The sequence below is a fragment of the Curvibacter microcysteis genome (genome assembly GCF_028649455.1).
Classification (GTDB): domain Bacteria; phylum Pseudomonadota; class Gammaproteobacteria; order Burkholderiales; family Burkholderiaceae_C; genus Curvibacter; species Curvibacter microcysteis.
Window position 1 is genome coordinate 400,263 of the sequence record NZ_JAQSIO010000004.1, and the last position, 112,652, is coordinate 512,914.

At 66.3% G+C, this 112,652-nt stretch carries 98 protein-coding genes and 1 tRNA gene (2 of these 99 cut by a window edge); 48 read left to right on the top strand and 51 right to left on the bottom strand.

The window, feature by feature from the left end:
* On the top strand, nucleotides 1-281 hold the 3' end of the coding sequence (locus tag PSQ39_RS13350; RefSeq protein WP_273927302.1) for a LytR/AlgR family response regulator transcription factor. Its footprint begins 466 nt before the window's first position; 281 of the gene's 747 nt are visible here — the last part of the coding sequence; its start codon lies off the left edge, out of view; its stop codon occupies nucleotides 279-281.
* Between the two features lie 47 nt (nucleotides 282-328).
* On the opposite strand, the gene PSQ39_RS13355 is transcribed toward PSQ39_RS13350, so the two are convergent.
* Complete coding sequence (locus PSQ39_RS13355; protein ID WP_273927303.1) at nucleotides 329-1,330, bottom strand: LysR family transcriptional regulator; 1,002 nt, start codon at nucleotides 1,328-1,330, stop codon at nucleotides 329-331.
* Nucleotides 1,331-1,436: 106 nt separating this feature from the next.
* Here PSQ39_RS13355 and PSQ39_RS13360 point away from each other — a divergent pair, with 106 nt between their 5' ends.
* From PSQ39_RS13360 to PSQ39_RS13400, 9 genes are all read left to right on the top strand, one after another.
* Entirely contained in the window at nucleotides 1,437-2,552 is a 1,116-nt protein-coding gene (locus PSQ39_RS13360; RefSeq protein WP_273927304.1) for a 4-oxalomesaconate tautomerase, read from the top strand.
* 76 nt (nucleotides 2,553-2,628) lie between these two features.
* Nucleotides 2,629-3,657 (top strand): amidohydrolase family protein, encoded by a 1,029-nt coding sequence (locus tag PSQ39_RS13365; RefSeq protein WP_273927305.1) that lies wholly within the window; start codon nucleotides 2,629-2,631, stop codon nucleotides 3,655-3,657.
* A gap of 188 nt (nucleotides 3,658-3,845) precedes the next feature.
* Nucleotides 3,846-4,529, top strand: coding sequence for a 4-carboxy-4-hydroxy-2-oxoadipate aldolase/oxaloacetate decarboxylase (ligK, locus tag PSQ39_RS13370; RefSeq protein ID WP_273927306.1), 684 nt, complete (start codon nucleotides 3,846-3,848; stop codon nucleotides 4,527-4,529).
* A 113-nt stretch (nucleotides 4,530-4,642) separates the two neighbouring features.
* On the top strand, nucleotides 4,643-5,575 hold the full coding sequence (locus PSQ39_RS13375) for an amidohydrolase family protein (RefSeq protein WP_273927307.1): 933 nt from the start codon (nucleotides 4,643-4,645) through the stop codon (nucleotides 5,573-5,575).
* Nucleotide 5,576: 1 nt separating this feature from the next.
* Entirely contained in the window at nucleotides 5,577-6,014 is a 438-nt protein-coding gene (gene ligA, locus PSQ39_RS13380; protein ID WP_273927308.1) for a protocatechuate 4,5-dioxygenase subunit alpha, read from the top strand.
* Nucleotide 6,015: 1 nt separating this feature from the next.
* Complete coding sequence (locus tag PSQ39_RS13385; protein ID WP_273927309.1) at nucleotides 6,016-6,876, top strand: class III extradiol dioxygenase subunit beta; 861 nt, start codon at nucleotides 6,016-6,018, stop codon at nucleotides 6,874-6,876.
* Nucleotides 6,873-7,838: a Gfo/Idh/MocA family oxidoreductase gene (locus PSQ39_RS13390; RefSeq protein ID WP_273927310.1), complete on the top strand. Its 966-nt coding sequence runs from the start codon at nucleotides 6,873-6,875 to the stop codon at nucleotides 7,836-7,838. The genes PSQ39_RS13385 and PSQ39_RS13390 overlap by 4 nt, the downstream gene beginning before the upstream one ends.
* Before the next feature lie 65 nt (nucleotides 7,839-7,903).
* Nucleotides 7,904-8,908, top strand: a complete 1,005-nt coding sequence (locus PSQ39_RS13395) for an aldo/keto reductase (RefSeq protein WP_273927311.1) — start codon at nucleotides 7,904-7,906, stop codon at nucleotides 8,906-8,908.
* Complete coding sequence (locus PSQ39_RS13400) at nucleotides 8,905-9,894, top strand: Bug family tripartite tricarboxylate transporter substrate binding protein (RefSeq protein ID WP_273927312.1); 990 nt, start codon at nucleotides 8,905-8,907, stop codon at nucleotides 9,892-9,894. Before PSQ39_RS13395 ends, PSQ39_RS13400 begins: the two co-directional genes overlap by 4 nt.
* 4 nt (nucleotides 9,895-9,898) lie before the next feature.
* On the opposite strand, the gene PSQ39_RS13405 is transcribed toward PSQ39_RS13400, so the two are convergent.
* Complete coding sequence (locus tag PSQ39_RS13405; RefSeq protein WP_273927313.1) at nucleotides 9,899-10,810, bottom strand: LysR family transcriptional regulator; 912 nt, start codon at nucleotides 10,808-10,810, stop codon at nucleotides 9,899-9,901.
* An 86-nt stretch (nucleotides 10,811-10,896) separates the two neighbouring features.
* Between PSQ39_RS13405 and PSQ39_RS13410 the strand changes: the two genes are divergently transcribed.
* The 3 genes from PSQ39_RS13410 (at nucleotide 10,897) to PSQ39_RS13420 (ending at nucleotide 13,217) form a co-directional block, all read left to right on the top strand.
* Entirely contained in the window at nucleotides 10,897-11,265 is a 369-nt protein-coding gene (locus PSQ39_RS13410) for a protocatechuate 4,5-dioxygenase subunit alpha (protein WP_273927314.1), read from the top strand.
* 32 nt (nucleotides 11,266-11,297) lie between these two features.
* The gene (locus PSQ39_RS13415; RefSeq protein ID WP_273927315.1) at nucleotides 11,298-12,134 is read left to right on the top strand and encodes a class III extradiol dioxygenase family protein; all 837 of its coding nucleotides are present in this window, start codon (nucleotides 11,298-11,300) and stop codon (nucleotides 12,132-12,134) included.
* 96 nt (nucleotides 12,135-12,230) lie between these two features.
* Entirely contained in the window at nucleotides 12,231-13,217 is a 987-nt protein-coding gene (locus PSQ39_RS13420) for a tripartite tricarboxylate transporter substrate binding protein (protein ID WP_273927316.1), read from the top strand.
* A 33-nt stretch (nucleotides 13,218-13,250) separates the two neighbouring features.
* Here the strand turns inward: PSQ39_RS13420 and PSQ39_RS13425 are convergent, their stop codons facing one another.
* The gene (locus PSQ39_RS13425) at nucleotides 13,251-14,111 is read right to left on the bottom strand and encodes a ZIP family metal transporter (RefSeq protein ID WP_273927317.1); all 861 of its coding nucleotides are present in this window, start codon (nucleotides 14,109-14,111) and stop codon (nucleotides 13,251-13,253) included.
* A 302-nt stretch (nucleotides 14,112-14,413) separates the two neighbouring features.
* On the opposite strand from PSQ39_RS13425, the gene PSQ39_RS13430 reads away from it, so the two are divergent.
* Nucleotides 14,414-16,456: a diguanylate cyclase domain-containing protein gene (locus PSQ39_RS13430; RefSeq protein WP_273927318.1), complete on the top strand. Its 2,043-nt coding sequence runs from the start codon at nucleotides 14,414-14,416 to the stop codon at nucleotides 16,454-16,456.
* Between the two features lie 126 nt (nucleotides 16,457-16,582).
* Complete coding sequence (locus PSQ39_RS13435; protein ID WP_273927319.1) at nucleotides 16,583-17,476, top strand: NAD-dependent epimerase/dehydratase family protein; 894 nt, start codon at nucleotides 16,583-16,585, stop codon at nucleotides 17,474-17,476.
* On the opposite strand, the gene PSQ39_RS13440 is transcribed toward PSQ39_RS13435, so the two are convergent.
* Together PSQ39_RS13440 and polA are read right to left on the bottom strand one after the other, a co-directional pair.
* Nucleotides 17,443-19,995: a bifunctional diguanylate cyclase/phosphodiesterase gene (locus tag PSQ39_RS13440; protein WP_273927320.1), complete on the bottom strand. Its 2,553-nt coding sequence runs from the start codon at nucleotides 19,993-19,995 to the stop codon at nucleotides 17,443-17,445. The genes PSQ39_RS13435 and PSQ39_RS13440 overlap by 34 nt on opposite strands.
* Nucleotides 19,996-20,123: 128 nt before the next feature.
* Complete coding sequence (polA, locus tag PSQ39_RS13445; RefSeq protein WP_273927321.1) at nucleotides 20,124-23,006, bottom strand: DNA polymerase I; 2,883 nt, start codon at nucleotides 23,004-23,006, stop codon at nucleotides 20,124-20,126.
* A 33-nt stretch (nucleotides 23,007-23,039) separates the two neighbouring features.
* Here polA and PSQ39_RS13450 point away from each other — a divergent pair, with 33 nt between their 5' ends.
* The 3 genes from PSQ39_RS13450 (at nucleotide 23,040) to PSQ39_RS13460 (ending at nucleotide 25,263) form a co-directional block, all read left to right on the top strand.
* A complete protein-coding gene (locus PSQ39_RS13450; protein WP_273927322.1) occupies nucleotides 23,040-23,408 on the top strand; it encodes a hypothetical protein in 369 nt (122 codons plus the stop codon).
* A 15-nt stretch (nucleotides 23,409-23,423) separates the two neighbouring features.
* A complete protein-coding gene (locus tag PSQ39_RS13455; RefSeq protein ID WP_273927323.1) occupies nucleotides 23,424-24,386 on the top strand; it encodes a homoserine kinase in 963 nt (320 codons plus the stop codon).
* Nucleotides 24,387-24,474: 88 nt separating this feature from the next.
* Nucleotides 24,475-25,263, top strand: coding sequence for a BPSS1780 family membrane protein (locus tag PSQ39_RS13460; RefSeq protein WP_273927324.1), 789 nt, complete (start codon nucleotides 24,475-24,477; stop codon nucleotides 25,261-25,263).
* A 55-nt stretch (nucleotides 25,264-25,318) separates the two neighbouring features.
* On the opposite strand, the gene PSQ39_RS13465 is transcribed toward PSQ39_RS13460, so the two are convergent.
* Together PSQ39_RS13465 and PSQ39_RS13470 are read right to left on the bottom strand one after the other, a co-directional pair.
* Entirely contained in the window at nucleotides 25,319-27,763 is a 2,445-nt protein-coding gene (locus PSQ39_RS13465; RefSeq protein ID WP_273927325.1) for a UvrD-helicase domain-containing protein, read from the bottom strand.
* 44 nt (nucleotides 27,764-27,807) lie between these two features.
* The gene (locus PSQ39_RS13470) at nucleotides 27,808-28,695 is read right to left on the bottom strand and encodes a MurR/RpiR family transcriptional regulator (protein WP_273927326.1); all 888 of its coding nucleotides are present in this window, start codon (nucleotides 28,693-28,695) and stop codon (nucleotides 27,808-27,810) included.
* 135 nt (nucleotides 28,696-28,830) lie between these two features.
* Here PSQ39_RS13470 and PSQ39_RS13475 point away from each other — a divergent pair, with 135 nt between their 5' ends.
* The 4 genes from PSQ39_RS13475 (at nucleotide 28,831) to PSQ39_RS13490 (ending at nucleotide 33,126) form a co-directional block, all read left to right on the top strand.
* Nucleotides 28,831-30,009, top strand: coding sequence for a M20 family metallopeptidase (locus tag PSQ39_RS13475; RefSeq protein WP_273927327.1), 1,179 nt, complete (start codon nucleotides 28,831-28,833; stop codon nucleotides 30,007-30,009).
* A gap of 76 nt (nucleotides 30,010-30,085) precedes the next feature.
* A complete protein-coding gene (locus tag PSQ39_RS13480) occupies nucleotides 30,086-31,096 on the top strand; it encodes a Bug family tripartite tricarboxylate transporter substrate binding protein (protein ID WP_273927328.1) in 1,011 nt (336 codons plus the stop codon).
* A 170-nt stretch (nucleotides 31,097-31,266) separates the two neighbouring features.
* A complete protein-coding gene (locus PSQ39_RS13485; protein WP_273927329.1) occupies nucleotides 31,267-32,004 on the top strand; it encodes a hypothetical protein in 738 nt (245 codons plus the stop codon).
* Nucleotides 32,005-32,148: 144 nt separating this feature from the next.
* The gene (locus tag PSQ39_RS13490) at nucleotides 32,149-33,126 is read left to right on the top strand and encodes a GMP reductase (RefSeq protein WP_273927330.1); all 978 of its coding nucleotides are present in this window, start codon (nucleotides 32,149-32,151) and stop codon (nucleotides 33,124-33,126) included.
* A 54-nt stretch (nucleotides 33,127-33,180) separates the two neighbouring features.
* Here the strand turns inward: PSQ39_RS13490 and PSQ39_RS13495 are convergent, their stop codons facing one another.
* Nucleotides 33,181-34,086: an alpha/beta hydrolase gene (locus PSQ39_RS13495; RefSeq protein ID WP_273927331.1), complete on the bottom strand. Its 906-nt coding sequence runs from the start codon at nucleotides 34,084-34,086 to the stop codon at nucleotides 33,181-33,183.
* Between the two features lie 141 nt (nucleotides 34,087-34,227).
* Between PSQ39_RS13495 and PSQ39_RS13500 the strand changes: the two genes are divergently transcribed.
* The 4 genes from PSQ39_RS13500 to PSQ39_RS13515 all read left to right on the top strand — a co-directional run bounded on the left by PSQ39_RS13500 (nucleotide 34,228) and on the right by PSQ39_RS13515 (nucleotide 37,567).
* A complete protein-coding gene (locus PSQ39_RS13500) occupies nucleotides 34,228-34,932 on the top strand; it encodes a GntR family transcriptional regulator (protein WP_409242034.1) in 705 nt (234 codons plus the stop codon).
* Nucleotides 34,932-36,275 (top strand): NAD(P)H-dependent oxidoreductase, encoded by a 1,344-nt coding sequence (locus tag PSQ39_RS13505; protein WP_273927333.1) that lies wholly within the window; start codon nucleotides 34,932-34,934, stop codon nucleotides 36,273-36,275. Before PSQ39_RS13500 ends, PSQ39_RS13505 begins: the two co-directional genes overlap by 1 nt.
* A 132-nt stretch (nucleotides 36,276-36,407) precedes the next feature.
* Entirely contained in the window at nucleotides 36,408-37,316 is a 909-nt protein-coding gene (locus PSQ39_RS13510; protein WP_273927334.1) for an NAD(P)-dependent oxidoreductase, read from the top strand.
* Nucleotides 37,317-37,491: 175 nt separating this feature from the next.
* Nucleotides 37,492-37,567, top strand: a tRNA-Lys gene (locus PSQ39_RS13515).
* Between the two features lie 183 nt (nucleotides 37,568-37,750).
* Here PSQ39_RS13515 and PSQ39_RS13520 read toward each other — a convergent pair.
* The 4 genes from PSQ39_RS13520 to PSQ39_RS13535 form a co-directional block, all read right to left on the bottom strand.
* Complete coding sequence (locus tag PSQ39_RS13520) at nucleotides 37,751-38,041, bottom strand: lipid-binding SYLF domain-containing protein (protein WP_273927335.1); 291 nt, start codon at nucleotides 38,039-38,041, stop codon at nucleotides 37,751-37,753.
* Nucleotides 38,042-38,482: 441 nt separating this feature from the next.
* A complete protein-coding gene (locus tag PSQ39_RS13525) occupies nucleotides 38,483-39,730 on the bottom strand; it encodes a GGDEF domain-containing protein (protein WP_273927336.1) in 1,248 nt (415 codons plus the stop codon).
* 196 nt (nucleotides 39,731-39,926) lie between these two features.
* Nucleotides 39,927-41,075, bottom strand: a complete 1,149-nt coding sequence (locus PSQ39_RS13530; protein ID WP_273927337.1) for a patatin-like phospholipase family protein — start codon at nucleotides 41,073-41,075, stop codon at nucleotides 39,927-39,929.
* A gap of 175 nt (nucleotides 41,076-41,250) precedes the next feature.
* Nucleotides 41,251-41,550, bottom strand: a complete 300-nt coding sequence (locus PSQ39_RS13535; RefSeq protein ID WP_273927488.1) for an HU family DNA-binding protein — start codon at nucleotides 41,548-41,550, stop codon at nucleotides 41,251-41,253.
* A 292-nt stretch (nucleotides 41,551-41,842) separates the two neighbouring features.
* Here PSQ39_RS13535 and PSQ39_RS13540 point away from each other — a divergent pair, with 292 nt between their 5' ends.
* A complete protein-coding gene (locus PSQ39_RS13540; protein ID WP_273927338.1) occupies nucleotides 41,843-43,075 on the top strand; it encodes a multidrug effflux MFS transporter in 1,233 nt (410 codons plus the stop codon).
* Nucleotides 43,076-43,226: 151 nt separating this feature from the next.
* Here PSQ39_RS13540 and PSQ39_RS13545 read toward each other — a convergent pair whose 3' ends face one another.
* Nucleotides 43,227-45,203: a DEAD/DEAH box helicase gene (locus PSQ39_RS13545; protein WP_273927339.1), complete on the bottom strand. Its 1,977-nt coding sequence runs from the start codon at nucleotides 45,201-45,203 to the stop codon at nucleotides 43,227-43,229.
* Between the two features lie 362 nt (nucleotides 45,204-45,565).
* Entirely contained in the window at nucleotides 45,566-46,132 is a 567-nt protein-coding gene (gene orn, locus PSQ39_RS13550; RefSeq protein ID WP_273927340.1) for an oligoribonuclease, read from the bottom strand.
* Between the two features lie 37 nt (nucleotides 46,133-46,169).
* Between orn and PSQ39_RS13555 the strand changes: the two genes are divergently transcribed.
* The 3 genes from PSQ39_RS13555 to rsgA are packed head-to-tail and all read left to right on the top strand — an operon-like array spanning nucleotide 46,170 to nucleotide 48,783.
* The gene (locus tag PSQ39_RS13555) at nucleotides 46,170-47,447 is read left to right on the top strand and encodes a M48 family metallopeptidase (RefSeq protein WP_273927341.1); all 1,278 of its coding nucleotides are present in this window, start codon (nucleotides 46,170-46,172) and stop codon (nucleotides 47,445-47,447) included.
* A gap of 49 nt (nucleotides 47,448-47,496) precedes the next feature.
* Nucleotides 47,497-47,832 (top strand): 4a-hydroxytetrahydrobiopterin dehydratase, encoded by a 336-nt coding sequence (locus tag PSQ39_RS13560; protein WP_273927342.1) that lies wholly within the window; start codon nucleotides 47,497-47,499, stop codon nucleotides 47,830-47,832.
* 18 nt (nucleotides 47,833-47,850) lie between these two features.
* Entirely contained in the window at nucleotides 47,851-48,783 is a 933-nt protein-coding gene (gene rsgA / locus PSQ39_RS13565) for a ribosome small subunit-dependent GTPase A (protein WP_273927343.1), read from the top strand.
* A 40-nt stretch (nucleotides 48,784-48,823) separates the two neighbouring features.
* On the opposite strand, the gene hisC is transcribed toward rsgA, so the two are convergent.
* The 7 genes from hisC to rpsP form a co-directional block, all read right to left on the bottom strand.
* Complete coding sequence (hisC, locus tag PSQ39_RS13570) at nucleotides 48,824-49,906, bottom strand: histidinol-phosphate transaminase (protein ID WP_273927344.1); 1,083 nt, start codon at nucleotides 49,904-49,906, stop codon at nucleotides 48,824-48,826.
* Between the two features lie 122 nt (nucleotides 49,907-50,028).
* Nucleotides 50,029-51,024: a CobD/CbiB family protein gene (locus PSQ39_RS13575; protein WP_273927345.1), complete on the bottom strand. Its 996-nt coding sequence runs from the start codon at nucleotides 51,022-51,024 to the stop codon at nucleotides 50,029-50,031.
* A 44-nt stretch (nucleotides 51,025-51,068) separates the two neighbouring features.
* On the bottom strand, nucleotides 51,069-51,773 hold the full coding sequence (locus tag PSQ39_RS13580) for a CoA pyrophosphatase (protein ID WP_273927346.1): 705 nt from the start codon (nucleotides 51,771-51,773) through the stop codon (nucleotides 51,069-51,071).
* Between the two features lie 104 nt (nucleotides 51,774-51,877).
* On the bottom strand, nucleotides 51,878-52,258 hold the full coding sequence (gene rplS, locus PSQ39_RS13585; protein WP_273927347.1) for a 50S ribosomal protein L19: 381 nt from the start codon (nucleotides 52,256-52,258) through the stop codon (nucleotides 51,878-51,880).
* A 223-nt stretch (nucleotides 52,259-52,481) separates the two neighbouring features.
* A complete protein-coding gene (trmD, locus tag PSQ39_RS13590; RefSeq protein WP_273927348.1) occupies nucleotides 52,482-53,261 on the bottom strand; it encodes a tRNA (guanosine(37)-N1)-methyltransferase TrmD in 780 nt (259 codons plus the stop codon).
* Nucleotides 53,262-53,275: 14 nt separating this feature from the next.
* A complete protein-coding gene (gene rimM, locus PSQ39_RS13595; protein ID WP_273927349.1) occupies nucleotides 53,276-53,854 on the bottom strand; it encodes a ribosome maturation factor RimM in 579 nt (192 codons plus the stop codon).
* Nucleotides 53,855-53,948: 94 nt separating this feature from the next.
* Nucleotides 53,949-54,203, bottom strand: a complete 255-nt coding sequence (gene rpsP / locus PSQ39_RS13600; RefSeq protein ID WP_273927350.1) for a 30S ribosomal protein S16 — start codon at nucleotides 54,201-54,203, stop codon at nucleotides 53,949-53,951.
* Nucleotides 54,204-54,322: 119 nt separating this feature from the next.
* Here rpsP and PSQ39_RS13605 point away from each other — a divergent pair, with 119 nt between their 5' ends.
* Both PSQ39_RS13605 and PSQ39_RS13610 read left to right on the top strand, forming a co-directional pair.
* Nucleotides 54,323-54,844: a GNAT family N-acetyltransferase gene (locus PSQ39_RS13605; protein WP_273927351.1), complete on the top strand. Its 522-nt coding sequence runs from the start codon at nucleotides 54,323-54,325 to the stop codon at nucleotides 54,842-54,844.
* A 9-nt stretch (nucleotides 54,845-54,853) separates the two neighbouring features.
* On the top strand, nucleotides 54,854-55,300 hold the full coding sequence (locus PSQ39_RS13610; protein ID WP_273927352.1) for an NINE protein: 447 nt from the start codon (nucleotides 54,854-54,856) through the stop codon (nucleotides 55,298-55,300).
* A gap of 30 nt (nucleotides 55,301-55,330) precedes the next feature.
* On the opposite strand, the gene PSQ39_RS13615 is transcribed toward PSQ39_RS13610, so the two are convergent.
* The 4 genes from PSQ39_RS13615 to PSQ39_RS13630 all read right to left on the bottom strand — a co-directional run bounded on the left by PSQ39_RS13615 (nucleotide 55,331) and on the right by PSQ39_RS13630 (nucleotide 62,651).
* Nucleotides 55,331-56,545 (bottom strand): FAD-dependent monooxygenase, encoded by a 1,215-nt coding sequence (locus PSQ39_RS13615; protein WP_273927353.1) that lies wholly within the window; start codon nucleotides 56,543-56,545, stop codon nucleotides 55,331-55,333.
* Nucleotides 56,542-60,222 (bottom strand): bifunctional diguanylate cyclase/phosphodiesterase, encoded by a 3,681-nt coding sequence (locus PSQ39_RS13620; RefSeq protein ID WP_273927354.1) that lies wholly within the window; start codon nucleotides 60,220-60,222, stop codon nucleotides 56,542-56,544. Before PSQ39_RS13620 ends, PSQ39_RS13615 begins: the two co-directional genes overlap by 4 nt.
* A 587-nt stretch (nucleotides 60,223-60,809) precedes the next feature.
* Entirely contained in the window at nucleotides 60,810-61,112 is a 303-nt protein-coding gene (locus PSQ39_RS13625; protein ID WP_273927355.1) for an H-NS histone family protein, read from the bottom strand.
* A gap of 240 nt (nucleotides 61,113-61,352) precedes the next feature.
* Entirely contained in the window at nucleotides 61,353-62,651 is a 1,299-nt protein-coding gene (locus PSQ39_RS13630) for a hemolysin family protein (RefSeq protein ID WP_273927356.1), read from the bottom strand.
* 24 nt (nucleotides 62,652-62,675) lie between these two features.
* Here PSQ39_RS13630 and PSQ39_RS13635 point away from each other — a divergent pair, with 24 nt between their 5' ends.
* A complete protein-coding gene (locus PSQ39_RS13635) occupies nucleotides 62,676-63,512 on the top strand; it encodes a symmetrical bis(5'-nucleosyl)-tetraphosphatase (protein WP_273927357.1) in 837 nt (278 codons plus the stop codon).
* 66 nt (nucleotides 63,513-63,578) lie between these two features.
* On the opposite strand, the gene PSQ39_RS13640 is transcribed toward PSQ39_RS13635, so the two are convergent.
* Together PSQ39_RS13640 and ypfJ are read right to left on the bottom strand one after the other, a co-directional pair.
* Nucleotides 63,579-65,048: a DEAD/DEAH box helicase gene (locus PSQ39_RS13640; RefSeq protein WP_273927358.1), complete on the bottom strand. Its 1,470-nt coding sequence runs from the start codon at nucleotides 65,046-65,048 to the stop codon at nucleotides 63,579-63,581.
* A 160-nt stretch (nucleotides 65,049-65,208) separates the two neighbouring features.
* Entirely contained in the window at nucleotides 65,209-66,102 is an 894-nt protein-coding gene (gene ypfJ / locus PSQ39_RS13645) for a KPN_02809 family neutral zinc metallopeptidase (RefSeq protein ID WP_273927359.1), read from the bottom strand.
* Nucleotides 66,103-66,713: 611 nt separating this feature from the next.
* On the opposite strand from ypfJ, the gene PSQ39_RS13650 reads away from it, so the two are divergent.
* The gene (locus tag PSQ39_RS13650; RefSeq protein WP_273927360.1) at nucleotides 66,714-67,616 is read left to right on the top strand and encodes a delta(1)-pyrroline-2-carboxylate reductase family protein; all 903 of its coding nucleotides are present in this window, start codon (nucleotides 66,714-66,716) and stop codon (nucleotides 67,614-67,616) included.
* A gap of 50 nt (nucleotides 67,617-67,666) precedes the next feature.
* Here the strand turns inward: PSQ39_RS13650 and PSQ39_RS13655 are convergent, their stop codons facing one another.
* The 4 genes from PSQ39_RS13655 to PSQ39_RS13670 all read right to left on the bottom strand — a co-directional run bounded on the left by PSQ39_RS13655 (nucleotide 67,667) and on the right by PSQ39_RS13670 (nucleotide 71,817).
* Nucleotides 67,667-68,056: a cupin domain-containing protein gene (locus PSQ39_RS13655; protein WP_273927361.1), complete on the bottom strand. Its 390-nt coding sequence runs from the start codon at nucleotides 68,054-68,056 to the stop codon at nucleotides 67,667-67,669.
* Nucleotides 68,057-68,074: 18 nt separating this feature from the next.
* On the bottom strand, nucleotides 68,075-68,641 hold the full coding sequence (dcd, locus tag PSQ39_RS13660) for a dCTP deaminase (protein ID WP_273927362.1): 567 nt from the start codon (nucleotides 68,639-68,641) through the stop codon (nucleotides 68,075-68,077).
* Between the two features lie 167 nt (nucleotides 68,642-68,808).
* Nucleotides 68,809-70,128 (bottom strand): guanine deaminase, encoded by a 1,320-nt coding sequence (gene guaD / locus PSQ39_RS13665; protein ID WP_273927363.1) that lies wholly within the window; start codon nucleotides 70,126-70,128, stop codon nucleotides 68,809-68,811.
* A 135-nt stretch (nucleotides 70,129-70,263) separates the two neighbouring features.
* A complete protein-coding gene (locus tag PSQ39_RS13670; protein ID WP_273927364.1) occupies nucleotides 70,264-71,817 on the bottom strand; it encodes an aminotransferase class V-fold PLP-dependent enzyme in 1,554 nt (517 codons plus the stop codon).
* A gap of 126 nt (nucleotides 71,818-71,943) precedes the next feature.
* Between PSQ39_RS13670 and PSQ39_RS13675 the strand changes: the two genes are divergently transcribed.
* Nucleotides 71,944-72,405, top strand: coding sequence for an Lrp/AsnC family transcriptional regulator (locus tag PSQ39_RS13675; protein ID WP_273927365.1), 462 nt, complete (start codon nucleotides 71,944-71,946; stop codon nucleotides 72,403-72,405).
* Nucleotides 72,406-72,418: 13 nt separating this feature from the next.
* Here PSQ39_RS13675 and PSQ39_RS13680 read toward each other — a convergent pair whose 3' ends face one another.
* From PSQ39_RS13680 to PSQ39_RS13715, 8 genes are all read right to left on the bottom strand, one after another.
* Nucleotides 72,419-73,543, bottom strand: coding sequence for a BMP family ABC transporter substrate-binding protein (locus tag PSQ39_RS13680; RefSeq protein WP_273927366.1), 1,125 nt, complete (start codon nucleotides 73,541-73,543; stop codon nucleotides 72,419-72,421).
* 100 nt (nucleotides 73,544-73,643) lie between these two features.
* A complete protein-coding gene (locus tag PSQ39_RS13685) occupies nucleotides 73,644-74,696 on the bottom strand; it encodes an adenosine deaminase (protein ID WP_273927367.1) in 1,053 nt (350 codons plus the stop codon).
* Nucleotides 74,697-74,784: 88 nt separating this feature from the next.
* Nucleotides 74,785-75,768 (bottom strand): aromatic ring-hydroxylating dioxygenase subunit alpha, encoded by a 984-nt coding sequence (locus tag PSQ39_RS13690; RefSeq protein WP_273927368.1) that lies wholly within the window; start codon nucleotides 75,766-75,768, stop codon nucleotides 74,785-74,787.
* Nucleotides 75,769-75,887: 119 nt separating this feature from the next.
* The gene (locus PSQ39_RS13695; protein WP_273927369.1) at nucleotides 75,888-77,048 is read right to left on the bottom strand and encodes a BMP family ABC transporter substrate-binding protein; all 1,161 of its coding nucleotides are present in this window, start codon (nucleotides 77,046-77,048) and stop codon (nucleotides 75,888-75,890) included.
* 90 nt (nucleotides 77,049-77,138) lie between these two features.
* Nucleotides 77,139-78,059, bottom strand: a complete 921-nt coding sequence (locus tag PSQ39_RS13700) for an ABC transporter permease (RefSeq protein ID WP_273927370.1) — start codon at nucleotides 78,057-78,059, stop codon at nucleotides 77,139-77,141.
* Nucleotides 78,059-79,138, bottom strand: a complete 1,080-nt coding sequence (locus PSQ39_RS13705) for an ABC transporter permease (protein ID WP_273927371.1) — start codon at nucleotides 79,136-79,138, stop codon at nucleotides 78,059-78,061. Before PSQ39_RS13705 ends, PSQ39_RS13700 begins: the two co-directional genes overlap by 1 nt.
* Nucleotides 79,125-80,714, bottom strand: a complete 1,590-nt coding sequence (locus PSQ39_RS13710; protein WP_273927372.1) for an ABC transporter ATP-binding protein — start codon at nucleotides 80,712-80,714, stop codon at nucleotides 79,125-79,127. The genes PSQ39_RS13705 and PSQ39_RS13710 overlap by 14 nt, the downstream gene beginning before the upstream one ends.
* Before the next feature lie 89 nt (nucleotides 80,715-80,803).
* Nucleotides 80,804-81,736, bottom strand: a complete 933-nt coding sequence (locus tag PSQ39_RS13715; RefSeq protein WP_273927373.1) for a LysR family transcriptional regulator — start codon at nucleotides 81,734-81,736, stop codon at nucleotides 80,804-80,806.
* Between the two features lie 105 nt (nucleotides 81,737-81,841).
* Between PSQ39_RS13715 and xdhA the strand changes: the two genes are divergently transcribed.
* Both xdhA and xdhB read left to right on the top strand, forming a co-directional pair.
* Complete coding sequence (gene xdhA, locus PSQ39_RS13720) at nucleotides 81,842-83,413, top strand: xanthine dehydrogenase small subunit (RefSeq protein WP_273927374.1); 1,572 nt, start codon at nucleotides 81,842-81,844, stop codon at nucleotides 83,411-83,413.
* Nucleotides 83,410-85,749: a xanthine dehydrogenase molybdopterin binding subunit gene (gene xdhB / locus PSQ39_RS13725; protein ID WP_273927375.1), complete on the top strand. Its 2,340-nt coding sequence runs from the start codon at nucleotides 83,410-83,412 to the stop codon at nucleotides 85,747-85,749. Before xdhA ends, xdhB begins: the two co-directional genes overlap by 4 nt.
* Nucleotides 85,750-85,820: 71 nt before the next feature.
* On the opposite strand, the gene PSQ39_RS13730 is transcribed toward xdhB, so the two are convergent.
* The 4 genes from PSQ39_RS13730 to PSQ39_RS13745 form a co-directional block, all read right to left on the bottom strand.
* Nucleotides 85,821-87,848, bottom strand: coding sequence for a sensor domain-containing diguanylate cyclase (locus PSQ39_RS13730; RefSeq protein WP_273927376.1), 2,028 nt, complete (start codon nucleotides 87,846-87,848; stop codon nucleotides 85,821-85,823).
* 176 nt (nucleotides 87,849-88,024) lie between these two features.
* Complete coding sequence (locus tag PSQ39_RS13735; RefSeq protein WP_273927377.1) at nucleotides 88,025-88,648, bottom strand: Crp/Fnr family transcriptional regulator; 624 nt, start codon at nucleotides 88,646-88,648, stop codon at nucleotides 88,025-88,027.
* A 104-nt stretch (nucleotides 88,649-88,752) separates the two neighbouring features.
* The gene (locus PSQ39_RS13740; protein ID WP_273927378.1) at nucleotides 88,753-91,242 is read right to left on the bottom strand and encodes an aldo/keto reductase; all 2,490 of its coding nucleotides are present in this window, start codon (nucleotides 91,240-91,242) and stop codon (nucleotides 88,753-88,755) included.
* Between the two features lie 37 nt (nucleotides 91,243-91,279).
* Complete coding sequence (locus PSQ39_RS13745; RefSeq protein ID WP_273927379.1) at nucleotides 91,280-92,236, bottom strand: glycosyltransferase; 957 nt, start codon at nucleotides 92,234-92,236, stop codon at nucleotides 91,280-91,282.
* Nucleotides 92,237-92,450: 214 nt separating this feature from the next.
* Here PSQ39_RS13745 and PSQ39_RS13750 point away from each other — a divergent pair, with 214 nt between their 5' ends.
* From PSQ39_RS13750 to PSQ39_RS13760, 3 genes are all read left to right on the top strand, one after another.
* The gene (locus tag PSQ39_RS13750) at nucleotides 92,451-92,723 is read left to right on the top strand and encodes an oxidoreductase-like domain-containing protein (RefSeq protein WP_273927380.1); all 273 of its coding nucleotides are present in this window, start codon (nucleotides 92,451-92,453) and stop codon (nucleotides 92,721-92,723) included.
* A 48-nt stretch (nucleotides 92,724-92,771) separates the two neighbouring features.
* The gene (locus PSQ39_RS13755; RefSeq protein ID WP_273927381.1) at nucleotides 92,772-93,215 is read left to right on the top strand and encodes an acyl-CoA thioesterase; all 444 of its coding nucleotides are present in this window, start codon (nucleotides 92,772-92,774) and stop codon (nucleotides 93,213-93,215) included.
* 150 nt (nucleotides 93,216-93,365) lie between these two features.
* Nucleotides 93,366-95,162, top strand: coding sequence for a tannase/feruloyl esterase family alpha/beta hydrolase (locus PSQ39_RS13760; protein ID WP_273927382.1), 1,797 nt, complete (start codon nucleotides 93,366-93,368; stop codon nucleotides 95,160-95,162).
* A gap of 79 nt (nucleotides 95,163-95,241) precedes the next feature.
* Here PSQ39_RS13760 and PSQ39_RS13765 read toward each other — a convergent pair whose 3' ends face one another.
* Together PSQ39_RS13765 and PSQ39_RS13770 are read right to left on the bottom strand one after the other, a co-directional pair.
* Entirely contained in the window at nucleotides 95,242-95,718 is a 477-nt protein-coding gene (locus tag PSQ39_RS13765; RefSeq protein WP_273927383.1) for a MarR family winged helix-turn-helix transcriptional regulator, read from the bottom strand.
* Nucleotides 95,719-95,778: 60 nt separating this feature from the next.
* Nucleotides 95,779-97,122 carry a glycerate kinase type-2 family protein gene (locus tag PSQ39_RS13770; protein ID WP_273927384.1) on the bottom strand — a complete coding sequence of 448 codons (1,344 nt, stop codon included), beginning with the start codon at nucleotides 97,120-97,122 and terminating at the stop codon, nucleotides 95,779-95,781.
* Between the two features lie 221 nt (nucleotides 97,123-97,343).
* Between PSQ39_RS13770 and PSQ39_RS13775 the strand changes: the two genes are divergently transcribed.
* Nucleotides 97,344-99,101, top strand: a complete 1,758-nt coding sequence (locus PSQ39_RS13775) for an EAL domain-containing protein (RefSeq protein ID WP_273927489.1) — start codon at nucleotides 97,344-97,346, stop codon at nucleotides 99,099-99,101.
* Nucleotides 99,102-99,168: 67 nt separating this feature from the next.
* Here PSQ39_RS13775 and PSQ39_RS13780 read toward each other — a convergent pair whose 3' ends face one another.
* Nucleotides 99,169-99,813: a class I SAM-dependent methyltransferase gene (locus PSQ39_RS13780; protein WP_273927385.1), complete on the bottom strand. Its 645-nt coding sequence runs from the start codon at nucleotides 99,811-99,813 to the stop codon at nucleotides 99,169-99,171.
* Between the two features lie 120 nt (nucleotides 99,814-99,933).
* The gene (locus tag PSQ39_RS13785; protein WP_273927386.1) at nucleotides 99,934-101,319 is read right to left on the bottom strand and encodes an MFS transporter; all 1,386 of its coding nucleotides are present in this window, start codon (nucleotides 101,317-101,319) and stop codon (nucleotides 99,934-99,936) included.
* Nucleotides 101,320-101,721: 402 nt separating this feature from the next.
* Between PSQ39_RS13785 and PSQ39_RS13790 the strand changes: the two genes are divergently transcribed.
* Nucleotides 101,722-102,312: a lysophospholipid acyltransferase family protein gene (locus PSQ39_RS13790; RefSeq protein WP_273927387.1), complete on the top strand. Its 591-nt coding sequence runs from the start codon at nucleotides 101,722-101,724 to the stop codon at nucleotides 102,310-102,312.
* Nucleotides 102,313-102,411: 99 nt separating this feature from the next.
* The gene (gene modA, locus PSQ39_RS13795) at nucleotides 102,412-103,170 is read left to right on the top strand and encodes a molybdate ABC transporter substrate-binding protein (RefSeq protein WP_273927388.1); all 759 of its coding nucleotides are present in this window, start codon (nucleotides 102,412-102,414) and stop codon (nucleotides 103,168-103,170) included.
* Nucleotides 103,171-103,175: 5 nt separating this feature from the next.
* Here the strand turns inward: modA and PSQ39_RS13800 are convergent, their stop codons facing one another.
* The 3 genes from PSQ39_RS13800 to xdhC form a co-directional block, all read right to left on the bottom strand.
* Nucleotides 103,176-104,573, bottom strand: coding sequence for an 8-oxoguanine deaminase (locus tag PSQ39_RS13800; protein WP_273927389.1), 1,398 nt, complete (start codon nucleotides 104,571-104,573; stop codon nucleotides 103,176-103,178).
* Between the two features lie 7 nt (nucleotides 104,574-104,580).
* The gene (locus PSQ39_RS13805; RefSeq protein WP_273927390.1) at nucleotides 104,581-105,789 is read right to left on the bottom strand and encodes a urate hydroxylase PuuD; all 1,209 of its coding nucleotides are present in this window, start codon (nucleotides 105,787-105,789) and stop codon (nucleotides 104,581-104,583) included.
* Between the two features lie 217 nt (nucleotides 105,790-106,006).
* Nucleotides 106,007-106,828: a xanthine dehydrogenase accessory protein XdhC gene (xdhC, locus tag PSQ39_RS13810; protein WP_273927391.1), complete on the bottom strand. Its 822-nt coding sequence runs from the start codon at nucleotides 106,826-106,828 to the stop codon at nucleotides 106,007-106,009.
* Between the two features lie 159 nt (nucleotides 106,829-106,987).
* Between xdhC and PSQ39_RS13815 the strand changes: the two genes are divergently transcribed.
* Nucleotides 106,988-107,545 carry a hypothetical protein gene (locus PSQ39_RS13815; RefSeq protein WP_273927392.1) on the top strand — a complete coding sequence of 186 codons (558 nt, stop codon included), beginning with the start codon at nucleotides 106,988-106,990 and terminating at the stop codon, nucleotides 107,543-107,545.
* 14 nt (nucleotides 107,546-107,559) lie between these two features.
* Here the strand turns inward: PSQ39_RS13815 and uraH are convergent, their stop codons facing one another.
* Nucleotides 107,560-107,910: a hydroxyisourate hydrolase gene (gene uraH, locus PSQ39_RS13820; protein ID WP_273927393.1), complete on the bottom strand. Its 351-nt coding sequence runs from the start codon at nucleotides 107,908-107,910 to the stop codon at nucleotides 107,560-107,562.
* A 99-nt stretch (nucleotides 107,911-108,009) separates the two neighbouring features.
* Between uraH and PSQ39_RS13825 the strand changes: the two genes are divergently transcribed.
* The 4 genes in view from PSQ39_RS13825 to PSQ39_RS13840 are tightly spaced (at most 18 nt apart) and all read left to right on the top strand, a layout consistent with a single transcriptional unit that may run on beyond the window.
* Nucleotides 108,010-108,675, top strand: a complete 666-nt coding sequence (locus PSQ39_RS13825; RefSeq protein WP_273927394.1) for a GntR family transcriptional regulator — start codon at nucleotides 108,010-108,012, stop codon at nucleotides 108,673-108,675.
* Between the two features lie 18 nt (nucleotides 108,676-108,693).
* Nucleotides 108,694-109,656, top strand: a complete 963-nt coding sequence (puuE, locus tag PSQ39_RS13830; RefSeq protein ID WP_273927395.1) for an allantoinase PuuE — start codon at nucleotides 108,694-108,696, stop codon at nucleotides 109,654-109,656.
* A 1-nt stretch (nucleotide 109,657) separates the two neighbouring features.
* Nucleotides 109,658-111,433: a 2-oxo-4-hydroxy-4-carboxy-5-ureidoimidazoline decarboxylase gene (uraD, locus tag PSQ39_RS13835; protein WP_273927396.1), complete on the top strand. Its 1,776-nt coding sequence runs from the start codon at nucleotides 109,658-109,660 to the stop codon at nucleotides 111,431-111,433.
* Nucleotides 111,430-112,652, top strand: partial view of a M20 family metallopeptidase gene (locus tag PSQ39_RS13840; protein ID WP_273927397.1) — the 5' portion only. The gene runs 25 nt beyond the window's last position; 1,223 of the gene's 1,248 nt are visible here — the first part of the coding sequence; it begins with the start codon at nucleotides 111,430-111,432; the stop codon falls past the right edge of the window. Before uraD ends, PSQ39_RS13840 begins: the two co-directional genes overlap by 4 nt.

Genomic DNA, 112,652 nt, shown 5'->3' on the forward strand with positions numbered 1-112,652 from the left:
TGTACTTCAAGGCCGAACTCAAATACGTGACCGTGCGCACTGCCGTGCGCAGCTACATCCTGGACGGCTCGCTGAGCGAACTGGAAAGCCGCTACAGCAGCCAGTTCATGCGCATCCACCGCAACGCCCTGGTGGCGCGCCACGCCGTGCGCGCCCTGGAAAAGCATTTCGACGCTGAAGAGGGGGACGGCTGGGCCGTGCGCCTGCAAGGGCTGGATGAACGCCTGTCCGTCTCGCGCCGGCAACTGGCGGCGGTGCGCGAAGCGATTTCGGTCACCTGAGCGGGGTGGTTGAAGGCTGGCGCACCCGCAGCGCCGGGCCCATCCCTTCAAGCCGGCGCGGCACCGGCGCCCCATGCGCCGCCCGGCCCCAGAGGCGCCCCCTCGCCTGCGGCTGAGTCAGACACCCATCCCCGCCCAGCGCCTCCCACGGCCTGCTGCACCACCTCCCGGATCAGGTCCAAAGCCCGCTTGTGGGTCTCGGTGGCAGGACGGCGCGACGACCAGACCAGGTTCAACTCACTCATCACCCGTGGCGAATGGATGGCGTGCAGCGCAAACGGCGCTGCATTGTCAAAGTTGCTCAGGGTGTAGGCCGGCAGCACCGCGTGGCCCAGGCCCTCTTTGACCAGGTTCAGGATGGCGTTGAGCCCGTCCACCTGCAGGGTGACGCGCGGCTTGAGGCCAAAGCGGGCCATCTCCCCATCCAACAACAGGCGGAACACATTCGGGCTGCTGGGCAGGATCAGCGGCAGGGCCGCGACCTCGCGCAGGCTCAGCGCGGGCGGCAAGGGCTGCGCCCGGGTCAGCGGGCTGCCGTGGGCGGCGATCAGGACCAGCTCCTCCTGGTGCAGGCTCAAGCTGTCCAGGTCGGGCGAGTGGTTGGGGTTGTAGAGCACGGCCATGTCGAGGTTGCCCACCCGCAAGCCCTCGTACATCTGCACCGAAAACCCCTCGGTCAAGGTCAGGCGCGCCTGCGGCAGGTGCTGCATGAAGGCCCGGGTCAAGGGCACGGTGATCAGGCGCGACAGGCTCGGCGGCAGGCCAATCGACACCCGCCCAGCCAGCGCGCCGCGCACCGCGCCCAGCTCTTCGCGCGCCACCTCCACCTGGTGCAGGATGCCTCGCCCGTGCTCCAGCAGCAGCTTGCCGCTCTCGGTCAGTTTGACGCCACGGCCATTGCGGTCGAGCAGGTTCTGGCGCAGCTCCACCTCCAGCAACCGCACCTGCCGGCTCAGCGCGGGCTGGGCGATGTTGAGCGCGATGGAGGCCCGGGTGAAGCTGCCCAATTCAGCCACGCGCACGAAGTATTCGAGTTGCTTGAGGTCCATACCGCGAGAAAAATGTATAGCTTTCGCTGAACTATATCAATCCGGCATACCAGCTAGACGCCGCAGCCGCTGGCTCAGCGGGCCCGGCATGGCCAGAATCGCGACCATGCAAACCCCCATCCCCTGTCTTTTCATGCGCGGCGGCACCTCCAAGGGGCCGTTCTTCCTGGAAACCGACCTGCCAACCGACCTGCCCACGCGCGACCGCGTGCTGCTCTCGGTCATGGGCTCGCCCGACAAGCGCCAGATCGACGGCCTGGGCGGCGCCCACCCGCTGACCAGCAAGGTCGGCATCGTGCGCGCCAGCACCACCCCGGGTGTCGACCTGGACTTCCTGTTCGCCCAGCTGCAGCCCGACAAAGACACGGTGGACACCACGCCCAACTGCGGCAACATGCTGGCCGCGGTGGTGCCCTTCGCGCTGGAGCGTGGCCTGGTGCAGCCCCAAGGGGACAGCAGCACCTTCCGCGTGCTGACCCTGAACACCGACATGCAGTGCGACATCACGGTGCAGACCCCGCAGGGCCCGAACGGCCAGCGCTATGTCGAGTACGCCGGCGACGCCCGCATCGACGGCGCGCCGGGCAGTTCGGCCCCGATCACCATCAACTTCCTGGACACCGCCGGCTCGGTGGCGCCAGGCCTGCTGCCCACGGGCCGTGTGCTCGATGTGATCGATGGCGTGGCCGTGACCTGCATCGACAACGGCATGCCCTTGGTGATCTTCAAGGCCGCCGACGTGGGCCGCACCGGCTACGAAAGCGTGGCCGAGCTGAACGCCGACACCGAACTCAAGGCCCGCATCGAGCGACTGCGCATTGCCGCCGGTCACGCCATGGGCCTGGGCGACGTGACGCCCAAGAACTACCCCAAGATGACCCTGATCGCCCCGCCGCGCGACGGCGGTGCACTGAGCACGCGCAGCTTCATCCCGCATGTGTGCCACGACGCCATCGGCGTGCTGGCCGCCGTCACCGTGGGCACGGCTTGCGTGCTCCAGGGCTCGGTCTGCGAAGGCGTGGCCGTGGTGCCCGAAGGCGCCAGCAAAAAAGTATCGGTGGAACACCCTACCGGCGAATTCAGCGTCGAGCTGGCCACTGAGCCCGCCGCCCATGCCCCTGGCGGCCAGGCCGTCACCAAGGCCGCCCTGCTGCGCACCGCGCGCCTGCTGATGCGTGGCGAGGTGATGGTGCCCGCCGCCGTCTGGGCCCCCCAGCGCTGAGCCTGCAACCCAGGCTGGGCGACGCCCGGCCGCTTCCCGAATCAACACCCCTGAAGCCCCCTCTGGAGACCGACCGATGATCATCGACGTACACGGCCACTACACCACCGCCCCCGCCGCCCTCGGCGCCTGGCGTGATCTGCAAATCGCCGCCCTGAAAGACCCGAGCAAGGCCCCCAAGGCCTCCGAGCTGAAGATCAGCGACGACGAACTGCGCGAGTCGATCGAGACCAACCAGCTCAAGCTGATGAAGGAGCGCGGCTCCGACCTGACCATCTTCAGCCCGCGCGCCAGCTTCATGGCGCACCACATCGGCGACTTCGAAACCTCCAGCACCTGGGCGGCGATCTGCAACGAACTGTGCTTCCGCGTGGCCGAGCTGTTCCCCGACCACTTCATCCCGGCTGCCATGCTGCCGCAGTCGCCTGGCGTGGACCCGGCGACCTGCATCCCGGAACTGGTCAAGTGCGTCGAGCAGTTCGGCAATGTGGGCCTCAACCTGAACCCCGATCCGTCGGGCGGCCACTGGACCAGCCCGCCGCTGAGCGACCGCCACTGGTACCCCATCTATGAAAAGATGGTCGAGTACGACATCCCGGCCATGATCCACGTCAGCACCAGCTGCAACAGCTGCTTCCACACCACCGGCGCGCACTACCTGAACGCCGACACCACGGCCTTCATGCAGTGCCTGACCAGCGACTTGTTCAAGGACTTCCCGACGCTGAAGTTCCTGATCCCGCACGGCGGCGGTGCCGTGCCCTACCACTGGGGCCGTTTCCGTGGCCTGGCGCAAGAGCTCAAGAAGCCGCTGCTCAAAGACCACCTGCTGAACAACATCTTCTTTGACACCTGCGTCTACCACCAGCCGGGCATCGACCTGCTGACCAAGGTGATCCCGGTTGACAACATCCTGTTCGCCAGCGAAATGATTGGTGCCGTGCGCGGCATCGATCCCGAAACCGGCCATTACTACGACGACACCAAGCGCTACGTCGCCGCCACCCCCAACCTCAGCGACGAAGACCGCTACAAGGTCTATGAAGGCAACGCGCGCCGCGTCTTCCCGCGCCTGGACGCGCAATTGAAAGCCAAGGGAAAGTGATTTTTCGAGCGCGAGCCCCCCGTCACAGCAAGAGGCCGGGGTGAGCGTTTGGCGCAGGTCAAGGAGGAGCCCGCGAAGCGGGCTGGGGACACGGAGCCAAGCGCTCGCCCCGGCCTCCGCCCCTCCGCTCCACCGCCCCCTCTTCAACCACTGAACACACCGCACTCAACCTACTTGGGAGTCAAGACATGTACGAACTCGGAGTCGTCTACCGCAACATCACCCGCGCCGACCGCGCCGCCGCCGACGGACTGGCCGCCCTGGGCAGCGCCACCGTGCACGAGGCCATGGGCCGCGTCGGCCTGCTCAAGCCCTACATGCGCCCCATCTACGCGGGCCAAAAGGTCTCGGGCACGGCCGTCACCGTGCTGCTTCAGCCCGGTGACAACTGGATGATGCACGTCGCGGCGGAGCAAATTCAGCCCGGCGACATCGTGGTCGCCGCCGTCACCGCCGAGTGCACGGACGGCTACTTTGGCGACCTGCTGGCCACCAGCTTCCAGGCCCGTGGCGCGCGCGCGCTGATCATCGACGCCGGCGTGCGTGATGTGTCCACCCTGCAAGAGATGAACTTCCCGGTCTGGAGCAAGGCCATCAGCAGCAAGGGCACGATCAAGGCCACGCTGGGCTCGGTCAACATCCCCGTGGTCTGTGCCGGCATGCTGGTGACCCCGGGCGACGTGATCGTGGCCGACGACGACGGCGTGGTCTGCGTGCCCGCCGCCCGTGCCGCCGAGACCCTGGCCGCCGCCACCAAGCGCGAATCGTTTGAAGGCGAAAAGCGCGCCAAGCTGGCCAGCGGCGTGCTGGGCCTGGACATGTACAAGATGCGCGAGCCGCTGGCCGCCGCCGGCCTCAAGTACATCGACTGAACCCGCGCCGCCGCGCCCCGGGGCTCAGGCCCTGGGCCGGCCGCCCTCCTTTTTGCCCGCCTGACCGGTTCAGCCACACACCCCGGTCGGGCGCTCACCCCCAAGAGACTGACATGAGCAAACCCACCACAGGCGAATTCACCAAGACCTCCGGCTGGCTGGACTGGTACGAAGGCCCGAGCCAGCCGCGTTTTCAACTGCCCGCAGGCAGCGTCGACGCGCACTGCCACGTGTTCGGCCCCGGTGCCGAATTCCCCTACGCCCCCGAGCGCAAGTACACCCCTTGCGACGCCAGCAAGGCCCAGCTCTACGCCCTGCGCGACCACCTGGGCTTTGCCCGCAACGTGGTGGTGCAGGCCACCTGCCACGGCGCCGACAACCGCGCCATGATCGACGCCCTGGTCAACGCCAACGGCAAGGCACGCGGCGTGGCCACGGTCAAGCGCAGCGTGAGCGACGAAGAGATCCAGGCCATGCACGACGCCGGTGTGCGCGGCGTGCGCTTCAACTTCGTCAAGCGCCTGGTCGACTTCACGCCCAAGGACGAGCTGCTGGAGATCGCGGGCCGCATTGCCAAGTGGGGCTGGCATGTGGTGATCTACTTCGAAGCGGTCGACCTGCCCGAGCTGTGGGACTTCTTCACCGCCCTGCCCACCACCGTGGTGGTCGACCACATGGGTCGCCCCGACGTCACCAAGCCCATCGACGGCCCCGAGTTCCAGTTGTTCCTGAAGTTCATGCGCGAGCACAGCAATGTGTGGAGCAAGGTGAGCTGCCCCGAACGCCTGAGCGTCAGCGGCCCCAAGGCCCTGAACGGCGAACAAAATGCCTACACCGACGTGATCCCCTTCGCCAAGCGCGTGGTGGAGGAGTTCCCCGACCGCGTGCTGTGGGGCACCGACTGGCCGCACCCCAACCTCAAGGACCACATGCCCGACGACGGCCTGCTGGTGGACTTCATCCCGCACATTGCGCCGACGGCTGCGTTGCAGCAAAAATTGCTGGTCAGCAACCCCATGCGCCTGTACTGGCCCGAGGAAATTTGAAATGGCACTCGATAAACCCTACCTGGACGTGCCCGGCACGACCATCTTTGACGCCGAGCAATCGCGCAAAGGCTACTGGCTCAACCAGTTCTGCATGTCGCTGATGAAGGCCGACAACCGCGCGCGCTTCAAGGCCGATGAGCGCGCCTACCTCGACGAATGGGCGATGACCGAAGAGCAGAAACAGGGCGTGCTCACGCGCGACCTGAACCGCTGCATCGCGGCAGGCGGCAACATCTACTTCCTGGCCAAGATCGGCGCCACCGACGGCAAGAGCTTCCAGCAAATGGCAGGCTCCATGACCGGCATGACCGAAGCCGAATACCGCGACATGATGATCAACGGGGGCCGCTCCGCCGAAGGCAACCGCTACATCGGTGAAGACGGCGACGCCCAAGCCCACCGACAACCCCAGGGCAGCGCCCACCAGAAAGCCTGACATGGCCAAGATCACCGCATCCGTCTTCACCTCCCACGTCCCCGCCATCGGCGCGGCCATTGACCTCGGCAAGACCGAGGAGGCCTACTGGCAGCCCCTGTTCAAGGGCTACGAGTACTCCAAGCAATGGATGAAGGACAACCAGCCCGACGTCATCTTCCTGGTCTACAACGACCACGCCACGGCCTTCAGCCTGGAGATGATCCCGACCTTCGCCATCGGCACCGCGGCCGAGTTCCAGCCCGCGGACGAAGGCTGGGGCCCGCGCCCCGTGCCCAAGGTCATCGGCCACCCCGACCTGGCCAGCCACATCGCGCAAAGCGTGATCCAGGACGACTTCGACCTGACCATCGTCAACAAGATGGACGTGGACCACGGCCTGACCGTGCCGCTGTCGCTGATGTGTGGCCAGCCCGAAGCCTGGCCCTGCCCCGTGATCCCCTTCGCGGTCAACGTGGTGCAGTACCCCGTGCCCTCGGGCCGCCGTTGCTACAACCTGGGCAAGGCGATCCGCAAGGCCGTGGACAGCTTTGACAAGGACCTCAACGTGCACATCTGGGGCACCGGGGGCATGAGCCACCAGCTGCAAGGCCCGCGCGCCGGCCTGATCAACAAGGAATGGGACAACGCCTTCCTGGACCGCTTGATTGCCGACCCCGATGGCCTGTCCCAAGTGCCACACATCGACTACGTGCGCGAAGCCGGCTCCGAGGGCATTGAACTCGTGATGTGGCTGATCGCCCGTGGCGCCATGGACGACGTCAACGGTGGCAGCCAGCCGCCGCTCGTCAAGCACCGCTTCTTTCACGTCCCGGCCTCCAACACCGCCGTGGGCCACCTGATTCTGGAGAACCAAGCATGAGCAACAGCAAGACCATCAAAGTCGCCCTGGCGGGCGCCGGTGCCTTTGGCATCAAGCACCTGGACGGCATCAAGAACATCGACGGCGTGGAAGTCGTGTCCCTGATCAGCCGCGACCTCGAGAAGACCCGCGAAGTGGCAGCCAAGTACGGCATCGGTCACGTCACCACCGACCTGGCCGACAGCCTGGCCCTGCCTGAAGTCGACGCCGTGATCCTGTGCACGCCGACCCAGATGCACGCCGCGCAAAGCCTGGCCTGCCTGAAGGCCGGCAAGCACGTGCAGGTCGAAATCCCGCTGGCCGACAGCTGGAAGGACGCCGAAGAAGTCGTGGCCCTGGCCAAGCGCAGCGGCCTGGTCGCCATGTGCGGCCACACCCGCCGCTTCAACCCCAGCCACCAGTACGTGCACAAGAAGATCCAGGCCGGTGAATTCAACATCCAGCAAATGGATGTGCAGACCTACTTCTTCCGCCGCACCAACATGAACGCGCTGGGCCAGGCCCGCAGCTGGACCGACCACCTGCTGTGGCACCACGCCGCCCACACCGTGGACCTGTTCGCCTACCAATGCGGCAGCCCCATCGTGAAGGCCAACGCCGTCCAGGGCCCGATCCACCCGACCCTGGGCATCTCCATGGACATGAGCATCCAGCTCAAGGCGGCCAACGGCGCCATCTGCACGCTGAGCCTGTCCTTCAACAACGACGGCCCGCTGGGCACCTTCTTCCGCTACATTGGCGACACCGCGACCTACATCGCCCGCTACGACGATCTGGTCAATGGCAAGGAAGAAAAGATCGATGTCTCGCAAGTGGATGTGTCCATGAACGGCATCGAGCTGCAAGACCGTGAGTTCTTCGCCGCCATCCGCGAAGGCCGCGAGCCCAACTCCAGCGTGGCCCAAGTGCTGCCCTGCTACCAAGTGCTGCACGATCTGGAGCAGCAACTCAACGCTGCCTGAGCGGCAATCTGCCCCACCACGGCTCCAGCCCCCCGCTGGGGCCGTTTGTGTTTGAGGACCTCTGCATGACCACCCGATCCCTTGGCCCCTTCCAAGTCAGCCCCATTGGCCTGGGCTGCATGAACCTGAGCCACGCCTACGGCCAGCCGCCCTCGTTGGAAGACGCTGAGCGCCTGCTGCTGCGCGCGCTCGACCTGGGCGTGACCCTGTTCGACACCGCCGCGCTGTACGGCTTTGGCGCCAACGAAACCCTGGTCGGCCAGGTGCTGGCCAAGCACCGCCAAAAATTCACCCTGGCCAGCAAATGCGGCATGCAGGGCGTGGGCTTTCCCGACGGCGTCAAGCGCGTCATCGACGGCCGCCCCGAGACCCTGCGCGCCACCTGTGAAGACAGCCTGCGCCGCCTGCAAACCGAGGTCATCGACCTGTACTACCTGCACCGCTGGGACAAACAGGTGCCGATCGAAGAATCGGTCGGCGCCCTGGGCGACCTGGTGCGCGCGGGCAAGATCCGCAGCGTGGGCCTGAGCGAGGTCTCGGCCCACACCTTGCGCCGCGCCCACGCCGAGCACCCCATCGCCGCCGTGCAGACCGAGTACTCGCTGTGGACGCGCAACCCCGAGATCGCGGTGCTCGACACCTGCGCCGAACTGGGGGTGGCCTTTGTCGCCTTCAGCCCGGTGGCGCGGGGCTTCCTGACCGGCCAGGTGCGCGACGTGAGCGCCTTGGACGCCAAGGACATCCGCCGTGCCATGCCGCGTTTCGCGCCCGCGACCTATGCCGCCAACCTGGGCCTGCTCGACGGCGTGGCCGAGGTGGCGCGCGAGGCGGGCTGCAGCCTGGCCCAGTTGGCCCTGGCCTGGCTGCTGCAGCGCGCGCCGCACATCATCCCGATCCCGGGCACCACGCGCCTCGACCACCTCGAAGAAAACCTGGGTGCGCTGCAGGTCACGCTGAGCGCTGCGCAAATGGCGCGCTTGGACCAGGTCATCAACCGCCACACCGTCCAAGGCCCGCGCTACAACCCCGGCAACCAGGTGGAGATCGACACCGAGGAGTTCAGCGCGTGAGCCCCGCCCTGCGCCGCCGCCCCGTGCTCGGGGCCTTGGGCGGCCTGCTGAGCAGCGCCTGGGCCGCGGGCCCGGTTCGGGCGCAAAACGCCTTTCCCCAGCGCCCCATCACCTTGATGGTGCCGTTTGCAGCCGGCGGCGTGGCCGACCTGACCGCCCGCACCGTCGGCCAGGCCATGGGGGCCTTGCTCAAGCAGCCGGTGGTGATCGACAACCGCCCTGGCGCGGGCGGCATCGTGGCCACCGGCCTGGTGGTCCAGGCCGTGCCCGACGGCCACACCCTGCTGCTGATGAGCAACGCCAGCGCCGTCAGCGTGCACCTGTTCAAGAAGCTGCCTTTTGACGTCACGCGTCAGCTCACCCCCATCAGCACCCTGGGCTTTTTTGACCTGGCGCTGGCCGTGCCGGCAGGGTCCCGCTTCAAGTCCCTGGCCGATCTGCTGGCCTACGCACGCGCCCAGCCCGGGCGCCTGACCCTGGGCACCATCGCGCCGGGCAGCACCCAGCATCTGGCGGCTGAGTGGTTCAAGTCGCGCGCGGGCATCGAGGCCACGGTCGTGCCCTACAAGGGCTCGCCCGCCTTGCTGCAGGCCTTGCGCGCGGGCGAGGTGGATGTGGGCTTCGAGATCCTGAGCCCGCTGCTGCCCCAGGTGCAGGCCCAGGCCCTGCGCTTGCTGGCGGTCACCGGACCGCAACGCTTTGGCCCCCTGCCCGAAGTCCCCACCGTCAAAGAGCAAGGGCTGCCGGACTACGAGGTGGACAGCTGGAACGCCCTGGCCGCCCCCGCCGGCACCCCGGCGAGCACGTTGGAGCGACTGAACTGGGCGGCGCGCGAAGCCCTGGCCCAGCCGGCCGTGCAAAGCGCCTTGCTCAAGCTCGGCGTCAAGCCTCAAGCCGGCACGCCAGCCGAACTGGGTCAGCTGCTGAACAGCGAAATCAAGCACTGGGGCGAGGTGGTGCGACGCGCGGGCATCGCGCCCGAATGAGCGCTCAGGTCGGGCTCGGCAAGACCTCGGCCACCACCTGCGCCAGCACCTCACGCAGCCACTGGTGCACCGGGTCGCCCTGGTGGCGCAGGTGCCAGACCTGGTACATGGGCATGGGCGGTGTGGCCAGCGGCACCGGGGCCTGAGCCAGGCCGTGCAGGCTGTGGCGCGCCAGCAGCGAAGGCGCGGTGGCCAGCCAGTCGCTGCCACGCAGCATCGCGCCCAAGGCCGCCATGCCCGGCACATGGGCCACAAAGCGGCGCGCCAGGCCCTGCCCCGTGAGCCACTGGTCAATGTCCAGCTGGCGCCGGGGCTCGTAAAGCACCGACACATGGTCGGCCGCCAGGTAGTCGGCCCGGCTGAGCGGGGCGGCGCGCTGCGCGGCGTCGTAGAACACGGCGTAGCGGTCTTCAAACAAGCGCTTTTGCAAGAGATCCGAGCCCTCGGGCGGGCGCGGCGTGATGATCAATTGGCACAACTCGTCGCGCAGCAGCGCCGGGCCCGGGGCGCCCGACTTGATCACGCGCAGGCTCACCCCCGGGGCCTGGGCGCGCAGGCGGCGCAGCAGCGGCGGCAGCAGCAAATCGCGCTGCAAATCATTGGCAGCGAGGGTGAAGCAGGTGTGCAGGCGCGCTGGCTCAAAACCCGCCGCCACGCTGAAGGCCTGCAACTCGTCGAGCAGGCTGCGCGCGCGCCGCGCCAGCAACTCGGCCTGCGCGGTGGCCACGATGCCGCGCCCCGATTTGACGAACAAGGCCTGGCCCACGATGGCGCGCAGCCGGTCCAGGCCGTGACTGACGGCCGACTGGGTCAGGCCCAGGCGCTGCGCCGCGCCGGTCACGCTGCCCGTGTCCACCACCGTCACCAGCAGTTGCAGCAAACGGGCGTCCAAGCTCAACCAATCGATTTTGTTCATAGATTTGATGAGTATCCATCTGTTTATCTTTGGGACTCAGCCCGGAATACTGGCGCCCTGACCCAGATCAAACGCAGGAGACCGCCATGACCCAAGCGCAGCCCCCCATCCCCGGCACCACCGTGTTCGACGGCGAGCAGGCCCAAAAAGGCTATGCCTTGAACAAGATGTGCTACGCCTTCAACAGCGCCGAGCAACGCGCGGCCTTCAAGGCCGACGAGGCCGGCTTCATGCGCGCCTGGGGCCTCAATGAGGAGCAGACCCGTGCCATCAGCGAACGCGACGTGCTGGGCCTGCTGGCCGCCGGCGGCAATGTGTACTACCTGGCCAAGTTCGCCGGCATCCTGGGCCTCGATGTGCAGGACCTGGGCGCGGCCCAGACCGGCCTCAACAAAGAAGCCTTCAAGGCCCGCCTGGTGGCCCAGAACCAGCAGCCCGACACCCTGGCCGCCTGAGCGCCAACCCACCTACCCCACGGAGAAACAACATGGCAAAAATCGTCGGTGGCATGACCACTTCCCATGTGCCCGCCATTGGCGGCGCCCTGCACAAAGGCCTGCAAAACGAGCCCTACTGGAAGCCTTTTTTTGATGGCTTCTTGCCGGTGCGCCAGTGGCTGGACGAGGTCAAGCCGGACATCGCCGTGGTGTTCTACAACGACCATGGTCTGAACTTCTTCCTCGACAAGATGCCGACCTTCGCCATCGGTGCCGCCGCGCAGTACCACAACGCTGACGAGGGCTGGGGCATCCCCACGCTGCCCCCATTCAAGGGCGCCACCGACCTGTCCTGGCACCTGATCAACCACCTGGTGGAGCGCGACTTCGACCTCACCACCTGCCAGGAGATGCTGGTGGATCATGCGTTCACCCTACCGCTCAAGCTGTTCTGGCCTGAAGGCGACTGCCCGGTGTTGACCGTGCCCATATGCATCAACACCGTGCAGTTCCCCCTGCCCAGCGCCAAGCGCTGCCTGGCCCTGGGCCGCGCCGTGGGCGAGGCAATTGCCGCCTGGGACAGCGACAAGAAGGTGGTGGTGATTGGCACCGGGGGCCTGAGCCACCAGCTCGACGGCGAACGCGCCGGTTTCATCAACAAGCCCTTCGACCTCAAGTTCATGGACAGCCTGTTCAACGAACCCGAGTGGGCCACCCAGTTCAGCATCAACGAGCTGGTCGAGAAAACCGGCACCCAAGGCGTGGAGCTGCTGATGTGGCTGGCCACCCGGGGCGCTGTGCCGGGCGCGGTGCGCCGCGTGCACACCAACTACCACATCCCGATCTCCAACACCGCGGCCGGCACCATGGCCTTTGCGGCGGCCTGACTCGGCCCGCGCGGGGGCGCGGCGCTGCCTAGAATCAAGGGCTGCAGCCGGGCGACGACCCGGCTTTTCTGACACCCAGAGACAGGACCACCGCCCATGACCCGATTCACCGCCCCGACCCGCCGCCAGTGGCTGGGCCTCAACGCCGCCTTGCTGGCCCCCGGCGCCGCGCTGGCGCAAAGTGCCAGCTACCCCGACCGCCCGGTCAAGCTGGTGGTGGGCTACCCGGCTGGCGGCGCGGTGGACATCGTGGGGCGCACCATCGGCCAGGCCTTGAGCGGCCCGCTGGGGCAATCGGTGGTGGTGGACAACAAGCCTGGCGCGGGCAGCAACATCGCCATCAAGTCGGTGATCGACAGCCCGGCCGATGGCTACACCTTGCTGGTGGCGGCCAATGCGCTGGCCGCCAACATGTCGCTGTACCAGCCCGCCCCTTTTGACGCCGAGCGTGACCTAGCCCCCATCGGCCTGATTGGGCGCGTGCCGGTGGTGCTGGCCGTCAACCCGGCCTCGGGCTTCAACAGCCTGGCCCAACTGATCGCCGCGGCCAAGAACAAGCCGGGCAGCGTCAACTACGCAACGCCAGGCAACGGCTCCACGCCCCACTTGGCGGTGGAGCTGTTCGAACGTGCCGCCGGCCTGCAACTCTCGCATGTGCCCTACCGGGGCGGCGGCCCGGCCATCACCGATGTGATCGGTGGCCAACTGCCCATGGTGGCGGTGAATGCGCTGGAGGCCTTGCCTCACCAAAAAGCCGGTCGCCTGCGGGTGATCGCGGTGCTCAGCGCGCGGCGCAGCCCCATCTTCCCCGAGGTGCCCACCATCGCGGAAAGCGGCTTTGCCGGCTTTGAAGCCTCCGTCTGGTACGGCTTGCTGGCCCCAGCGGCCACACCCAAAGCCATCGTCAGCCGCCTGCACGGCGAGCTGCAAAAAGCCCTGGCCAGCAAAGACGTGCGAGACAAACTGGCGGCCGTGGGCGGCGAGGTCAACCCGGGCAGCAGCGAGGACTTTGCGCGCCTGATCCGCAGTGAGCAGCAGCGCTACGAGAAAGCCATCCGCAGCGGCAACATCGCGCCCGATTGAGTGCGCCGCCCCAGCGCCTGAGGGAGCGCCCCCTCAGTGGGTGTGGGCCAAGCCGCTGGCGGCGGTGACCAGGCCAATGCCCAGCGCCAGCCAGGCGATCTGCGCGGCCGTCTGGCGCGCCGTCAGGCGCTTTTGCAGCTGTGGAATCAGGTCGGCCAAAGCCACGTAGATGAAGCTGCTGGACGCCACCGTCAGAAAGTACGGCAGCCAGTCCTGCAAGGGCTCCAAGAGGTAAAAGCCCACCACGCCGCCAAGGGTGGTCACGGCCCCGGCCAAAGACACCTTCAGCAAGGCCAGGCGGCGGTTGCCGCTGGCCTGGCGCATCACCACCAGGTCGCCCATGTGGTGGGGCACCTCGTGGGCCAGCACCGCCAGCGCCGCCACCAAGCCCAGTCGGACATCGGCCACAAAGGCCGACGCAATCAAGATGCCGTCACCAAAGCAGTGCACGCTGTCGCCGGTGATCAGGGTCCAGCCCCCGGCCTGCACGCCTGCGTGGGCGTGGGCATGCCCGTGGTCGTGGGCATGGCCAGGGTCTTCGCCGGGGGCGTGAGCATGGGCGTGGCCGTGATCCGCATGCGCATGGTGCTCATGGCCCTGACCATGCTCATGCCCGTGGTGCCACAGCTCTGCTTTGTCGAGTAAGAAGAAGAACACCACGCCCACCAGCAAGGTGGCAAACAAGGCATGGGCGCCGGCGGAGCCCTCAAAAGCTTCGGGCAAGAGGTGCATGAAGGCCGTGGCCAGCAGGGCCCCGGCGGCCAGGCTCAGCAGGTGTTGGGCATTGAGCCCTCCACGCCCGGAGTTCACCCCGACACGCATGAGCAGCGCAGCCACCCAGACGCTGCCAATGCCAGCCCCCAAGGTGGCGAGAATGATTGCGACCAATGTCATAAAACGAGAACCCCAGAGCGCCGCCCCAGCAGGCCACAGCGCCAAAACAGACCCGCAAACCCCCGGGGCCTGCACCCGCCCACCGCCCCACAGCAGAGGGGGTCACGAGGACGAACCCGAGAGTTTACCGGGCTGGCCAGTTCCTTGCGCGCAAGCCGCACAGCCCCCCAAGCGACACCGGAGCCTGTTGCTTGGGCCACCAGGGCTTCCCGGCTGGCGCACGGGTTGCTAGACTGCCGCACCGAGCGCCGCCATAGGGGCCCGCTTCAGGCTCCCGCGACCGCGTTCAACCTGCCCTGCCCATGCCTCAGTCCCCCCTGTCGAACCCGCCCCCATCGAGTTGGCTGTCCCACCCTGCCCTCTGGGTCGGCAGCGTGCTGGGCCAGGTCGGCCTGGCCCTGTCAGGTTGGCAGTTGTTCCTGGCGGGACAACCCGCGCTGGCAGCCCTCAACTGGCTGGCGCTGCTGGCCTTGCTGGTGGGCAGCCTCCAGGCCTGGAGCGCCTTGCAACAAAGCCTGCGCGCGGCCCAGCACATGCAGCAGGAACGCGATCAAGCCCGTGCGGCGCACGAACAGCTGCAGGGGGCCTTGCGCTGCTTTCCCGACGCCCTGGCGCTGTTCGATGCCCAAGACCGCCTCATCATCGCCAGCGACCGCTACCGGGAGATGAACCCCACGGTGGCCCCGCTGCTGCAGCCGGGCGTGCCGTTTGAAGTCATCATCCGCACCGCCGCCGCCGCGGGCGAAATCCTTGAAGCGGTGGGCCAGGAAGAACGCTGGGTGCAGCAACGCCTGGCCGAGCACCGCGCGCCCAAACAAGACTTTTTGCAGGCCCTGAGCGACAACTGCTGGGTGCGCGTCAACGAATGCCGCACGCCCGAGGGCGGTTTGATCGGCCTGCGCACCAACGTGACCGACTTTGTGCGCCAGCAGCAGGCGCTGCAGGAGGCGCGCAGCGACGCCCAGCAAGCAAGGCGCCTGCTGGTGCGGGCGCTGGACGCCCTGCCGGTCGCGCTGGAGATCTTTGACGAGCAGGACCAGCTGGTCATCTACAACCGGGCCTTGCAACGCATGTTCAGCCACATCGACTACCCCGCCTCGGTGGGACGTCGCTTTGCCGACATGGCGGCCGAGAGCCTGCGCCACCAGGTGGTCATCGAAGCCATTGGCCAAGAAGAGCCCTGGCTGGCCAAGCGCCTGGAAGAGCGCCAACGCCTGGTCAACCGCACCTTTTTGCAGGCCCTGTCCGGCGACCGCTGGGTGCAGGCCTTTGAGACCCGCACGCCCGAAAACTACATCGTGGCGGTGCGCCTGGACGTGAGCGACATGGTCAAGCAACGCCAGGCCCTGGAAAGCGCCCAGCGGGAAGGCCAGCGCAACCGTCAGTTGCTGATGGATGCCATCGAAGCCTTGCCCGAAGGCCTGGCCGTCTACGACGCCGACGACAAGCTGCTGCTGTGCAACACCCAATACCGCCTGATGTACAGCGAACTGGCCAGCCTGCTGCAGCCCGGGCGCAGCTTTGAAGACCTGGTGCGCTACGCCCAAACCCAAGGCCATTACGTCGAACGCAGCGATGAGGGGCCGGACTGGGGCGCTCTGCGCCTGGCCTCGCACCGCCGCCCCGGCGCGGCCCTGGTGGTGCCCATGCACAACGGCCGCTGGTACCGCGTGCATGAGCGCCAGACCGCCGAGCGCATGACGGTGGGCGTGCACGTGGACGTGACCGAGCTGATCGTGAAGGAACAACAACTGGCCAGCGCCAACCAGCGCCTGGCCACGCTGTCGGTCACCGATGGCCTGACCGGCATCCACAACCGGCGCAGCTTTGACGAGGCCATGGCCCGTGAGTGGATGCGCTGCCAACGCCACCAACTGCCCCTGGCGCTGCTGCTGGTCGACATCGACCACTTCAAACGCTACAACGACCACTACGGCCACCTGGCCGGCGACGACTGCCTGCGCCGTGTGGCCCAGGTGCTGATCGGCGATGTGCGGCGCAGCGGCGAGCTGGTGGCGCGCTACGGCGGCGAGGAGTTCGTGATCCTGTTGCCCGGCAGCACCGAGGACGGCGCCCGCGAGGTGGCCCAGCGCTGCCTGGAACGCATGCGCACCGAGAACATCCCGCACGTGGCCTCGCTGACCAGCTCGCGCCTGACCATGAGCATCGGCGTGGCCTCCTGCCAACCCGACGCGCGCGGCCAGCCCCACGCCTTGATCAATGCCGCGGATGCGGCCCTCTACCAGGCCAAGCAGAACGGGCGCGCACGCTACGTGCTAGCCTCGGCTTTGAAGCCCCCGACCGACCCGTCCACCACCAGCATCCACCGCCCGCCAGAGGCCTGAACGCCCCCAGACCCGACCTGGGGAGCGGGTTTTTGACGGTCCTCACCCCGCACTGCCGCCAGGCAAGGCACCATGCAGGGCTGTCACCTGGACCGGCACCCCGCGGGTCCTGATCGAAAGCCTCCCATGCGCATACTCCTGACCGGCTCCACCGGCTTCGTCGGCCGCCACCTTCAGCAAGCCCTGCAACGCGCGGGGCATGAGGTGGTCCCCGGTGTTTCCCCCGCCCGGGCTGCCCGCACCAACGCCGGTGTCGCCATGGACTTTGCCCGTGACACCTCGGCCGCCACCTGGCTGCCCCGCTTGAATGGCGTGGATGCGGTGGTCAATGCCGTGGGCGTGTTGCGGGACAGCAAGGCCCGGCCCATTGACGCGGTGCACCGCGACACCCCCATCGCTTTGTTCGACGCCTGCGCCCAAGCCGGGGTGCGTCGGGTGATCCAGGTCTCGGCGCTGGGCATTGCCAGCAGCCCGACCCGCTATGCGAGCACCAAGCGCGCCGCCGACACCCATTTGCTGGCCCTGCACGAACAAGCCGCCCTGAGCGCCCTGGTGCTGCGCCCCAGTGTGGTGTTTGGCAAGGGGGGCGACAGCAGCGCCTTGTTCATGAACCTGGCGCGCCTGCCCGTGGCCCTGCTGCCGGGTCCGATGCTGACCGCCCGGGTGCAACCGGTGTCGGTGCACGACCTGGCCGCCGCCGTGGTGGCCAGCCTGGCCCAAGAAAAGGCCCCCACCGGCGTGCTGGCCTGCGCCGGCCCGGAGGCCCTGAGCCTGGCCGCCCTGGTGGCCAGCCTGCGCCAGCAAAGCGGCCATGGCCCCGCCTGGGTGCTGCGCCTGCCCAACGCCCTGACCCAGCTGAGCGCCCGGCTGGGTGACCAGTTGCCCGCCTCCGTGCCCTGGTGCAGCGAGACCCTGGCCATGCTGGGCAGCGACAACGTGGGCGACGCGCGCGCCTTCCAAGCCCTGCTGGGGCGGCCCGCCGTGCACTACAAGGATTTGGTGGCCAAGGCCTGGCGCTGACGCCGCAGTTCGGCCAAAGGCATCGGGCGACCAAACCAATAGCCCTGCCCGTAAAGGCAGTCCGCCTCCAGCAAACGCTGGGCTTGCTCCGGCGTTTCAATGCCTTCGGCCACCGCCACGGCATCCAGGCTGCGGGTGATGTCGAGCAGCATCTTCAAAATCGCGGCGCTGCGCGGGTTTTGCTCGGCCGCGACGATGAAGCTGCGGTCGATCTTGACCTCAAAAAACTGGAACTTGTTGAGGTAGGACAGCGAGGAGTAGCCCGTGCCAAAGTCGTCCAGCGCCATGCGCACGCCCTGGGCGTGGAGGTCAGCCAGGGTCTTGAGTGTGGCGGGGTCGTCTTCGACCAGCAAGCTCTCCGTGATCTCGATGGCCAGGGCGTGAGGCGGCAGGCCGCTCAGGCGCAGCGCCTCGGCCACCTGCGCACCAAAGTCCGCCTGCACCAGCTGCCGCTGCGACACATTCACATGCAGCAAAAAGCCCTCGGGCAAGGGCTGCTCACGCATCCATTGCGCCACTTCTTGCGTGGCCTGGCGCAGCACCCATTGGCCCAGCTCCACGATCAGGCCCGACTCCTCGGCCAGGGGAATGAACTGGGCAGGCCCCACCATGCCATGCTTGGGGCTGTTCCAGCGCAGCAAGGCCTCCAGCCCATGCAGGGCCTGATTCTGCAGCCGGACAATGGGTTGAAAGTGCACTGTGAACTCGCCCTGGGCCAGGGCCGCGCGCATGTCGTTGACCAGTTCGGCGCTGCGCCGGGTGCTGTCGAGCAAGCAGGCGTCAAAGTCGACCCGCTGACCGCGCTCGCCGGCTTTGGCGACCTGCAAGGCCACGCTGGCGTAGCGCAATAAATCAGGGTCCAGTTGCAGACCGGGGCCATCGGCCTGCACCACGCCCAGGCTGGCGCCCAGCAACACCTCATCGGTCGCGGTCAAAAAGACTGGCTTGAACACGTCCTGCAAGCGCTCGATCAAGGCCTCTGTGCCCTCGGCCAAACGGGGCCACAGCACGAGAAATTCGTCACCGGCCACGCGCGCCACCACGGCCTGCGCCGGGCTGGCCGCGCGCAAGCGGTGACCCACCTGGCGCAGCAGCTCGTCACCGGCGCTCGGGCCCAGGGAGGCATTGACCGCCCGAAACCGGTCCACCCCAAACAGCAAGACGGTAAGCGGGCGCTGCGCCAGCCCCTCGCTGGCGGCGATCAGGCCACGGCGGTTGGGCAAGCCCGTGACGGCATCGCGCAAGGCCATGTCGTGCAGCTTGGCCAGTTGCGCCAGGATGCGGCGCGACATGGCGTTGAAGGCCTCGGTCAACAAGGCGGTTTCGTAGATCCGGCTGTGGTCCACCAGCACGCGGTGGGTGGGCCGATCCTGCGCCAACTCCGACGCGGCTTGGGCAGCCTGGTGAATGGGGTGGGCAATGCGACGCATCCACCACAGGCCCAGCAGCAAGCCGACGCCGGCCAAGCCCAGCGCCAGCATCAGGGCCCACTGCGCACTGGCCTGCGAGCTGCCGATCAGCTCCCCCTCCGAGACCAGGGCCACCAGCTGCCAATTGAGGCCACGCGCATCCGTCAAGGGCGATACCCGCCCCAAATACTTTTGCCCGGCCACGGTCAGGCTGAAGTCGGGCGGGCTGTCGGTGGGGCGCGGATGCCAGGTGGCAAAACTGGCTTTCAACAGCAGGTCACTGCTGTTCTGGGCCAGGGCGATCTGCGGCGACCGCGGAGGCGGGTCGGCCAAGCCCTCCTCCTGGGCATGGGAGTGCGCCAGCAAGTGCCCTTGCTCATCGACCACGTACACCAGCGCCGACGGGTAGCCTTGCAGCAGCGGCAGGGCCCGCAGGCGATGGGACAGGTCGCTGAGCGACAAGTCCGTGGCCAGCACGCCCAAGAGTTGCCCGTCGCCCCCTTTCACCGGGGTGGTGGCCGAGATGGAGGTCACATCGCCAAAGCTGGACAGGTAGACCGGCGTCCAGCGTGGCAGGCCCGAGCCCGCAGCGGGCCGGTACCAGGGCCGAACGCGGGGGTCGTAGCCGACGATGACTTTCTCGTTCGCGGGGCCGGGCTCGTCGCGGGCGACCAGGCGCTGACCGGTGCGCTGGTCCTTGAGGTAACGCCGCACGCCGGCACGCCTGTCCTGCTTGAGGCCAAAGAATTCACCTTGCGCGCTGCCGAACTGAATCATCTCGACCTGCGGGAAATGAGGCCGGTAGACCGTGCTGAACTGGTGGTCAAACAAGTGCTCCACCGCCCGCATGTCGCCCGCGTCGTGGACGCCGGGGCGGGCCACCAGGCCGGCCAGGCTGAGCTGCAGGGTGAAGACCGACTCCAGGTGGCCGGTGATTTCAGAGCGGATGTGCTCGCTGGTGGCCAACAGCAGGTTGTTGCCGCTGCTGTCGATCAGGCGCATGGCGCTGATGCGCTGCGCCGTCAGCAGCAGGCCGATGACCAGCAACAGCATCAGCCCAGAGGGCAATGCCAGCGCTAACCACAAAGGCATCCGCAGTCGTCTGAACATGGCGCTTTCGCAAAGTGGAAGGGGCCGGGGCGGCGCGCGTCCGCACCGAGCAGTGGGTTTCTAGTGTAAGCAGTTGTGCGTTTTGACACACCCCCCTCCAACCCACCGCCCCCGGGCGGCGCACCGGTTCAGTGGGCTTGATCCCAGTTGGCGCCCACGCCAACCTCGGCCAGCAAAGGCACTTGCAAGTCGGCCACGCCGGCCATCAAGGCGGGGATGGCCTGGCGCAGCCAGTCGACCTCGCCCTCGGGCAGCTCGAAGACCAATTCATCGTGCACCTGCATGATCATGCGCGTGCCCCGCGCCTCCTGGTCCAGCACCTGCTGCACCTTGACCATGCTCATCTTGATCAAATCGGCCGCCGTGCCCTGCATGGGCGCGTTGATCGCGGCGCGCTCGGCGCCAGCGCGGCGTGGGCCATTGGGCGAGTTGATCTCGGGCAGGTACAGGCGGCGGCCAAACACCGTCTCCACATAGCCTTGGGCCTTGGCCTGGGCCCGGGTCTCGTCCATGTACTGCTTCACGCCAGGGTAGCGCTGGAAGTAGCGGTCAATGTAGGCCGCTGCAGCCTTGGTCTCGATGCCCAGGCTCTTGGCCAGGCCAAAGCTGCTCATGCCGTAGATCAGGCCGAAGTTGATGGTCTTGGCATAGCGGCGCTGCTCGGTGCTGACCTGCTCCGGGGCGACGCCAAACACCTCGGCGGCGGTGGCGCGGTGCACGTCCATGCCTTCGCGGAAGGCGTGCAGCAAGGCCGGGTCGGCGCTCAGGTGGGCCATGATGCGCAGCTCGATCTGCGAGTAGTCGGCGCTGGCGATGACATGGCCTGGCGCGGCCACAAAGGCCTCGCGCACGCGCCGGCCTTCGGCGGTGCGGATGGGGATGTTTTGCAGGTTGGGGTCGTTGCTGGACAGGCGCCCGGTCACCGCCACGGCCTGCGCGTAATGGGTGTGGACGCGGCCATCGCGCGGCAAGGCCAGCTGCGCGAGCTTGTCGGTGTAGGTGCTCTTGAGCTTGGACAGGCTGCGGTGCTCCAGCAGCTTGGCGGGCAGGGGGTAGTCCTCGGCCAGCTTTTCGAGCACCTCTTCGTCGGTGCTGCGCGCGCCGGTGGCGGTCTTCTTGACGACGGGCATGCCCAGTTTGTCAAAGAAGATCTCGCCCAGCTGCTTGGGGCTGCCCAGGTTGAAGGGCTGGCCGGCGATCTCGTAGGCCTCGGTCTCCAGCTGCAGGATGCGCTGGCCCAATTCATGGCTTTGCTGGTGCAGCGTGGGCGCATCGATCAGCACGCCGTTGCGCTCAATCCGGTAGAGCGCCTCGCTGCTGGCGATCTCAAGCTGGTAGATGCCCTGCAGCTTGGGCTCGGCCTGCAGCTGAGGCCACAGCCACTGGTGCACGGCCAGGGTCAGGTCCGCGTCTTCGCAGGCGTAGCGCGAGGCGCGCTCGACATCCACCTGGCTGAACGGGATCTGGTGCACGCCCTTGCCGCACAGGTCCTCGTAGCTCAGGCCGCTGCGGCCCAGGTGGCGCTCGGCCAGGCTGGCCAAGCCGTGCGGCTTGTGCACTTCCAGCACATAGCTTTGCAGCATGGTGTCGTGCGCGTAGCCCTGCACTTCAATGCCGTGGTTGGCCAACACATGGCGGTCGTACTTGATGTGCTGGCCCAGCTTGGGCCGGCTGGCGTCCTCCAACCAGGGCTTGAGGCGGGCCAGCACCTCGTCGCGCGGCAGTTGCGCGGGAGCGTCGGGGTAGTCGTGGCCCAGGGGCACATAGGCGGCCTCGTCGGGCTGCACGCTGAAGCTCAGGCCCACGATCTCGGCGCGCATCGCGTCCAGCGAGGTGGTTTCCGTGTCGATGGCCGCCAGCGGCGCGGCCTGCAAGCGGGCCAGCCACTGCTCAAACGAGGCCCAGTCCAGCACCGTGTCGTAACGCAACGCGCGCTCGGGCTCGGTCGGGGCATCGGCGGCAGGGGCGGGGTCGGCGAACAGGTCGCCGGTGTCGCCCGGGCCGGGGGCGGGCACGGCCGAGGGGGCCGGCGCCGGCGCGCTGCTGGCCCCACCGCCCAGGGCGCGGGCCAGGCCCTTGAAGCCGTATTGCTCGTAAAAGTCACGCAAGGCGTCGTTGGCGGGCGCGCGCAGGCTCAGGTTGTCGAAACCGGGCAGGTCCGGCACCCAGGCGTCCAAAGCGCAATCGGTCTTGATGGTGACCAGCTGGCGTCCGGTGGGCAACCAGGCCAGGCTGTCACGCAGGTTCTGGCCGGCCACGCCTTTGATCTCACCCGCACGGGCGATCAAGGCGTCGAGCGAGCCGTACTCGCCCAGCCACTTGGCCGCGGTCTTGGGGCCCACCTTGGGCACGCCGGGCACGTTGTCCACCACGTCGCCCACCAGGGTCTGGAAGTCGATCATCAGCGACGGCGGCACACCGAATTCAGCAGTGACGCCAGCCACGTCGCGCTTCTTGCCGTTCATGGTGTCGATGATGGTGATGCGCTCGTTGACCAGCTGCGACAAGTCCTTGTCACCGCTGGAGACCACCACCTCCAGGCCCTGCTGGGCGCCCAGCACGGCCAGGGTGCCGATGACGTCATCGGCCTCCACGCCGGGCACGTCCAGCACGGTCCAGCCCATCAGGCGCACCACCTCGTGGATGGGCTCGATCTGGCTGCGCAGGTCGTCGGGCATGGGCGCACGCTGCGCCTTGTACTCGGGGTAGATGTCGTCGCGGAAGGTCGGGCCCTTGGCGTCGAAGATGCAGGCGGCGAAGTCGGCCGGGACCTCCTTGCGCAGGCTTTGCATCATGTTGATCATGCCGCGGATCGCGCCCGTGGCCGCACTGGCCGGGTCGCCCGGCACGGCGCGCAGATCGGGCATGGCGTGGAACGCGCGGTACAGGTAACTGGAGCCGTCCACCAGCAGCAGGGTGCGGGGGCGCTCGGCCGGCACAGGGGTGGCGAGCGGGGCGGCAGCCTCGGCAGTGGGAGAGGTTTCGGCGGTGTCGCGGGGTTCGTCTTGCATGGACTCGATTGTGCATTGCCTACAATGAAAGCCATGCGCGCCCCCACCCTTTCCCTCATTCATACCCTGGCCGCTGCGGCCGCCCTGTTGGGGGCAGTCCCAGCCCAGGCCCAAAGCCCGGCCGCCGAGGCCAGCCCGACGACCGTCGAAGCCCCGGCCAGCCGCGCCGGCGCCCTCAAAGGTGACCAGCGCATCCAGCACATCGTGGTGGAAGACAGCGGCAGCCGCGTGGACGAGGTGCGCTACGGCGGCCAGACCCAAAGCGTGACGGTGCAGCCCAAGGGCAGCCGCCTGCCCGAGTACGAAGTGCTGTCCAACGACGGCACGCGCAGCCGCCCGACCGCCCGCGACGAGGGCACCGGCCCCCTGGGTGCCCGCGTGTGGAACCTGTTCAAGTTCTGATTTTTCTCCTGACCGATGGCTGTATTTACCGAAGTCTCTTTCGAAGAGGCACAGAAGCTGATGCGCCGCCTGAACCTGGGCGAGCTGCGCGACCTGCGCGGCATTGAAGGCGGCATCGAAAACACCAACTACTTCGCCAGCAGCGAGCAAGACGGTGTCCTGAACCATTACGTGCTGACCCTGTTCGAGCGCCTGAGCGCGCAGCAGCTGCCGTTTTACCTGTACCTGATGAAGCACCTGGCGCATGCCGGCATCCCCGTGCCGGACCCGCAAGGCGACGCCAATGGGGACGTGCTGCATGCGGTGTGCGGCAAGCCAGCCGCCGTGGTCAACCGTTTGGCGGGCAAAAGCCAGTTGGCGCCCGAGGCCGTGCACTGTGCCGCCCTCGGCGAGATGCTGGCCCGCATGCACCTGGCCGGGCGCGACTACGCGCGTGAACAGCCCAATCTGCGTGGCCTGCCCTGGTGGAACGAGACCGTGCCGGTGGTCCTGCCCTACCTGGCGCCCGAGCAAGCCGAGCTGCTGCGCGCCGAACTGGCCTTCCAGAACCACACGGCGGCCAGCAGCGACTACGCGGCCCTGCCGCGCGGCCCGGTGCACGCCGACCTGTTCCGCGACAACGCCATGTTCGAAGGCGAGCGCCTGACCGGCTTCTTCGACTTCTACTTTGCGGGGGTCGACACCTGGCTGTTCGACGTGGCGGTGTGCCTGAACGACTGGTGCATTGACTGGACCAGCGGTCGCCACGACGAAGCCAAGGCCCAGGCCCTGGTGCAGGCCTACGACGCGGTGCGCCCCTTCACCGCCGCCGAGCGGGCCCTGTTCCCGGCCCTGCTGCGTGCCGGCGCGCTGCGCTTCTGGATTTCGCGCCTGTGGGACTTCCATTTGCCGCGCGAAGCCTCGATGCTCAAGCCGCACGACCCGACCCATTTCGAGCGCGTGCTGCGCGACCGCGTGCAGCAAGCCTGGCGGCCCTGAAAGGCCTGACGGCACCTCAGGCCATCCAAACGGTTAAATTAGCGCGATCCAGCCCCACCACTTGGGTGGGGCTCTGACGCACACCCCCATGAAACTCAACATCGTCCCTGCACGCACCGGCCTCCTGTGGGTCAAACTGGGCATCAAAACCTTTTTCCGGCAGCCGATCGCCTTGTCGGGCCTGTTTTTGATGTTCATGGCCGTGATCTCGATGTGCACCGTGCTGCCCCTGGTGGGCAGCGTGATCGCGCTGATGCTGATCCCCGGCGCCACGCTGGGCATGATGGCGGCCAGCCACGAGGCCTCGCGCGGGCGCTTTCCCATGCCCACGATCCTGGTGACGGCGTTTCGCGCCGGGCGCGAGCAGCTCAAAGCCATGCTGGTGCTGGGCGCCTTGTACGCCGGCGGCTTTGTCGGCCTGCTGGGCCTGACCGCCGCGCTGGACGGCGGGCAGTTTGCCAAGCTCTACCTGCTGGGCGGTCGCGTCAGCGCCGACTTGCTCAACGACGACGGCTTTCTGGGCGCCATGTGGCTGTTCACCCTGGGCTACCTGCCACTGTCCCTGCTGTTTTGGCATGCGCCGGCCCTGGTGCACTGGGACCGGCTGTCGCCCGGCAAAAGCCTGTTTTTCAGCCTGGTGGCCTGCTGGCGCAACAAGGGCGCCTTCACCGTCTTTGGCCTGGCCTGGATGGGCGTGCTGACCGCGGGCCTGCTGGTGGCCAGCCTGATCGGTGGGCTGATCGGCCCCGTGATCGGCAGCGGCCTGGTGATGGGCGCCATGTTGGTGCTGTTGGCCATGTTCTTCAGCTCGCTGGTTTTCACCTTCCGCGACTGCTTTGCCGCGCCGGAGAACCCCGAGGCCTCGCCTTCGGTCTGATTCCCCGCGCCCGCCGCCTGCGCCCGGCCCGCTTGGGCTCGGGCCGCACACCCCCTCAAATCGGCGTCAGCTTGGCCACGCTCAAGGCCAGCCACTTGATGCCGTGGCGTGGGAAGTTGACCTGCGCCCGCGCGTCGTTGCTCGTGCCTTCGACGGTCAGCACCTTGCCCTCGCCAAACTTGTTGTGGAACACCTTCATGCCCGCGCGCAGACCTTGCGGCGGCTCGGCTTTTTGCGGCGGCAAAGGGGCTGGCGCGGCGGCGGTGTAGGACGCGAAGTCCGGCGCGCTGCGGCCACTGCTGCCCCAGCTGGCGCTGCTGTTTTCGCGCCGCGCGCCGTAGCCGCCGCCCGAACCCCCACCCAGACCGGGCGAGGCAAAGCCCTGCTGCTTGGGCGTGAGCCACTTGAGCGAGGCCTCGGGCAGTTCGTCCAAGAAACGGCTGCGCAGGTTGTAGCGCGTCTGGCCGTGCAGCATGCGGGTCTGCGAATGGCTCAGGTACAGGCGCTTGCGCGCCCGGGTGATGGCCACGTACATCAGGCGGCGTTCTTCTTCGAGGCCCTCGTGGTCGCTGGCCGAGTTTTCGTGCGGGAACAGGCCTTCTTCGAGGCCGGTGATGAAGACCGCGTCGAACTCCAGCCCCTTGGACGAGTGCACCGTCATCAGCTGCACCGCGTCCTGGCCGGCCTGGGCCTGGTTGTCGCCCGCCTCCAGCGCGGCGTGACTCAGAAAAGCCGCCAGTGGCGACAGGGTTTCGCCGGTTTCAGCGTCGGGCGGCAAGGGGTCATCGGCCTGGATCAGCGGGCGGCTGAGGTCCAGGCCCTGGCTGGCCGGGGACTGGGTCAGCGTGGCCACCTGCTGCTCGGGGGACATGGCCACGGCGTCGCGGCCAAAGCCTTCCTGGGTGACAAAGCTCTCGGCGGCGTTGACCAATTCTTCCAAGTTCTCCAGCCGGTCCGCGCCTTCACGGTCAGCCTTATAGTGCTCGACCAGGCCGCTGTGCGCCAGCACCAGGGCGATGATCTCGCGCAGGGTCATGGCCTCGGTCTGCTCGCGCATCACGTCGATCTTGGCCACAAAGGCCGCGATGTTGGTGCCGGCCTTGCCGCTCAGGGTGCTGACCGCGTCGTGCAGCGAGCAGCCAGCGGCCTTGGCCGCGTCCTGCAGTTGCTCGACGCTGCGCGCGCCAATGCCACGCGGAGGGAAGTTGAGCACGCGCAAGAAGCTGGTGTCGTCGTTCGGGTTCTCCAGCAGGCGCAGGTAGGCCAGCGCGTGCTTGATTTCGGCCCGCTCGAAGAAGCGCAGACCGCCATACACGCGGTAGGGGATGCCGGCGTTGAACAGGCCGGTTTCGATCACCCGGCTTTGCGCGTTGCTGCGGTAGAGCACCGCGATTTCCTTGCGCTCGAAGCCCGGCTCGGTGCCCTGGTCGCGCACCAGTTGCTTGACCTCGTCGACCAGCCAATTGGCCTCGGCAAAGTCGCTGGCCGACTCGATGACGCGCACGGGCTCGCCCGGGCCCTGGCTGGTGCGCAGGGTCTTGCCCAAGCGCTTTTGGTTGTGGCTGATCAGCTCGTTGGCCGAATCCAGAATGTGGCTGTAGCTGCGGTAGTTTTCTTCGAGCTTGATCTGGTGGCGCACCTGGAATTCGCGCACGAAGTCGGCCATGTTGCCCACGCGGGCCCCGCGGAAGGCGTAGATGCTCTGGTCGTCGTCGCCCACGGCCAGCACGGCGTTGTGCTCGCCGCAGAGCATCTTGATCCAGGCGTACTGCAGCTTGTTGGTGTCCTGGAACTCGTCGATCAGGATGTGGCGGAAGCGGCGCTGGTAGTGGTCACGCACCGAGGCGTTGTCGCGCAGCAGCTCGTAGCTGCGCAGCATCAGCTCGCCAAAGTCGACCACGCCTTCGCGCTGGCATTGCTCTTCGTAGAGCTGGTAGAGCTCGACTTTCTTGCGGGTTTCTTCGTCGCGCGCCTCGACCATGCCGGGGCGCAGGCCGTCTTCCTTGCAGCCCGAGATGAACCACTGGGTCTGCTTGGCGGGAAAGCGCTCGTCGTCCACGTTGTACTGCTTCATCAGGCGCTTGATGGCCGAGAGCTGGTCTTGCGTGTCGAGGATCTGAAAGCTTTGCGGCAGGTTGGCCAGCTTCCAGTGCGCGCGCAAAAAGCGGTTGCACAGGCCGTGGAAGGTGCCGATCCACATGCCGCGCACATTCACCGGCAGCAGGGTGCCCAGGCGCAGCAGCATTTCCTTGGCGGCCTTGTTGGTGAAGGTCACGGCCATCAGGCCGCCCGGGCTGACCTGGCCGGTCTGCAGCAGCCACGCAATGCGGGTGGTCAGCACCCGGGTCTTGCCAGAGCCGGCCCCGGCCAGGATCAGCGCGTGCTCGGGCGGCAGGGTGACGGCCGCCAGTTGCTCGGGGTTGAGGTGGGCCAGCAGGGGCGAGGACGGCGGGGCGCTGGCCACAGGGGCCGCATCGAACAGCGAATTTTGCGGGGACATGGCGCCATTGTAGAAAGCCAGCCCCGGGCCGGCAGCCGCCAGGGTCAGCGGCGCGCCGGGCCGGCCTTGCGCGGGCCCACCACGGCGTCGGATGGAAAGTCCTGCCACAGGGCGTCGCGGCGCTCCAACGCCTGGCGCACGGTGTCGCGGTGCTGCTGGGCCACCGCCGACACCAGGGCGTTGCACAGGAAGAAAGCCGAGGTGTAGGAGTCAAACGGCGAGGCGTTGGCCGTCTGCACCAGCAGGGCCTGGGTCGCATGCTCCAGCATGGGTGAGGCTGGGCTGTCGGTCAGCACCAGCACCGGGCAGCCCAGTTGGCGAAAGTGCCGCGCCGCGTGCAAAGCCCCGGTCGAGTAACGCCGCACGGTGAAGACCAGCAGCACGTCCTCGGGCTGCACCCACAGCAGCTTGTCGACCAGGGCCGGCGCGCCCAGGCCCAGGTCCTGCACGCCGGGGCGGCACAGGTTGAGGTGGGCGACCAAAAATGCGCTGACCGGGGCGCTGTTCTTTTCGGCCAGCACAAACACCCGTCCCGGGGCCTTGACCAGCACGTCCACCACTTGCTGGAACACGGCCATGTCCAGGCCGTCGCGGGTGGCGGCCAGGTTGTGCTGGTCGTGCAACAAGGCGTCGTCCACGCACTGCTGCAGGCTGCGCTCGCCACCCAGGGTGGCCGGGGCACGCTGCGCCGCCGTCTGCAAGCGGGCGCTGAGCTCGCCGCGCGCCTCGCGCCGGGCCTCGTCCAGGCTGGCGTAGCCCAGCTTGGCAAACAAGCGCACCACGGTGGAGGCGCTGGTGCCGGCTTGGGCCGCCATGACGCTGGCCGAATCGAGCAGGCTCTCGGGGTAGCGCCGCATGAAGGCATCCGCCAGGGCGCGCTCGCTGGTGGTCAGGGTGGCGGCGTGGCGCAGCAGGCGATCGGTCAGGGGCATGGGGTGTCTCGTGGGGAACGGCAGAGTCCGGTGGCGCAGCATAGCCAGGACCATTGCAATGGCTGTTGCATGAATTATGATTTATGAAACATTTATTTCAAACCCAACAGCCACGCCCGCCAGCGCACCTCACCCATGAGCCTCACTGCCACGTCCTCCCCCGACCTTGCCGACCAGGTCACCGCTTGGCTGGGCACCCAGCAAGCCGCCATGGAAGCCTTGCTGCAAGAGATCGTCAACATCGACAGCGGCAGCCGCCAGGCCGCCGGTGTGGACCAGGTGGCCGCCGTGCTGGGCGCCCACCTGGAGCGCGCCGGTCTGACGGTGCAGACCCAGGTGTTTGAAGGCTACGGCCGCTGCCTGCAGGCCCGCCTGCCCGCCACCCCGGGGGGCCAGACCGACGCCGGCCATGTGCTGCTGCTGGGCCACATGGACACGGTGTTCCCGGCTGGCACAGCCCAGGCCCGCCCCTACCGTGTGGAAGACCGCAAGGCCTTTGGCCCGGGCGTGGCCGACATGAAATCGGGGCTGGTGCTCAACACCTTTGTGCTGGCCGCGCTGGCCCGTTTTGGGGGCGCCTCGCGCCCGGTGCACCTGTTTTTCAGTTGCGACGAGGAAATCGGCTCGCCCGTGACGCGCGACGCCATCCGCGCCGCCGCCCAGGGCGCCCAGGTGGTGCTCAATGCCGAGCCAGGCCGCATCACCGGCAATGTGGTGACGGCGCGCAAAGGCTCCTGCCTGACCATGTTCGAGGTGCAAGGCGTGGCCGCCCACGCGGGCATCAACCCGGCCCAAGGCGCCAGCGCCATCGAGGCCCTGGCGCACAAGATCCTGGCCTTGCACGCGCTCAATGGCTGCGAAGAAGGCGTGACGCTCAACGTTGGTCACATCGAAGGCGGCATGGCTGCCAATGTGGTGGCCCCGCTGGCCAAGGCGCAACTGGACTTGCGTTTCACCGCTGCCACCGACCTGGAGGCCTTGCTGGCCCGCGTGCGTCAGATCATCGAAGCCGAGTCGCTGCCGCGCACCCACGGCCGCATCCTGAGCCAGCACAGCACCTTCCCGATGGCGCCCACGCCAGCCTCTTTGCTGGCCTGCTACCAGCGCCACGCCGCAGGCCTGGGCTTTCAGGTGGAAGGCGAATTCACCGGTGGCGCGGCCGACAGCGGCATCACCTCATCGATGGGCATTCCCACGCTGTGCGCCCTGGGCCCGGTCGGCGGCTACGCGCACAGCGAGCGCGAGTTCTGCCAGCTCGACACGATGGTGCCGCGCGCCCAGGCCCTGGCCCTGACCATCCTGGACCCGGCTTGAGCCTGGGCCCAGCCCCCCCTTGATGGCTGACTGACCTCACCCCTCTTTTTTGATCGACAGACCGGAGAACCCCGCCATGACCATGACCCCTGAAGCCAACGCTCTCAACCGCCGCCAGTGGCTGGCCGCCGGCCTGGGCGCCAGCGCCACCCTGTCGCCCCTCGCCAGCCTGGCCCAAGGCGACAAGTACCCGTCGCGCCCGATCACGCTGGTCGTGCCCTTCCCGCCCGGGGGCTCGGTCGACGTGATGGCCCGCACCTACTCGGAGCCCCTGTCACGCCTGCTGGGCGTGCCCATCGTGGTGGACAACCGCCCCGGTGCGGGCGGTTCGATCGGCAGCCAATACGTGGCGCGTGCCAAGGCCGACGGCTACACCCTGGTCGTGTCCTCGCAAAGCAGCCACCTGGCCAACCCGCTGGTGCAGCCCAACCTCGGCTACGACCCGATCAAGGACTTTGAGTCCATCGCCATCCTGGGTCGCCAGCCCAATGTGCTGGTGGTGCACCCCAGCGTGCCGGTGAACAACTTTGCCGAGTTCGTGGCCTATGTGAAGGCCCGCCCCGGCCAGTTGAACTTCTGCAGCGCCGGCGCCGGCAGCATGGGCCAGCTCAATGTGGAACTGCTGCAACTGAACACCGGCATCAAGGGCACGCACATCCCCTACAAGGGCGGCTCGGGCCTGATCACGGCCATCCTCAGCAACGAGGTGCAGTTCCAACTGGACAACCTGGTGACGGTGATGTCCCACATCCAGGCAGGCAAGCTGCGCGCCCTGGCCGTGGCCTCGCCCACGCGCATCGCCCAACTGCCCGATGTGCCGACTTTTGCCGAGCTGGGCCAACCCAGCCTGAACCTGACGTCCTGGACCGGCATCGCCGCCCCGGCCAACACCCCGGCAGCCGTGGTGCAACTGCTGCACAAGAGCCTCCGCGAAGTGGCCACCAGCGCGGCCATGCAAGAAACCCTCAAGCAGCGCGGCGTGATCGCCCCCGAGGAAATGACCCCGGCCGCCTTCGAGAAGATGATGACGGATCGCCTGGCCCTCTACGGCGACGTGGTCAAGCGCGCCAACGTCAAACCGGAGTAAGCCTTCAGCCCCTTGCCAGCGGCTGACCCAACCCAGACCAGCGGTCCTGGCGAAGCGCGTGGCCGCCCACACGCAAGCCCGACTGTGACCAGGGGCAGTTCAAAGCCAGCGCGCATGGCACAGGGGCTTGTGGGACGATGAAGGCTTCACCACCCCACAGCTTGCGCACCATGCCCGCTTCCATTCGCCTCGCCCCCTGGCGGGCCGCCCTGCTCAGCCTGGGCTGCGGCCTGGCCCTCAGCGCCGGGGCCCAATCGATTTGCAGCAGCGATGGCCAACGCGCCCCCAGCGCCGTGCTCGAGCGCTTCATCGGCGCCGACTGCGAAGCCTGCTGGACCGCCAGCAGCCCCGTGCCAGCGCGTGGCGCCACGGTGCTCGACTGGATCGTGCCCTCCAGCGCGCAGGGCGATGAGGCGCCCTTGTCCGCGGCCAGCACGCGCGACAGCCTGAACCGGCTGCAGGCCCTGCACTGGCCGACCGAACTGGCCGGCCACACCTTCAGCCACACCCTGACCCGAACGGGCACGGCCCCCACCCCTGGCCGCTTGCGCGTGGCCCACGGCGTGGCGGTGGCCGACTACCTGGGCGTGGCCATTGACTGGCAGCCCACGCGCGGCCCAGCCCAGCCGCCAGGCCCCTGGACGGCCTGGTTGCTGCTGGTGGAGCGCCTGCCCGCGGGCACCGAAGGCTCGCCCATCGCGCGCCAGCTGGTGCGCAACAGCCTGAGCCTGAGCTTGCCCAGCGCCCCCACACGCGCCTGGCAGGAGCGCCGCGCCATGCGTTTGCCCGAGGGCGCTCAGCCCGAGCGGCTGGCGCTCGTGGGCTGGTTGCAGGATGGGCGCGGACGTATGGTGGCCATAAATGAAACCGTATGCGAAAACACCCCCGCGCCGGGGTCGAGTCGATAGAATTAGCCACCGGGCCCAAGATTCTTGCGCCCGGTTTTTTTGGGCCTGGCAGCGGGGTAAGACCCCGCGGCAGGCGGCCCGAAGCCGGTCTCAAGCCAAGCGCTCACTCGTTTTTCAACGATCCTTCTGGAGCTTGGTTTTCTCATGGAAATTTTCGACTACGACAACATCCTGTTGCTGCCGCGCAAGTGCCGCGTGCAAAGCCGCGCCGACTGCGACGCTGGCGTGACCCTGGGCGCACGGCGCTTTCGCCTGCCCGTGGTGCCGGCCAACATGAAGACAGTCATCACCCAGGAGCTGTGCCTGTGGATGGCCCAGCACGGCTACTTCTACGTGATGCACCGCTTTGACACGGACAACGTGAAGTTCGTGCGCGAGATGCAGTCGCAGGGCTGTTTTGCCTCGATCTCGCTGGGCGTCAAAGATGCCGACTACGCCACGGTGGACACCTTGGCCGCCCTGGGCCTGGTGCCCGAGTACGTGACCATCGACATCGCCCACGGCCATGCCGACAGCGTGCAGCACATGATTGCCCACCTCAAGGCCAAACTGCCCGCCACCTTTGTGATTGCCGGCAACGTGGGCACGCCCGAGGCCGTGATCGACCTCGAGAACTGGGGCGCCGACGCCACCAAGGTGGGCATTGGTCCGGGCAAGGTGTGCATCACCAAGCTCAAGACGGGCTTTGGCACCGGGGGCTGGCAGCTGTCGGCCCTGAAGTGGTGTGCGCGCGTGGCGACCAAGCCCATCATTGCCGACGGCGGCATCCGCGAGCACGGCGACATCGCCAAGAGCGTGCGCTTTGGCGCCACCATGGTGATGATCGGCTCGATGCTGGCCGGCCACGAAGAGTCGCCCGGTGCGACCGTCGAGGTCGACGGCAAGCTGTACAAGGAGTACTACGGCTCGGCCTCGGACTTCAACAAGGGTGAGTACCGCCACGTCGAAGGCAAGCGCATCCTCGAGCCCGTCAAGGGCAAGCTAGCCGACACCCTGATCGAAATGGAGCAGGACGTGCAAAGCTCGATCAGCTACGCCGGCGGCACGCAGTTGATGGACATCCGCCGCGTCAACTACGTGATCCTGGGCGGCGACAACGCGGGCGAGCACCTGCTGATGTGAGCGGCTGCCGGCGCCTCAGAGCGCCGGCGCTTTCGCCCCCCGCCCCGGGCGGGCTCAATCCCGGCGCTGCAGCCCCGCCAGCGCCAGCTGATGCAAGCGGTGCCCAGGCGTCACCAGCGCGTCCAGCACGCTGAAGTGGTTCAAGCCGGGCAGCGCCTCACACACCGGCACCGCACGGCGACCCCAGGCGCGCCGGATCAGCCGGTTGTGGCGCATGAACTCCGAACTCTCATCCAACCCGGCCACCGCGCACAGCGTGCCCCCCTGAGGCGCAGGCTGCCAGGCGGGACTGACGCGCGCCACCTGCTCCGGCGTCAGGCGCAAGGCCTCGCGCAGCGAGGGCGTGTGCATGAGGGGCTCCAGGTCAAACAGGCCCGATATCGACAGCGCGTGGCGCATCAGGTCAGCCGGTAAATCCGCGCCCACCTGCGACCAGCGTGTGTTGAGCAACTGCGCGGCCAGCTGCCCGCCCGCCGAATGCCCCACCAACAGGATGCGCGTGGGGTCACCGCCCCACTGCGCGATGTGGCGCCAGGTCCAGGCCAGGGCGCGCACCATTTGCAGCACGATGTCGGGCACGGTCACAGCGGGGCACAGGTCGTAATTGGGCACCACCACGCACACACCTTGGCGGTTGAACACCGGTGCGACAAAGGAATGATCGGATTTGTCCAGCGAGCGCCAGTAGCCCCCGTGGATGAAGACCAGCACCGGCGCCAGGTCCCCCGCCGGCACGCGGCCCGCCGAGGCCGGGAACACATCCAGCGTCTCCTGCGGGCCCGGCCCAAAACGCTGATCCAGCACCGCCTGGGGCGTGCGCGCTTGCAGGGAGGCCGCCGCCCAGCGCGCAAAGTACTCGCCGTGCTCGGGCACCCGGCGGCGGTTGTTGTACATGAGGTCCAACCAATCGGGGTCGAAGCGGGCCAGCAGGGCAGCGGCGGTGGTGGGGGCACGGGCCATGACATCTCCAAGGGGAACACGGGCTGGGCGATCTTGGCACGGCCCGGGCGCGCGCGCTGTCGCCTGTGGCCTCCAGACAAACCCCAGTGTTGCTGGCACGTGCATTTTTGTATTCTGTATACAGACATGCCCAACAGCCCCTTGCTCACCGCCCTGCGCCCTGTGCCGAGCACGCCCGACCTGGTCGAGCAGGTGTACCGCCGCCTGCAAGACGCGATGGCCAGCGGCCAATTGGCGCCGGGCCAGCGCGTGACCCAGGAAGAGCTGGCCAAGCAGTTGGTGGTGTCCCGCCAGCCGGTGCTGCAGGCGCTGCGCCTGCTCAAGAAGGACGGCCTGCTGCTGGACGCTCCCGGGCGCGGTCTGCTGGTGGCGCCGCTGGACGTGCAGCGCATCGGCCAGGTCTATGACGTGCGCCAAGCCCTGGACGGCCTGGCCGTGCGCCTGGCCGCCGAGCGCCGCGCGCCGCTGCCCGAAGCCCTGTTCCGCAAGGGGCGCGAGGCTTTTGCCAGCGGTGACATCGCCGCCATGATCGACGCCGACATGGCCTTTCACATGGCTGTGTACGAGGCCTCAGGCAACCCCTTGATCGCCGACAGCGCCGCGCTGCACTGGCAGCACTTGCGCCGCGCCATGGGCGTGGTGCTGCAAAGCCACACCATCCTGGACACCGTGTGGGACGAGCACGAGGCCATTGCCAACGCCATCGCCCAGGGGCAGGCCGAGACCGCACTGGCCCTGGTGCACCAGCACAGCCAGCGCGCCCGCGAGAACCTGACCGCCCGGCTGAACCAGTGGCTGCACCCCACCCCACCCCCTGCCCCCCACAACGACCCGGAGACCCCCTGATGAGCCTGCACGCCCAGCTTTTGCAACGCGCCGCCGAGCAGCGCCCCATCCGCATCGCCCTGATCGGGGCGGGCAAGTTTGGCTCGATGTACCTGGCCCAGGTGCCGCGCACGCCCGGGGTGCACCTGGCCGCCATCGCCGACCTGTCCCCTGACGCGGCACGCGCCAACCTGGCCCGCGTCGGCTGGGCGCCCGAACAAGCCCAGGCCAGCAGCCTGGACCAGGCCTTGCAGACCGGGCAGACCTGGCTGACCGAGGACTGGCAGGCCGTGGTTCGGCACCCTGCCATCGACGTGGTGGTGGAGTGCACCGGTCACCCCATCGCCGCGGTCGAGCACTGCCTGGACGCCTTCGCCCATGGCAAGCATGTGGTCAACGTCACCGTCGAGGCCGACGCGTTCTGTGGCCCGCTGCTGGCACGCCGCGCCGCCGAAGCCGGCGTGGTCTATTCCATGGCCTTTGGCGACCAACCGGCGCTGATCTGCGACCTGGTGGACTGGGCCCGCACCTGCGGCTTCCCCGTGGTGGCGGCCGGACGCGGCCACAAATGGCTGCCGCACTTCAGCGAGTCCACGCCCGAAACAGTCTGGGGCTACTACGGCCTCACGCCTGAGCAGGCCCAGCGCGGCGGCCTCAACCCCAAGATGTTCAACAGCTTCCTGGACGGCTCCAAGCCCGCCATTGAGAGCAGCGCCGTGGCCAACGCCACCGGCTTAGGCGTGCCCAGCAACGGCCTGCTCTACCCGCCCGCCGGCGTGGAGGACATCCCCTTCGTGACCCGCCCACGCAGCGAGGGCGGGGTGCTGGAGCGCAAGGGCATGGTCGAGGTGATTTCCTCGCTGGAGACCGACGGCCGCCGCATCCCCTACGACATCCGCATGGGCGTCTGGGTCACGGTGGAGGCCGAGACCGACTACATCAAGCACTGCTTTGAGGAATACAACGCCCACACCGACCCCAGCGGGCGCTACTTCACGCTTTACAAGCGCTGGCACCTGATCGGGCTGGAAGTGGGCATGAGCGTGGCCAGCGTGGCCCTGCGCCGCGAGGCCACCGGCGTGGCCACTGGCTGGCACGCCGATGTGGTGGCCACCGCCAAGCGCGACCTGCGCCCGGGCGACCTGCTCGACGGTGAAGGCGGCTACACCGTCTGGGGCAACCTGCTGCCGGCCGAGACCTCGCGCCGCATCGGCGGTCTGCCTCTGGGCCTGGCCCACCAGGTCAAGGTCCTCCGCCCGGTGGCCAAGGGCCAATGCCTGAGTTGGGACGATGTGGCCATGGACACCCAGACCCCGGCCTGGCGCACACGCCGCGCCATGGAAGACCTGTTTCGCATACCCTGAAAGCCCCAGGGGACGACAGCCCACTGACAGGCTCGCCCAGCCACACTGCGCCATCATGAACGCCTGTCCGACACCTTGTGATGTTCTCCGGGGCCGTGCTGCGACGGCCCCGCCTTTTTGCTTTTGCCGACCATGACGACCGACGCCTTGCCCACCCCCGCCACCCCCCTGAAAACCATCGCCGTGCTGGGCATCGGCTTCATGGGCTTCCCCATCGCACGCCGCCTGTGCGAAGCCGGCTTCACCGTGCACGCCTGGAACCGCAGCCTGGACAAGGCTGAACGCCTGCGTCCGTTTGGCGCCACCGTCCACAGCCGCCCCGGCGACGCCGTGCGCGAGGCCGATCTGGTGATCAGCCTGCTGGAGAACGGGGTTGTGGTGGGTGACGTGCTGTTCCAGCAAGGGGCCGCGGACGCCATGCGCCCAGGCACCCTGGTGCTGGACATGGCCAGCATCAAACCGGCCGAAGCGCGTGACCACGCCGCGCGCCTGAGCGAACGCGGTGTGGCCCACCTGGATGCGCCCGTCTCGGGCGGCACCGTGGGGGCCGAGCAAGGCACCCTGGCCATCATGGCCGGTGGCCGCGCCGCCGACTTCGAGCGCGCCCTGCCCGCCCTGCAGGTGCTGGGTCGCGCCACCCATGTGGGACCGCACGGGGCCGGCCAACTGGCCAAGTTGGCGAACCAGATGATTGTGGGCATCACGATTGGTGCCGTCGCCGAAGCCCTGCTGTTCGCCGCCAAGGGCGGCGCCGACATGGCCAAGGTGCGCGAAGCCATTGGTGGCGGCTTTGCCGAAAGCCGCATCCTGCAACTGCACGGCCAACGCATGGTGGAGCGCGACTTTGCGCCACGCGCGCGCATGTCGGTGCAACTCAAAGACATGCGCAACGCACTGGACACGGCCGCCGACATTGGCTTTGATGCGCCCGTGACGGCCTTGTTCGAATCCTTGTACGCCAGCGGCATCGAGCACGGCCTGACCGACTTGGACCATTCGGGCCTCTTTGTCGAGCTGGCCAGTCGCAACGGCATGAGCTGAAGCGCCCTGGGGCAAGCCAACGCAGCAGGCGAGGAGACCGGTGACGAGGGGTTCGAATCTGAATTGACCTCAGATTTCTGAAAAAATTTCTCATAACTTGCCACAAGCCCAATTTCTTGTGCATAATAGCGGTCTTGCTGCAGCGCACTTAGCAAAGCAGCAAGAAACAAAGAGTGGGTTCTTAGCTCAGTTGGTAGAGCAGCGGACTCTTAATCCGTAGGTCGAGTGTTCGAGTCACTCAGGACCCACCACTCATTAGCCTCCAAGGCAACCCAAAGCTCGCTTCGGAAACGACAGCGGGCTTTGTTCATTTCGGGGCTCGAATCAGGCCTCACCCCGCATCCCGGCTGGCGCAACAGGCCCGGAGGCTGAACCCGAGTTCAAGACGACAGCCCCGAGGGGACAGGCCAGCCCGCAGGGCCAGCAAGCACCGCTCAACGTTTGACGCGGCTGATCTTGGTGCCTTCAATGCTGAGGCTGGCCATCAAACCCTGCTGGTCGGTGATGAAAGCATAGGCGTCGTCCTTGAGGGTCGAGGTACTGAGATTTTTGGCCACCCCTTCATTGACCGCCACCACGCTGGGCCCCACCCCCAACTCCCATCCCTTGGACTTGGCGAGGTAGGAAACGGCTTTGTCGCTCATCAAGAACACGACATAGGCATAGGACTCGGCCCCCACCTGCCAGCCCCAAGAGGCAGAAACGCTGTTGTAGAAATCGACCACCTTGCCCCCTTCAACAGCACGCCCTCACCGTAGCTGCCGCCAAAGACCAGCCCCGCCTTGACGACCTTGGGAAAGACCAAGATCGCCTTCGATTTTTTCCCCAACAGCTCGGCCGTTGGGTTGGCCTTGTAAAGCGCCTGCAGGGACTGCGCAGCGTCTTGCTCCAGATCGGCAGCCGAGGCTGCCTGCACCCCCGAGGCTGCCCCCACCACAAACAGCGCAGCGGCGCTGCTCAACAACAGGCGGCGAAAATGACGACGCACAGAGATCAGGGAATGCTCCTAGAGTTTGGCCAACTGCCAAAGCCCAGCCTAAGAGGCCCCCAGGATTCGCACTGTGCGCCAACACACGCAAAGCTGGGTACCGTCGATGCGCGCGGCAACCTCCAGCCTGCAGCCCGCGAAAAACGGAGCACGCTCATTCCCCGGCTCAGGGAGACCCTCAGACCCGCGCCAAGTGCCCCGCGTCATAGGGCTGAGCACGGTGCGCATCAAAAGCCCCGGCATGCGCCACCTGAACCTGCTGCCCTCCCATGGACTTGGCCAGGAACATGGCGTCGCTGGCGCGCTGAATGGCCGCCTGCAAATCAGGCATCGTCACCGAAGCCAGTTGACTGGGCACCCAGGCCGTGGCCACCCCCATCGAGACAGAACACCGCAGCTCAGGACCTGGCAGCCCCTGCAGGGGATTCGCCGCCACCGACTGGCAAATGTGCCGCGACACGGCCTGCGCCTCCGCCTCATCCCCGTGGGGCAGCAGGATGCAGAACTCATCCCCGCCAAATCGCCCGATCAAGTCCATGCCCCGCAGGGCACGCGCAGCCTGAGCCGTCACATGCTGCAACACCGCATCACCCAAGGCTCGGCCAAAGCGCTCGTTGAACGTGTCGAGTTGGTCGACGTCCAGCACCGCGACGGAGTAAACCGTGGCATGTTCCAACGGCTTCAAGGCGCTGTCCAAAAATGCGCTGCGGGACAAGACGCCCGTCAACTCATCGAGTTGGGAGCGGGCCTGCAGCGCTTCGCGCCGCTGCTCAAACAGCACCCACATGAAACTCAAGCTGGCCACCATGACGATCAGGTGGGCCACCCACATGGCCAAACCCTGCACCTGGGTGGCCGCCATGGGCTGCACCGCCTCGGCCCCGCCCCCAAACGCCATAACCAGCAAGCGAAACGCCACGAAAAACAAACAGACTGCGCCCAAACAAGCGATCAAGACCCAGCCTGCGACACTGGCGCGAATTTTCCTGTGGCGCGACAACACGACCAGCGCCCCGGTGGCTGCAAAAAAGAAAGACAGCGCAATTGAAACCACCGCATAGCTGCGCGGCGCAGAAGCCAAAAGCACTGCTGCAATCCCACTGACGCCCACCACGAACTGCGCCATCAAACACCCGACATGAACCGCTTGCCCCACCAGGCAGCACATGGAGCGCAGGAACAAGACGCTGCACAAGACCACCAAGGTATTGCCCAGTAAAAAACTGATCAAAAACCCCTTGTCCTGCCCCCATGACCAACACACCAAGGACAGGGCCATGGTCACCAGGGTCCAGGCCCAGGACTGCGTGGCCCGGCTGTTGATGGCAGGGACCCGCCCCACACCCCAGGTTGCCGCCGCAAACACCAGGGCCAACAACACAGCACTGAGCCCCAGCGCGCTGGGTTGCAAATTCAAAAGGGTCATTCTTCGGGAGCCAAGGCAGAGCGCATGAGGAGCCGCCAACCGGCGCCGCGCAGCGAGCCCAGTCCAGCGAAAGGCGCCGATTTCACCATAGAAAATACGGGACCGGCCTGCGTGGGGTCAAAGCAGGCTGCGGCTGCGCTCAATGACTGGGTTGCCCCGTCCCAGCTGGACTGGGCCCGCCAGCCCCAGCCAGGCCTCAAACCTGTGGCACCGCCCCCTCAGGACGAACCCCCAGGTCATACACGGCCACGCCGTGGTCAGGCTCACTGCGGATCAACCAATCGGGGTGGTTCATGGTGTTTTGCATGTCCCGCTGGCCGGCCTGCCAATGCTCCAGCACGGTGGAGCGGGAGAACTCGTAGTCCTTGGACTCTTGCTCGAAGCGGCTTTGGCGGTAAATCAAATGCACGATGTCCACATGGTCCTGCTGGCAGCGCGAGGCCAACTGCTGCACTTCGGGCGCCTGGCGCAGCGCCGCCGGCAGGCGCTGGATCAGGCTGTGGATGAGCTGGCGGTCACGCTGCACCTGGGCCGCCTGATCGGTGTTGAAGCGGGTGCGGCTGGAGTACATGATGTCCTTCTGCCTCGACAAGGCCTCGCCCAGGGTCTGCGGCAGCTCCCCTCGGGCGCTGAACAAATCGACCTGCGCCACCAGCAAGCGGCCCGGGCCTCGGTTGTCCAGCACGTACTGCAAAGGCGTGTTGGAGACGATGCCGCCGTCCCAATAGGCTTCGCCGTCGATCACCACCGGCGCAAAAGCCGGCGGCAAAGCACCGCTGGCCATGATGTGCTCAGGGCCAATGCGCTGCTGCAAGTTGTCGAAGTAGACCGAGTTGCCTGAGCGCACATGCACGGCCCCGACAGAAAGTCTGATTTTTTTCTGATTGATCAGATCGAAATCGATCAACTCCTCCAAGGTCTGACGCAGCGGCGCGGTGTCGTAATAACTGAGCGCGCCCTCACTGCCGGGCAACTGCCAGGCCGGCGGCACCAGGCGGGGCCGGTAAAAACCGTGCACCCCCACGTAGGCCGAGACCGCCGCACTGAACTGGTGAAACGCCGGACGCTGCGGGTCCAGCAGAGGAAAGATCGCACTGACATGGGAAGACACTCGCTCCCAGAAGGCACGCAGGCGTTCGACACGGCGCTCTGGCGGGTTGCCCACGATCAACGCCGCATTGATGGCGCCAATCGAGATACCCGCCACCCAATGGGGCTCGCGCGGCACCTTGGCGATTTCTTCAAACACCCCGGCCTGGTAGGCCCCCAAGGCGCCGCCGCCTTGCAAGACCAGAGCGATGTGCTCGTGGTCAAGGCGAATTTTGTGCTGAAGCTGTTGACTCACAAAGCGATCCTTTTCAACCCAAGGTGCCTGCCCGCTGCGTCGGCCAACGCGACATCTCGATTCACAGGCCCCAGGCGATGACAGTGTCGCATGATGACAAAAGGGCTGCCGAACGGCAGCCCTTTTTGGCTCAAAGGCAAGAGCGCGCGGCGCTCTCACCTGGGTGCAGGGGGAATCAGGCCGCCAGAGCGTCCTTGAGTGCCTTGCCCGGCTTGAAGCGCGGGGCCTTGGCAGCAGCCACTTCGATGGCCTCGCCGGTGCGCGGGTTGCGTGCGGTGCGGGCAGCGCGCTCGGTCACGACGAAAGAGCCGAAGCCCAGGATGTTCACGGCTTCGCCTTGTTGCAGTTGCTCGGTGATGGTCTGAATGACCGATTCCAAAGCGGCTTGGGCTTGCACCTTGCTCAGGTCGGTGTCCAGGGCCAGTTTGGCGATCAGTTCTGTTTTGTTCATGTGATTCTCAGTAAAAAAGGCCAGGAGGCCTTGGATGGTCAAGGGGCGGATTGTAGGGAAATGGCTGCGGGCTCGGAGGCTTCAGGCGGTAGAAATTGCACAGTCAGCCCACTAAACCCCGAAAAAACGCCCCCCAACCACAGATTTCAGGCTCAACGCACACCCCGCCACGGGCTCCAAGCACCTGCCAGGCCCGACAGAGGAGGCGGCCAAGCACGCCACCGCACCGGCTCGCCCATAATGATTTGCCGCGCAGACCCCGCCACGCGCCGCCTGTACACCCCACCCCGCTTCCACCGCCCCGCCAACACTGACGATGAACCCCAACGCCCACTTACTCTGGACCGCGCCCCGCTGGGCGCTGGCTGTCTTGCTCGCCGTGCTGGGCATGCTGGGCCCGTTCTCGATCGACACCTACATCCCCGCCTTCACGGGCATTGCCCAGGCCATCGGCGCCACGCCGGTGGAGATGCAGCAAACGCTTTCGGCCTATCTGCTCGGTTTTGCCTTCATGAACCTGTTCCATGGCGCGCTGGCCGACAGTTTTGGGCGCCGCCCGGTGGTGCTGTGGGGCATTGCGGTGTTCACCCTGGCCTCGGCGGGCTGCGCGCTGTCGCAAAACATTGGCCAGTTGGTGTTTTTCCGGGCCTTGCAAGGCCTGTCCACTGGCGCGGGCACGGTGGTGTCGCGGGCGGTGATCCGCGATCTGTTCGAGCCCGCCGAAGCCCAGCGCGTGATGAGCCAGGTGACCATCTTCTTTGGCGTGGCCCCTGCGATTGCACCCATCATCGGCGGCTGGCTGTTTGTGCACCTGGACTGGCACAGCATCTTCTGGTTCCTGACCGGGGTGGGGGTGCTGCTGTGGTGCGCCAACCTGCGCCTGCTGCCTGAAACCCTGCACCCCAGCGAACGCCAACCGTTCCAGGTTCGCCACCTGATGGCGGGGTACCTGCAGCTGGGTGCCAGCCCGCGCTTCTTGCTGCTCTGCCTGGCCAGCGGCGTGCCCTTCAATGGCATGTTCTTATACGTGCTGTCGGCTCCCGCCTTCCTGGGCCATCACCTGGGCCTGGCACCGACGCAGTTCTTCTGGTTCTTCCTCCTGACCATCTCCGGCATCATGGCGGGCGCCTGGTGCAGTGGGCGGCTGGCCGGCCGCATCGCCCCCAAACGCCAGATCCGGCATGGCTTTGTGATCATGCTCAGCGTCTCGGTCCTGAATTTGGCGGCCAACGCCTTGTTCCCGGCCCAGGCCTGGTGGGCCCTGCCCCCGCTGGCCATCTTTGCCTTTGGTTGGGCCCTGATGGTGCCCGTGGTCACCCTGCTGGCGCTGGACATCCACCCCGAGCGGCGCGGCATGGCCTCCTCCATGCAAGCCTTTGTGGGCTCGGCCGCCAATGGCCTGGTGGCTGGCGTGATCGCGCCGCTGGTGATGGACTCCACCTTCTTGCTGGCCCTGACCTCACTGCTGATGATGGGCCTGGGCTTGGTGGCCTGGACCTGGCTGCACCGCCGTTGGCCCGAGATTGGACAACACGCCAGCGGTGGCTGAGCGGGCCAAGGCAAGCCGCAGCACCCCAAGACACACCCAGCCCCACCAGCACAGACGAAAAAAAACGCCAGTACCGCAAGGTACCAGCATTTTTTGGGTCGGGCAGGGCTGGCTCAAGGCCAACCGCTAGCGCCACAGGGCGTGGGCCGAATCAACGGGCCGGACGCTTGCCGTGGGGCACGTAAGGACGGGGACCAGCGCCCGCCGGGGCGTGACGCGGACCACCTGCGGGCTTGCGGGCCGCAAAGTCGCCACGCGGTGCGCCGGCAAAGGCTTCGCGTTGCTCGCGGTCACGGCGCGGGGCGGCGCCCACATCACCGAAACCAGGCTTGCGGCCGTAGCCTTGGCTGTCGCGCTGGGGTTCGCGGCGACCGCCGAAGCTGTTGTCGCCTTGCCCCTGGAAGCCATCGGCACGGAAGGGACGCTGTGCGCCACGGTCGCCGCCACGGTCTTGGCCGCCGAAGCCGCCGCCGAAGCCACCACCAAAACCACCGCCGTTGCCGCCGAAGCCGCCTCGGTCACCTCGGTCGCCGCCACGCGGGCCACCGAAACCACCGCGGTCGCCACCGCCGCCGAACTTGCCGCCACGCGGACCGTAGTCACGCTCGCCGCCACGGCCACGGCCACCGAAGTCACCACGCGGAGGACGGCTGTCCTGGAAGCGTTGTTGCGGCTCCATGCCCGGGATCACTTCGGCCTTGAAGGTTTGCTTGCTGTAGCCTTCGATGTCGAAAATCTTGCGACGATCGCGGAACTCGGCAAAGGTCACAGCCAGGCCATCGCGGCCCGCACGGCCGGTGCGGCCAATGCGGTGGGTGTAATCCTCGGCCTTCATCGGCAGGCCGAAGTTGAAGACGTGGGTGATGGTGGGCACGTCAATGCCGCGGGCGGCCACATCGGTAGCCACCAGGATTTGCACCTGGCCGCTGCGCAGCGCCATCAGGCGGCGGTTGCGCAGGCCTTGGCTCAGGGCACCGTGCAGGGCGACGGCCGAGAAGCCTTCTTGTTGCAGGTCGGTGGCCAGGCCATCGCACTCCACTTGGGTGGAGGCGAACACGATGGCTTGGTCAATGCCGGTGTCACGCAGCCAGTGGTCCAGCATCTTGCGCTTGTGCTGGGCGTTGTCGGCCCAGAACAGCACTTGCTTGATGTTGGCGTGCTTTTCTTGCGGCGAATCGATCTGGATGCGCTGCGGCTCGCGCATCACGCGGGCGGCCAGTTGCTGGATGCGCGGCGCGAAGGTGGCGCTGAACATCATGGTTTGCTGGCGCTGGATGGTCAGCTGGTTGAGTTCGGCCAGGTCGTCCGAGAAACCCAGGTCCAACATGCGGTCAGCTTCGTCGACCACCAGGAATTGCACTTGCTCCAGCTTGATCTGTTGCGAGCGTTGCAGGTCCAGCAGACGGCCAGGCGTGGCCACCACCAGGTTGGCGTTTTGCAGCTTGGCGATCTGCAGTTGGTAAGGCATACCGCCCACCACGTTGGCCACACGCAGACCACGGCAGTGCTTGACCAGCTCGATGGCGTCGTGCGCCACTTGCTGAGCCAGTTCACGCGTCGGGCACAGAATCAGGGCGCCGGGGGTGGCGGCCTTGAAGTTGCGGGTGTTGGTCGGGTCCTTGCGCTTGGGGCGCTTGGGAGCGGGCTCACCACGGGCAGCCGCTTCGGCCACGGCGCGGTCGAACTCAGCGCGGGCGTCGGCTTCAGCCTGGGCTTGTTGCTGGATCAGGGTGTGCAGCACAGGCAGCAAGAAGGCGGCGGTCTTGCCGCTGCCGGTCTGGCTGGAAACCATCAGGTCGGTGTAACGGGTGACTTGGCCTTCAACGGGTGCCACCGGCAGCGCCAGCGGGATCACCTTGGATTGCACGGTGGTCGGCTCGGTGTAGCCCAGGTCGGCCACAGCTTGCACCAGCTCAGGGGCCAGGCCCAATTTGACGAAACCGTTCGGAGCGGCAGGCGCTGCGGGGGCTTCAGAGACTTCGGTGTCAGCGGCGATGTCGGCGTTGACTTCGGCTTCCACAGCGTTGTGGGCCAGCACTTGTTCAGCGGCTTGGGCCACGGCGGCGGCGGTGGAAACAGAGGATTGAGCAGGCGCGAATTCGCCCTGCACTGCAAGAGTGTCGGTCATGGTATTTTTTCTCACACGAATGCTCCGCCAGCGTGGCCGGCGGACGCTTCGTCAATGGTTAAACAACATCAACCATCAAACGAAGCCTGAGCCATCTGTTTGTCTCGAGGACGATGGCGCGGGTGGGCGTTTGCTGCGAATTTGGGCAGATTGGCTTTCGCCAACCTGGGCGTGGGCTTTTCTCAGTCAACCGAGAAAACGCCTTAACGCCTAACCACAACCGCAAGCCCTGGAGTGAAGGGAGATGCACAAATGCGCTCCATATCGAGCGCAGCCTCGGATTATGACCGGTCTAGGGTTTTCCCGCAAGCCCCTGACCGCAATAAAAGCACCGGGGCCCCCAAAACCCCGGCAACACGGGCTCAGAGCTTGATGAAGTGCTCGCGGTAATGCGCCAATTCGTCAATGGACTCATGCACATCGGCCAGCGCGGTGTGCTTTTGGGCCTTCTTGAAGCTGCTGTAGACCTCGGGCTTCCATCGCTTGGACAGCTCCTTCAAGGTGCTGACGTCCAGGTTGCGGTAATGGAAGAAAGCCTCCAGCTTGGGCATGTACTTGACCAGGAAGCGGCGGTCCTGGCCAATGGTGTTGCCGCACATGGGGGTGGTGCCCTTGGGCACATAGCGGCTCAGAAAGGCGATCAACTGGGCTTCGGCTTCGGCTTCGGTCGTCGTTGAGGCCTTGACCTTGTCGATCAGGCCGCTGCGACCGTGCGTGCCTTTGTTCCAGGCGTCCATCTTGTCGAGCTGGGCGTCGCTTTGGTGAATCACAAAGACTGGGCCCTCGACGCGGGGCTCCAAGTTGGGGCCGGTGACAACCACGGCGATTTCGATCAGGCGGTCGACCTCGGGCTCCAGGCCGGTCATTTCGCAGTCCAGCCAGACGAGGTTCTGGTCTGATTTGGTGAGAGGGGCAATGGTTTCGGACATGGGGCGCATTGTCGCCGATGGCCTAAACTCCGCCACCATGCCCCTCGACGCCGAAACCCTGTCCCCCTCGCTGCTGCTGACCGCCTTGTTTGCCCTGGCCCTGGTGGCCAGCGTGCTGATCCGCTTCTGGCTGGCGTCGCGCCAAATGCGCCATGTGGCCGAGCACCGGCAACAAGTGCCCGCCGCCTTCCAGGCCCAAATTTCTCTGGCAGCCCACCAGAAGGCCGCCGACTACACCGTGGCCAAAACGCGGGTTGGCCTGCTGGAGCTGGCCTGGGGCACGGTGGTGCTGATGGGCTGGACCTTGCTGGGCGGACTGGACGCCTTGAACCAGGCCTTGCTGGGTGCACTGGGCCCCAGCCTGTGGCAGCAACTGGCGCTGTTGGCCAGCTTCGCCGTGATTGGCGGCCTGATTGACCTGCCTTTCACCCTCTATCAAACCTTTGTCATCGAGGAGCGCTTTGGCTTCAACAAGATGACCTGGGGACTGTGGCTGGGCGACCTGCTCAAATCCAGCCTCATTGGCGCCCTGATCGGCCTGCCCCTGGCAGCCCTGATGTTGTGGCTCATGGGCAGCACCGGTCGCTACTGGTGGCTGTGGGCCTGGGGCAGCTGGATGGCCTTCAACCTGCTGTTGATGGTGATTTTTCCGACTTTCATTGCGCCCCTGTTCAACAAGTTCAAGCCCCTCGAAGACGAGACGCTGAAAACCCGCGTCAGCGCCCTGATGGCGCGCTGCGGCTTCGCCGCCAAGGGCTTGTTTGTGATGGATGGCAGCCGACGCAGCGCCCATGCCAACGCCTACTTCACTGGTTTTGGCGCGGCCAAGCGCGTGGTGTTTTACGACACCTTGCTGGCCAAGCTCTCGCCGGGCGAGGTGGACGCGGTGCTGGCCCACGAACTGGGACACTTCAAGCACAAGCACATCGTCAAACGCATCGTGGGCTTGTTTGCCATGTCGCTGGCGGGCTTTGCCTTGCTGGGCTGGGCGTCGGGCCAGATCTGGTTCTACACGGGCCTGGGCGTTCGCCCCTCGCTCAACGGCTCCAACGATGCCTTGGCCCTGCTGCTGTTCATGCTGGCGGTGCCGGTGTTCAGCTTCTTCATTTCGCCGCTGTTCGCGCAGTTGTCGCGCCGCCATGAGTTCGAAGCCGACGCCTACGCCGTGGCCCAGACCAGCGGGGCCGAACTGTCCAGCGCCCTGCTCAAGCTTTACGAGGACAATGCGTCCACCCTGACCCCGGATCCGGTGTTCGTGAAGTTCTATTACTCCCACCCGCCGGCCTCCGAGCGGCTGGCCCGCATGGCGGGCTGAACGCGCGCCACTGAATGCACCGCCTACAACCCCACGCCTGCCTGATCTCATGAGCTCAATGCTGAAGAAAAAAGACTGGTCCCAACTGCCACGCCGCGCCCTGAGCGCCACCGAGGTGGTGACCCGCCTGTCCGCCCTGACGGGCTGGCAGCTCCATGGCGATGGTGCCGACATCGCCATCGAAAAGACCTACACCTTTGCCAATTACCACGAGACCATTTCTTTCGTGAACGCCGTGGCCTTCATTGCCAACGCGCAAGACCACCACCCCGACCTGTCGGTGCACTACAGCCGCTGCGTCGTGCGCTTCAACACGCACGACGTCAAAGGCCTGTCTGAAACGGATTTTGAATGCGCGACCCAAATCGACGCCCTGCTCGCATGAGCGCGGCCAAGGCCTCCCGTGAGTGACCGCCGCACCCTGAACGAAGGCCTGGTGGTGGCCAGCCACGGGCGCCACTGCGTGGTCGAGAGCCCCGATGGCGTGCGCCGGATCTGCCACCCGCGCGGCAAGAAAAGCCAGGCCGTGGTCGGTGACCGGGTGAGCTGGCTGTCTGCCACCCCAGGCCAAGGCGAGGAAGGCACGATCGAGAAAGTGCTGCCGCGCAAGAACCTGTTCTACCGGCAAGACGAAATCCGCACCAAGTCCTTTGCAGCCAACCTGGACCAGGTGCTGATCCTGGTGGCGGCCGAGCCGGAGTTCTCGGCCAGCCAGCTGTCGCGGGCACTGATCGCTGCCGAGGCCGAGCACATCACTCCCATCATTGGCCTGAACAAGGCCGATCTGGTGGACAACTTTGCGCGCGCCTGGGGCCGCCTGGCGCCTTACCGGCACATGGGCTACCAGGTCATGCCGCTGTCGCTGAAGGCCGAGGGCACCCGCGACCATGCGCTCTTGCTGGAGCTGCTGCGCGGCAAGAACACCCTGGTGCTGGGGCCATCCGGCGCGGGCAAGAGCACACTGATCAACCTGCTGGTGCCCGGCGCCCTGGCCGAGACGCGGGAGATCTCCCAGGCCCTGAATTCTGGCAAGCACACCACCACCAGCACCTCTTGGTACTGGGTGGACGCGGAACGCCACACCGGGCTGATCGACTCACCTGGCTTCCAGGAATTTGGTCTGCACCACATCGACCCGGCTCAACTGGCCGCCTACATGCTCGACCTCAAGCCCCATGTGGCGCAGTGCAAGTTCTACAACTGCACCCACCTGCACGAGCCGGGTTGCGGGGTGATGGTCGCTGTCAGTGCCGAGGACCGGCCCGACGCCATCAGCGAGCAGCGCTACCGGATCTACGGCGACTTGTTCGCCGAACTCAGCCAAAGCCGCTACTGAACGCGCGCCCGGTGCAGGGTCTGCGCCGGGCATGCCGCCTTCAGACGGGCAGCGCCAGCAGCTCCCGCACGGCGTCGACCAAGGCCTGGCACTGGTCGGGCGTGCCCACCGAGATGCGCAGGAACTGCTCGATGCGAGGCAGCCGGAAGTGGCGCACCAGCACCGCGCGCTCACGCAATCCTGCAGCCAAGGCCGCCGCATCGCGCTGCGGGTGGCGCGCAAAAATGAAATTGGTCTGCGAAGGCAGCACCTCAAAGCCCAGGTCTTCCAGCTGCAGGCTCAAGCCCTCTCGGCTGTGGATCACGGCCTGGCGGCAACGGTCAAAGTAGGCCTGGTCCTCGTAGGCGGCCTGCGCCCCCACCTGGGCCAGCTTGTCCAGCGGGTAGGAGTTGAAGCTGTTCTTGATGCGCTCCAGCGCTTCAACCAAGTGACGCTGGCCCATGGCCACGCCCACACGCAGCCCGGCCAGGGAGCGCGATTTGGACAGGGTGTGCACGACCAGCAAATTGGGGTAGTGCTCGATCAAGGGAACGGCACTTTGGCCGCCGAAGTCCACATAGGCCTCATCCACCAGAACGACCCGGTTGGGGTGCTGGCGTAACAGCTGCTCGATGTCGCTCAAGGGCAGTCCGATGCCAGTGGGGGCATTGGGGTTGGCCACCACCACGCCTGCCACCGCCTCGGCCGAGGGCTCCTGCAAATCAGCCACCTGCAGGCGCAGACCCTCGCGCAGCGGAACAGTCTTCGCCGGGATGCCGTACAGGCCGCAGTAGACCGCGTAGAAGCTGTAGGTGATGTCGGGCATCAGCAAAGGCAAACCTTGCTGGAAAAAGGCCTGGAAGGCATGGGCCAGCACCTCGTCTGAGCCGTTGCCGACAAACACCTCACCCAGCTGCAAACCGTGATGGGCCGCGATGGTGCGGCGCAGCTCGGTGGACTCGGGGTCGGGGTAGCGCTCCAGGCCGGTGCGCAGCGCGGCCTCCAAGGTCTTCAACACCCATGGCGACGGCGGGTAGGGGTTCTCATTGGTGTTGAGCTTGACCAGGTTCGCCACGCGGGGCTGCTCGCCGGGCACATAGGGCTTGAGCGTGCCCACCACGGGGCTCCAAAAAGAAGAGGTCATGCGGCCAAGATCCTGAGCAGGCCTGTGTCCCCGGCCCGGCTGGGGTGCCCCCCCCCGGGGGCACAACGAGAGGAATGAAAGAGTGTGCTGCGGCTCGTCACCCGGACGCCGCCGCCGCGGGATCAGCCCAGCAAGCGCGCCAGGGTGAGCAAGGCCAGCAAGACCATCCAAACCACGACCGAGCGCCACACCAAGCCCACGATCTGGGCCAGATGCGCCACCTCCGGCTCGCGCCCCGAGGTGCTGGCGCTGTCAGCCGATTCGGCGTCGGCCTCACCCGAGGTGAAGTCGGGCAGCAAGGTTGGGGGAGCCGCGACCTTCAGGGCTTCGCCCCCCAGCCGCACGTTGACCGCCCCAGCCGTGGCGGCCAGGACCACGCCGTCGTTGTCGTTGGGAAAGCGCTGCGCCTGGTAGCGCCAGCCATCGATGGCCTCTTCAAAGTTACCGACCACCGCAAAGACCAGGGCGGTCAAGCGTGCCGGCAGCCAGTCGATCACGGTCCAGGCGGCAGCAGCGGCTTGTTGCAGCGCCGCGCTCACCGGCTGCTGACCCGCGCGGTTGCGGTAACGCCAATACCGCGACACGAACTCACCCAAGCGGTACAGCACGGCACCCGCCGGTCCCAGCCCCAAAGCAGCCAGCACCGAGTACCAGGCCAACACGCCAAACACATGACGGTGCGCAGCCAGCACCGAGTACTCAATCACATGGCGCACGATCTCACTGCGCGGCAACTCGCTGGCGTCCACCTGCTGCCACTCGGCCAGCAACTCACGCGCGCGGTTTTCATCGCCGTCTTCCAGGGCGTCGCGAATGTCCGTGAAATGGTGGCTGAACTGGCGAAAGCCCAGGGTGACGTACAACACCGCCACGTTCCACAGCATGGCCACGGGCCAGCCCACCGACCACCACAGCAACCAATGGATGCCCAGCGCCACCAAGGCGGGGAACACCACCGCCAGGCCCCAGGTCACCCAGCCGTGCTGAGGTTTGCCAGCGTCAAAATTGCGGCTGGCGGTGCGGGCCCAGGCGCGCAAACCCGCATGAATGGGGTTCCCAGCGCCCAAAGGCCGGGCCTGCTCGATCAGCAAGGCCAACAAGATGGCAAAAAAGCTCATGGGCCGATGATACCGGGGCCATCACGGCTTGCGAGCCGCCAGGCTCAGGCCGACAAAAATCGGTAGAAATTGCGCAACATGCCCGCTGTCGCGCCCCAGATGAAGCGCTCGTCCGCGCCATCCATCCAAGGCATGGAGAACCACTCGCGGCGCACACCCTCGGCCTCAAAGGCGTGACGGCGGTGGTTGGCCGGGTTCATCAAGAATGACAGGGGCACCTCAAAAGCGGCGGCCACCTCGTGGGGGTTGAGCTGCAACTCAAAACCAGGCTGCACCAGCCCCACCACCGGGGTCACCATGAAGGCTGTGCCCGTGGTGTAGAGCGGCAAGCTGCCCAGCACCTGAACGCGGTGGCGGGCCAGGCCCACTTCTTCTTCCGCCTCGCGCAGGGCGGTATCGGCCGGTGTGGGGTCGGTGTCGTCCATGCGCCCCCCGGGGAAGGCCACCTGGCCTGAATGGGTGGACAACTGAGTGGTGCGCAGCGTCAGGAGCACCGTGGGGTCGTCGCGCAGCACGATGGGCACCAGGACAGAGGCATGGGCCGGTTGGCGGTCTGCAAAGCGCCGTTCGTGGGTCACCTCAGGTGCCCAGGAAGGTGGATTCAAAAAGCGCTGCTGCAAGGCCTCGGGCCGCAGGCGCTCGACAGCGACCGCAGGCAGGGCGGCATCCGTCCCCAGCACCGGTACACGGCGGGGATCGAAGTCGGGCAAACGAGACAAAGGCGTGAGCACGGGAGGCAAGGTAGACAAGGGATCGCCTGGGTTGAGATGAACAGAGCTGCCGCGCGGAGCAGCCAAAAAAAAGCCGCTGACAGCGCAGGCTGCAGCGGCTTTTCTCAGCGAAGGTCGAGACCTCAGGCGGCAGCAGCCACCTTGGCGCGGTTCGGCAGCTTTTCCTTGATACGTGCCGACTTGCCGCTGCGCGAACGCAGGTAGTACAGCTTGGCACGGCGCACGTCACCACGGCGCTTCACTTCGATGCTGGCGATCAGCGGGCTGTAGGTTTGGAACGTACGTTCCACGCCTTCGCCGCTGGAGATCTTGCGCACGATGAAGCCGCTGTTCAGGCCGCGGTTGCGCTTGGCAATCACGACACCTTCGAAAGCCTGCACGCGCTTGCGGGTACCTTCCACCACGTTCACGCTGACGATCACCGTGTCGCCAGGAGCGAAAGCGGGGATGGTCTTGTTCAGGCGAGCAATTTCTTCTTGCTCAAGAATTTGAATCAGATTCATAAGGGTCTCTCATTGATCTTGGCCGCGCCACGATTGGCTTTGTCGGAATGACATACACCTGAGTCGTCCGGGCTGGACATCCACCCTGCGCACCACCCAAAGGTTGGCTCACAAATGGCTTGGTTCCAGACCCATCGTCCAAGGTGGCTCACCAGTTCTTCCCGTGAAGGGTAGACAGGCAAGCGGCCGGCCAGAGGATCGAATAGCCTTTGATTATAACAAGTTAGCCCAAACGAGCCAAGACGGCCTCGTCGCTGCGACTCAAACGCCCGGCTGCACGGGCGGCTTGAATCAATTCCGGGCGGTGCTGGGCGGTGATGCGCAGGCTTTGCTCGCGGCGCCAGCGCTCGATGTGGGCGTGGTGGCCAGACATCAGCACCTCGGGCACCGGCACCGGCGCCTGATCGGGACCAGGCTCCCAGTGTTCGGGCCGGGTGTAGTGCGGGCAGTCGAGCAAACCGTCGAGCGCCGGGTTGAAGCTGTCCAGTTGGTGGCTGCCCGCGTCATTGAGCACCCCAGGCTGCAGACGGGTCACGGCATCGAGCAAGGCCAACGCAGCGATCTCCCCACCGGAGAGCACAAAGTCGCCCAAGCTGATCTGGGCGTCCACATGGGTGTCGATGAAACGCTGGTCGATGCCCTCATAGCGGCCGCACAGCAAGATGGCGCCCGGGCCCTCAGCCCAGCGCGCCACGCCGTCATGGCGCAGCACCTCGCCAATCGGCGAGAACAAGACCACGGGGGCAGGCGTCGGTTCAGCCAGGGCCGCGCGGTCGGCACGGATGGCCGCCAAGCAACGCACCAGGGGCTCGATCATCATCACCATGCCCGGGCCACCCCCAAAGGGTCGGTCATCCACCCGCCGGTAATTGCCGTCAGCGTGGTCGCGCGGATTCCACAAGCGCACGGCCACCTGGTCGCTGGCATAGGCGCGGCGCGTGACACCGCTGGCCAAAAAAGGAGCGAACAGCTCGGGGAACAGGGTGATGATGTCAAAGCGCATGGCGGGGGCCTGGCTCAGACGTCAAAGTCAGTTTGCCAATCAACGGTGATGCGCCGCCCCGGCAGGTCCACAGAGTCCACATAAGCGGCCACAAAAGGCACCATGCGTTCCAGGGTCTTGCCTTCTTGTTCGTACGCGATCACCAGCACGGTCTGGGGGCCTGTGCTCATCAAGTCGCGCACCTGACCCAGGGCCAGGCCTTCGCGGTTGACGACATCCAGGCCGATCAGGTCGACCCAGTAATACTCATCGGTGGACGCGGTCGGGAAGCTCGAACGCGGCACAAAGATGCGCGCCCCCTTGAGGGCTTCGGCGGCATTGCGGTCTGACACGTCCTGGGCCGTGGCGACCACCGCATCAGAGTGTTCCTTGGCCTCTTTGATGGCCAGGCGCAGCGTGCCAGTGAAGGTTTTGGCGCCCTTCTCCGCGGGCTGGAGGTACCAGCGCTTGGACGAAAACAGGGCTTCGGGCGAAGCGCTGTAGGGCAGCACACGGAACCAGCCCTTGATGCCCCAGGCGTCCGCGATGCGGCCCACCTCGATGGCGTCAGCCGGCAACTCAGCGGTTTCGAGAGGAGGAAAATTCTGCGACATGGTCAGGAGGCCCCAAAAAAATTCAGGCCGGCGGTGCGAGCACAGCCGGCCTGTCAATGCGCTTTGAATCAGCGCGTGGCTGAACGCTCAGCGATCAGGCAGCAGCCTTCTTGGCAGCTTGCTTGATCAGGCGCACCACGGTGTCGGACGCTTGAGCGCCAACGCCTTGCCAGTAGGTCAGACGGTCTTGCGCAATGCGCAGGCCTTCTTCCGATTCCTTGGCGCTGGGGTTGTAGAAACCCAGGCGTTCAATGAAACGGCCATCGCGGCGTTCGCGCTTGTCAGCGACGACGATGTTGTAGAAAGGACGGGCTTTGGAGCCGCCGCGGGAAAGTCGAATGACGACCATGATTTATCCTTGGGTGGTGGAATTTCTTCCGAAATTTCTTCCAGCGTTGAGACACGCGACATAGCCACCCGGCCAGCGACACGCTGAATAGCTCTCCATTATATCTCTTTCAATTTTTCATGCCTATCATCCGCCCCAGCAGCGACGCCGACATGCCCGCCATCACCGCCATTTACGCCCACCATGTGCTGACCGGCACCGGTACTTTCGAGGTCGATCCCCCCAGTGAAACCGACATGGGAGGCCGCCGCGCCGACGTGCTGGCCAAGGGCCTGCCCCACCTGGTCATGGAACAGGACGGGGCCGTGATCGGCTTTGCCTACTGCAACTGGTTCAAGCCGCGTCCAGCCTACCGCTTCTCGGCCGAGGACTCGATCTACATGGCAGCCGGCGCGAACGGCCAAGGCTGGGGCCGCGCCCTGCTGGCCGAGTTGGCCGCGCGCGCCGAAGCCGTGGGGGTGCGCAAGCTGATTGCCGTGATTGGCGACTCGGGCAATGCGGGCTCGATCGGTGTGCACCGCAGCTGCGGCTTCTCGCACACCGGGGTGCTGAAGTCCTGCGGCTGGAAGTTCAATCGCTGGCTGGACATCGTGCTGATGGAAAAAAGCCTGGGCGCCGGCGACAGCAGCGCACCCGAGTAAAGTCAGCCCATGAAAAACAAGACCGCAGCGGCCTGGCTGGCCTTCCTGGGAGGCCCTTTGGGCCTGCACCGTTTCTACCTGAACGGTCTGGGCGACACGCTGGGGTGGCTGCTGCCCATTCCCACGGCCCTGGGCGTCTGGGGTTTGGAACGGGTGCAGCTGTATGGCCTGGACGACACCCTGAGCTGGATTTTGGTGCCGATGCTGGGCTTCAACATCGCCGGCTGCGCGCTGTGCGCCATCGTCTTTGGCTTGATGACGCCCGAGAAATGGAACGGCCGCTACAACCCGGGTGCCGACGCCGAGGCAGCGCCAGGCCGCACCCACTGGGGCACGATTGGCGCGGTGGCCTTGGCGCTGCTGATCGGCACTGGCGTGCTGATGGCCAGCCTGGTCTACAGCTTTCAGCGCTATTTCGAATACCAGATCGCCGAGGCCCAGAAGATCTCGCAATGAGCGCCCAGCCCCGCGGCCGGGGCGCTCGGGCTACTGCGGGTGCGCCGCCGGGAGCGGGTTCAGCGGGTCACCGGCGTAAAGCCAAGGCACGTCCAGCAACCCCTCGCCCAGCAGCCCCATCGCCGCATCACGCCCCCACTGCAGCGGGCCTGTGGCGTGGAACACCCGCCCATTGCGCTCAGCACGGGCCTGCACCCGCGCACAACGCTGCCAACGGTTGAGGGCATAGCGGCGCAGGCGGGTTGGCAAGTCCAGCGCCTCTTGGGCCAGCGCCAGGGTCAACGCATGGGCATCCTCCAGGGCCATGCCCGCCCCTTGGGCCAGGTAGGGGCGCATGGGGTGGGCCGCGTCACCAAGCAAGGCGATTCGGCCCTGGGCCATCTCTTCGGGGCGGCTCAACGGGGGGCGGTCGCACAAGGCCCACAAACGCCACTCAGGCACCGCACGCACCAAGTCCTGCAAAGGGCTGCAGCAGTCGGCCAAGACGGCCAACAACTGACTGGCATTGCTGCCATGGTCCCAGTTGCTCAGGTCCCCCTGGACCTCGCCGTGCACGATGGCCACCACATTGAGCCACTCCCCCGCGCGCACGGGGTAGGCCACCACATGCAGATCAGGCCCCAGCCAGGCGGTGACGCTGCTGCTGCGCAGTGCGGCCGGAAACCGGGCCTGGGGCAGCATGGCCCGGAACGCCAAATGCCCTGTGACCCGGGGTGGCTGAACGCCCAAAAGGGCCTGTCGCACGCCGCTCCACAAGCCGTCGGCGCCCACCAGCACATCGCCCTCGACGTACTTTTGAGGCCCCGTCTTCAAGCTCACGCCCTCCGGACCGACCTCAGCCACCGCCACTGGGGTGTTGAGCTGCAGGCTCACGTCCGCCTGGGCCTGCACCGCCGTCAACAGCAGTTGATGCAGATCGGCGCGGTGGATGGTGGCGTAAGGCGCCCCGTACAAGGCCTCCGCGCGGCCCGCCAAAGTCAGTTGCCCCAGGTGGCGGCCACTGAGGGCCGAACGCACCTGCAAACGGTCTGGAAAAGCAGCCACCGACTGCAAGGCCTCGCCCAAGCCCCAGGACTGCAGCACCCGCACGACGTTGGGGCTGATCTGAATACCAGCACCCACTTCGCTGAAAACAGGTGCACGTTCAAACAAGCGCACACGGTGCCCGGCGCGCGCACTGGCCAGGGCCGTGGCTAAGCCGCCAATGCCCCCACCGGCCACCAAAATATCGATCTGCGAACTCATCCGTGGATTGTGCCGTGGGCTGTCGCGTCCGAAGGGTTCAGGCCTTGCGCCTGCTCAAGCACATCGACCGGCGAAGGTCTTCCAAACAAATAGCCTTGGAAGGCCCGGCAGCCGCTTTGGCGCAAAAAGTCCAGCTGCCCACCGGTTTCCACCCCTTCGGCCACCACCGCCAAGTCCAAACTGCCGGCCAGGGCCAGGATGGTGCGCACGATGGCCGCGTCGTTGGGGTCCACCAGCACATCGCGCACAAAGGACTGGTCGATCTTGAGTTGGTCCAAAGGCAGGCGCTTGAGGTAACTGAGGCTGGAATAACCGGTGCCAAAGTCGTCCAGCGAGAAGCGCAGGCCCTCCATGCGCAGCTCGGTCATCTTGGCAATCATGTCCTCCACATCGGTCAAGAGCAGGCTCTCGGTCAGCTCCAGCTGCAGGCAGCGCGGGTTGGCCCCCGTTTGGTCCAGGGTGTCCAGCACCAGGCGCACAAAATCGGGGTGGCGGAACTGGCGCGCACTGACGTTGACGGACAAGGTCAGGTCGCGCGTCTCCTCACGTGCCGCCCACTGGACCAATTGCGCACAGGCCTGCTCCAGCACCCACTGCCCCAACGGCAGGATCAACCCGGTCTGCTCAGCCAAAGGAATGAATTCAGCCGGCGAGACCATGCCACGCTGCGGATGGGCCCAGCGCACCAGCGCCTCCACCCCGGTGATGCGTTGGCGGTCGTTCACCACGGGCTGGTAGTAAAGCAGCAATTCCTGGCGCAACAAGCCTTGGCGCAGGTCGCCTTCCAAGACCGAGCGGGCGGTGGCAGCGGCCTGCATCTGCGGATCAAAGAAGCGCAGGGTGTTGCGCCCGTGGGCCTTGGCCTGGTACATGGCCAGGTCGGCGCGCTTGAGCAGCTCATCAATGGGGGTCTGATCGCCCACGAACAAGGTGATGCCAATGCTGGGCGTGCTGTAGTGCTGCAGGCCCTTGAGTTCAAAAGGCTGGTTCATGCTGACCAGCACTTTTTCAGCCACCCGTTCGGCCTGCTCTGTGGCCTCGGTCCAGTCTGGGGAGAGCTCCTCCAGCATCAGCACAAACTCATCACCGCCGAACCGCGACACGGTATCGACCTGACGCACGCTGCTCGCCAGACGTCGCCCCACCTGGATCAGCAACTGATCGCCTGTGCCGTGCCCCATGGTGTCATTGAGGTCCTTGAAATTGTCCAGATCCAGGAACAGCAAGGCCCCATGCTGGCCCGAGCGGGTGCTGGCCAGGCAAGCCTGCTGCAGGCGGTCAAGCAACAGGCGGCGGTTGGGCAGATCAGTCAGCGCGTCAAAGAAGGCCAGGCGTTCGATTTCCCGCTCAGCCCGCTTGCGGTCGGTGATGTCGCGCGCCACCCCCAGCACCCCGGTCAGCTGGCCATCGCCTCCCTCAATGGGAGTCTGGATGGTTTCAAACCGCCCTCGGTGGCCGTCGGCAAAAACCATGTCCTCTTCGTAGGTGAGCGCCGTCTTGAGCTGCAGGGTTTGGAGGTCATGGGCGCGGAAGGACTCAGCCGCCTCGGGACTGAAGAGTTCAGCGTCGGTGCGCCCCACGATGGCGGCCTCGGCGAGGCCGGCAAAGCGTTCAAAAACGGGGTTGCAATATTGATAGACCCCTTGGGCGTCCTTCAAGAAAACCATGTCAGGCAGGGCATTGACCAGAGTGCGTAAGCGCGACTGGTTTTGCTGCAGCGCCAGCTCCATGTTCTTGCGCTCCGTGGTGTCGATGGCGAAGGCGACAAAGCCGCAGACCTCGCCATCGGCACGGCGCTCAGGGGCCAGGGTGGTGTGGCGCCAACGCACCTCACCGCTGGGCAACACGATGCGGTTCTCAAACACCACCACCTCGCCCTCCAGAGCGCGCATCACAAAGGGCAGCATGCGCTCCAAGCGCTCAGCCGACACGATGCTGGACAGGGGCTGGCCCAACATCGCATCCGGCGGCTGGTCAAACCAGCGGGCATGGGCCTCATTGACAAACAAGAACCGCAGGTCACGGTCCAAGCGAGAGACCCCGCCGGGCATCTGGAGCAGGATCGAGGCCAACTGGGTATCTTTTTCGTGGGCCAGTCGCTCAGCCGCCTTGCGCGGGGTGACATCCATGTTGAAGCCCACAAGCCCCCCCACGCGCCCGCCCTTCCACAAGGGTGCAACGATGCACAGGAAGTCACGCAACTGCCCATGCACTTCGGTGCTCATCTCGTACTCAATCACTTCGCCCCGCGAAGCTCGCTCGTTGTAATGCAGCCAACGTTGCAAGTCCTCGGGCCGCGGACTGCACTGCTCAGGCGTCAGCCCCAATTGAGGCCCGAAGTGGGCGACGCGCGCCGGGTTCTCCAGGACCAGGCGTCCCGCTTCATCGCGCACCCAAGCCTCAAACGGCATGTTGTCCGCCATGGCGCGCAACACGGCTTCATTGCTGCGCAACGCCTCCTCATCGGCTTTTTGCCGCGTGATGTCCAAGGCCAAGCCATCCCACATGGTGCGCCCATCGTCCAGGCGTCGAGGCGCCGAGCACAGATGCAAGCAGCGCTGAACGCCATCAGGGCCGCGAACCCGAAGCACCACATCCAAGACATTCAGGGTGCGCGCCGATTCACGCTCGGACGCCAGCAGGCTGGGGAGGTCTTCAGGGTCAATGAGGCGATACCAGCTTTGAGCGTCGCGCAGCAACTGGGTCCCGCTCAACCCCATCACCCGCTCCACCGATTCACTGACGTAGACGAACCGGTTGGACCCATCGATCTCCCGCTCCACCTGAAACAGAACCCCGTGCGGCAGGTTGCGGGCCAGTGCGGCCAGTTGCGCCTCACGTTCGCGCAGATTCTTTTCGGTGCGCCGGGCCAATTCATAGGGCTGACGGATGCTGAGGGTGAAGACCGCACGAAAAATCAAAGCATCGGCAACCACCTTGAAGACATGGCCCAGTACGTTGAGGGAATCGTCGGGGGCGTGGTAACTGGCAAATACCAATTCGCCCAAAGCCATCACAAAACAAGCGGTCGCCAACCAGTAATCACGCGCTCGACCCCGCTGCTGAGCGGCACCCCAAAAAACCACAGCGATGGCCAAATTGGACAAGCACAACACGTATTCAAAAAAGACCTTGAATGTGGTCAAGCCATGACCGGGGACAAAGGTCGAAGGGATCCAGTCCAGGTGAACGGATCCCACCCAGGCCATCAATGCACTGACCACACCAGCCAGGGCCAACCAGCGCCCAGGCGGCCCGGGCAAAGCAACATGAAAAGCCAGCAGACCCAGGGCTAAAATCTCAAAACTGCGCGCAATCAACCAAAAGAAAATGGCTTTGCTGGTACTGGACTCAGACCAAAAAGGGGGCATGCCGTCGTACGACAAAGCGTGCAGCAAATCGCAAAAAGCAGCGACAGAAAACCCAAAAACCAAGCCATTGAACACCCGACGTGGACTGGACTCCAGCGACGACCAAGACACAGTCACCACCAAGGCAGCCACCAACACCGCCGAAATTTCCAATACCAAATGGACACTTAGCCATTGCTTGGCATGAGCCGGTTCAAACAAGGGGGCTGGCGGAAACAGCAGCAACAGCGTGAGCAAGACCACCGCCCCCGTCGCAATGAAGAGGGTGAGTCGTCGTGCGTCACGCGATGCGCCTTGTTCTTTCATCCTGCCGCCTATCTTGTCAGCTCCACACTTTATCCATAAATTCGCGCAAGCAACTTCGGAGTTCCACGCCTTTCGCATCCGATCGACCCACCTCGGCACGCCATCCGATCATCAGCCCGCTCCAGCGCCGGCAGACCAGTGGCACCTGGTGCATGGGGGCGCCTGCTGGTCTCAGGGGGTCTCGACACTGGTGCGCTCGACCGCGAAGGTACAAACGCCACGCCGCGCCCTCCCCTGCCCCGCGACGGCTGTCCCGGGGAACGTTGCAATTCACCGAGGGGCATCCTCGGCGGGGTCTTGGATTTCCCCGTCAGTCATCGGTCAATCAATTAAATAGATACCGATAGTTTTTTAATTATCAATTTATTGCAAACTGCGGAAGTCCTGAAAACAAGTTTCGGCCTTTGCAACTCCTTTTCACTCGGGACGTACGGCAGCGTACGTGCCAACCGGAATTGCAGTGCCACCAACACGAAGCGACAGGTAGAGCGCGCATAAAAAAACCCTGCTAGACCAAAGTCTGGCAGGGCTTAGTCAAGGACTGCAACGTTCTAAAACATCCGTCCGCTGAGTTGTTCAATGAAAGATCAGGCAGCGATCAAGAATTGATTGCGGTCTTGGTCTTGAATCCATTTGGGAGCCTTACCGCGGCCCGTCCAGGTTTCACCGGTGGCCGGATTGCGGTACTTGGCAGCCACTTTACCGCCCTTGGCCGACGAAGCGGCGCGGCTGCGGGGGGCTTGGAAGATATCTTCTGCGGTCAAACCGAAATCAGCCACCAAGGTCCGAACCTGGGCCACGGCATCAGCGGTTTCACGCTTGCGCGCTTCTTGGATTTGCTGTTCCAGCGCTTCACGCTGCTTCAGGAGGTCTTTGTAGGTGGTGCTCATGATTTGAACGATCAGATAATGTTTAAAGCACCATTATAAGAAATATTTGAATACCAACAAGGTCAGCGCCATCTCCCTACACCAACACTGGAATATCAGGCCCGTCTTGCGTCCAGATTATGAGTTGATTGGCTGGGCCTGAGGGCCCGCCATCGACTGACAAGCCTCCATCCACAGATGAATTTGAGGGTTAAAAGCAGCGTTGCGCTGCTCGGCGCCCCGCACAGCGCTTGTCAAAAATCAAGGCGCGGTGCTTGCTGGCCAAGCCAAGACCTTGTCAATGCGTTTGCCATCGAGGTCCACGACCTCGAATATCCAGCCGGCACATTCAATGCGCTCGGCCGTCACAGGCAAATGCCCGGACTCAGACATCAAAAGCCCAGCCAAAGTGTTGTAGCGGCCCCGATCTTCATCGGGCAATTCACGAATATCCAAGCGGGCGCGCAGCTCATCCACGGGCATCAGGCCGTCGAGTAACCATGAGCCGCCCTCACGCCGCACCGCCCAAGCATCCGCCTGGACATGGGGCTGCAACTCACCGGTGATGGCCTCCAACACATCGCGCGGGGTCATCAATCCCTGCACCACACCATATTCATCCACCACCAACACCATGCGGGCAGCACGTGACCGGAACTGCTCCAACAACTCCATGCCACTGAGGGTTTCAGGTAAAAAGGCCGCCGTCTGTGCATGGGGTTCGATGGGGCCTTCATGCGCCGCGCCCAACTCCAACAGGCGCGCCACACTGATCAAGCCCACCACCTCATCCAATGAACCCCGGCAAACGGGGTACCAGGAATGGCTGACATGCCCACTTGCCGCACTGGCACGGCTCAGGCATTGGGCCACTGTGGCTTGGGCATCCAGCCACTCGATTTCGGTGCGTGGCAACATCATGGAAGTGAGTGGCCGCTCATCCAAGCGGAACACGTTGTGCACCATTTGATGTTCATGCTCTTCAAGCACCCCTGCGTCCAAGCCCTCTTCCAGGCTGGCGACGATTTCCTCTTCGGTGACGGCACGCGCTGCCGAGTTGTCCACCCGCAACAGACGAAGAATGCCCTGGGTACTCAAGGACAACAGTCGAACAAAAGGCTTGGCGATCACCGCCACCCAGGACATGGGCCGCGACACCCAACGCGCCACGACCTCGGGGTAAAGCTGCCCAATGCGCTTGGGCACCAACTCACCAAACACAATGGTGATGAAAGTGATCACCGTCACGACCACGGCCGTGGCCGTGACACCAGCGCCCGCAGAGGGCAGCCCCAGTTGCACCAAGCTGGCGGCGAGGCGGTCGCTGAAAGCGGCTTCGCCCAAAATCCCATTGAGCATGCCGATGGAGGTAATGCCTACCTGCACCGAAGACAAAAACTGGGTGGGGTTGTCGAGCAAGGCCAGCGCGGTGCGAGCCCCCTTGTCGCCCGCCTCGGCCATCGCTGTCAGGCGAGCCTTTCGGCTGGAAGCCAAGGACATTTCGGACATGGCAAACACCGCATTCAACAGTGTGAGCAAGGCAATCAGCAGGAAGTCCATGCAAGGCAGTAGAAAATCAACACCATGGCAATGTACTTGATTGGTGATATTCAGGGCTGCAATGAAGCCTTAGGCCACCTGCTGGACCGACTGGACTTCTCGCCCAGCCGCGATACGGTCTACCTGCTGGGTGATTTGGTGAACCGCGGTCCTGATTCGGCGGGGGTGCTGCGTCGCCTGATGGCTTTGGGCGACTCCGCCCGCAGCCTGCTGGGCAACCACGACCTGCACCTGCTGGCTGCCGCGTACGACGTGCGCCCCCCAGGACGCAAAGACACACTGGAATCGGTGCTGAAAGCGCCAGACCGCGCGGCCCTGATCGACTGGGTGCGCCAGCAGCCGCTGGCCCGCCAAGCCGGTGGCGTCTTGATGGTGCACGCCGGAGTGCTGCCTGCTTGGACGCCGGCACAGGTACTGGACTTGGCGGCCGAGGTCGAGGGGGTACTAAAGAGTAAAGATTTGCCCAACTTCCTCGCGGAGATGTATGGCAACCTGCCCAATGCGTGGAACGAGGGCCTGCGAGGTGCCAGCCGCTTGCGCGTCATCGTCAACGCCTTGACCCGTCTGCGCTACTGCACCCCTCAAGGTGAGATGGAGTTTGCGAGCACCGAAGGTGAGGGTGAAGGCCCAGAGGGCTACCTGCCGTGGTTTGATGTCCCCGGGCGACGCACTGCCGAGGTGACCATGGCCTTCGGCCACTGGTCAACCCTGGGCTGGAAAAGCCGGCCCAACCTGATGTCACTGGACACCGGCTGTGTCTGGGGTGGCTGCCTGAGCGCCGTGCGCCTGGGCGCCACACCCGTCGAACGGGAGCTGATTCAGGTGAAGTGCCCGCAGGCACAAAAACCAGGCAAGCGCTGAAGGCTCGCCCTTTTAGGTAGCCAAGTGCCCATGCCAGCTTGAAGCCTGGCAGGCACCTCGGCCAGGTCAGGAGACCACTGGCTGCGCTGCCTTGAACAAGGCAGCCACCTTGCGCTTGGGCTTGATGTTCGACGAGATCGCGCGGGCAGCGGGCGCTGCCTTGGCGGCGGCTTCCCAGGCGGGAGCGGCCTCAGGGCTCAGCGACGGCGCCTGGTAAGGCTGGTCGAAGAAGGGGTCGCGCGGGGCCGAATGGGCACGTTGCTGAGGGCGGCGATCGCGCTCACGTTCACGTTCACGTTCACGGCCTTGGTTCTCGGCAGCTTGGCGGGGATCGTGACCATCCCGGTTGTACATGCGACGACCGTCGTTGATGCGGCCACGGGGGCGGTCTTCATCAAACTCCAGCGCCTCAACCTCGATCTTTTTGTTGATCAGCTTTTCGATTTCGCCCACCAGGCGTGCATCGTTGTTGCCACCAACAAAGCTCACCGCCAGACCAGAAGCCCCGGCACGGCCCGTACGGCCGATGCGGTGCACGTAGTCTTCGGCGTTGAACGGGATGTCCATGTTGAACACGGCTGGCACATCCTTGATGTCCAGACCGCGCGCTGCCACGTCAGTGCACACCAGCAGGTCAACTTCGCCCTTCTTGAAAGCATCCAGGGCTTTCAGGCGCTCGTCCTGGCTCTTGTCACCGTGCAAGGCGGCAGTCTTCAGGCCATCGCTGTCCAGGGCGCGTGCCAAGCGCGCACAACCCAGCTTGCTGTTGACAAACACAAAGGCCTGCTTGATGCCGTGACGGCGCAGGACTTGGTGCAGTGCATGGCGCTTGTTGTCGTCGTTGACACCGTAGAAGTGCTGCTCCACCGTCGACGCCGTGGCATTGGAGCGCGCCACTTCGATCGTGACCGGGTCTTGCAGGTAGCTACCTGCCAAACGCTTGATCTCGGGCGAGAAGGTCGCAGAGAAGAGCAGGGTCGTGCGCTGCTTGGGCAGGTAACTGAGGATGCGCTGCAGGTCGGGCAAGAACCCGATGTCCAACATGCGATCGGCCTCGTCCAGCACCACGTACTCCACCTGGTTGAGCACGGCGTTCTTGGCTTCGATGTGGTCCAGCAAACGCCCCGGGGTGGCCACGAGCACCTCCACACCGCGCTTGAGTTCAGCGGTCTGAGGTTTCATGTCCATGCCACCAAACACCACGGCACTGCGCAGGTTGGTGTACTTGGCGTAAAGCTTGATTTGCTGGGCGACCTGATCGGCCAATTCGCGCGTGGGCAGCAACACCAAGGCGCGCACCGGGTGACGGGCGGGCGAGGTGGAACTGTTCTCGTGCTTGAGCAGGCGCTGCAGCAAAGGCAGCGAAAAAGCGGCGGTCTTGCCCGTACCGGTCTGGGCGGCGCCCATCACGTCCTGGCCCGTGAGCACCACCGGAATGGCTTGCGCCTGGATGGGGGTCATGGACTCGTAGCCCATTTCGGCCACGGCACGTGCCAGCGGCTCAGCCAGCGATAAATGAGAGAAAGATGTCGTCATGAAGTCCGCTATTGTCGCACTGGCTGGGAAAACCCGGTAATGAGTCTGTTCCTGGCCCTGGTGCGGGCCCAGATTAGGCCTGTTCAAGGTCTGTGCCGCGACCTGAATGCTATGAAATTAAGTGCACGCCAAGACCACGACAGGCGCCCTGCGAGCGGCCTTAAAGATTGCGGGCGTTGAAAGTATCGCAGGCCCGCACCGTACCAAGCTGCAGACCGGTGGCGAACCATCGCTGCCGCTGGGCACTCGTGCCATGGGTAAAACTCTCAGGCACCACCGCTCGGCCGGCGGATTTTTGCAAGGCATCATCCCCGATGTGTGCCGCCGCGTTCATGGCCGAAGCGACATCACCTTGCTCCAAAATGTGGCGACTTCGGTCCGCATGGTGGGCCCAGACGCCCGCCAAACAGTCAGCCTGCAGCTCCAAGCGCACGCTCAAAGCGTTGTACTGGGCCTGGCTGACCCGGCCCCGCGCATCGTCCAACTTTTGGCTGATCCCCAACAGGTGCTGAACATGGTGGCCCACCTCATGGGCAATCACATAGGCCTGGGCAAAGTCCCCAGGCGCGCCCAAGCGGGTCTTCAGCACCTCATAGAAACCAAGATCGATGTACACCTTTTGGTCAGCGGGGCAGTAAAAAGGCCCCATGGCGGCCTGCCCTTGCCCACAGGACGTGGGCGTGCTGCCGCGGAACAGCACCAAGCGGGGATCCCGGTACTGGCCGCCCGAGCTGGCAAAAATGTCTTTCCACACATCTTCGGTGTCGGCCAAGACCACAGACACAAAACGGGCCAAACGATCATCTGCACCAGAGCCGTGGGCAGGTGCCGCGACCTCAGTGGGTGCCGGGCTGACGCTGCCGCCCCCCTCGCCCAGCATTTGCAGCAGGGTCAAGGGGCTGATGCCCATGAACCAACCCACGGCCAGAATCACCAGCACAGTGCCCAGGCCCAAGCGACCACCGCCCAGAGAGAAGCCACCACCTGGGGCTTGCCCCGGCGAGTCACGCCGGTCCTCCACGTTGTCAGAACTTCTTTGGTCTTCCCACTTCATAGCGCCCTCCGGCCCAAGACAGGCCTGCAGCGCGGATGCTACCCCCGAGCGGTCATGACAAGAACATCAAAGGTGTGAAAAATTCGGCAACTGAGGCCCATCGTCTGCAAGATGAGGGTCATTGGGGCCTGGGCATGGCCGTGGCTTCAGCATGCAAAGAGCCACGCAACCCACTGACGCTCTGCGCACGGGTGCAGGAAGGCTCAGGCAGCGGTATCGAACGGCCGTCGCATAGATGACTCAGCTCGCGTTGCTGCACCCAGGCGGCCGATTGCGCCACTGATCCACGATCCAGCGACGCCATGGGGGATTGGATCCAACCGGCGCGTCCGAGCAGCTCAATGGTCAAAAGAACGGCCACGACACTGCCGATAGCGATCAAAAGGGACGGATCCAAGAGTTGGATCCAACTGCGTGTTTCACCTGCGGGCATCTTCATTGCAAAGCTCTCCTTATGGGCTCCCGTGATCGTATGTAAACAGGTATTGCAGAGCTGTAGGACACTGGCTCGTCGACCTGTCACCAAAAACCGAGTGCAACACACGCCACAGGGCTCAACTCACCGCAAATAACCGAATCAGACAATGCAAGAAGCCGATCAATCCATTGATATGACCGCTCCTCTCGAGTCGACCAAGACTGCCAACTACTTGCCGTTTTTGCCCTTGGCGAGCGAGCTGGAGGCCCTGTTGCAAGACCCCTCAGTTCGGGTGCCCCCCCGACAGGTTCTGGCCTGGCCTGGTGGTGGCAGCCTGTTTGTCATGCCGGCCCACGATACCCGCCTCGGCATGAGCAAAGTCATCACTTTCACGCCCGCCAATGCCGGCAGTGCCCGCCCGACCATCCAGGGCGATGTGCTGGTGTTTGACTTGCGCACCGGCAGCCGCTTGCGCGTGCTGGATGGGCCCACGGTGACCGCTCGGCGCACCGCCGCCGTGTCCTTGTTGGCGGCGCAAAAGCTGGCGCCCCGGCCCGACGGGCCGATGCTGATCGTGGGCGCCGGGGTACAAGGCCGTGCCCACCTCGACGCTTTTGTACAAGGGCTGGGGGTGAAGGAAGTCTGGATCGCCTCACGCAGTGCCGACAGTGCCCAGGCCTTGGTGCAGCACGCCCAACACCTGGGGCTGGACGCCCGCTGGACTGCCAGGCCGCAACAGGCCCTGGACCACTGCCCGCTCGTCGTGACGGCCACACCGGCACAGCAGGTGGTGTTGGAGGGCTCGCTGAGGCCAGATCACTTTGTGGCGGCCGTGGGGGCCTTCACCCCAGCCATGCGGGAACTGGGGCCGGCTTTGTGCCAACAAGCGTGGCGCGAAGGCCGCGTGGTGGTGGACACCCCCGACGCCCAGCATGAAGCCGGAGACTTGTTGCAGGCGGGCCTGCCCATGGACCAGATGCCAACACTGGCCCAGGTGCTGCAGGCCGGCGCGGCACGGCGCGGGCCCGTGTTGTTCAAAAGCTGTGGTTGGGCGGGCTGGGACTTGGCGGCCGCCCGGCTGGCCTGCCCGGCCTGAAGTGGCTGGGTGAAAGCGCTCCGCCCGTCACGGCGGGTGCGCAGCCGGCGTCAGTCCAGGATCACCCAGGACTTGGTGACTGTTTCCAGCACCTCAAACGAGCCCCGGAAGCCCGCAGGGATGTGCAGGCTCTCGCCCGGCCCCACCTCACGGAACCCGCCGTGGGCGTCGTGCACGCGGCAACGGCCACTGAGCACGGTGAACACCTCTTGCTGGGTTTCGCCAAATTCAATGCGCCAGCGTCCGGGTTCACAGCGCCACAGACCGCTGGACAACTGCTTGGCCGCACCAGTGGGCGCAGCCACCGCTGACCAGGTTTCGCGCAGTGGACAGCCCTGCTCCAGCCGCTCGGGCTTGGGCCAGGACAATTCAGGCTCACCCAGGCCAGGCGGGGCAAACCAGGTGGTGGCCGGCCCGGTGGGGGCCGAGGTGTCGCTCATGGCGGCGTCCACCCAGGCTCAGGCGCGCGGCAAGGTCACGCCATGCTGGCCCTGGTACTTGCCGCCGCGGTCTTTGTAGCTGACCTCGCAAACCTCGTCGCTCTCAAAGAACAGCACCTGGGCGCAGCCTTCACCGGCGTAGATGCGGGCCGGCAGCGGCGTGGTGTTGGAAAACTCCAGCGTCACATAGCCTTCCCATTCGGGCTCGAACGGGGTCACGTTGACGATGATGCCGCAGCGCGCATAGGTGCTCTTGCCCAGGCAGATGGTGAGCACATTGCGCGGGATGCGGAAGTACTCCACCGTGCGGGCCAGCGCAAAGCTGTTGGGCGGGATGATGCAGGAATCACCTTCGAAATCCACAAAGCTCTTCTCGTCGAAGTTCTTCGGGTCGACCACGGTGCTGTGGATGTTGGTGAACACCTTGAATTCAGGCGCACAGCGGATGTCGTAACCGTAGCTGCTGGTGCCATAGCTGATGAGCTTGCGGCCGTCGCGCTCACGGATCTGTCCGGGCTCGAAGGGCTCGATCATGCCGTGCTGCTCGGCCATGCGCCGAATCCATTTGTCGCTCTTGATGCTCATGGGGAAAACCTCTGTTGCCGATCCGTGGGAGGGCCGGATCGCCGCCCGCTGACCAGGCCCCTGGGGCCGAGCGCTGGCGCCGACCGAGCCCTGACCGCTCTGGCTAGGGGCTTCATTGTAGGACAGGCCATCCGATTGAAAAGCGAGCCATTCAGGCCCTCAGGCGCTCAGCCAGCCGCCTGGGCAGGCCACCATTGGCCAGCGACGGCCGTGCGCTCAATGACGCGATCGTCGCCCAGCACGATGAGCGAGAACAGCAGCTCGTCCAGGTTGCGCGCCTGCGCGGTCTTGCGCGCCAGCAAAGGCGTGGCCTGGGGGTTGAGCAGCACAAAGTCGGCCTCGCAGCCGGGGTTCAGGTTGCCAATAGAAGGCGCCCCTTGCTCGCCGGCCAGGCCCAGTGCGGCAGCCGCACCTGCCGTGTGCTGCCACCAGAGGTGCTGCGGGCTCAAAGACAAACCCGGCTTGGTTTGCCCCTCGCGCCCCACGTAGTAAGCGGCCAGCATGGTGTGAAAGGGGCTGAAGGAGGTGCCGCCGCCCACGTCACTGGCCAGGCCGTAGCGGTAACCGACGCGGTCGGCGCCCTGGTAGTCAAAGAAACCGCTGCCCAGGAACAAGTTGCTGGTCGGACTGACGGCGGCCGCGGCACCGGTCTCGCGCATCAGGGCGCGGTCATCGTCGTCAAAGTGGATGCAGTGGGCGTAGACCGAGCGATCGCGCATCAGGCCAAAGTCCGCATACGTGGCCAGGTAGCTGCGCGACTGCGGAAACAGTTCGCGCGCCCAGGCGATCTCGGCCAGGTTCTCGGCCACATGGGACTGCACCCACACCTGCGGGTAACGCGCGGCCAGCTCACCCGCCCCGCGCAGTTGCTCGGGCGTGCTGGTGGGCGCAAAGCGCGGCGTGATGGCATAGCCCAGGCGGTCCACGCCGTGCCAGCGCTGGATCAGGGCCTCGGTGTCGATCAGGCTTTGCTCGGTCTGGTCGCGCACGCCATCGGGCGAGAAGCGGTCTTGCAAGACCTTGCCCGTGATGAAGCGCAAGCGACGCTGCTGGGCCTGCTGGAACAGGGCGTCCACCGAGCTGGGGTGCGAAGTGGCAAAGGCCAGCGCCGTGGTCACACCGTGGCGCAGCAGCTCGTCAAGGAAGAAGCTGGCCACCTCAGTGGCGTACTCGCCATCATGAAAGCGCGACTCGTGCGGGAAGGTGTAGTTCTCCAACCAGGGCAACAGGCCCTCGGCGGGCGAACCGATCACATCGGTCTGCGGGCAATGGATGTGCAGGTCGACAAAGCCGGGCGCCAGGATGCGGCCGGGGAAATGGGTGATGGACAGGCCCGGAAATCGATCGACCAGCTCCCGGTAGGGGCCCACGGCCCGCACCACGGGCTGGCCCTGGGCATCGGGACCAATGACCAGCAGGCCGTCCTCCTCGTAGAGGGCGGTTCGGTCGTCGGCAAAGCGGAGGATGGCGGCGCGGTAAGCTTTCATGGGCTGGGAGCTTACCCGGCCGCCTCCCCGGCTGAATAGGGGCCGCGCCATACCCGCTATCCGCGCCGGTGGATAAAGGCCTGCGGCGCCTGTGCCAAGCCTTGGGCGCAGACCTGACCGCCCTGGTCCCGACGCTCAGCCGACCAGCGCCGGTTCGACCTCGTCACGCAGGACAGGCCGGGCCAGTGGCTGCGCCTGCACACCGCCAGCGAGCTGCCACACCGCCCGTTGGCCGCGCTGTCGCAGGGCCTGCCAGGCTTGGGCGCTGCGCTGACCGCTTTGGCACAGCAGCAGCCAAGGCTGATCAGGTGCCAGCCCCACCGGGGCGGCCCGGTCTTGCATCAGGTCGGCCAAAGGCCAAGACAGGATGGGGCGATCCCACTGCGCCAACTGGGTGCAGGCGGCATGCTCCTGCGCACTGCGCACATCCACCCAACAGGCCTGCGGGTGCCGGGCACTGAACGCCGCCAGCGCGTGGCCCGACAGGGCGGCGCTCTGGGCCTCGGCCAGTTGCTGGGCGCAATGGCGCAGGCGCTCACACAAGGCGTCCACCTGCTCCGCCCGGGTACACAGGCTCAAGGACAAGCGAACGGCCGCGCGGGCCAGGCCCTCGTCACAGCCCATGGCTTGCAAGACAAAGCTGGGCTGGGCCTGGGCAGTTGAGCAGGCACTGCCGGCGCTGACCTGCAGGTCGGCGGCGTCCAGCCAAGCCGTGAGCGCCGCACACGCCGGGCCAGGCACGGAGAAGTTGAGCGTGGTCGGCAGGCTGTGCGCCAGCGGGGCATTGAACACGACGCCTGGGAAACAGGCCTGCAAACAAGCGCAGATTTGCGCGCGGTAGGCCTGCAAAGTGCTGAGGCTGCAGAAGGTGTCTCCGCGCTGCAGGGCCTGCAGCACCGCGCCCAGGGCCGCGATGCCAGGCATGTTTTCAGTGCCGGAGCGCAGACCGCCCTCTTGCCCACCGCCCGCCATCAAGGGCGTGTAAGGGGCGCCCGTGCGCACATACAGCAGGCCAATGCCCTTGGGGGCGTGCAGCTTGTGCCCGGAAAAGGGCGCGTAGTCGATGCGCCGCTGCGCCAGCTTCAAGTCCAGTTTGCCCAGGGCCTGCACGCCGTCCACCAGCCACAGCGCAGAGCTCCCGGCATCGATCAAAGCCTGCTCGATGCCATCCAGGTCGGAGACGACACCGGTTTCGTTGTTGGCGGCCATGGTGCAGAGCATGGCCGTGTCAGGCAGCCAGGCCCGCAGGCTGGCCAGGTCATGCCGGCCCATGGCATCGACCGGCAACGCGCGCAGCTCCAGACCCAAGCCCAAGACTTGGTTCCAGTGGGCCAGGCTTTGCGGCACCGCTTTGTGCTCAGTGGCGCCATAGACCAGCAGTCGCCCCATGGGCTGACCTTGCGCCCGCCGCTGGCGCCACGCGCACAGAGCCGACAGCACGGCAGTCTGGATGCCTTCAGTGGCGCCACTCACAAACATCAAATCGCCTTGCGGCGCCCCCAGCACCTCGCGGGCTCGTTGGCGCACCGTGTCCAGCACCGCACGCGCTTCCCGACCACGGGCATGGCTGCTGCTGGGGTTGCCATAGGCGCTGAGCATGGCCTGCAGCGCGGCCTCGGCCGCCTCGGGCAACACCGGGCTGGTGGCGTTGAAATCGAAATACAAAGCGGGCAAAACCGAGGCATTCATGGCGCGAAATGGAGCAAAGTCAGGACGCTTTCAGTCTAAAAAGCCCCGCCATGAAAATAATTTCTTAATGCACTCCTAAAATCCATTGAAAGAGAATATTTTTCTCCATTACAAATTTATTTGAGCATGGACCGCATCGACCTTCAGATTTTGGAAGAACTTCAGCGCGACAGCCAAGTGCCGATTGCACAGCTGGCCGAGCGGGTCGGCCTGTCGTCCACGCCCTGCTGGAAGCGGGTCAAGCGCCTGGAGGACGAAGGCGTGATCGAACGCCGCGTGGCCATCGTGAACCGCAAAAAAGTGGGCCTGCCCATCACCGTGTTCGTCAGCCTTCGGCTGGCCCAGCACGAAGAACGCGGGCTGGCCCAGTTCGCCGCGGCCGTGACTGCCCTGCCGGAGGTGCAAGAGTTCCACCGCATGAGCGGCGATGTGGACTACCTGCTCAAGGTGGTGACGCACAGCATGGAGGGCTATGACGCCTTCTATAAAAAGCTGATCCGCGTGGGCGCCCTGTCGGGGGTGTCCTCGGCCTTCTCCATGGAGCAGATCAAAAGTACCACCGCCCTGCCCTTGGGTGCCCTGAACTGAGGGGGCGGCCCGCTCAGCGCAACCGACCCTGCACGCCCTCGACCAACCAGTCGATTTGCAGGATTTGCGCGTCGCTGAGCTGGCTGTGCGCGGGGATCACGGTGCGGCCCTGGTTGTCCCGCACCGGCTGGGCGCCCGCCGCGAAAGGCTGCAGGCGCCCGGCAGCCAGGTCCTGCTGGCGCGCCAGCACCTCCGCCTGCACCGCCTTGGGCACCCGTGGACCAAAGTCGCCGACGCGGACCATGCCCTCGCGCACCCCGCCCCACACCGAGCCACTTTGCCAGCGCCCCTCCAGCACCGCCTTGACGCGGCGCGTGTCGTACTCGCCCCACTGGTGGGTCACAGCCAGAATCTGCGCGTCGGGCGCCACGCGGCGCATGTCGGAGTGGTAGGCCACCGCCAGTTGGCCACGCTCTTGCGCGGCCGCCATGACCGCGGTGGAGCCGGTGTGGAAGGCGAGCACGTCAGCGCCCTGGTTCATCAGGGTCATGGCCGCGTCACGCTCGCGCGGCGGATCGAACCAGGCGTTGAGCCAGACCACCTTGACGCTGGCTTGCGGGTTGACCGAGCGCAGGCCCAGCGTGAAAGCATTCAGGCCCTGCAACACCTCGGGAATGGGAAAGCCCGCCACATAGCCCGCGACCTGGCTGCGCGTCATGCGCCCGGCTGCGATGCCCGCCAGGTAGCGACCCTCGAAATAGCGGGCATTGGCCACGGCCACGTTGGCGGCCGTCTTGTAGCCGGTGATGGACTCGAACTTCACGTTGGGAAAGTCCCGCGCCACCTTGAGCGTGGGCTCCATGTAGCCAAAGCTGGGCGTGAAGATGATGTGGTGGCCTTGCTGCGCCAGGTCGCGGATCACGCGCTCGGCGTCCGCGCCCTCGGGCACATCCTCGACATAGGTGGTTTTGACCCGCTGGCCCAGCGACGCCTGCACCGCCTGACGGCCCGACTCGTGCTGGCGCACCCAACCGGCTTCGGTGATGGGCGCGACATAGACAAACGCGGCCTTCAGGGGCTCACTGTCCGTGAACGGAGTCGTGGGGGTTTGGGCCAAGGCCGGGAGAGCGGCCAGCGCCGAGAGAAAACAAGCAGCCGCCAGCGCACAGGCCGGCGCGGCCACGAGGTTTTTGTACATGGTGTTCCTCTACATGTCCCCAAAGAAAAACGCGCACCGGTGGGGCCTCGGTGCGCGCTGCGTATTTTAAGGGCCGGGCCTCAGCCCGGCCTGAGCCAGGTCAGAAGTCCTTTTCAGAGAAGCTCTCGAACACCGCTTTGAGCTGGTGCTCCCAGTCGTGGCGCTGGGCCTCGGTGACAAAGCTGGCCTCGAAGCTGTTGCGCGCCAGCGTGTAAGCGTGGTGCGCCGTGAGGCCTGTGGCCGCAAAGGTCTGCACAAAGTTGTCGTTGAGGTAGCCCCCAAAGTAGGCCGGGTCGTCGGAGTTGATCGTCACCGCCAGGCCGGCGTCCAGCAACTGCGCCAGGTTGGAGCTGGCCAGGTCCGGGAACACACACAACTTGACGTTAGAGAACGGGCACACGGTCAGCGGGATGCGGTCTTGCGCCAATCGCTGCACCAGGGCCGGGTCCTTCAGGGCTTGCACCCCATGGTCGATGCGCTGCACGTTCAACACATCGAGCGCGCTCCAGATGTAGGCCGGCGGGCCTTCTTCGCCTGCATGGGCGACCAGGTGCAGGCCGAGTTCGCGGCAACGTGCAAAAACCCGGGCGAATTTCTCGGGCGGGTGGCCCAGTTCGCTGGAATCCAGGCCCACGCCGATGAACAGATCACGGAACGGCAGCGCCTGCTCCAAGGTCGCCAGAGCGTCTTCTTCACTGAGGTGGCGCAGGAAGCACAGGATCAGCGTCGCGTCGACGCCCAACTGAGCCTTGGCGTCGCTGCAGGCACGGTGCAGGCCGCGCACCACCGTCTCCATGGCGATGCCGCGCGCGGTGTGGGTTTGCGGGTCGAAGAACAGCTCGGCATGGACCACATGGTCGGCTGCGGCGCGCTGCAGGTAAGCCCAGGCCATGTCGTAAAAATCTTGCTCCTGAATCAGCACGCTGGCGCCCGCGTAGTAGATGTCCAGAAAGCTCTGCAGGTTGGTGAAGGCATAGGCCTGGCGCAGCGACTCCACGTCGGCGTAGGGCAGGCTCACGCCGTTGCGCTGGGCCAGCGCGAAGATCAGTTCGGGCTCCAGCGAGCCTTCGATGTGGATGTGCAGCTCGGCCTTGGGCATGCGGCGCAGCAGCTCGGGCAAACGGGCCGGCGAAATGTGGGGAATTTTGAACATGAGAGGCTCCGAGAGTTTGAAGTTTTGTACCACAGCGCCCTGGCGCTGAGGCGCTTGACCCGCCTTGGCACCAGGCTGTGGCAGCGGGTCAGAGCACGCCAAAACGCACGCCCTGGCGCACCAGCGCGCGCCGGTAAGCGACCGAGACCCGGTCACAGACCACGTGGCGCTCGGCCTTTGGGTCCAGCGGCAGGCGCTTGGGGCTTTGCGACTCCAGCACCGGCTGGTCCTGGGTGAAGATGGTGTGCTGGAAGGCGGCCAGTTTCTCGTCGGGTGACTCGAAATCGGCCACGGCAAGGCGGAACCACACCCGGCTGGTCTCGGGCGTCAGCGGGCAGATGTACAGGCCGATCGACTCCCGCCAGTGGGCCACCGCCGTGCTGCCCGCCTCGGGCACCTTGGTCAGCAAGGCACAGTACGGGGCGGTCACCTCGTAGCTGTACTCGACTAGGGAGGCGGCCGTGGCGTGCAGGTTGGACTGCGGCTGCCAGGCTTGGCAGCCCGTGGCGCGCAGGCCGCGCGGCGTGTCCTGCACCACAGGGTCCGCGATCTGTGGGTGCTCGCGCAGGCCCAGCCACCCCTCGTGCACAAAAGAGAAATGCGCCATGTCCAAAAAGTTCTCCACGATGCGCGGCGCACTGGTGGCCACGTCGTAGGGGCCGCAGTTCATCTTGCGCAACTCGGGGTCGTCTTCAGCGGGGAAGGCGGGCAAGCCACTGTCTTCAGCGCTGGCGTCCAGCCGCACCCAGACCAGGCCATGGGCCTCACGGCAGGCAAAGGCCGTGGCGCAGTGCGAGGCCGGGGGCTGGAAGGCGGGCAAGGCCGGCACTGCGGCACAGCGGCCGCCGGGATCGAACTGCCAGCCGTGGTAGGGGCACTCCAGTCGCCCACCCTGCACGCGCCCCAGGGACAGTCGCGCGCCCCGGTGCGGGCAACGGTCGGCCCAGGCCTGCACCGGGCCAGCGCCATCGCGCCACAGCACGAGTGCGTGCTCCAGCAAGGTCACGGCCAAAGGGGCCGCACCCACAGCCGAGGCCAGCGCCACGGGATGCCACAGGGTTGCTTCCATCAACAGGGTTCTTTCGCAGGTCCAGACCAGTTCAGAGCGCGGCGTCGCGGGGCGCCCCAAGTGAAAAGAGCTGCCCCAAGGGGCAGCTCTTGCAGCGATGGGGCAGGCCCCACCGGTTTGGCTTACTTCTTGTCGCCGCCCGGGACCTTGCCTTCCACGCCCTTGACGTAGAAGTTGACACCACCCAGGAACTTGTCGTCGGCCACTTCGTCGGCCTTCAGCACGTCCTTGCCGTCTTGGCCCTTGATGGGGCCCTTCCAGATGACGAAGGAGCCATCGGTCAGGCCCTTCTTGATGCCTTCAATCTTGGTCTTGATGTCGGCTGGCACGTCTTCGGCGATGGACACCACGTCGATCGCGCCTTCCTTCACACCCCACCAGCTTTGGCCGGTGGTCCACTTGCCTTCCAGCGCGTCCTTGGTGGCCTTGATGTAGTACGGGCCCCAGTTGATGATGGCCGAAGCCAGGTGGGCCTTGGGTCCGTAGGCGGTCATGTCGGAGTCCCAACCAAAGGCGCGCTTGCCCTTTTCTTCGGCGGTCTTGAGCACTGCCGGCGAGTCGGTGTTCTGGAACAGGATATCGGCGCCGCCGTTGATCAGGGCGGTGGCCGCTTCGGTTTCCTTGGGCGGGCTGAACCATTCGTTGACCCAGACCACCTTGGTCTTGATCTTCGGGTTCACGCTCTGGGCACCCAGGGTGAAGCTGTTGATGTTGCGGATCACTTCAGGAATCGGCACCGAGCCGACCACGCCCAAGGTGTTGGACTTGGTCATGGCACCAGCGATCACACCCGCCATGTACGCGCCTTCGTAGGTGCGGCTGTCGTAGGTGCGCATGTTGTCGGCAGTCTTGTAGCCGGTGGCGTGTTCGAACTTCACGTCCTTCATGTCGCCAGCCACCTTGAGCATGGACTCCATGTAGCCAAAGGTGGTGCCGAAGATCAGCTTGTTGCCTTGGCCAGCCATGTCGCGCAGCACGCGCTCGGCGTCAGCCGACTCGGGCACGCTTTCCACGAAAGAGGTCTGAATCTTGTCGCCGAATTCCTTTTCCAGCGCCTTGCGACCGTTGTCGTGGGCAAAGGACCAGCCACCGTCGCCCACCGGGCCCACGTAGGCGAAAGCGATCTTCAGTGGCTCAGGCTTGGGTGCCGGGGCTGCCGCCGCCGGGGCCGGAGCCGGTGCGGGTGCCGGCTCTTCCTTCTTGCCACAACCCACCAAGGCGGCCGCAGCCACAGCCGACAGCGCGGCTACCTTGAGCAGGGATCGTTTATTCAGGTCAGTCATGTCATTTCCTTCTTGGGGTGGGCGACAGGGGTTGAGAAAATTTTGATTATCCGGTCAAGAAAAACAAATCAGCAAGCGCGTCTGCCCCGTTCAAGCCCCGGGATGGAAGGGCTTGCCCAGAGACGCAGGCATGTTGATCCGGATCCAGGCCGGGTTGCGGGAGATCAGGGCCAGCACCACGATGGTGGCCAGGTAGGGCAGCATGCTCAACACCTGGCTGGGCACGTTGACCCCCACCCCTTGCAAATGGAACTGCAGCATGGTCACGCCGCCAAACAGGTAAGCCCCAAGCAACACCCGTGCCGGGCGCCAGGTGGCGAAGGTGGTCAAGGCCAGGGCAATCCAACCGCGACCGGCCACCATGCCCTCGACCCACAGCGGGGTGTAGGCAATCGAAATGAAGGCGCCCGCCAGGCCGCACAGCGCACCGCCCGTGACCACCGCCGCCAGGCGGATGCGGCGCACCGGGTAGCCCAGGGCGTGGGCCGACTCAGGCGACTCGCCCACCGAGCGCAAGACCAGGCCGGTGCGCGAGCGGTACAGGACCCAGGTCAGCGCCAGCGTCAATGCCATCGCCCCATAGACCAGCGGGTGCTGGCGAAACAGGGCCGAGCCCAGCAACGGGATGTCACTGAGGTAAGGCACAGCAAACTGTGTGCGCTCCGGCAGCTTGGCCTGCACATAGCTGATGCCTGCAAAGGCCGAGAAGCCCACGCCAAACAGGCTCAGCGCCAGGCCGGTGGCGTATTGGTTGGTGTTGAGCCAGATCACCAGCCAACCAAACACCGCCGCCAGCAAGGCCCCTGCGCCCATGCCGGCCAAGAAGCCCAGCGTGTCGCTGCCGGTGTGGACCACCGTGGCAAAGCCCGCAATGGCCGAGCACAGCATCACGCCCTCGGCACCCAGGTTGACGATCCCGGCCTTCTCATTGATGAGCAGGCCCAAGGCCGCGATGGCCAGCACGGTGCCCGCATTCAGCGTGGCCCCCAGAAGCAGTGCATAGGACTCCATCAGTGGGCCCCTCCCTTGGAACGTGGGCTGACCCAGCGCACGCGGTACGCAATCAGCGTGTCGCAGGCCAGCAGGGTGAAGAGCAACAGCCCCTGGAACACACCCGTCAGCGACTTGGGCAGGCCCAGGCGCGACTGCGCCAGCTCACCACCGATGTAGAACATGCTCATCAAGATCGCCGAGAACACCATGCCCACCGGGTGCAAGCGCCCCACATAGGCCACGATGATGGCGGCAAAACCGTAGCCGGCGGGCACGTAGGGGGTGAGCTGGCCGATCGGGCCGGTCACTTCCAAAGCGCCCGCCAAGCCGGCAGCGCCGCCCGAGACCAGCAGGGCCAGCCACAGCGCCCGGCGCGACGAGAAGCCGGCATAGCGCGCGGCCGCCGGGGCCAGACCGCCCACCTGCTGGGCAAAGCCCGCCTTGGTGCGGAACAGGAAGATCCACAGCGCGGCCGAGCCCACCAAGGCCATGATCAGGCCGATGCTGACGCGCGAGCCCTTCATGAGGCGCGGGATCTGCGTCACGGTATCGAACATCTTGGTCTGCGGGAAGTTGTAGCCCGCGGGGTCCTTCCAAGGCCCGTAGACCAGGTAGCCCAGCAGCTGCACCGCCACGTAGACCAGCATCAGGCTGACCAGGATTTCGCTGGCATTGAAGCGGTCGCGCAGCAGCGCGGTGATCGCCGCCCAGGCCATGCCCCCCAGCACGCCGGCCAGCAAGATGGGCACGATGATCCAGGCGCTGCTGCCTTTGTCAGCCATCAAGGCCACGCCGCCCGCAGCCAGGGCGCCAATGACAAACTGCCCCTCGGCGCCGATGTTCCAGACGTTGGAACGGTAGCACACGGCCAGGCCCAGCGCGATCAGCAGCAGGGGCGTGGCCTTGACCATCAACTCGCCAATCGCGTAGGCGTTCTTCAGGGGCTCCCAGAAAAAGACCAGCAGGCCGCGCACCGGGTCTTTGCCCAGGGCCATGAAGAGCAACACGCCGATCAGCACGGTCACCGCCAGCGCCAGCACCGGCGAGCCCAGGCTCCACCAGCGCGAGGCCTGGGGCCGGGGTTCAAGCTTGAACATGGTTCACCTCCGCAGCAGCGGCGGGCGCCTGCGCCAGTTCACCCAGGTGCGCTTGCACCGACTCATTCCACAGTCCACTCATCCATTCGCCGATCTTCTCGACCGTGGCCTGCGCGCGCGGCACCGAGGGCGACAAGCGTCCCTTGGCGATCACATGCAGGCGGTCGCTGATTTCAAACAACTCATCCAGCTCTTCGCTCACCACCAAGACCGCGCAGCCCGCATCGCGCAAGGCCAGGATCTCGCCCCGGATCTGCGCGGCCGCGCCCACGTCCACCCCCCAGGTGGGCTGGGACACGATCAGCAGCTTGGGCTTGGCGTCGATCTCACGGCCCACGATGAACTTCTGCAGGTTGCCACCCGACAGCGACTTGGCCGCTGCATGGGGACCACCCGCCTTGACGTTGAAGCGGCGGATGATGTCCGCCGCCTGCGCTTCCAGCTTGCCCAAGCTGAGCCAGCCGCCCGCGCCCACCGCCTCGCTGCGGGTCAGCAGCAGGTTGTGCGCCAGGCCCATGGTGGGCACAGCGCCACGGCCCAGGCGCTCCTCGGGCACAAAGTGCAGGCCCAGAGCCCGGCGCGCCTGGGGCGCCAGCGCCCCGGCGTCTTGGCCGGCCACACGGATGGCGGCCGGCGCGGCTCGGGTGTCCTCACCCGAGAGCGCATACAGAAGCTCTTGCTGGCCATTGCCCGACACCCCGGCAATGCCCACCACCTCGCCCGCGCGCACGTCCAGCTGCACATCGATCAGGTCGACGCCAAACTGGTCCTGGCGCGGCAGCGACAAGCCCTGGACCCCCAGCACGGTGCCACCCAACTGGGCGGGGCGGTGCTGCAGCGCGGGTGGCTCGGCACCGATCATCAGGCGCGACAGCGAGGCATTCGACTCCTCGGCCGGGTTGCACACGCCGGTGACCTTGCCGCCACGCAGCACGGTGCAGGCCGTGCACAGCTCGCGGATCTCATGCAATTTGTGGCTGATGTAGAGGATGCTGCAGCCTTCAGAGGCCAGCTTCTTGAGCACCACAAACAGCTTCTCGACCGCCTGCGGGGTCAGCACCGAGGTGGGCTCGTCCAGGATCAGCAGCTGAGGGTCGGTCAACAAGGCACGGATGATCTCGACCCGCTGCATCTCGCCCACCGACAAGGTGTGAACCGGTCGCGAAGGGTCGATGTCCAGGCCGTACTCGGCGGCTTTTTGGCTGATGCGCCGCGTCACCTCGGCCAGCGTGAGGTGGCGGTCCAAGCCGAGCCACACGTTCTCGGCCACGGTCAAGGTGTCAAACAGGCTGAAATGCTGGAACACCATGCTGATGCCCAGGGCCCGCGCCTCCTGCGGATTGCGCACCCGCACCGGCTGGCCGTTGAAAAGCACCGTGCCTTCGTCAGGCTTGACCGAGCCATAAATGATCTTCATCAGGGTGGACTTGCCAGCCCCGTTCTCGCCCAGCACAGCATGGGTTTCGCCGGGCTGCACGGTCAGCGACACCGCGCTGTTGGCCACCACCGCCGGGTAGCGCTTGGTGATGCCTTGCAGCACCAGGCGGGCGCTAGGGGGGGAATCGTGCGTGTTCATGCGCGGGATTTTCTCAAAAATCGGGGGCTCATCGGCGACTCCTCCAGAGGCAACACAAGGACATCTTGGCGTGGTTGGGACATCAGGCGCTACTCTTTCCGTAGCGAGGCAGCCACCGACTTGACGCGCTCGCGCAGCCAGGCCCCCGCCGCCGAAGTGTGGCTGCGTTCGTGCCAGAGCTGGTAATACATGAGGCGTGGGAAGTCGACCGGGCAAGGCAGGATGCGCAACGGGTAGCGGTCCACATAGCGCTCGCAGAACTGGCGCCCGGTGCTGAGGACCAGCAAGCTGCTGGCCACCATGCTGGGGATCAGGCTGAAATGCGAGCAACGCGCCGTGATGTTGCGCTGCAGGCCCAAGGCGTCCAGGTGCTCGTCAATCACGCCACGCGCCCCGGGGTGGGTGGGCGTGGGCGCGATGTGCTCGGACGCCAGCCAGGCGGCCTGGTCCCAGCCCCGGCGCACGGCCGGGTGGTCCTGGCTGACCAGGCAGACCACCTCGTCGCCAAACAGGCGGCCCATGTGCAGGTCATCGGGCGGCTTGGGCCAGTTGCCGATCACCACATCGACCTGGCCTTGCGAAAGGTGGGCGTGGTAGTGGGTGTCGGCCGACAAGGCGTGGATCTCGATCTGGCAAAACGGCGCCAGGGTTTTGATCTGGGCCACCAGTTGGGGCAGGAAGAGCGGGTCCAGGTAGTCACTGGCGGCAACGCGGAAGGTGTTGCGCGCCGTGCGCGGGTCAAAGCCGCGCACATCGGTGAACAGCACCTCAGCGGCACGCAAAATGCTGGCCGCAGGCTCGACCATGCGCAGGCCGGCGTCGGTGGGGGTCATGCCCGAGCCCGAACGCACCAGCAGCGGGTCGTCAGCCAGATCACGCAGGCGCTTCAGCGCCGCCGAAACGGCGGGCTGATGCATGCCCAAGCGGATGGCGGCGCGCGAAACGCTGCGTTCGGTTAACACGGTGTGCAAGACCCTTATCAAGTGGAGGTCTATCTTGTCGAAAAGGGCTTGGTCTCTCATAGCAGGGCTTGCATTCTTGTCATACGTCAACGCTTATGCTGGCGGCTTGCGTTCGCCCTACCCTCACGCGCAGGGACTTCACTTCACGGGCTCACCCGACACCCCATGCACACCAGACCGATCCGTTTTTTGCGCCGTGGCCAGCTTGTCTCGCTGGGCAATGTAACACCCACCCAAACGCTGTTGGAGCTGCTGCGCGATGAGCTTCATTGCACAGGCACCAAGGAAGGCTGTGGTGAGGGTGACTGTGGGGCTTGCACCGTGGTGCTGGGCGAACTCGATGCCAGCGCCGGCCAGGATGCAATCAAATACCGTGCCATCAACAGCTGCATCCGGCTGGCCCAGTCCGTGGACGGTCTGGCCTTGTGGACCGCCGAGGACCTGGCCCAGGACCCGCTGATCCAGCCCACCGAGCCCAACACCCCCGCCCCCGAGCTGCACCCGGTGCAAGAAGCCCTGGTCCAGTGCCACGGCTCGCAATGCGGCTTTTGCACCCCCGGCTTTGTGATGAGCCTGTTTGGCCTGTACCAGAACCAGGTCTGCCAAGGCCAGGGCGTGACGCACCAAGAGGCGGTGGAAGCCCTGTCAGGCAACCTGTGCCGCTGCACGGGCTACCGCCCTATTTTTGACGCCGCCCAAGCCATGGCCACGCTGCCGGTGCAGCGGGTCAATGAGGCGGAACTGGCTCAGCGCCTGCGCCAGATCCAAACAGATGACCCCGCCACGTCCAATGCCGCCTCCAGCTACCTGGCGCCCACCACGCTGCCGGCCCTGCTGCAAGCCCGCGCCCAGCACCCGCAAGCCCAGTTGGTGGCCGGCTGCACCGACGTGGGCCTGTGGATCACCAAGCAGCACCGCCAGTTCGAGCAGGTGCTGGACCTGACCCGCACCGCCGAGCTGCGCCAGGTCGAGCACTACCCGCACCACATCGCCATCGGCGCGGCCGTCACCCTGAGCGACGCCTTTGACGCGCTGGTGGCGGACCGGCCTCAGCTGCACACCTTCGCCAGCCGCTTTGCCGGTTTGCCGGTGCGCAACTCCGGCACCCTGGGCGGCAATGTGGCCAATGGCTCACCGATTGGCGACAGCATGCCGCTGCTGATCGCGCTCGGCGCCCATGTGGTGCTGATGCGCTGGCAGGCCGGGCCTGGTCAGAAACCCGGCCAGATCGTGCACCGCGAGTTCCCACTCGAGCAGCTCTACACCGGCTACCGCCAGAACGTGATGCGCCCTGACGAGGTGCTGGCCTGGATCAAGGTGCCACGGCCGCAGCCCGACGAACTGCTGCGCGCCTACAAGATCTCCAAGCGCCAGGACGATGACATCTCCGCCGTCTGCCTGGCGGTGCGCCTGCAGCTGCACGATGGCCAGGTGCAAAGCGCTTCCATCGGGGTGGGCGGTGTGGCGGCCACCCCGGTGCGTGCCAGCGCCAGCGAGGCGGCACTGCGGGGTCAGCCCTGGCAACTCAGCAGCGTGCAGCAAGCCAGTGAGGTCTTGCGTGCCGAGTTCAACCCGATCTCGGACATGCGCGCCAGCAGCGCTTACCGCCGCGAGGTGCTGGGCAACCTGCTGCAGCGCCTGTGGCTGGACAGCCAGGGCCTGATCCCCATCGACCTGCAGCGCCTGGACCCCGCCACGCTGGACGCCCATTTCCAAGCCCCCAAGGTGGCCGCATGACCCACAGCCCCGACACCTCCGCCCTCCAACCCACCGCCTCCGCCGCCGACAGCAGTGCCTGCGGCCGCTCGCAGCAACATGAAAGTGCCGCCGCCCAAGTGGCCGGCGCGGCCACCTACATCGACGACATCGCCGAGGTGCGTGGCACCTTGCACGCCGCGCCCATCCTGTCGCCCGTGGCGCACGGCCGACTGCGCGGGGTCGACTGCAGCGCCGCGCTCGCCGTGCCCGGTGTGCGCGACGTGGTGCTGGCCGCCGACGTGCCCGGCGACAAGCTGCTGGCCGCCTTCGGCCATGACGAACCCGTGTTTGCCTTTGACACCGTGCAGCACATTGGCCAGGTGATAGGCCTGGTGGTGGCCGACAGCGTGCAAGCCGCGCGCCGCGCCGCGCGCCTGGTGCGCGCCAACATCGAAGCCCTGCCCGCCGTGCTGAGCCCGCGGGCGGCCCACGCCGCCCAAAGCTATGTGTTGCCGCCGGTGACCGTGCGCCGGGGCGGCCCCGACGCCGCGCTGAACCAGGCCCTGCACACCCTGAGCGGCAGCCTGGAAGTGGGCGGCCAGGAGCACTTCTACCTGGAAGGCCAGATCGCCTACGCCCTGCCCCTGGAGCAGGGCCAGTGGTGGATCTACGCCAGCACCCAGCACCCCGGCGAGGTGCAGCACTGGGTGGCCCATGCCCTGGGTGTGGCCAACCACGACGTGCGGGTGGAATGCCGACGCATGGGCGGCGGCTTTGGCGGCAAAGAAACCCAGGCCGGCCACCTGGCCGTGTGGGCCGCACTGGCCGCGCGCAAGCTGCAATGCCCCGTCAAGCTGCGCCTGGACCGCGACGATGACTTCATGGTCACGGGCAAACGCCACCCCTTTGCCTACGACTACACCGTGGGTTTTGACGACAGCGGCCGCCTGCAAGGCCTGCAGCTGACCATGTTGGCCAACTGCGGCTTCAGCGCCGACCTCAGCGGCCCAGTGGCCGACCGCGCCATCTTCCACGCCGACAACGCCTACTTTTTGGAAGACGTGGAAATCGTCTCCTACCGCTGCAAAACCAACACCCAGAGCCACACCGCCTTCCGCGGCTTTGGCGGCCCCCAGGGCGTGATCGTGATCGAGAGCATCCTGGGCGACATCGCGCGCCACCTCGGCCTGGACCCGCTCGATGTGCGCCTGCGCAACCTCTACGGCACCACTGAGCGCAACGTCACCCACTACCAGATGACGGTGGAAGACAACATCCTCGAACCCCTGCTCAGCACCCTGGAGCGCAGCAGCGACTACCGGCGCCGCCAGCAGGCCATTGCCGCCTGGAACGCCAGCCAACCCGTGCTGCAGCGCGGCCTGGCCATCACCCCGGTGAAGTTCGGCATCTCCTTCACCGCCACCCTGTTCAACCAGGCCGGGGCGCTGGTGCACGTCTACACCGATGGCAGCGTGCTGGTGAACCATGGTGGCACCGAAATGGGGCAAGGCCTGCACACCAAAGTGGCGCAGATCGTGGCCGACGAGTTGGGCGTGGGCTTCGAGCAGGTGCGCGTCAGCGCCAGCGACACCGCCCGCGTGCCCAACGCCAGCGCCACCGCCGCGTCCAGCGGCACCGACCTCAACGGGCGGGCCGCCCAGTTCGCGGCCCGCCATGTGCGCGACAACCTGGCCAGCTTTGTCTGCGGCCTGGACGGCTGCGGTGCCGGCGCCATCCGCTTCGAAGCCGGCCAGGTGATCTCGCCCAGCGCCACCCGGGCCTTCAAGGACGTGGTGCAAATGGCCTACGCCAACCGCATCCAGCTGTGGAGCGACGGCTTCTACCGCACGCCCAAAATCCATTACGACAAGACCACCCTGACCGGGCGGCCCTTCTATTACTTCAGCTACGGCGCGGCCTGCACCGAGGTCGCCATTGACACCCTGACGGGCGAAAGCCGCGTGCTGAAGGTGGACATCCTGCACGACGTGGGCCGCAGCATCAACCCGGCCATCGACATCGGCCAGATCGAGGGCGGCTTTGTGCAAGGCATGGGCTGGCTGACCACCGAGGAACTGGTCTGGAACGACCAGGGCTACCTCAGCACGCACGCACCCAGCACGTACAAAATCCCGGCCACCGGCGACATCCCGGCGCACTTCAAGGTGGACCTGTGGCCCGAGCCCAACCGCGAGGACAATGTGTTTGGCAGCAAGGCCGTGGGCGAGCCCCCTTTCATGCTGGCCATCAGCGTGTTCGAAGCCTTGAAGGACGCCGTGGCCCAGGCCCGTGCCCGCGCCGGCCGACCCGGCGCCGTGTGCCTGGAGGCCCCCGCCACGGCCGAGCACGTGCTGCAGGCCTTGCAACAGCCCTGAGGCCAATCCCCGGCGGGTCGCTGGCCGGTCGCTGGCCAGCCCCTGGGGCAGGACGGCCCCGGGCGACTGGCTCAGGCCGTCAGGGCGTGCTGTGCGACCTGGTTGCGCCCTGAGCGCTTGGCCTGGTAGCACGCCATGTCCGCCGCATGCAGCACTTCGCGCACCTCACGCGAGGAGTGGTCCAAGGTGACCAGGCCGATGCTGCAACCAATGGGGTAGGCCCGGCCCTCGAATACCAAGGGCAAGGCCGCGATCGATCGGCACAGGCTTTCGGCGATGCGCTCGGCTCGCTGCACCGAACACGCGGGCAGCAAGAGCGCAAACTCGTCGCCGCCCAATCGCCCCACGGTGTCGGACTGGCGCACCTGGGCTTCCATCAGGCGGGCGACCTGCTGCAAGGCCACGTCGCCTGCAGCGTGGCCCGCGCCATCGTTGATGGATTTGAAATGGTCCAGGTCCACAAACAGCAGACAGCCTCGCGAACCCTCTTCACCCCAGGAGGCGGCGGGCAGCTCGGTCTGTAACTGGCGCGCCAGACGGGCCTCCAACTCGCGGCGGTTGACCAGGCCGGTCAGGCTGTCGTGGGTGGCGCTCCAGGACAGCTCACGCCGGGCCTCGCGCTCGGCGGTGATGTCGTCAAAAATCCAGATGGTGCCGCCCTCCGGATCGTCCGGCACCACCCCCCGACCCAGCATGTGGACCCAGAAGTCGCTGCCGTCCTGGCGCCGGAACATCAGTTCGCCGTCAAAGTAGCCGCGCTCCTGGAATTGCTGGCGCACCTGCTGGCCCAGTTCGGCATACGCCGCTTCCGAGGGGTAGAGCACGCGCGCCGGTTGGCCATGCAGCTCGCCGGGGGCGTAGCCCAGCATGGCGCTGGCCTGGTGGCCCATCAGCTCCAAGGTGCGGTGGCGCGTCACCACGATGCCAATGGAGGCGTGCTCCAAAATCGCCTCCAGTTGGCCCACCATCACGCGCAGGCGGTGGTGTTCGCGGTCCTGCGCCAGGGCGATCTGGCGCAGCGTGGTGATCAGCTCACCCACCTCGCCGCTGGCCTGAGGCCAGTCGCTGGCGGCTGGCGCCGAGCGGTCCAACACCTGGCGCGCGCGACGGCGCAGCAGCGCCAGAGGTCGCGTCAAATGGCGCAGGGACCACAGCACCAGCAGGGCCCCCAACACGGCGGCCAGCGCGGCCAGCCCCAGGGCCTGACGCCGCATCTCGCGGTAAGGTGCCAGCACCGTGTCCAAGCGGCTGATGCGGGCCATGCGCCACTGCAAACTGGGAATGTCCGCCTCGCTGATGAGGTGCTGCTCGGTCTGGCGCGACACGCCCTGCGAGCCCACACCTCCGCCCTCACCCAGCGACTGCGCCAGGGCGGGCCCCCACAGCGCCTCGTCATGCACCATGCCCAGCAGCCGTGCCGCCTGCGGGTGGTGCAGGATGCGGCCTTCGGCGTTGTAGATCAGCAGGGGGTCACCCTGGAAGGTCGACTGCGATACCAAGGGCGGCATGAGCTGGCTTGAATACAGCGACAGCCCCGCCACCAGCACGCCTTGCAACAGGCCGCCCGGCCCACGCACCGCGGTGGACAGGAGCACCAGAGGCTTCTCCGTGGGCCAGCGCCCCACCGGCGCAAGCACATGGTCCTGCCCGTCGGCCAGGGACTGAGCGCGCAATTGGGCGACGGCCGACTCCAGGTCGGCCGGCAGCAGGCTGGCCTGGGCGTGGCGCCACAGGGGCACGCCATCGCCCCGGGTCACATCGACGAAATCAAACACCCGCAGGGCACTGCGCTGCGTCGGCCAGACTTCGGCCGGCGTCACAGGGCGGTTGAGTTGGGCGGGTGTGAGGGCATGGGCCAGCACGCTGAGCCAGCTGCGGGTCTGTTCAGCCCGGGCTTCCACCAAACTGGCCAGCAAGGCCACATCGGCAGCCTGCGACTGCGACAACTGGGCCAAGGCCAACTGCTCGCAGCGCTGGCTTTGGTAGAGCACGCCCAAAGCACTGGCCAACAGCGCTGGCACCAGCGCCGCCAAGCCCACCCGAAAGGGCAAGGCGTGAAAGAAACGCAGGACCGTGCCCGCGAGCCCGAAACGGCTCATGAGCCCGACCCGGGGCTGGGAAGCGCACCCCGGACCTGAACACACAGGAACTGAAAAAGAGCTGAAAACACCACCGGCCCTGGCTAATTGTTGTGACTTGCCAAGGACTATACGGAGGGATGTGCAAAACGACCACCTCGCCTAGGGACAACCCCAGGGCGGCAGAGGCTGGCCGATCAGCCCCCTGCGAGGCTTTGCAGACCGCCCGGGTCCAGCAAGGTGAGGTTGCGCCCCGAGCCCGAAATCAAACTGCGCTCGCGCAGGTGGCGCAGCACGCGCGACAGGGTCTCCGGGGCAATGCCCAACTCGGCGGCAATCAGGCGCTTGCGCTGGCTCAGCAGCACATTCATCACGCCCTGGCTGGCCTGGTCAGCGTGGTTGAGCAGCCAGCGAGCGCAGCGCGCCTCGGCATCCATGGCCAAACGGCTGACGGCCAACTCGGTTTGCTGGCGCTGCGAGCGCGACACATCCTGCAGCAGCTTGCGCGCCGGGCTGGCCAGGCCAGCCAGGGTGCGCTGAAAAGCGGGCAGCGGCATGCGACGCACCACCACGGTGGTTTCCGCCAGGGCGTCCACCACCTCGGGCAGGTCCAGCACGGCCGAGGCAGCCTCCAGCCAAAAAGGCCCTTCGACCGCCCCCAACTGGTGGCTGAGGACGGCGCCATCGCGCAGCCCCAGCACCACCCGCCCCGAATCGACAAACGTCACCCAGGGCGACACCGCCTGCCGCGTGAGCAGCACCTGGCCCGCAGGGATGACCTCGTGTTCGAGGGAGAGACCGAAATACTCAGATGGCAACATGGAGGGGACTTTGCCGCAGCCCTCCCTGGCAGACATTGAGGCAGGTCAAAGGCCATGCGTGGCATGCATCACCGCCCGTCCGCCATCGACAGGCCCCAAGGGCCTCAATCAGCGCACTGCGCCAGGGCCTGGACCCGGTCCAGGCGCCGGGTCGACACCAAGATCGCCCCCTCGGCATTGCGTTGCAGGGCCTGGCGCAGGCGCTGGGCCACCGGTTGCGCGGCGGAGGCCGGGTCGGCCAGGTAGCCGTAGGTGAACTGCAAGGGGCGCGGCACCGCCTTCAGCACATCGGCCTGGTGCCGGCTCAGGCTGTCGCGCACCTGCACCACCGGCGTCAGGGCGGGGTGCTGCTGCAGCATGGCCGCCACAGCCGGGGCTTCGCCAGCCACCCCCCAATCGCGGATGCGCCCCGCCTGCTGCAGCGACTGCAACCAGGCCAGCCACTCGTCGCCGGCGATCAGGTCGGCCACCGGTTCGTGCAAGAGCAGCACATCGACCTCGCTGCGGCGCAGGCGGCGCAGGCTGTCTTCAAAGCTCTGGCGCGCCCGTGCCAGTTGCCAATCGACCACCGCCCGGTTCAAGCCCTTGAAGGCCTTGCCCAGCACCTTGCGTGCATACAGTTCAGGCACGCTGGCGCGGGCACCGGGCGGGCCGTACAAGCCGACCTTGGTGGTCACGGTGATGCGCCTTGCCAGCTCGGCCGGCAAGGCGCCCAGGCTGGCCTCGGCCAGACCAAAGCCGTACAGCGGCGAGGTGTCGACATGGCTGAACCCGGCCTCGATGGCGGCCTGCAACAAGGCCAGCCGATCGCTTTCGCGGGCCAGGTGGTGCAAGCTGGCGGTGCCAAAAACCAAACGGCTGACTTGCAAACGGGTACCGGGAAGCTGGACGAGTCGCATCGGGTGGGCCTTCGAAGGGGCAAGTGAGGGGGCGGCGCTGGGGTGGTCGGCCCAGAGATCAGCCCAGAAATGGGCCTGTCGGCAGCCCAAGGCCACCGCTGTCAGGGTCGGGTTGGCCTCGCCTGAGGTGCTGAACACGCTGCTGGAGGCGATGCCCAGGTTGGCCAGTCCATGCACGCGGCCGTCGGCATCGACCACGCCTTGGGCCGGGTCGGCGCTCATGCGGGTGGTGCCAATCTGGTGAAAGCCGTCCGAGGCCTGTTCGAACACATGGGCGTAACGCTCTTCGGGCGGGCGCTCGTATTCAAGGTGGCCCAGACCGGCAGCGCGCAGATCCTGGTCCAGCAACTCGTGCGCTTTGAGCACCGATTCAATGTCCTGGGGCAGGTATTTGAAGTCGACCCGCAGGTCGCCCTCGGCGTTCTTCAGCGTGAGGCGGCTGTCCGGGTTCGGGGCTTGCTCGGCGTGGTAATCCAGCGCGTACACCCCACCGGGGCTGCGCAGCACAAAGCCAGGCTTGCGCACCGGTGACAGGTAACGGTGGCGCAGGATGTCGACCACGTCCAGGCCGGCACGCCAGGGCCGGCGCAGGATGTTCAGGCTGTGCGCCCCCCAGCGGTAAGGCGGGCGGCCGATGTGCTTGAGCCGCATGGCCTCAGCCACCAGACGGCGCCCGATCGGGGCGATGGCCAGCCCCAGGAACACAGCGGACAGCGTGGGGTTGCCATGGCGGTGGTCGTAGAACGGCGGGTTGTCGATGTAGAACGAGGTGTTGAGCAAGCCATTCGCGCGCTGCGTGGCCGGCGTGGGCAGCCAGCGCCGGCGCAAATAGGTGCCGTCGGCGTCCTGGCTGAAATCCAGCCACTGCACGTCGGCGGGCTGCTTCAACACCACGCGGGCAATGCAGCCCATGATGTGACCCATGTAGTAGCGGCCCAGCGGCCCGTCGGGCCCGCCAAACAAGGCTTTCTGGGCGGCGTAGCGGGCCTGGGTCTGCAGCAGCAACTGGGTCGTGCCCAGGGCCCCGCCGGCCAGCACGTAGGCACGGGCGTTCAGCGGGACGCTTTGACCATCGCGGCGCACTTGCAGGCTTTGCACCGCGTCCAGCGCAGGGTTCAAATGCAGGGCCTCGACCCGGGTTTGCAGCAGCAGGTGCACCCGCTCGGCGGCCAGGGCTTGTTGGCCCAGGCTGCCCAGCAGGCGCGGCTGGTGGGACCAGCGTTCCAGCTGGGTCAGGTCAAAAGCACGCAGGCGCGACACCGCGCTGGCCGCCGCCTCGGGCGGCAAGGGGCGGCGGAATTCGGCGCTACCACAGCCCACATAGCGTGCAGCCCGGGGGTACCAGGGCGCGATGTCGGCCTCGGACAGGGGCCATCCAGCTTGCGGGACCTGGGGCCGGGCCTCGAAATCCACCGCCTCGTAAGGGACGCAGCGCCCGCCCCACAGCCAGGTGGTGCCAGCCAGGCCGACATGGGTGGCCAGCTCCAGCGGGGCGTGGTGGGCGGGGTGCACACGCTCGGAGCCGGTCCAGTCGGGTGGCGACTCGGCGGGGTTGGCGTGCCCGGCATCGACCACCAGCACCAAGAGGCCGCGCGAAGCCGCTTCCAGCGCCAGCGCCAGGCCCACCGGGCCGGCGCCCATCACGCACAAGTCATAGGGGGCCGGGCCCTCAGGGACGGCGGTCAACAAGGTCATGCGGTGAACTCAGGCAATGCAGGCAAGGGGCCGGGCCTCAATGGCGCGGGTCGGGCTGGCGCAGCACAAAGCGCTTGAGCCGCTGCATTTGCCAGGCGCGCAGGTAGCGCCGGAACTCCGGGTTCTCATAGCGGGGCAAGCCCTTCAGGGCCGACCAGAAGTAGCTGAAGATCATTAGCAGGCCGCCGATGACCACCGGCTTCTCGCGCATGCGGTTCAGTCCGGCAGCCACCGCATACAGCGGGTGGTAGCCCATGTACCAGTTGCCCCGGCCCCAGCGCAGGCGGCCTTCGTAGATGTGCTTGTCCGACGAACCCATGATGCGGTGGTGCCACAGCCAGGCCTGGGGGTCGAACACGGCCAGGGTTTCCCAGCCCTTCATCCAGGCCATGTGCACGTCAATGCCGTCCCAGGACAGGTGCTGGACAAAACCGCCAATGTCTTCAAACGCCTCGCGCTTGTAGAGCTTGAACTGCCCCGCCACCTGCTCGGCGATGTGGCTTTCTTCGATGTAGCGGCCATGTTCGTGCCGGTACACCTTGCCCGAAACCGCCGCCAGGCGCGGGTTGTCGATCAGGCGTTGCACCATGCGCTGCAGGTACAGGGGGCCAAAAGACATGTCGCCGTCGAGCTTGACGATGTAGGCGTAATCGGTGTTCTGGATGTGCTCCATCCCGAAGTTGAAGGCCGCCACCACCCCGCCCCCCAGCTTGCGAAAGCCCCGGTTCTGGCGCGGCACCAGGCGGATGAAGGGGTACTTGGCGGCGTACTCGCGCACGATGTCGGGTGTCTCATCGGACGAGCCGTCGTCGACCAAGATCCACTCCACCGGGCGCCAGGTCTGGGCCACCATGGAGTCCATGGTCAGACGCAGGTACTGGGCCTCATCGCGCACCGGCGAGATCACCACCACCGGCACGGTGATCGGGTTCTGCGCGGGCGGGGCAGCGACCGGCTCCAGCAAAGTGGCGGGATCGGGTTGGGCGTGAGGCATGGCGTGGTGAGCAGGCAATCAGGTCGATCCACCCATCCCGCGCGGGCCCGTGCCGACCGGCGCAGGCTCCGGAGGACAGCGCAGAGCGTCAATATCTTACCTTTTGAAACAATAAAGCTCCGCATCCCGAGCCCAGAAACGGAACCCTGTCACGCTGCGGCCCGCTGGCGCCGGGTGCCCCTGCGCCGCCAGCGCACAGGCACAATGCCAGCCCATGTCCGACCTGAGCGCCCCCACCACGCCGCCGACGGCCCCCCCGGCCGCGCCCGAAGCCGGCCCCGCCCTGCAGCAAGCCCGCCAGGGGATTGCCGAGACCCAGCAGTGCCTGCAGGCGGCCGGCCTGAGCCTGCGTGCGCCGCCGCCCGAACCCCAGACCTGCTGCGGTCGGGGCTGCAATGGCTGCGTCTGGGAGGGCTACTACGGCGCGCTGGCTTTTTGGCACGAAGACGCCGAGGCCTTGTTGAAAGACGCCAACCCCCTGCCCTGAACGCACAATGGCGTGACCCGCCCCAGCCTTTGGCGAAAGACTTGATTCATGAGCGACCTGATCGAACAAAAGCCCCCCCGCACCGTGACCTACCAAGTGCGGGTGGAATTTGGTGACTGCGACCCTGCCGGCATCGTCTGGTTTCCCAACTTCTTCCGTTGGATCGACGCCGCCTCGCGCCATTTCTTCGAGGCCTGCGGCGTCCCGCGCTGGGAAGAGACCACACGCACCCTGGGCGTGATCGGCACCCCCCTGGTGGACACCCAGGCGCGCTTCATCAAGACGGCCAGCTACGGCGACCACCTGCAAATCCACACCGCGGTGACCGAGTGGCGCGGCAAGAGCTTTGTGCAGAGCTACCGCGTGTGCCGCGGCGAGGACCTGATCCTCGAATGCCAGGAGGTGCGCATTTTTGCCAGCGCACGCGAAGACGGCAGCCCCGGCATCCGTGCGGTGCTGATTCCGCCCTCGATCCGCGCGCTCTGCGACTGAGCCGCGGGCTGCGGGCCACGGCCCTGGGAACCGCCCCTGCACCGGCACCGGCGATCTGAGCGAGCGGCTTTCTTCGGGTAATTACTTAAAGTAATAGTTACTTTAAATAACTACCATCATGACCCACACCAAGTCATGAAGGAGACCCCCATGCGCCCTCTGTCCCGCCGGTCCATGCCCGCCCACCCGCTGTGGCTGGCCCTCTCGGCCTGTGCCGCGCTGTCCGCCTGTGGTGGCGGGAGCAGCGGTGAGGTGTCGCTGCCGCAGCTGTCGGCCGCCATCCCCGCCAACTTCACGGGCGATTGCGCCAGCCTGTCCACCACGCTGGCCAGCCTGCCCAACACCAGCATCACCTCGGCCACCACCGTGGCGGCGGGCCTGGTGGCCAACATCCAGACGGCCGAGCACTGCCGCGTGGTGGGCCGCATGAACCAGCGCGTCAGCCCGGTGGACGGCAACACGTATTACATCGGCTTTGAAATCCGCCTGCCCAAGGCCTGGAACGGCCGCTTCTATTACCAAGCCAATGGTGGCACCGACGGCGCCATTGGCACGGCTGCGGGTGCCCTCGGTGGCGGGCCGCTGAGCAGCGCCTTGAGCAAGGGTTTTGCCGTGTTGAGCTCGGACGCGGGCCACCAATCGCAGACCACGCCGTTCTTCGGCATCGACCCGCAAGCGCGCATCGACTACGGCTATGGCGCCGTCGGCACTTTGACGCCCATGGCCAAGAACCTGATCAAGCTGACCTATGGCAAGGCGCCCGACCGCTCTTACCTGGGCGGCTGCTCCAACGGGGGCCGCCACGCCCTGGTGGCGGCGTCGCGTTACGCCGACCAGTACGACGGCATCCTGGCCGGCGCGCCGGGCTACAACCTGCCCAAGGCGGCCGTGGCCCAGCTGTGGGGCGTGCAGCAGTACGCCAAGGTGGCCACGGGCCGCGTCACCTCGGTGAGCACCGCTGCCGGTGTCGCCACCGCAGTGGACCTGCCTGATGTGTCGACCGCCTTCACACCGACCGAACTCAACCTGATCGGCGACAAAATCCTGGCCAAGTGCGACGCCCTGGATGGCGCCAGTGACGGCTGGGTGGGCGATGTGGCGGCCTGCCAAGCCACCTTCAGCGTGGCCAATGACATCCCGACCTGCAGCGGCAACCGCACCGGCGCCTGCCTGACCCCTGCGCAGAAAACCGTGCTGACCGATGTGCACACCGGTGCGCGCAACAGCAGCGGCGCCGCGCTCTACGCCAGCTTCCCCTACGACGTGGGCATCAAGGGCAGCAGCAGCGCGGGCTGGGCGGCCTGGAAGTTCAGCAACTCGACGGGCGTGGGCCGCGACCCGGGGGCCACGGCCTTCATCTTCACCTCGCCGCCGCAGACCAACACCAGCACCTTCACGGGCCTGCCGTATGCGCTGAACTTCAACGTCGACACCGACGCGCCCAAGATCTTTGCCACCAGCGGCGTGTACACCGAGTCGGCCATGTCCTTCATGACGCCGCCCAACCCCACGGACCTGAGCCGCTTGCGCGACCGGGGCGCCAAGATCATCCTCTACCACGGCACCAGTGACCCGGTGTTCTCCTTCAACGACACGGTGACCTGGTTCCAGGGTGTGAGCAATGCCAACCTCGGGGGCTCGGTGGACCGCTTTGCCCGCCTCTACGCCGTGCCGTCGATGAACCACTGCAGCGGTGGCCCCACAGCCGACCAGTTCGATTTGCTGGACCCGCTGGTGAACTGGGTGGAAAAAGCCAGCCAGCCCCAGGCCGTGACCGTGGCCGCGCGTGGCGCCGGCACCAGCAGCCTGCCCGCGCTGATCAACAGCGAAGTGCCCGCCACCTGGTCCCCCGGCCGCACCCGTCCGCTGTGCCCCTACCCCACCGTGGCACGCTACAAGGGCACGGGCAATGTCGAGCTGGCCTCCAGCTTCAGCTGCCAGCCTTGAGGTGCGCACGCTGATTGAATGAACAAGGGGCCCCATCGGGCCCCTTGTTGTTGGTGGCGCCGCCTCCCGGCAACCCCGCTCAGAGCTGGCGGCGTTGTGCCACCCTGCCCAACAGGACAAACAAAGCGCTGCGTTCGGCCGCACTGAGGCCACTGAGCAAATCCTGCTCCATGGTGGCCGTGGTGGCACGGACCTCGCGGGCCAGGGCTTGCCCCGCCGGGCTCAGGGTCACGTACTGAACGCGGCGATCGGTGTCGCTGCGCTCGCGCTGCAGCACGCCACGCAGCTCCAGCCGGTCCAGCAACAAGGTGAGGTTGGAGCTGGGGATGTTGAGCGCCAAGGCCAGTCGCTTGGGCGTGACCTGCTCGTTGCCCGAGAGCAGCATCAGGATGGTGAACTCCAGCTTGTTGAGCGCGTACACCTGCTCAATGTGGGCCTTGAACACTTGGTTGGTCGGGATGGTGGCTTGCGCCAGCAAGTAGCCGAGCAAACCAGCCACCGGGGCAGGGTCCAAATCGCCAGGGCGCAGGGAATCGGGGACGGGTGGACTTGTCATGGCGGCGGCAGTTTACCCGAGCGCTGCCCCGCGCCAGCCCTCCCTGGGGCCCCCGGCCGCTCACAAAATCAGCAGGGCGCGGAAATCATTCACATTGGTGTTGGTCGGCCCGGTCACGACCAAATCCCCCACCGCTTCAAAAAAGCCATAGGCGTCGTTGCGGTCGAGGAAGGCGTCAATGCGCAAGCCCTGCGCTTGCGCGCGCGCCAGGGTGTCGGGGCGGACACGGGCGCCGGCGTTGTCTTCCACCCCGTCAATGCCATCGGTGTCGGCCGCCAGGGCCCAAACGCCCGCTTGACCTTGCAGGGCCCGGGCCAGGCCCAGGCAGAACTCCCCGGCGCGGCCACCGCGCCCACGCGGGGTCCCCGGTGCCTGGGGGCGGATGGTGACGGTGGTTTCACCGCCCGACAGGATCAGGCAGGGCCGCGCAAACGGCGTGCCGTGCAAGGCCACCGAACGCGCCAGCGCCGCGTGCACCTTGCCCACCTCGCGCGACTCCCCCTCCATGTCGTCGGCCAGCACATGCACCGGCAGGCCAGCGGCGCGCGCCACCTCGGCCGCGGCCTCCAGCGATTGGCGCGGGGTGGCGATCAGCTGCACCGTTTGGCCCGCAAACACGGGGTCACCGGGCTTGGGGGTTTCCAGCGCGCCAGCCTCCAGCGCCGCCTGCACGGCCGCAGGCAGGTCGATGCGGTAGCGCGCCAGGATGGCCAGGGCGTCGGCGCAGGTGGTGGCGTCAGGCACGGTGGGCCCGCTGGCAATGACCGAGGGGTCGTCGCCCGGCACGTCGCTGATGGTCAAGGTCAGCACCTGGGCGGGTGCGCAGGCCGCCGCCAGACGCCCGCCCTTGATGCGCGACAGGTGCTTGCGCACGCAGTTCATCTCGCCAATGTGGGCCCCGCTTTCCAGCAAGGCACGGTTGATGCGCTGCTTTTCTGCCAAAGACAGGCCCTCGGCCGGCAAGGTCAGGAGCGCGGAGCCGCCGCCTGAGATCAGGCACAGCACCAAATCGTCGGCGGTGAGGCCCTCGGTCAACTGCAGGATGCGCTGGGCCGCGGCCTCGCCGGCCGCGTCGGGCACGGGGTGGGCGGCTTCAACGATGTCGATGCGCTGCGGCAAGCCCGCCGGTCGCGGCGGGATGTGGTGGTAACGCGTGACCACCAGGCCCGACAGCGGGGCGTCCGCCGGCCACAAGGCCTCCAGTGCCTGCGCCATCGAGGCGCCCGCCTTGCCGGCGCCCAGCACCAGGGTGCGCCCCTTGGGCGGGGGCGGCAGGTGCAGGCCAAGGCCATGCAGCGGCTGGGCGCGCTGCACCGCCACGGCGTAAAGGTGTTCGAGGAAGGCCGCCGGTGCAGTGACCGGATCAGGCGTGGCGTTGGGCAGGTTCTGGGGCGCGAGGGTCATGCCCCGATTGTGCCCAGGCTACGGCTGCCCAGCCTTCACTTGCGGTGAAGGCTGGCTTGCTCAAAGCGTCATGGCCTTGTCACAGCGCCCTGACACGATCTCGTTCCCTGACCTAGCGGGAGCGCCCCTTGAACCGAAACGAACCGGAATCCCTGGCGGTGGCACGGGCCTCGCGCCTGGACCCCGGGGTCACCCTGGCCCCTGGCCCCCTGGCCCAGCTGATGGAGCGCCAGGCCCTGCACTGTGTGTTCCAACCCATTGCCGACCTGCGCAGCGGCAGCATCTTTGGACATGAAGCCCTGATCCGGGGCCCGGTCGACAGCCCCTGGCACCGCCCGGACGTGCTGCTGGCCCTGGCAGCCCAGGAAGACCTGCTGTTCGAGTTCGAGCTGTTTTGCGTGCACACCGCCCTGGCCCAATGGGGCGCTCTGGGCGAGCCGGGCCGCCTGTTCGTCAACATCAGTGCCGACGCCTTGGTGCAGGCGGTGAACCTGCACGACAGCAAAGCCATAGTGGACACCGCCTGGCGCTGCGGTGTGTCGCCACGCATGTTGGTACTGGAGTTGACCGAGCACGAGCGCGTCAGCGACATGTCCCAGCTGCACCTGGCCGTGCAGCACCTGCACGCGGCTGGCGTGTCGCTGGCGCTGGATGACTTTGGTGACGGCCGCTCCAGCCTGCGCCTGTGGTCCGAACTCAAACCGGCGTACGTGAAGATCGACAAGTACTTCACCCGCGAACTCAGCGAGCGCACCGAGAGCCTGCAGGTCGTCCATGCGCTCAAGGGCATTGCCGAGGTGTTTGGCTCGGTGCTGATCGCCGAGGGCATCGAAACCCGCGACGACCTGCGCGTGCTGCGCGACCTGGGCATGGCCTATGGCCAGGGTTACCTGCTGGGACGCCCCGCCGCCACCGTGCTGGCCCACATCGAAGCCGAAGCCCAGTCGGTGATGAACGACCGCCGCGTGGCCGTGCTGCCGCAACTGCAGACCACGGCGCGCCCCGGTGTGCTGCGCCACCTGCCAGTGATCCAGGCGCCTGCCGCCCCCCTGGCCTGCACCAACAACGAGCTGGCCGAACTGTTCAAGCTGCGCCCCGAACTGCACGCCATCGCCGTGGTGGACGGCGAGCGCCCCGTGGCGCTGATCAACCGCCAGCAGTTCATGAACCACTACGCCACCTTGTACTTCCGGGAAGTGCACGGCCGCAAGCCCTGCCTGGCCTATGCCAACCACTCCCCGCGCGTGGTCGAGCTGGACTACGACGTGGACGAGCTGGTGGGCATCCTCACCTCGCAGGACCAGCGCTACCTGAGCGACGGCTTCATCGTCACCGACAACGGCCGCTACGTGGGCCTGGGCACGGGCGACCAATTGGTGCGCTCAGTCACCGAAGCGCGCATCGAAGCCGCGCGCCACGCCAACCCGCTGACCTTTTTGCCGGGCAACATCCCGATCAGCATGCACATCGACCGACTGCTGGACAGCGGCACCGAGTTCGTGGCTTGCTACGCCGACCTGAACCACTTCAAGCCCTTCAACGACCAGTACGGCTACTGGCGCGGCGACGAGATGATCCGCCTGGTGGCGCGCCTGTGCGTGGGCCACTGCGACGCGCGGCGCGACTTTGTTGGCCACGTGGGCGGCGATGACTTCATGATCCTGTTTCAGAGCAACAACTGGCAACAGCGCTGCGAAGACATCATCGAAGAGTTTGCCCAGGAGGCCTTGAACCTGTTCGACGACAGCGCCCGGCAGGCCGGCGGCATTGAAGCCGAGGACCGCCACGGCGTGAAGCGCTTCTTTCCCTGCACCACCCTGTCGATTGGCGCGGTGCGCGTGCTGCGCGGCCAGTACCACTCCGCTGAGCAAGTGGCCAACGAAGCGGCCTTGGCCAAGCACGACGCCAAACAAAGCCAAAGCGGCCTGTTTGTGCGTGAACTGACCCGGGCGCAACAGGCGCGCCAGCCCGGGCATTGAGGCTGACGCTACTGCCATGCTCGCGCAGCCGGCTTGTGTCAGCTGCGTCTTTTGGTGCGGAAGTGGGTCAGGGTCGATTCGCCTCGACGTAAACCGAAATGTCTTCGTACTCACGCAGGTTCAGAGGACCTGGATTCTGGATGGTCGTCTGGCCAGCTGCCAACACGACGGGATTGGAAAAGCCTGCTGCGCTGAGCAGCTTGCAAAGCGATGAACCGTCGTACATCCATTGGTGGTGGCGCGTGCCCACCAGCAGCATGCGAATCCGCTGGGCCAGCGTGCGGGGCCGGGGCACGCAAGTGAAGACGGCGTCAATGAGTTGATCCGCGTCCATGTTCTGCTGGTAGGTGCGAATGTTCTTTTCCAGGTCGGGCAAAGCAAGGCGCAACACTCCGCCCGAAGCCAGTACACGCTGCGCCTCAGCCAGGAACAACCGGGCTTCCTGTCGATCCAGATGCTCCAGCATGTGGGAGCTGTAGAGTACATCAGCACCGCCACTCTCCACGGGAATGTGCCGAGTGACATCGGCCCAGGCAAGTTGGTTCTTTTGGCAGAACTCGATGTAATCCATTTGAGCTCGGCTGACCAATTTGAAGCGGTACAGCAGCGTTACCAGCCAGGGGAACTTGGACAGTTTGATGCTGAAAGAGTTGTCGACATTCACATATCCAACTGTTGGCGTCATCCCGCATCCAACATTGATTCTTTTCATTCCTGTTTCCTTGTCTGGGCCGAAGGGCAACCCAGGATTTTACGTGAGGCCCATGTCTTCACTGCCAACGGAAACCTGGACCTGCCGCGCCGCAAACATGCCGCCTAAATCTCCTGGAGATTACAAACCTTGGCGGGCCTGCAGACGCAAGCGCTCGTACTCGGACGCCTCCAGCGGACGGGCATCCGGCAGGCCCAGGTCCTTGGTGGGAATGCGGAAGGTCTCCCGCGAGCTCCAAGCCGCCAGGGCCGCCAGCACCGTGATGGCCAGGGTGATGGCACCCACCGTCAGGGGGATGTTGGCTGAGCCGGGTGGGGCCACGGCCGCGAACAAAGCAGGCAGCAAAGCCGTCACCAAGGTGCCCAGGTTCTGCGAGATCGCCATGGCCGAGACGCGGGTGCGGGCCGGGAACATTTCAGGGTAGAAGCTCGGGAACACGGCGTTGTAGCCTTGGTAGACCAGGCCCCACATCAGCAGCGACATCAACATGGCCAGCGGCACGTTCTTGATGCTGATCGCATACAGGTAGCCAAAGGACAGCAGACCCGCCCCCACGGCACCGACCATGATGGGCAGGCGTCGGCCAATGCGATCCGACCAATTACCCACCATCGGAATCACCACCACGGCCAGGCAGTTGCCCAGCACCGGGATCCACAGGTACACGTCCTTGTCAAAACCAATGCCATAGCCGGCCTGCACGGCATAGGCCGCGCCAAACACGGTGGTCACGACAGGGATCACGTTCATCAGCGCCATGCAGATCACGCGCAGCATGTTGGGCCAGCTCTGGGTGACGGCTTGCACGATGGGCGCGCGCGGCACCTGGGCGGCATGGCCTTCTTCGGCAAAGATGGGGGTCTCGTCCACCTCGCGGCGGATCTTCCAACCCACGATGATGACGATGAAGCTCAGCAAAAAGGGAATGCGCCAGCCCCAGGTGTTGAAGTCGGCTGCGGGCAGAAAGTGCGCCAGGGGCAAGAACACCGCGGCAGCCAGGATCTGGCCGGCCTGCACCCCTTGCAGGGCAAAGCTGGCAAAGAAGCCTCGGCGGCCCACGGGGGCGTGCTCCAGGATCATCGAACTGGCGCCCGAGATCTCACCGGCCACCGCAAAGCCTTGCACCAGGCGCAGCAGCACCAACAGGGTGGGCGCCAGCAGGCCGACTTGGTCGTAGGTCGGCAGCAGGCCCACCGCCACGGTCGACAAGCCCATCAGGAACATGCACAGCACCAGCACCTGCTTGCGCCCGTGGGTGTCGCCCCAGTGGCCCAGGAAAAAGGCGCCAATCGGGCGCGCCACATAGCCCACGCCATAGGTGGCCAGCGAGGCCACGATGGCCACTTGCGGGTTGCTCGACGGGAAGAAGAGCTGCGGAAAAATCAGCGATGCCGCGGTCGCGTAGATGAAGAAATCGTAGTACTCCAGAACGGAGCCGATCCAGCCACTGGCGGTGGCTTTCTTGGTTTGCTGGGCGTCGTGGGACGCCGCTGGGGAGCTCGACATGGGTGAGGGCTTTCTTGCAGGAGGCAGGACAACTGGGCCAAGCGCGGTCAGGGCCTTGGGGCAACGAGCAGCAACTCGGTGCAGTTTCAGGACAGAGAACTCGCTCCAGGCACCCTGCTCCCTTGAGAGGACACAGCGCGCCTGAAGAACGTGGGAGCGGACTGTAGGCCCGGCTACTGGTTTTCCCCAAGCCCAGAAATGTTAAAACGTTCGATCACCGCACGTTTTTGTCCGATGATCATTCACTCCAAGGGTTTCACCTAGGGTCTGGCTGGCCTCAAAAGGCAGCGCTACCAAACCCGTCGCCCGGATTTGAGTTGGGACAAGCTGCTGGTTTTCCTGCCCCGTGTTGCCGCCCAAACCCGGCACAATGCCGCTGGTCTCAGGCTCTGTCCCCTTGTCATGCACCGCACCCTCTTCACCACCCCCGGGGTCAACCGCCTGCTGCGCGCGTTCTCTGTGGCCTTTTTGCGCCTCAAAGGCTGGCAGGTCGAAGGCTCGCTGCCCCCCGAGCACGCCCGCTGCGTGCTGATAGCCGCCCCCCACACCAGCAACTGGGACCTGCCCTACACCTTGATGGTGGCTTTTGTGCTGCGCCTGAACATCCACTGGATGGGCAAGCGCCAACTGTTTCGCTTTCCTTTTGGCGGCGTCATGCGCTGGCTGGGTGGCCTGCCGGTGAACCGGGAGCAGTCCAGCAACCTGGTCGCAGCCTCGGCCGAAGCCATTCGCTCCAGCCCAGGCCCTTGGCAGCTGGTGGTGCCGCCCGAAGGCACGCGCAGCAAGACCCGGCACTGGAAAACCGGTTTTTACTGGATTGCCGTGACCGCCGAAGTACCCATCGTGCTGGCCTACATGGACTTCGCCCAAAAGCGCAGCGGCCTGGGCCCCGTGTTCCAGCCCACGGGCGACATCGACAGTGACATGCGCGAAATCAAGGCCTTCTATGCCCCCTTCCGGGGCCGCAACGCAGCGGAATTCGACGCCAGCTGAGACCCCCGGGGCGCCCCACTGGCGAGCCCCGGAATCTCCATCCAAGCTTGGGGCAAAACACTTAGCGCTACGATTCGCTATTCAATTAAGGAATAGCGCATGAAGCCTCTTTCGGTGTTCCGTCCCCTTGCCCTGGCCCTGATGGGCCTGAGCCTGAGCAGCGCCTTGTGGGCCCAGGAGCTGACCGTGTCGGCCGCGGCCAGCCTGACCAACGCCTTCCAGGACGTGGCTCGGGCCTTTGAGAAGACCCGGCCCGGCGTGAAGGTGAACCTCAATTTCGCGGCCTCCGGCCCGTTGTTGCAGCAAATTCGCCAAGGCGCCCCAGTAGACGTCTTTGCCTCGGCCGATGAAGAAACCATGGACCGTGCTGTCGCGGCGCAGCTGATGGCGCCCGGCCGGGTTGACTTCGCCAGCAACAGCCTGGTCCTGGTGGTGCCGGCCAGCCAAACCAAACCACCGGCGACCCTGGCGGACCTCAGCGCCCCGGCTTACGCCAAGATCGCAGTCGGCCAACCCGCCAGCGTGCCCGTCGGCCGCTACACCCTGGAGGCCCTGCGCAGCGCGCAGCTGGAGGCCACCTTGCAGCCGCGCTTCATCTACGGCGACAGCGTGCGCCAGGTGCTGACCTATGTGGGGCGCGGGGAGGTGGATGCGGGCTTTGTCTACCGCAGCGATGCCCTGCTGGACCCGAGCAAGGTGCGCATCGCCCTCACCGTGCCGACCCGCACGCCCGTGCACTACCCGATCGCCGCGGTCCAAGCCAGCCGACAGCCCGCGCTGGCCCAGGACTTCGTGGCCTACGTGCGCTCAGCGCCGGCCCAGGCGATCTTGCAGGGCCACGGCTTCGCCAAGCCCTGAGCCCCTCAGCGCTGGCCCAAGGCCGTGATGGCCAGTTGCAGGGCCAGGCGGTTGTGCCGCTCCAGCAGCGGTGGCAAATCCACCGTGGTGAGCTGCCCCTCGCGCACCACCACCCGCCCGTTGACCACGGTGTGGCGCGCCTTGGCGCTGGCGCACAGCAGCAAGGCGCCCACCGGGTCGTGCACGGCGCCACCGGCGAAGTCGAGGCTGCGCAAATCAAACACCGCCAAATCGGCACACTGGCCCACAGCCAGGTGGCCGATGTCGCTGCGTCCCAGCACCTCGGCCCCGCCGCGCGTGGCCAAGGTCAGCGCGTCGCGGGCGGTCATCTCGGCCGGGCCGGCGTCGCAGCCAAAGGGCTCGAGCGCACGCCCCACGCGCGCCAGCAGCAGGGCCTGGCGGGCCTCGCCCAGCATGTGGGCGCCGTCGTTGCTGGCGCTGCCGTCCACCCCCAGGCCCACGGGCACGCCCGCGTCCAGCATGCGGCGCACAGGGGCGATGCCCGAAGCCAGGCGCATGTTGCTGCAGGGGCAGTGCGCAACGCCGGTGCGGGTGCGGGCGAACAAGCCCATGCCGGCCGCGTCGAGCTTGACGCAGTGCGCGTGCCACACGTCATGGCCGACCCAGCCCAGTTGCTCGGCGTACTCGGCCGGGGTGCAGCCAAACTTCTCGCGGCTGTAGGCGATGTCGTGGTCGTTTTCGGCCAGGTGGGTGTGCAGGCGCACCCCGTGGGCGCGCGCCAGCCGGGCGGATTCGCGCATCAGGTCGCGGCTCACGCTGAAGGGTGAACACGGTGCCACCGCCACCTGCACCATGGCCCCGTGGCGGGCGTCGTGCCAGGTCTCGATCAGGCGCTGGGTGTCGCGCAAGATGGCGTCTTCGCGCTCGACCACCACGTCGGGCGGCAAGCCGCCTTGGGACTGGCCCACGCTCATGCTGCCGCGCGTGGCGACAAAGCGCATGCCGATCTGCTGGGCCGCTTCGATGCTGTCGTCCAGCCGCACGCCATTGGGGTAGATGTAGAGGTGGTCGCTGCTGGTGGTGCAACCACTGAGCAGCAGCTCGGCCATGGCCACCTGGGTGGAGACCTGCACCATCTCGGGCGTCAGGCCAGCCCAGATCGGGTACAGGCCACGCAGCCAGGAGAACAACTCCGCGTCCTGCACCGCGGGGATGGCCCGGGTCAGCGACTGGTACATGTGGTGGTGGGTGTTGACCAGGCCCGGCGTGACCAGGCAGCCCGACAGGTCGAGCACCTCATCGGCCTCAGCAGGCAAGTCGTGGGCCGGGCCCATGGCCTCGATGCGGTAGTCGCGGATGAAGATCGAGGTGTCGGTCAGCTCGCGGCGCTGCGCGTCCAGCGTGGCCACGCAGCGCGCGTGGCGCAGCAGCAAGGTGCTCATGGCGTGTTCACGGCGCGGTTTTGGCGCCGCCCTGGAACCAGGCGCCGATCAGGGCGCGCTCGGCGTCGGTGATGCCGGTGGCGTTGTTCATGGGCATGATCTTGCTGACCACGGCCTGCTGGTAGATGGCCTGGGCATGGGCTTGCACCTGTTCGGGCGAATCCAGGCGCACGTTCTTCATCTGCACCTGCTCACCGTGGCACAGGTAGCAGCGCTCGGCCAGCACCGGCTTGATCTGTTCATAGCCCACCACCGCTGGCTGGGCCGTGACCACGGTCGGCGCAACGGGTGCGGGGCGCAGCCAGGCGATCAGGCCCAGCAGCACCACCACACCAGCGGCCGCGTAAGGCCAAGGGTGCGGGTTGCGGCCCAGCTTGTGGCCGTGGCGCATGACGAAGAACTGGCGGATGGCGGCGCCCGCGAACATCATGCCGATCAGGATCAGCCAATTCTGCGGGTGCGTGTAGGCGAAGCTGTAGTGGTTGGACAGCATGGCAAACAGCACCGGCAGCGTGAAGTAGGTGTTGTGCACGCTGCGCTGTTTGCCGCGCTTGCCATGGATGGGGTCCACCGGCAAGCCGGCCTTGATCTGGCCCACCACCGTGCGCTGGCCCGGGATGATCCAGAAGAACACATTGGCGCTCATCGAGGTGGCGATCATCGCGCCCACCAGCAAGAAGGCGGCACGCCCGGCAAACCAGTGGCAAGCCAACCAGGCCGCCACGCACACCAGGACCAAGACCAGGCCACCGACGATGGCGTCACCGTTCTTGCGCTGGCCAAAGAAGCGGCAGATGCCGTCGTACAACAGCCAGAACACGACCAGGAAACCCAGCGCCACGGCGATCGCCTCGGCGGGCGCCCAGTCCATGCGCGACTTGTCGATCAGGTAGGTGCTGGCGCTCCAGAGGTAGGAGATGGTGAACAGCGAAAAGCCGCTCAGCCAGGTACTGTAGCTTTCCCAATAAAACCAATGCAGGTGGCTGGGCAGCTGGGGCGGTGAGACCGCGAACTTGACCGGGTGGTAGAAGCCCCCGCCGTGCACGGCCCACAGCTCGCCGCTGACGCCCTGGCGTTTCAGGTCCTCATCGACCGGCGGGGTCAGGCTGCTGTCCAGGAAGACAAAGTAAAAAGAAGACCCCACCCAGGCGATGGCCGTGATGACATGGACCCAGCGCAGCAGCAGGTTGGCCCAGTCGAGGAAATAACTTTCCATGCTCAACTCCCGTGACCCGGCCCACATCGACCGAACACGTTGAAAGCCTGCTCACCACTGCGGGCGCTCTGAGCAGATGTTGCGGCCGCGGCCATGGGTCTCTTGTGAACCCCAGCTCCGCTGCGACCTGATGCTAAAAACCACACGCCAAAGCGTGGGCTCGGCCGAAGTGTATACACTTTTTGCAAACCACTGGTGCCGCTGGTGCGGCCCCGGCTCAGGGCTTACCCGAGTCGGACAACTTCAGCAATAACTGTGCCGCGACCGACACCGCAATCACCTCCGGCTGCTTGCCCTGGATGCCTGGCAAGCCGATGGGGCAGGTGATGTGGGCCAGCTCGGTGTCGGTGAAGCCGCGCTCGCGCAAGCGGCGCTGAAACGTGGCCCACTTGGTGCGGCTGCCGATCAGGCCCACGAAGGGCAGGTCACCGCGCTCGCGCTGGCGGCGCAAGCAGGCAGCGACGATGTCCAAGTCCTCGGCATGGCTGAAGCTCATGATCAACACCTGAGCACCGGGCGCCAGGTCCTGCACCGCCTGGGCCACCGGGTCGGAGTGCTCGGCCAGCACCGTCTCCGGCAGCTCGGCCGGAAAAATGCCGTCGCGGCTGTCGATCCAGTGGATCTGGAATGGCAGCCGCGCCAACACCTGCACCAGGGCATGGCCCACATGCCCACCACCAAACAGGGCCAGTGGCGAGCCCTGGGGTGCCAGCTCGGTGTGCAGGCGCGCCACGTCAGCGGGCTCGACCCGCTGCAGCGACAGCTGCACCGCCCCGCCGCAGCATTGCCCCAAACTGGGGCCCAGGGCATGGCGTTGCAGCAAAGGCCAGGGGGTGTCGGCCCGGCCCAGGCCCTGGCGGGCGGCCAGCAGGGCGACCAGCTCCAGGTGCCCCCCGCCAATGGTGCCCAGCACCGCATCGGGCCAGACCGCCATCCAGGCGTCCACGCCCCGGGGCACCGAGCCCTGGGTGTGCACCACCCGCACCAGGCAGGCCGGTTCACGCGCCAGGCGTTGAAGAAAAATAGACAACAAAGTCATGCTCAGATTGTGCGTTGGGTGCCCTGCATCGGCGCGGCACCGGGGATGGAAATGCGGGCCTTCATTCAGTCCGAGTCCGGGACGGCGCGCGCCCGCCGGCGATTGAAACAAATTGCACCACGTTGGCGAAGCCCTCGGAGGCGCAGGCAAAATGCGCGCATGAACGGCCCAAACACTCGCTCATCTCTATTGAACAACCGCTGGTGGCAGCGCCCCCCGCTGCTGGTGGCCACGCTCTGGGCCGCCTTGCTGGCCTCGTGCAGCAACACCCCGCTGCCTGACAGCAGCACGCCCGCGGCCAGCCAGCCCGACCCGAGCCCCGCCAGCCAGAACGCCAGCAGCAGCCCCAGCGCCCAGCGCGCCGGCCCGCCGCCGCCGTCCCAGGCCAGCACGGCCAAGGCCTACCGGCAAGACGCCGCCAAGCACCTGTACCAGCTCAACGGCGATCGCCTGTACAGCGGCAAATTGCCGCCCATGCTGTACGCGGTGGGGGTGTTGCAGGTGCACATCGATCGCCACGGCCAGGTCAGCCAGCTGCACTGGATGCGGGCGCCACGACACGCGCCGGAGGTGATCAGCGAGATCGAACGCACGGTGCGTCGCGCCGCGCCCTACCCCGTGCCGGCGCGCCTGGGCACGGTGGTCTACACCGACACCTGGCTGTGGGACAAAAGCGGGCGCTTCCAGCTCGACACCCTCACCGAAGGGCAGCTCTGAAGCGCTGACACAACTCAGGAGCCGCGGTAAGTGGAATGGCTCCAGGGGCTGACCAGCAACGGCACGTGGTAGTGCTGGTCGGCATGGGCGATGCCAAAGTCCAGCGTCACCCGGTCCAGAAACGGCGGCTCGGGCAAGTCCACGCCCCGCGCCTTGAAGTACGCCGCCACCTCGAACACCAGCCGGTAAGTGCCCACGCGCAGGCTGGCGTTGTCGTACAGCGGGCCGTCGGAGCGGCCATCCTGATTCAGCACAAAGCGGCGCACCAAGGTGGCGTTGTCGCCCTGCGTGGTGAACAGCGACACCGCCATGCCCGCCGCCGGGCTGCCGTGCATGGTGTCCAGAACGTGTGTACTCAAGCCCATGGGGACCTTTCAAGTTGGCTAAAACCGCAGACCCGGCGGGCCTGATTTTGGTGAACCAAAAGTGTATACACTTTTTGAATTGGGGGCTATCATGCGGCCATGGAGACCTCGACCACCCACTTCATCGTCGAAAGCCTGACGCGGGCCATCGTCGAACACCGGCTGCTGCCCGGCAGCAAGCTGGCCGAACAAAAACTGGCGGACCACTTCGGCGTCTCGCGCACCCTGGTGAGGCAAGCTTTGTTCCAGCTGTCGCAAAACCGGCTGATCCGGCTCGAGCCCGCCCGCGGCGCCTTCGTCGCCGCCCCCTCGGTGACCGAAGCGCGCCAGGTGTTTGCCGTGCGCCGCATGCTGGAGGCCGAGATGACGCGCGCTTTTGTGCGTGAAGTCACCCCAAGCAAGATCAAGGCCTTGCGCGAGCACGTGGCGCGCGAAAAGGCCGCCGTGGACCGGGGCGACGCGCCGGGCCGCACCGAGCTGCTGGGTGACTTCCATGTGCGCATGGCCGAGCTGATGGGCAACGAAGTGCTGGCCCAGATGCTGGGCGAGTTGATCTCGCGCTGCGCGCTGATCACCTTGATGTACCAGTCCGCCAGCGCGGCCGAGCACTCGCACGAAGAGCACGGCGAGATCGTCAAAGCCCTGGCGGCGCGCGACGAAGCCCTGGCCGTACGCCTCATGGACGAGCACCTGACCCACGTCGAAACCAGCCTCACCTTTGACCGCAAGCTGCCCACCAGCGACCTCTCCATGGCCTTGTCCTGACCCCGCGAGCCCACCCCCATGAGCCTTTACGACACCACCCTGCCCTACCCCCGCGACCTGGTCGGCTACGGCCGCAACCCACCCCACGCCCAGTGGCCGGGCCAGGCCCGCATCGCGGTCCAGTTCGTGCTGAACTACGAAGAGGGCGGCGAGAACGCCACCTTGCACGGCGATGCCGGCTCGGAGCAGTTCCTGTCCGAGATGTTCAACCCCGCGAGCTTCCCGGACCGCCACCTCAGCATGGAAGGCATTTACGAGTACGGCTCGCGCGTCGGCGTGTGGCGCATCCTGCGTGAGTTCGAAAAGCGCGGTCTGCCCATGACCATCTTCGGCGTCGGCATGGCCTTGCAGCGCCACCCCGAGCTGACCCAGGCCTTTGTCGAACTGGGCCACGAAATCGCCTGCCACGGCTGGCGCTGGATCCACTACCAAAACGTGGACGAAGCCACCGAACGCGAGCACATGCGCGTGGCCCTGGACGCGATCGAAAAGCTCACCGGTCAGCGACCCACCGGCTGGTACACCGGGCGTGACAGCCCGCGCACGCGCCGCCTGGTGGTGGACGACGGTCGCCTCGAATACGACAGCGACTACTACGGCGACGACCTGCCGTTCTGGATGAAGGTGCAGCGCAGCGACGGCGCCGTGGTGCCCCACCTGGTGCTGCCCTACACCCTGGACACCAACGACATGCGCTTTTCGCTGCCGCAGGGCTTCTCGCAGGGCGACGATTTCTTCACCTACCTGCGCGACAGCTTTGACTGCCTCTACGCCGAGGGCGACCCGAACGGCGAAAACCGCCCCAAGATGCTGAGCATCGGCATGCACTGCCGCCTGCTGGGCCGCCCGGGCCGCATGGTGGCCTTGCAGAAGTTTCTCGACCACATCCAGCGCCATGAGCACGTCTGGGTGTGCCGCCGCATCGACATCGCCCGCCACTGGCAGGCGGTCCATCCCTTCACCGAAGACAAGGCAGGCTGACATGGCCCTCACCCTGGAACAATTCAACAGCGCCCCGGCGGCCCAAGCCCTGCAGTGGCTGGACGGCTTGTACGAACACTCGCCCTGGATCGTCGAGCGCGTGCTGCCGCAGCGGCCCTTTGTGTCGCTGGCCCAGCTCAAGGCCGCCCTGGCCCAGGTGGTGCGCGAATCCAGCGCCGACGCGCAGCTGGACCTGATCCGCGCCCACCCCGAGCTGGCTGGCAAGGCCATGGTCAGCCAAAGCCTGACCGCTGAATCCACCAACGAACAAGGCAAGGCCGGTCTGACCGACTGCAGCCCGGCCGAGTTCGCACGCATCCAGCAACTCAACAGCGACTACAACGCGCGCTTTGGCTTTCCCTTCATCCTGGCGGTGCGCGGTGCGCGCGGTCTGGGCCTGACGCGCCAGGAGATCATCGACACCTTCGAGCGCCGTGTGCACAACCACCCGGACTTCGAGCGCGCCGAGGCCTTGCGCAACATCCACCGCATCGCCGAGATCCGCCTCAACGACAAGTTCGGCGTCGAGCCTGTGCAAGGCAACGAGGTCTGGGACTGGCATGAAAAACTCAGCCAGCACAGCGACCCGGGCTATGCCGAAAAAGGCCAGCTCACCGTCACTTACCTGACCGATGCCCACCGTGCCTGCGCCCAGCGCCTGGCCCAGGGCATGCGCGACTGCGGCTTTGACGACGTGGCCATCGACGCCGTGGGCAATGTGGTGGGCCGCTACCACGCCGCCACCCCGGGCGCGCGCAGCCTGCTGACCGGTTCGCACTACGACACCGTGCGCAACGGCGGCAAGTACGACGGTCGCCTGGGCATCTATGTGCCCATGGCCTGCGTCAAGGCCCTGGCCCAGGCGCAGCGCCGCCTGCCGTTTGGCATCGAGGTGGTCGGTTTTGCCGAAGAGGAAGGCCAGCGCTACAAGGCCACCTTCCTGGGCTCGGGCGCGCTGATCGGCGACTTCAAGCCCGCCTGGCTGGAGCAAAAAGACGCCGATGGCGTCACCATGCGCGAGGCCATGCAACACGCCGGCCTGTGCGTGGACGACATCCCCAAACTGCAACGCGACCCCCAGGCCTACCTGGGCTTTGTCGAGGTGCACATCGAGCAGGGCCCAGTGCTCAACGAGCTGGACCTGCCGCTGGGGGTGGTCACCTCCATCAACGGCAGCCTGCGCTACCTGGGTGAGGTGATCGGCACCGCCAGCCACGCCGGCACCACCCCCATGGACCGCCGCCGCGACGCCGCCACCGCCGTGGCCGAGCTGGCGCTGTACGTCGAGAAGCGCGCCGCCCAGGACGCCGACTCGGTGGGCACCGTGGGCCAGTTGCAAGTGCCCAATGGCTCCATCAACGTGGTGCCCGGGCGCTGCCAGTTCTCGCTCGACCTGCGCGCCCCGGTGGACGCGCAACGCGACGCCCTGGCGCGCGATGTGCTGGCCGAGCTGGCCGCCCTCTGCGAGCGCCGTGGCCTGCGCTACACCCTCGAAGAAACCCTGCGTGCTTCGGCCGCGCCCAGCGACCCCGCCTTGCAACAACGCTGGGAAGCCGCCGTGCAAGCCCAAGGCGTGCCCGTGTTCCGACTGCCCAGCGGCGCCGGCCACGACGCCATGAAGCTTCACGAGGTGATGCCCCAGGCCATGCTGTTTGTGCGCGGCCAGAACTCGGGTATCAGCCACAACCCGCTGGAGTCCACCACCAACGACGACATGCAACTCGCGGTGCAGACTTTCTCCCACGTCCTGAATCAAATTGCCAACGACCAGCCATGACCACTTCCCACACCGCCGCCTACGCCGCCCTGGACGCCTGGGTTGACGCCCACTTCGACGACGAAGTCCGCTTTTTGCAAGCCCTGGTGCGCGTGCCCACCGACACCCCACCGGGCAACAACGCACCGCACGCCGAGCGCACCGCCGAGCTGCTGCAAGCATTCGGCTACGAAGCCGAGCGCCACCCCGTGCCCGCCGCCGAAGTGCAGGCCTATGGCATGGAAAGCATCACCAACCTGATCGTGCGACGCGCCTTTGGGGCCGCCGGTTCGGGCCGCACCGTGGCGCTCAACGCCCACGGCGACGTGGTGCCGCCGGGCGAGGGCTGGACCCACGACCCCTACGGCGCCGAGATCGTCGACGGCAAGATGTACGGCCGCGCCACCGCCGTCAGCAAGAGCGACTTCGCCAGCTTCACCTTCGCGCTGCGCGCCCTCGAGGCCGTGGCCCGCCCCAGCCAGGGCGCGGTCGAACTGCACTTCACCTACGACGAAGAGTTTGGCGGCGAACTCGGCCCCGGCTGGCTGCTGCGCCAGGGCCTGACCCGGCCTGACCTGATGATCGCGGCCGGCTTCTCGCACGAGGTGGTGACCGCCCACAATGGCTGCCTGCAGATGGAAGTCACCGTGCACGGCAAGATGGCCCACGCTGCCGTGCCCCACACCGGGGTGGACGCCCTGCAAGGCGCGGTGCACATCCTGAACGCGCTGTACGCGCAAAACACCTTGTACCAGCAGGTCACGTCCCAGGTGGCGGGCATCAAGCACCCCTACCTGAACGTGGGCCGCATCGAAGGCGGCACCAACACCAATGTCGTGCCCGGCAAGGTGATGTTCAAGCTGGACCGCCGCATGATCCCTGAAGAGAACCCGGTCGAAGTCGAAGCCCGCATCCGCGAGGTGATCGAACAGGCCGCGGCCGAGCGCAGCGGCATCACGGTGGAAATCAAGCGCCTGCTGTTGGCCCGCGCCATGACCCCACTGGCCGGCAACCAGGCCCTGGTGGACGCCATCCAGACCCACGCCAAGACCGTGCTGGGCGAGGACCTGCCCGCGGTCGGCACGCCGCTCTACACCGATGTGCGCCTGTACGTTGAACAAGGCATTCCCGGCGTGATCTACGGCGCGGGCCCGCGCACCGTGCTCGAATCGCACGCCAAGCGCGCCGACGAGCGCCTGGACCTGGACGACCTGCGCGCCGCCACCAAGGTGATTGCCCG

Excerpts from the sequence above, each read along its gene's own strand:
- PSQ39_RS13615 (WP_273927353.1), bottom strand. The coding sequence starts at position 56,545 with ATGAGTTCGCAGATCGATATTTTGGTGGCCGGTGGGGGCATTGGCGGC.
- PSQ39_RS13575 (WP_273927345.1), bottom strand. The coding sequence starts at position 51,024 with ATGAGCTTTTTTGCCATCTTGTTGGCCTTGCTGATCGAGCAGGCCCGG.
- PSQ39_RS13635 (WP_273927357.1), top strand. The coding sequence starts at position 62,676 with ATGGCAATGTACTTGATTGGTGATATTCAGGGCTGCAATGAAGCCTTA.
- PSQ39_RS13375 (WP_273927307.1), top strand. The coding sequence starts at position 4,643 with ATGAGCAAACCCACCACAGGCGAATTCACCAAGACCTCCGGCTGGCTG.
- rimM (WP_273927349.1), bottom strand. The coding sequence starts at position 53,854 with ATGTCGCAGAATTTTCCTCCTCTCGAAACCGCTGAGTTGCCGGCTGAC.
- PSQ39_RS13560 (WP_273927342.1), top strand. The coding sequence starts at position 47,497 with ATGAGCTCAATGCTGAAGAAAAAAGACTGGTCCCAACTGCCACGCCGC.
- PSQ39_RS13715 (WP_273927373.1), bottom strand. The coding sequence starts at position 81,736 with ATGAGAGACCAAGCCCTTTTCGACAAGATAGACCTCCACTTGATAAGG.
- rplS (WP_273927347.1), bottom strand. The coding sequence starts at position 52,258 with ATGAATCTGATTCAAATTCTTGAGCAAGAAGAAATTGCTCGCCTGAAC.
- PSQ39_RS13410 (WP_273927314.1), top strand. The coding sequence starts at position 10,897 with ATGACCCAAGCGCAGCCCCCCATCCCCGGCACCACCGTGTTCGACGGC.
- PSQ39_RS13525 (WP_273927336.1), bottom strand. The coding sequence starts at position 39,730 with ATGACCCTTTTGAATTTGCAACCCAGCGCGCTGGGGCTCAGTGCTGTG.
- trmD (WP_273927348.1), bottom strand. The coding sequence starts at position 53,261 with ATGCGCTTTGACATCATCACCCTGTTCCCCGAGCTGTTCGCTCCTTTT.
- PSQ39_RS13475 (WP_273927327.1), top strand. The coding sequence starts at position 28,831 with ATGAGCCTCACTGCCACGTCCTCCCCCGACCTTGCCGACCAGGTCACC.
- guaD (WP_273927363.1), bottom strand. The coding sequence starts at position 70,128 with ATGAAAGCTTACCGCGCCGCCATCCTCCGCTTTGCCGACGACCGAACC.
- PSQ39_RS13540 (WP_273927338.1), top strand. The coding sequence starts at position 41,843 with ATGAACCCCAACGCCCACTTACTCTGGACCGCGCCCCGCTGGGCGCTG.
- modA (WP_273927388.1), top strand. The coding sequence starts at position 102,412 with ATGAAGCCTCTTTCGGTGTTCCGTCCCCTTGCCCTGGCCCTGATGGGC.
- PSQ39_RS13775 (WP_273927489.1), top strand. The coding sequence starts at position 97,344 with ATGGAGCGCCAGGCCCTGCACTGTGTGTTCCAACCCATTGCCGACCTG.
- PSQ39_RS13655 (WP_273927361.1), bottom strand. The coding sequence starts at position 68,056 with ATGAGCGACACCTCGGCCCCCACCGGGCCGGCCACCACCTGGTTTGCC.
- PSQ39_RS13700 (WP_273927370.1), bottom strand. The coding sequence starts at position 78,059 with ATGGAGTCCTATGCACTGCTTCTGGGGGCCACGCTGAATGCGGGCACC.
- PSQ39_RS13420 (WP_273927316.1), top strand. The coding sequence starts at position 12,231 with ATGACCCGATTCACCGCCCCGACCCGCCGCCAGTGGCTGGGCCTCAAC.
- PSQ39_RS13740 (WP_273927378.1), bottom strand. The coding sequence starts at position 91,242 with ATGACCTTGTTGACCGCCGTCCCTGAGGGCCCGGCCCCCTATGACTTG.
- PSQ39_RS13630 (WP_273927356.1), bottom strand. The coding sequence starts at position 62,651 with ATGGACTTCCTGCTGATTGCCTTGCTCACACTGTTGAATGCGGTGTTT.
- PSQ39_RS13745 (WP_273927379.1), bottom strand. The coding sequence starts at position 92,236 with ATGCCTCACGCCCAACCCGATCCCGCCACTTTGCTGGAGCCGGTCGCT.
- PSQ39_RS13415 (WP_273927315.1), top strand. The coding sequence starts at position 11,298 with ATGGCAAAAATCGTCGGTGGCATGACCACTTCCCATGTGCCCGCCATT.
- dcd (WP_273927362.1), bottom strand. The coding sequence starts at position 68,641 with ATGAGCATCAAGAGCGACAAATGGATTCGGCGCATGGCCGAGCAGCAC.
- PSQ39_RS13555 (WP_273927341.1), top strand. The coding sequence starts at position 46,170 with ATGCCCCTCGACGCCGAAACCCTGTCCCCCTCGCTGCTGCTGACCGCC.
- PSQ39_RS13480 (WP_273927328.1), top strand. The coding sequence starts at position 30,086 with ATGACCATGACCCCTGAAGCCAACGCTCTCAACCGCCGCCAGTGGCTG.
- PSQ39_RS13495 (WP_273927331.1), bottom strand. The coding sequence starts at position 34,086 with ATGGCCCGTGCCCCCACCACCGCCGCTGCCCTGCTGGCCCGCTTCGAC.
- PSQ39_RS13805 (WP_273927390.1), bottom strand. The coding sequence starts at position 105,789 with ATGGAAAGTTATTTCCTCGACTGGGCCAACCTGCTGCTGCGCTGGGTC.
- rpsP (WP_273927350.1), bottom strand. The coding sequence starts at position 54,203 with ATGGTCGTCATTCGACTTTCCCGCGGCGGCTCCAAAGCCCGTCCTTTC.
- polA (WP_273927321.1), bottom strand. The coding sequence starts at position 23,006 with ATGCAAGACGAACCCCGCGACACCGCCGAAACCTCTCCCACTGCCGAG.
- xdhC (WP_273927391.1), bottom strand. The coding sequence starts at position 106,828 with ATGACTTTGTTGTCTATTTTTCTTCAACGCCTGGCGCGTGAACCGGCC.
- PSQ39_RS13355 (WP_273927303.1), bottom strand. The coding sequence starts at position 1,330 with ATGGACCTCAAGCAACTCGAATACTTCGTGCGCGTGGCTGAATTGGGC.
- PSQ39_RS13435 (WP_273927319.1), top strand. The coding sequence starts at position 16,583 with ATGCGCATACTCCTGACCGGCTCCACCGGCTTCGTCGGCCGCCACCTT.
- PSQ39_RS13750 (WP_273927380.1), top strand. The coding sequence starts at position 92,451 with ATGTCCGACCTGAGCGCCCCCACCACGCCGCCGACGGCCCCCCCGGCC.
- PSQ39_RS13460 (WP_273927324.1), top strand. The coding sequence starts at position 24,475 with ATGAAACTCAACATCGTCCCTGCACGCACCGGCCTCCTGTGGGTCAAA.
- PSQ39_RS13680 (WP_273927366.1), bottom strand. The coding sequence starts at position 73,543 with ATGTACAAAAACCTCGTGGCCGCGCCGGCCTGTGCGCTGGCGGCTGCT.
- PSQ39_RS13360 (WP_273927304.1), top strand. The coding sequence starts at position 1,437 with ATGCAAACCCCCATCCCCTGTCTTTTCATGCGCGGCGGCACCTCCAAG.
- PSQ39_RS13730 (WP_273927376.1), bottom strand. The coding sequence starts at position 87,848 with ATGAGCCGTTTCGGGCTCGCGGGCACGGTCCTGCGTTTCTTTCACGCC.
- PSQ39_RS13825 (WP_273927394.1), top strand. The coding sequence starts at position 108,010 with ATGGAGACCTCGACCACCCACTTCATCGTCGAAAGCCTGACGCGGGCC.
- PSQ39_RS13755 (WP_273927381.1), top strand. The coding sequence starts at position 92,772 with ATGAGCGACCTGATCGAACAAAAGCCCCCCCGCACCGTGACCTACCAA.
- PSQ39_RS13710 (WP_273927372.1), bottom strand. The coding sequence starts at position 80,714 with ATGAACACGCACGATTCCCCCCCTAGCGCCCGCCTGGTGCTGCAAGGC.
- PSQ39_RS13490 (WP_273927330.1), top strand. The coding sequence starts at position 32,149 with ATGGAAATTTTCGACTACGACAACATCCTGTTGCTGCCGCGCAAGTGC.
- PSQ39_RS13395 (WP_273927311.1), top strand. The coding sequence starts at position 7,904 with ATGACCACCCGATCCCTTGGCCCCTTCCAAGTCAGCCCCATTGGCCTG.
- PSQ39_RS13625 (WP_273927355.1), bottom strand. The coding sequence starts at position 61,112 with ATGAGCACCACCTACAAAGACCTCCTGAAGCAGCGTGAAGCGCTGGAA.
- ligA (WP_273927308.1), top strand. The coding sequence starts at position 5,577 with ATGGCACTCGATAAACCCTACCTGGACGTGCCCGGCACGACCATCTTT.
- PSQ39_RS13385 (WP_273927309.1), top strand. The coding sequence starts at position 6,016 with ATGGCCAAGATCACCGCATCCGTCTTCACCTCCCACGTCCCCGCCATC.
- PSQ39_RS13465 (WP_273927325.1), bottom strand. The coding sequence starts at position 27,763 with ATGTCCCCGCAAAATTCGCTGTTCGATGCGGCCCCTGTGGCCAGCGCC.
- PSQ39_RS13470 (WP_273927326.1), bottom strand. The coding sequence starts at position 28,695 with ATGCCCCTGACCGATCGCCTGCTGCGCCACGCCGCCACCCTGACCACC.
- puuE (WP_273927395.1), top strand. The coding sequence starts at position 108,694 with ATGAGCCTTTACGACACCACCCTGCCCTACCCCCGCGACCTGGTCGGC.
- PSQ39_RS13815 (WP_273927392.1), top strand. The coding sequence starts at position 106,988 with ATGAACGGCCCAAACACTCGCTCATCTCTATTGAACAACCGCTGGTGG.
- ligK (WP_273927306.1), top strand. The coding sequence starts at position 3,846 with ATGTACGAACTCGGAGTCGTCTACCGCAACATCACCCGCGCCGACCGC.
- PSQ39_RS13425 (WP_273927317.1), bottom strand. The coding sequence starts at position 14,111 with ATGACATTGGTCGCAATCATTCTCGCCACCTTGGGGGCTGGCATTGGC.
- PSQ39_RS13440 (WP_273927320.1), bottom strand. The coding sequence starts at position 19,995 with ATGTTCAGACGACTGCGGATGCCTTTGTGGTTAGCGCTGGCATTGCCC.
- PSQ39_RS13640 (WP_273927358.1), bottom strand. The coding sequence starts at position 65,048 with ATGACGACATCTTTCTCTCATTTATCGCTGGCTGAGCCGCTGGCACGT.
- PSQ39_RS13505 (WP_273927333.1), top strand. The coding sequence starts at position 34,932 with ATGAGCCTGCACGCCCAGCTTTTGCAACGCGCCGCCGAGCAGCGCCCC.
- PSQ39_RS13610 (WP_273927352.1), top strand. The coding sequence starts at position 54,854 with ATGAAAAACAAGACCGCAGCGGCCTGGCTGGCCTTCCTGGGAGGCCCT.
- PSQ39_RS13685 (WP_273927367.1), bottom strand. The coding sequence starts at position 74,696 with ATGTTCAAAATTCCCCACATTTCGCCGGCCCGTTTGCCCGAGCTGCTG.
- uraD (WP_273927396.1), top strand. The coding sequence starts at position 109,658 with ATGGCCCTCACCCTGGAACAATTCAACAGCGCCCCGGCGGCCCAAGCC.
- PSQ39_RS13650 (WP_273927360.1), top strand. The coding sequence starts at position 66,714 with ATGACCGCTCCTCTCGAGTCGACCAAGACTGCCAACTACTTGCCGTTT.
- PSQ39_RS13390 (WP_273927310.1), top strand. The coding sequence starts at position 6,873 with ATGAGCAACAGCAAGACCATCAAAGTCGCCCTGGCGGGCGCCGGTGCC.
- PSQ39_RS13675 (WP_273927365.1), top strand. The coding sequence starts at position 71,944 with ATGGACCGCATCGACCTTCAGATTTTGGAAGAACTTCAGCGCGACAGC.
- PSQ39_RS13545 (WP_273927339.1), bottom strand. The coding sequence starts at position 45,203 with ATGACCGACACTCTTGCAGTGCAGGGCGAATTCGCGCCTGCTCAATCC.
- PSQ39_RS13485 (WP_273927329.1), top strand. The coding sequence starts at position 31,267 with ATGCCCGCTTCCATTCGCCTCGCCCCCTGGCGGGCCGCCCTGCTCAGC.
- PSQ39_RS13780 (WP_273927385.1), bottom strand. The coding sequence starts at position 99,813 with ATGAAAAGAATCAATGTTGGATGCGGGATGACGCCAACAGTTGGATAT.
- PSQ39_RS13510 (WP_273927334.1), top strand. The coding sequence starts at position 36,408 with ATGACGACCGACGCCTTGCCCACCCCCGCCACCCCCCTGAAAACCATC.
- PSQ39_RS13770 (WP_273927384.1), bottom strand. The coding sequence starts at position 97,122 with ATGACCCTCGCGCCCCAGAACCTGCCCAACGCCACGCCTGATCCGGTC.
- PSQ39_RS13605 (WP_273927351.1), top strand. The coding sequence starts at position 54,323 with ATGCCTATCATCCGCCCCAGCAGCGACGCCGACATGCCCGCCATCACC.
- PSQ39_RS13695 (WP_273927369.1), bottom strand. The coding sequence starts at position 77,048 with ATGACTGACCTGAATAAACGATCCCTGCTCAAGGTAGCCGCGCTGTCG.
- xdhA (WP_273927374.1), top strand. The coding sequence starts at position 81,842 with ATGCACACCAGACCGATCCGTTTTTTGCGCCGTGGCCAGCTTGTCTCG.
- PSQ39_RS13735 (WP_273927377.1), bottom strand. The coding sequence starts at position 88,648 with ATGTTGCCATCTGAGTATTTCGGTCTCTCCCTCGAACACGAGGTCATC.
- PSQ39_RS13705 (WP_273927371.1), bottom strand. The coding sequence starts at position 79,138 with ATGTTCAAGCTTGAACCCCGGCCCCAGGCCTCGCGCTGGTGGAGCCTG.
- PSQ39_RS13365 (WP_273927305.1), top strand. The coding sequence starts at position 2,629 with ATGATCATCGACGTACACGGCCACTACACCACCGCCCCCGCCGCCCTC.
- PSQ39_RS13430 (WP_273927318.1), top strand. The coding sequence starts at position 14,414 with ATGCCTCAGTCCCCCCTGTCGAACCCGCCCCCATCGAGTTGGCTGTCC.
- uraH (WP_273927393.1), bottom strand. The coding sequence starts at position 107,910 with ATGGGCTTGAGTACACACGTTCTGGACACCATGCACGGCAGCCCGGCG.
- ypfJ (WP_273927359.1), bottom strand. The coding sequence starts at position 66,102 with ATGAAGTGGGAAGACCAAAGAAGTTCTGACAACGTGGAGGACCGGCGT.
- PSQ39_RS13450 (WP_273927322.1), top strand. The coding sequence starts at position 23,040 with ATGCGCGCCCCCACCCTTTCCCTCATTCATACCCTGGCCGCTGCGGCC.
- PSQ39_RS13800 (WP_273927389.1), bottom strand. The coding sequence starts at position 104,573 with ATGAGCACCTTGCTGCTGCGCCACGCGCGCTGCGTGGCCACGCTGGAC.
- orn (WP_273927340.1), bottom strand. The coding sequence starts at position 46,132 with ATGTCCGAAACCATTGCCCCTCTCACCAAATCAGACCAGAACCTCGTC.
- xdhB (WP_273927375.1), top strand. The coding sequence starts at position 83,410 with ATGACCCACAGCCCCGACACCTCCGCCCTCCAACCCACCGCCTCCGCC.
- PSQ39_RS13670 (WP_273927364.1), bottom strand. The coding sequence starts at position 71,817 with ATGAATGCCTCGGTTTTGCCCGCTTTGTATTTCGATTTCAACGCCACC.
- PSQ39_RS13620 (WP_273927354.1), bottom strand. The coding sequence starts at position 60,222 with ATGAAAGAACAAGGCGCATCGCGTGACGCACGACGACTCACCCTCTTC.
- PSQ39_RS13790 (WP_273927387.1), top strand. The coding sequence starts at position 101,722 with ATGCACCGCACCCTCTTCACCACCCCCGGGGTCAACCGCCTGCTGCGC.
- PSQ39_RS13405 (WP_273927313.1), bottom strand. The coding sequence starts at position 10,810 with ATGAACAAAATCGATTGGTTGAGCTTGGACGCCCGTTTGCTGCAACTG.
- PSQ39_RS13455 (WP_273927323.1), top strand. The coding sequence starts at position 23,424 with ATGGCTGTATTTACCGAAGTCTCTTTCGAAGAGGCACAGAAGCTGATG.
- PSQ39_RS13785 (WP_273927386.1), bottom strand. The coding sequence starts at position 101,319 with ATGTCGAGCTCCCCAGCGGCGTCCCACGACGCCCAGCAAACCAAGAAA.
- hisC (WP_273927344.1), bottom strand. The coding sequence starts at position 49,906 with ATGACCTCTTCTTTTTGGAGCCCCGTGGTGGGCACGCTCAAGCCCTAT.
- PSQ39_RS13765 (WP_273927383.1), bottom strand. The coding sequence starts at position 95,718 with ATGACAAGTCCACCCGTCCCCGATTCCCTGCGCCCTGGCGATTTGGAC.
- PSQ39_RS13760 (WP_273927382.1), top strand. The coding sequence starts at position 93,366 with ATGCGCCCTCTGTCCCGCCGGTCCATGCCCGCCCACCCGCTGTGGCTG.